General features: G+C 55.7%; 107 protein-coding genes and 2 pseudogenes (2 of these 109 cut by a window edge). 40 read left to right on the forward strand and 69 right to left on the reverse strand.

Annotation, left to right across the window (positions count from 1 at the left end; genetic code table 11):
- From F3I20_RS03380 to F3I20_RS03390, 3 genes are all read left to right on the forward strand, one after another.
- Positions 1-714, forward strand: the 3' portion of a protein-coding gene (locus F3I20_RS03380) for a CoA transferase (RefSeq protein ID WP_150038168.1). 675 nt of this gene lie to the left of the window's left edge; the window shows 714 of its 1,389 coding nt (coding positions 676-1,389); the start codon falls outside the window, past its left edge; the stop codon is at positions 712-714.
- A gap of 95 nt (positions 715-809) precedes the next feature.
- Positions 810-1,118 carry a type II toxin-antitoxin system RelE family toxin gene (locus F3I20_RS03385; RefSeq protein ID WP_150009923.1) on the forward strand — a complete coding sequence of 103 codons (309 nt, stop codon included), beginning with the start codon at positions 810-812 and terminating at the stop codon, positions 1,116-1,118.
- 34 nt (positions 1,119-1,152) lie between these two features.
- Positions 1,153-1,518, forward strand: a complete 366-nt coding sequence (locus tag F3I20_RS03390) for a helix-turn-helix domain-containing protein (RefSeq protein WP_150009579.1) — start codon at positions 1,153-1,155, stop codon at positions 1,516-1,518.
- 128 nt (positions 1,519-1,646) lie between these two features.
- Here F3I20_RS03390 and F3I20_RS03395 read toward each other — a convergent pair whose 3' ends face one another.
- The 3 genes from F3I20_RS03395 to ghrA are packed head-to-tail and all read right to left on the reverse strand — an operon-like array spanning position 1,647 to position 3,960.
- Positions 1,647-2,213 (reverse strand): TorD/DmsD family molecular chaperone, encoded by a 567-nt coding sequence (locus F3I20_RS03395; RefSeq protein WP_150009581.1) that lies wholly within the window; start codon positions 2,211-2,213, stop codon positions 1,647-1,649.
- Between the two features lie 28 nt (positions 2,214-2,241).
- On the reverse strand, positions 2,242-2,979 hold the full coding sequence (locus F3I20_RS03400) for a phosphatase (RefSeq protein ID WP_150009583.1): 738 nt from the start codon (positions 2,977-2,979) through the stop codon (positions 2,242-2,244).
- Between the two features lie 39 nt (positions 2,980-3,018).
- A complete protein-coding gene (gene ghrA / locus F3I20_RS03405; protein WP_150009585.1) occupies positions 3,019-3,960 on the reverse strand; it encodes a glyoxylate/hydroxypyruvate reductase GhrA in 942 nt (313 codons plus the stop codon).
- 209 nt (positions 3,961-4,169) lie between these two features.
- On the opposite strand from ghrA, the gene treA reads away from it, so the two are divergent.
- Together treA and F3I20_RS03415 are read left to right on the forward strand one after the other, a co-directional pair.
- Positions 4,170-5,855: an alpha,alpha-trehalase TreA gene (gene treA, locus F3I20_RS03410; protein WP_150038169.1), complete on the forward strand. Its 1,686-nt coding sequence runs from the start codon at positions 4,170-4,172 to the stop codon at positions 5,853-5,855.
- Positions 5,856-6,046: 191 nt separating this feature from the next.
- Positions 6,047-8,146: a TonB-dependent siderophore receptor gene (locus tag F3I20_RS03415; RefSeq protein ID WP_150009589.1), complete on the forward strand. Its 2,100-nt coding sequence runs from the start codon at positions 6,047-6,049 to the stop codon at positions 8,144-8,146.
- Between the two features lie 65 nt (positions 8,147-8,211).
- Here the strand turns inward: F3I20_RS03415 and F3I20_RS03420 are convergent, their stop codons facing one another.
- A complete protein-coding gene (locus tag F3I20_RS03420) occupies positions 8,212-8,460 on the reverse strand; it encodes a GlsB/YeaQ/YmgE family stress response membrane protein (RefSeq protein ID WP_013357556.1) in 249 nt (82 codons plus the stop codon).
- Between the two features lie 209 nt (positions 8,461-8,669).
- Here F3I20_RS03420 and F3I20_RS03425 point away from each other — a divergent pair, with 209 nt between their 5' ends.
- Both F3I20_RS03425 and F3I20_RS03430 read left to right on the forward strand, forming a co-directional pair.
- Positions 8,670-9,404, forward strand: a complete 735-nt coding sequence (locus tag F3I20_RS03425; protein WP_150009591.1) for a flagellar brake protein — start codon at positions 8,670-8,672, stop codon at positions 9,402-9,404.
- Positions 9,405-9,500: 96 nt separating this feature from the next.
- Complete coding sequence (locus F3I20_RS03430; protein ID WP_150009593.1) at positions 9,501-10,631, forward strand: mechanosensitive ion channel family protein; 1,131 nt, start codon at positions 9,501-9,503, stop codon at positions 10,629-10,631.
- Positions 10,632-10,750: 119 nt separating this feature from the next.
- Here the strand turns inward: F3I20_RS03430 and F3I20_RS03435 are convergent, their stop codons facing one another.
- From F3I20_RS03435 to F3I20_RS03470, 8 genes are all read right to left on the reverse strand, one after another.
- Complete coding sequence (locus F3I20_RS03435; protein WP_150009595.1) at positions 10,751-12,169, reverse strand: L-fucose/L-arabinose isomerase family protein; 1,419 nt, start codon at positions 12,167-12,169, stop codon at positions 10,751-10,753.
- Between the two features lie 20 nt (positions 12,170-12,189).
- A complete protein-coding gene (locus F3I20_RS03440) occupies positions 12,190-13,677 on the reverse strand; it encodes an FGGY family carbohydrate kinase (RefSeq protein ID WP_150038171.1) in 1,488 nt (495 codons plus the stop codon).
- A gap of 2 nt (positions 13,678-13,679) precedes the next feature.
- Positions 13,680-14,624 carry a transketolase family protein gene (locus tag F3I20_RS03445; RefSeq protein WP_150038172.1) on the reverse strand — a complete coding sequence of 315 codons (945 nt, stop codon included), beginning with the start codon at positions 14,622-14,624 and terminating at the stop codon, positions 13,680-13,682.
- On the reverse strand, positions 14,617-15,447 hold the full coding sequence (locus F3I20_RS03450) for a transketolase (RefSeq protein WP_150009601.1): 831 nt from the start codon (positions 15,445-15,447) through the stop codon (positions 14,617-14,619). The genes F3I20_RS03445 and F3I20_RS03450 overlap by 8 nt, the downstream gene beginning before the upstream one ends.
- A gap of 183 nt (positions 15,448-15,630) precedes the next feature.
- Positions 15,631-16,737, reverse strand: coding sequence for an ABC transporter permease (locus F3I20_RS03455; protein WP_150009603.1), 1,107 nt, complete (start codon positions 16,735-16,737; stop codon positions 15,631-15,633).
- A gap of 2 nt (positions 16,738-16,739) precedes the next feature.
- Complete coding sequence (locus F3I20_RS03460; protein WP_150009605.1) at positions 16,740-18,254, reverse strand: sugar ABC transporter ATP-binding protein; 1,515 nt, start codon at positions 18,252-18,254, stop codon at positions 16,740-16,742.
- The gene (locus tag F3I20_RS03465) at positions 18,254-18,853 is read right to left on the reverse strand and encodes a DUF2291 family protein (protein WP_150038173.1); all 600 of its coding nucleotides are present in this window, start codon (positions 18,851-18,853) and stop codon (positions 18,254-18,256) included. Before F3I20_RS03465 ends, F3I20_RS03460 begins: the two co-directional genes overlap by 1 nt.
- 2 nt (positions 18,854-18,855) lie before the next feature.
- The gene (locus F3I20_RS03470) at positions 18,856-19,797 is read right to left on the reverse strand and encodes a D-ribose ABC transporter substrate-binding protein (protein WP_150038174.1); all 942 of its coding nucleotides are present in this window, start codon (positions 19,795-19,797) and stop codon (positions 18,856-18,858) included.
- A 183-nt stretch (positions 19,798-19,980) separates the two neighbouring features.
- Here F3I20_RS03470 and F3I20_RS03475 point away from each other — a divergent pair, with 183 nt between their 5' ends.
- Complete coding sequence (locus tag F3I20_RS03475) at positions 19,981-20,937, forward strand: sugar-binding transcriptional regulator (RefSeq protein WP_013357545.1); 957 nt, start codon at positions 19,981-19,983, stop codon at positions 20,935-20,937.
- 10 nt (positions 20,938-20,947) lie between these two features.
- Here the strand turns inward: F3I20_RS03475 and emtA are convergent, their stop codons facing one another.
- Entirely contained in the window at positions 20,948-21,577 is a 630-nt protein-coding gene (gene emtA, locus F3I20_RS03480) for a membrane-bound lytic murein transglycosylase EmtA (protein WP_150009611.1), read from the reverse strand.
- 166 nt (positions 21,578-21,743) lie between these two features.
- On the opposite strand from emtA, the gene ldcA reads away from it, so the two are divergent.
- Positions 21,744-22,667 (forward strand): muramoyltetrapeptide carboxypeptidase, encoded by a 924-nt coding sequence (ldcA, locus tag F3I20_RS03485; protein WP_190285893.1) that lies wholly within the window; start codon positions 21,744-21,746, stop codon positions 22,665-22,667.
- A 22-nt stretch (positions 22,668-22,689) separates the two neighbouring features.
- A complete protein-coding gene (locus F3I20_RS03490; RefSeq protein ID WP_150038175.1) occupies positions 22,690-23,352 on the forward strand; it encodes an MBL fold metallo-hydrolase in 663 nt (220 codons plus the stop codon).
- Here F3I20_RS03490 and F3I20_RS03495 read toward each other — a convergent pair whose 3' ends face one another.
- The 3 genes from F3I20_RS03495 to F3I20_RS03505 form a co-directional block, all read right to left on the reverse strand.
- Positions 23,353-23,766, reverse strand: coding sequence for a GNAT family N-acetyltransferase (locus F3I20_RS03495; protein ID WP_150009617.1), 414 nt, complete (start codon positions 23,764-23,766; stop codon positions 23,353-23,355).
- Positions 23,767-23,781: 15 nt separating this feature from the next.
- A complete protein-coding gene (locus tag F3I20_RS03500) occupies positions 23,782-24,165 on the reverse strand; it encodes a hypothetical protein (protein WP_150009619.1) in 384 nt (127 codons plus the stop codon).
- Positions 24,166-24,351: 186 nt separating this feature from the next.
- Positions 24,352-24,531 carry a hypothetical protein gene (locus F3I20_RS03505; protein WP_013357539.1) on the reverse strand — a complete coding sequence of 60 codons (180 nt, stop codon included), beginning with the start codon at positions 24,529-24,531 and terminating at the stop codon, positions 24,352-24,354.
- A gap of 214 nt (positions 24,532-24,745) precedes the next feature.
- Here F3I20_RS03505 and F3I20_RS03510 point away from each other — a divergent pair, with 214 nt between their 5' ends.
- The 3 genes from F3I20_RS03510 to F3I20_RS03520 all read left to right on the forward strand — a co-directional run bounded on the left by F3I20_RS03510 (position 24,746) and on the right by F3I20_RS03520 (position 26,727).
- Positions 24,746-25,075, forward strand: coding sequence for a hypothetical protein (locus tag F3I20_RS03510; RefSeq protein WP_150009621.1), 330 nt, complete (start codon positions 24,746-24,748; stop codon positions 25,073-25,075).
- Positions 25,076-25,136: 61 nt separating this feature from the next.
- On the forward strand, positions 25,137-25,694 hold the full coding sequence (locus F3I20_RS03515) for a hypothetical protein (protein ID WP_150009623.1): 558 nt from the start codon (positions 25,137-25,139) through the stop codon (positions 25,692-25,694).
- A gap of 22 nt (positions 25,695-25,716) precedes the next feature.
- Positions 25,717-26,727, forward strand: a complete 1,011-nt coding sequence (locus F3I20_RS03520; RefSeq protein ID WP_150009625.1) for a Ppx/GppA phosphatase family protein — start codon at positions 25,717-25,719, stop codon at positions 26,725-26,727.
- A gap of 20 nt (positions 26,728-26,747) precedes the next feature.
- On the opposite strand, the gene F3I20_RS03525 is transcribed toward F3I20_RS03520, so the two are convergent.
- Entirely contained in the window at positions 26,748-26,960 is a 213-nt protein-coding gene (locus F3I20_RS03525) for a DUF2767 family protein (protein WP_150009627.1), read from the reverse strand.
- A 180-nt stretch (positions 26,961-27,140) separates the two neighbouring features.
- Between F3I20_RS03525 and F3I20_RS03530 the strand changes: the two genes are divergently transcribed.
- From F3I20_RS03530 to F3I20_RS03540, 4 genes are all read left to right on the forward strand, one after another.
- Positions 27,141-27,389 (forward strand): ElaB/YgaM/YqjD family protein, encoded by a 249-nt coding sequence (locus F3I20_RS03530; RefSeq protein WP_013357534.1) that lies wholly within the window; start codon positions 27,141-27,143, stop codon positions 27,387-27,389.
- Positions 27,390-27,552: 163 nt separating this feature from the next.
- Complete coding sequence (locus F3I20_RS23840) at positions 27,553-27,723, forward strand: hypothetical protein (RefSeq protein ID WP_013357533.1); 171 nt, start codon at positions 27,553-27,555, stop codon at positions 27,721-27,723.
- A gap of 352 nt (positions 27,724-28,075) precedes the next feature.
- Entirely contained in the window at positions 28,076-29,137 is a 1,062-nt protein-coding gene (locus tag F3I20_RS03535; protein WP_150009629.1) for a glycosyltransferase family 9 protein, read from the forward strand.
- On the forward strand, positions 29,137-29,466 hold the full coding sequence (locus F3I20_RS03540) for a DUF1493 family protein (RefSeq protein WP_150009631.1): 330 nt from the start codon (positions 29,137-29,139) through the stop codon (positions 29,464-29,466). Before F3I20_RS03535 ends, F3I20_RS03540 begins: the two co-directional genes overlap by 1 nt.
- On the opposite strand, the gene F3I20_RS03545 is transcribed toward F3I20_RS03540, so the two are convergent.
- The 5 genes and pseudogenes from F3I20_RS03545 to F3I20_RS03565 form a co-directional block, all read right to left on the reverse strand.
- Positions 29,460-30,470, reverse strand: coding sequence for a glycosyltransferase family 9 protein (locus F3I20_RS03545; protein ID WP_150009633.1), 1,011 nt, complete (start codon positions 30,468-30,470; stop codon positions 29,460-29,462). The genes F3I20_RS03540 and F3I20_RS03545 overlap by 7 nt on opposite strands.
- A gap of 300 nt (positions 30,471-30,770) precedes the next feature.
- A complete protein-coding gene (locus F3I20_RS03550) occupies positions 30,771-30,968 on the reverse strand; it encodes a hypothetical protein (protein WP_150009635.1) in 198 nt (65 codons plus the stop codon).
- A 163-nt stretch (positions 30,969-31,131) separates the two neighbouring features.
- Positions 31,132-31,329, reverse strand: coding sequence for a hypothetical protein (locus tag F3I20_RS03555; RefSeq protein ID WP_150009637.1), 198 nt, complete (start codon positions 31,327-31,329; stop codon positions 31,132-31,134).
- Between the two features lie 342 nt (positions 31,330-31,671).
- Positions 31,672-31,842 (reverse strand): annotated as a pseudogene (locus F3I20_RS03560) (NADP-dependent isocitrate dehydrogenase); the annotation flags it as partial.
- 214 nt (positions 31,843-32,056) lie between these two features.
- The gene (locus tag F3I20_RS03565; protein ID WP_150009639.1) at positions 32,057-32,254 is read right to left on the reverse strand and encodes a hypothetical protein; all 198 of its coding nucleotides are present in this window, start codon (positions 32,252-32,254) and stop codon (positions 32,057-32,059) included.
- Between the two features lie 522 nt (positions 32,255-32,776).
- Here F3I20_RS03565 and F3I20_RS03570 point away from each other — a divergent pair.
- The 3 genes from F3I20_RS03570 to F3I20_RS24095 all read left to right on the forward strand — a co-directional run bounded on the left by F3I20_RS03570 (position 32,777) and on the right by F3I20_RS24095 (position 34,783).
- Entirely contained in the window at positions 32,777-33,469 is a 693-nt protein-coding gene (locus F3I20_RS03570) for a hypothetical protein (protein ID WP_150038176.1), read from the forward strand.
- 239 nt (positions 33,470-33,708) lie between these two features.
- A complete protein-coding gene (locus tag F3I20_RS03575) occupies positions 33,709-34,188 on the forward strand; it encodes an Hcp family type VI secretion system effector (RefSeq protein WP_150038177.1) in 480 nt (159 codons plus the stop codon).
- 433 nt (positions 34,189-34,621) lie between these two features.
- A complete protein-coding gene (locus F3I20_RS24095; RefSeq protein WP_223811647.1) occupies positions 34,622-34,783 on the forward strand; it encodes a site-specific integrase in 162 nt (53 codons plus the stop codon).
- A gap of 139 nt (positions 34,784-34,922) precedes the next feature.
- Here the strand turns inward: F3I20_RS24095 and icd are convergent, their stop codons facing one another.
- Complete coding sequence (gene icd / locus F3I20_RS03585) at positions 34,923-36,173, reverse strand: NADP-dependent isocitrate dehydrogenase (protein ID WP_013357495.1); 1,251 nt, start codon at positions 36,171-36,173, stop codon at positions 34,923-34,925.
- 104 nt (positions 36,174-36,277) lie between these two features.
- Here icd and rluE point away from each other — a divergent pair, with 104 nt between their 5' ends.
- The 8 genes from rluE to F3I20_RS03625 all read left to right on the forward strand — a co-directional run bounded on the left by rluE (position 36,278) and on the right by F3I20_RS03625 (position 44,130).
- Entirely contained in the window at positions 36,278-36,940 is a 663-nt protein-coding gene (gene rluE / locus F3I20_RS03590; RefSeq protein ID WP_150009645.1) for a 23S rRNA pseudouridine(2457) synthase RluE, read from the forward strand.
- A 44-nt stretch (positions 36,941-36,984) separates the two neighbouring features.
- Positions 36,985-37,458, forward strand: coding sequence for an NUDIX domain-containing protein (locus F3I20_RS03595; protein WP_150038178.1), 474 nt, complete (start codon positions 36,985-36,987; stop codon positions 37,456-37,458).
- Between the two features lie 42 nt (positions 37,459-37,500).
- Positions 37,501-38,613 (forward strand): tRNA 2-thiouridine(34) synthase MnmA, encoded by a 1,113-nt coding sequence (mnmA, locus tag F3I20_RS03600; protein WP_150038179.1) that lies wholly within the window; start codon positions 37,501-37,503, stop codon positions 38,611-38,613.
- A gap of 42 nt (positions 38,614-38,655) precedes the next feature.
- On the forward strand, positions 38,656-39,297 hold the full coding sequence (gene hflD / locus F3I20_RS03605) for a high frequency lysogenization protein HflD (RefSeq protein WP_013357492.1): 642 nt from the start codon (positions 38,656-38,658) through the stop codon (positions 39,295-39,297).
- 44 nt (positions 39,298-39,341) lie between these two features.
- Positions 39,342-40,712, forward strand: coding sequence for an adenylosuccinate lyase (gene purB / locus F3I20_RS03610; RefSeq protein ID WP_150038180.1), 1,371 nt, complete (start codon positions 39,342-39,344; stop codon positions 40,710-40,712).
- 104 nt (positions 40,713-40,816) lie between these two features.
- Positions 40,817-41,485: a two-component system response regulator PhoP gene (gene phoP / locus F3I20_RS03615; RefSeq protein ID WP_150009655.1), complete on the forward strand. Its 669-nt coding sequence runs from the start codon at positions 40,817-40,819 to the stop codon at positions 41,483-41,485.
- 2 nt (positions 41,486-41,487) lie between these two features.
- Positions 41,488-42,948 (forward strand): two-component system sensor histidine kinase PhoQ, encoded by a 1,461-nt coding sequence (gene phoQ, locus F3I20_RS03620; protein ID WP_150009657.1) that lies wholly within the window; start codon positions 41,488-41,490, stop codon positions 42,946-42,948.
- A 57-nt stretch (positions 42,949-43,005) separates the two neighbouring features.
- Positions 43,006-44,130, forward strand: a complete 1,125-nt coding sequence (locus F3I20_RS03625; RefSeq protein ID WP_150038181.1) for a ribosomal protein uL16 3-hydroxylase — start codon at positions 43,006-43,008, stop codon at positions 44,128-44,130.
- Positions 44,131-44,204: 74 nt separating this feature from the next.
- Here the strand turns inward: F3I20_RS03625 and pepT are convergent, their stop codons facing one another.
- Entirely contained in the window at positions 44,205-45,434 is a 1,230-nt protein-coding gene (gene pepT / locus F3I20_RS03630) for a peptidase T (RefSeq protein WP_150038182.1), read from the reverse strand.
- A 313-nt stretch (positions 45,435-45,747) separates the two neighbouring features.
- On the opposite strand from pepT, the gene potA reads away from it, so the two are divergent.
- From potA to potD, 4 genes are read left to right on the forward strand one after another with little or no spacing between them, the layout of a single operon-like run.
- A complete protein-coding gene (gene potA, locus F3I20_RS03635) occupies positions 45,748-46,863 on the forward strand; it encodes a spermidine/putrescine ABC transporter ATP-binding protein PotA (protein ID WP_150038183.1) in 1,116 nt (371 codons plus the stop codon).
- On the forward strand, positions 46,847-47,707 hold the full coding sequence (gene potB / locus F3I20_RS03640) for a spermidine/putrescine ABC transporter permease PotB (RefSeq protein ID WP_150009665.1): 861 nt from the start codon (positions 46,847-46,849) through the stop codon (positions 47,705-47,707). Before potA ends, potB begins: the two co-directional genes overlap by 17 nt.
- Complete coding sequence (gene potC, locus F3I20_RS03645; RefSeq protein WP_150009667.1) at positions 47,704-48,477, forward strand: spermidine/putrescine ABC transporter permease PotC; 774 nt, start codon at positions 47,704-47,706, stop codon at positions 48,475-48,477. Before potB ends, potC begins: the two co-directional genes overlap by 4 nt.
- Before the next feature lie 11 nt (positions 48,478-48,488).
- Positions 48,489-49,532, forward strand: coding sequence for a spermidine/putrescine ABC transporter substrate-binding protein PotD (potD, locus tag F3I20_RS03650; protein ID WP_150009669.1), 1,044 nt, complete (start codon positions 48,489-48,491; stop codon positions 49,530-49,532).
- A gap of 33 nt (positions 49,533-49,565) precedes the next feature.
- Here potD and cobB read toward each other — a convergent pair whose 3' ends face one another.
- From cobB to lolC, 4 genes are all read right to left on the reverse strand, one after another.
- The gene (gene cobB / locus F3I20_RS03655; RefSeq protein ID WP_150038184.1) at positions 49,566-50,399 is read right to left on the reverse strand and encodes a Sir2 family NAD+-dependent deacetylase; all 834 of its coding nucleotides are present in this window, start codon (positions 50,397-50,399) and stop codon (positions 49,566-49,568) included.
- A gap of 146 nt (positions 50,400-50,545) precedes the next feature.
- The gene (gene lolE / locus F3I20_RS03660) at positions 50,546-51,790 is read right to left on the reverse strand and encodes a lipoprotein-releasing ABC transporter permease subunit LolE (protein ID WP_150009673.1); all 1,245 of its coding nucleotides are present in this window, start codon (positions 51,788-51,790) and stop codon (positions 50,546-50,548) included.
- Positions 51,790-52,494 (reverse strand): lipoprotein-releasing ABC transporter ATP-binding protein LolD, encoded by a 705-nt coding sequence (gene lolD / locus F3I20_RS03665; protein WP_013357481.1) that lies wholly within the window; start codon positions 52,492-52,494, stop codon positions 51,790-51,792. Before lolD ends, lolE begins: the two co-directional genes overlap by 1 nt.
- On the reverse strand, positions 52,487-53,686 hold the full coding sequence (gene lolC, locus F3I20_RS03670) for a lipoprotein-releasing ABC transporter permease subunit LolC (RefSeq protein WP_150038185.1): 1,200 nt from the start codon (positions 53,684-53,686) through the stop codon (positions 52,487-52,489). The genes lolD and lolC overlap by 8 nt, the downstream gene beginning before the upstream one ends.
- 247 nt (positions 53,687-53,933) lie before the next feature.
- Here lolC and F3I20_RS03675 point away from each other — a divergent pair, with 247 nt between their 5' ends.
- Both F3I20_RS03675 and mfd read left to right on the forward strand, forming a co-directional pair.
- Positions 53,934-54,143: a hypothetical protein gene (locus F3I20_RS03675; protein ID WP_013357479.1), complete on the forward strand. Its 210-nt coding sequence runs from the start codon at positions 53,934-53,936 to the stop codon at positions 54,141-54,143.
- 227 nt (positions 54,144-54,370) lie between these two features.
- Positions 54,371-57,814, forward strand: a complete 3,444-nt coding sequence (mfd, locus tag F3I20_RS03680; RefSeq protein ID WP_150009677.1) for a transcription-repair coupling factor — start codon at positions 54,371-54,373, stop codon at positions 57,812-57,814.
- Between the two features lie 131 nt (positions 57,815-57,945).
- Here the strand turns inward: mfd and F3I20_RS03685 are convergent, their stop codons facing one another.
- Positions 57,946-58,488 (reverse strand): glycine zipper 2TM domain-containing protein, encoded by a 543-nt coding sequence (locus F3I20_RS03685; protein WP_150038186.1) that lies wholly within the window; start codon positions 58,486-58,488, stop codon positions 57,946-57,948.
- Positions 58,489-58,905: 417 nt separating this feature from the next.
- The gene (locus F3I20_RS03690) at positions 58,906-59,469 is read right to left on the reverse strand and encodes an Ail/Lom family outer membrane beta-barrel protein (RefSeq protein WP_150019294.1); all 564 of its coding nucleotides are present in this window, start codon (positions 59,467-59,469) and stop codon (positions 58,906-58,908) included.
- Positions 59,470-60,583: 1,114 nt separating this feature from the next.
- Between F3I20_RS03690 and F3I20_RS03695 the strand changes: the two genes are divergently transcribed.
- A complete protein-coding gene (locus F3I20_RS03695; RefSeq protein WP_150038187.1) occupies positions 60,584-60,817 on the forward strand; it encodes a SymE family type I addiction module toxin in 234 nt (77 codons plus the stop codon).
- Between the two features lie 49 nt (positions 60,818-60,866).
- Here the strand turns inward: F3I20_RS03695 and F3I20_RS03700 are convergent, their stop codons facing one another.
- From F3I20_RS03700 to F3I20_RS03715, 5 genes and pseudogenes are all read right to left on the reverse strand, one after another.
- On the reverse strand, positions 60,867-61,232 hold the full coding sequence (locus F3I20_RS03700; RefSeq protein WP_150009685.1) for a hypothetical protein: 366 nt from the start codon (positions 61,230-61,232) through the stop codon (positions 60,867-60,869).
- Positions 61,233-61,265: 33 nt separating this feature from the next.
- Positions 61,266-62,420: a VENN motif pre-toxin domain-containing protein gene (locus tag F3I20_RS03705; RefSeq protein WP_150038188.1), complete on the reverse strand. Its 1,155-nt coding sequence runs from the start codon at positions 62,418-62,420 to the stop codon at positions 61,266-61,268.
- A gap of 261 nt (positions 62,421-62,681) precedes the next feature.
- A complete protein-coding gene (locus F3I20_RS03710) occupies positions 62,682-63,065 on the reverse strand; it encodes a contact-dependent growth inhibition system immunity protein (RefSeq protein ID WP_304621852.1) in 384 nt (127 codons plus the stop codon).
- On the reverse strand, positions 63,065-63,667 hold the full coding sequence (locus F3I20_RS24620) for a polymorphic toxin type 28 domain-containing protein (RefSeq protein ID WP_223813116.1): 603 nt from the start codon (positions 63,665-63,667) through the stop codon (positions 63,065-63,067). Before F3I20_RS24620 ends, F3I20_RS03710 begins: the two co-directional genes overlap by 1 nt.
- Positions 63,668-63,682: 15 nt before the next feature.
- Positions 63,683-66,097, reverse strand: a pseudogene (locus tag F3I20_RS03715) (hemagglutinin repeat-containing protein); the annotation flags it as partial.
- A gap of 42 nt (positions 66,098-66,139) precedes the next feature.
- Here F3I20_RS03715 and F3I20_RS24625 point away from each other — a divergent pair.
- Complete coding sequence (locus F3I20_RS24625) at positions 66,140-66,283, forward strand: hypothetical protein (RefSeq protein WP_505538474.1); 144 nt, start codon at positions 66,140-66,142, stop codon at positions 66,281-66,283.
- A 315-nt stretch (positions 66,284-66,598) separates the two neighbouring features.
- Here the strand turns inward: F3I20_RS24625 and F3I20_RS03725 are convergent, their stop codons facing one another.
- From F3I20_RS03725 to hinT, 9 genes are all read right to left on the reverse strand, one after another.
- Positions 66,599-76,990, reverse strand: coding sequence for a hemagglutinin repeat-containing protein (locus F3I20_RS03725; protein WP_150059906.1), 10,392 nt, complete (start codon positions 76,988-76,990; stop codon positions 66,599-66,601).
- 39 nt (positions 76,991-77,029) lie between these two features.
- Positions 77,030-78,748 carry a ShlB/FhaC/HecB family hemolysin secretion/activation protein gene (locus F3I20_RS03730; protein ID WP_150037760.1) on the reverse strand — a complete coding sequence of 573 codons (1,719 nt, stop codon included), beginning with the start codon at positions 78,746-78,748 and terminating at the stop codon, positions 77,030-77,032.
- 545 nt (positions 78,749-79,293) lie between these two features.
- Positions 79,294-80,598: an NAD(P)/FAD-dependent oxidoreductase gene (locus F3I20_RS03735; protein ID WP_150009695.1), complete on the reverse strand. Its 1,305-nt coding sequence runs from the start codon at positions 80,596-80,598 to the stop codon at positions 79,294-79,296.
- A gap of 212 nt (positions 80,599-80,810) precedes the next feature.
- A complete protein-coding gene (ycfP, locus tag F3I20_RS03740) occupies positions 80,811-81,353 on the reverse strand; it encodes an alpha/beta hydrolase YcfP (RefSeq protein ID WP_150009697.1) in 543 nt (180 codons plus the stop codon).
- A gap of 40 nt (positions 81,354-81,393) precedes the next feature.
- Positions 81,394-82,434 (reverse strand): beta-N-acetylhexosaminidase, encoded by a 1,041-nt coding sequence (nagZ, locus tag F3I20_RS03745; RefSeq protein WP_150037759.1) that lies wholly within the window; start codon positions 82,432-82,434, stop codon positions 81,394-81,396.
- A gap of 39 nt (positions 82,435-82,473) precedes the next feature.
- Positions 82,474-83,256, reverse strand: a complete 783-nt coding sequence (gene thiK / locus F3I20_RS03750) for a thiamine kinase (protein ID WP_150037764.1) — start codon at positions 83,254-83,256, stop codon at positions 82,474-82,476.
- A gap of 16 nt (positions 83,257-83,272) precedes the next feature.
- Positions 83,273-83,872 (reverse strand): penicillin-binding protein activator LpoB, encoded by a 600-nt coding sequence (gene lpoB, locus F3I20_RS03755; protein ID WP_150009701.1) that lies wholly within the window; start codon positions 83,870-83,872, stop codon positions 83,273-83,275.
- Positions 83,873-83,883: 11 nt separating this feature from the next.
- Positions 83,884-84,252, reverse strand: a complete 369-nt coding sequence (locus F3I20_RS03760) for a YcfL family putative periplasmic lipoprotein (RefSeq protein WP_150059907.1) — start codon at positions 84,250-84,252, stop codon at positions 83,884-83,886.
- Between the two features lie 20 nt (positions 84,253-84,272).
- Positions 84,273-84,623, reverse strand: coding sequence for a purine nucleoside phosphoramidase (gene hinT, locus F3I20_RS03765; protein WP_013357465.1), 351 nt, complete (start codon positions 84,621-84,623; stop codon positions 84,273-84,275).
- A 360-nt stretch (positions 84,624-84,983) separates the two neighbouring features.
- Here hinT and F3I20_RS03770 point away from each other — a divergent pair, with 360 nt between their 5' ends.
- A complete protein-coding gene (locus F3I20_RS03770; protein ID WP_150037758.1) occupies positions 84,984-86,582 on the forward strand; it encodes an MFS transporter in 1,599 nt (532 codons plus the stop codon).
- A 3-nt stretch (positions 86,583-86,585) separates the two neighbouring features.
- Entirely contained in the window at positions 86,586-87,725 is a 1,140-nt protein-coding gene (gene bglB / locus F3I20_RS03775; RefSeq protein ID WP_150009705.1) for a beta-galactosidase BglB, read from the forward strand.
- Between the two features lie 53 nt (positions 87,726-87,778).
- On the opposite strand, the gene ptsG is transcribed toward bglB, so the two are convergent.
- The 14 genes from ptsG to yceD all read right to left on the reverse strand — a co-directional run bounded on the left by ptsG (position 87,779) and on the right by yceD (position 99,987).
- Positions 87,779-89,215 (reverse strand): PTS glucose transporter subunit IIBC, encoded by a 1,437-nt coding sequence (gene ptsG, locus F3I20_RS03780; protein ID WP_150009707.1) that lies wholly within the window; start codon positions 89,213-89,215, stop codon positions 87,779-87,781.
- 289 nt (positions 89,216-89,504) lie between these two features.
- The gene (locus tag F3I20_RS03785) at positions 89,505-90,296 is read right to left on the reverse strand and encodes a metal-dependent hydrolase (RefSeq protein ID WP_150009709.1); all 792 of its coding nucleotides are present in this window, start codon (positions 90,294-90,296) and stop codon (positions 89,505-89,507) included.
- Between the two features lie 18 nt (positions 90,297-90,314).
- Complete coding sequence (gene holB / locus F3I20_RS03790) at positions 90,315-91,304, reverse strand: DNA polymerase III subunit delta' (protein WP_150009711.1); 990 nt, start codon at positions 91,302-91,304, stop codon at positions 90,315-90,317.
- Complete coding sequence (tmk, locus tag F3I20_RS03795) at positions 91,304-91,936, reverse strand: dTMP kinase (RefSeq protein ID WP_150037757.1); 633 nt, start codon at positions 91,934-91,936, stop codon at positions 91,304-91,306. Before tmk ends, holB begins: the two co-directional genes overlap by 1 nt.
- On the reverse strand, positions 91,926-92,945 hold the full coding sequence (yceG, locus tag F3I20_RS03800) for a cell division protein YceG (RefSeq protein WP_150037756.1): 1,020 nt from the start codon (positions 92,943-92,945) through the stop codon (positions 91,926-91,928). The genes tmk and yceG overlap by 11 nt, the downstream gene beginning before the upstream one ends.
- Positions 92,942-93,757, reverse strand: a complete 816-nt coding sequence (pabC, locus tag F3I20_RS03805) for an aminodeoxychorismate lyase (protein WP_150037755.1) — start codon at positions 93,755-93,757, stop codon at positions 92,942-92,944. Before pabC ends, yceG begins: the two co-directional genes overlap by 4 nt.
- Before the next feature lie 91 nt (positions 93,758-93,848).
- Entirely contained in the window at positions 93,849-95,090 is a 1,242-nt protein-coding gene (fabF, locus tag F3I20_RS03810; RefSeq protein ID WP_150009719.1) for a beta-ketoacyl-ACP synthase II, read from the reverse strand.
- A gap of 85 nt (positions 95,091-95,175) precedes the next feature.
- Complete coding sequence (gene acpP, locus F3I20_RS03815; RefSeq protein ID WP_003849865.1) at positions 95,176-95,412, reverse strand: acyl carrier protein; 237 nt, start codon at positions 95,410-95,412, stop codon at positions 95,176-95,178.
- A gap of 154 nt (positions 95,413-95,566) precedes the next feature.
- The gene (gene fabG, locus F3I20_RS03820; protein ID WP_150009721.1) at positions 95,567-96,301 is read right to left on the reverse strand and encodes a 3-oxoacyl-ACP reductase FabG; all 735 of its coding nucleotides are present in this window, start codon (positions 96,299-96,301) and stop codon (positions 95,567-95,569) included.
- A 10-nt stretch (positions 96,302-96,311) separates the two neighbouring features.
- Positions 96,312-97,244 (reverse strand): ACP S-malonyltransferase, encoded by a 933-nt coding sequence (fabD, locus tag F3I20_RS03825; RefSeq protein ID WP_150037754.1) that lies wholly within the window; start codon positions 97,242-97,244, stop codon positions 96,312-96,314.
- Between the two features lie 16 nt (positions 97,245-97,260).
- Positions 97,261-98,214, reverse strand: coding sequence for a beta-ketoacyl-ACP synthase III (locus tag F3I20_RS03830; RefSeq protein ID WP_150009725.1), 954 nt, complete (start codon positions 98,212-98,214; stop codon positions 97,261-97,263).
- Positions 98,215-99,255, reverse strand: coding sequence for a phosphate acyltransferase PlsX (gene plsX / locus F3I20_RS03835; RefSeq protein ID WP_150037753.1), 1,041 nt, complete (start codon positions 99,253-99,255; stop codon positions 98,215-98,217).
- A gap of 25 nt (positions 99,256-99,280) precedes the next feature.
- Positions 99,281-99,451, reverse strand: a complete 171-nt coding sequence (gene rpmF / locus F3I20_RS03840; protein ID WP_003849870.1) for a 50S ribosomal protein L32 — start codon at positions 99,449-99,451, stop codon at positions 99,281-99,283.
- Between the two features lie 14 nt (positions 99,452-99,465).
- Entirely contained in the window at positions 99,466-99,987 is a 522-nt protein-coding gene (gene yceD / locus F3I20_RS03845; protein WP_008925931.1) for a 23S rRNA accumulation protein YceD, read from the reverse strand.
- A gap of 140 nt (positions 99,988-100,127) precedes the next feature.
- Here yceD and F3I20_RS03850 point away from each other — a divergent pair, with 140 nt between their 5' ends.
- Entirely contained in the window at positions 100,128-100,715 is a 588-nt protein-coding gene (locus F3I20_RS03850) for a Maf family protein (RefSeq protein ID WP_150037752.1), read from the forward strand.
- Positions 100,716-100,728: 13 nt separating this feature from the next.
- On the opposite strand, the gene rluC is transcribed toward F3I20_RS03850, so the two are convergent.
- Positions 100,729-101,685, reverse strand: a complete 957-nt coding sequence (gene rluC / locus F3I20_RS03855) for a 23S rRNA pseudouridine(955/2504/2580) synthase RluC (RefSeq protein ID WP_150009731.1) — start codon at positions 101,683-101,685, stop codon at positions 100,729-100,731.
- Between the two features lie 572 nt (positions 101,686-102,257).
- On the opposite strand from rluC, the gene rne reads away from it, so the two are divergent.
- Positions 102,258-105,695 (forward strand): ribonuclease E, encoded by a 3,438-nt coding sequence (gene rne / locus F3I20_RS03860; protein ID WP_150037751.1) that lies wholly within the window; start codon positions 102,258-102,260, stop codon positions 105,693-105,695.
- Between the two features lie 336 nt (positions 105,696-106,031).
- On the opposite strand, the gene flgL is transcribed toward rne, so the two are convergent.
- The 10 genes from flgL to flgC all read right to left on the reverse strand — a co-directional run.
- Positions 106,032-106,997, reverse strand: coding sequence for a flagellar hook-associated protein FlgL (gene flgL, locus F3I20_RS03865; protein WP_150037750.1), 966 nt, complete (start codon positions 106,995-106,997; stop codon positions 106,032-106,034).
- Positions 106,998-107,011: 14 nt separating this feature from the next.
- A complete protein-coding gene (flgK, locus tag F3I20_RS03870) occupies positions 107,012-108,661 on the reverse strand; it encodes a flagellar hook-associated protein FlgK (RefSeq protein ID WP_150037749.1) in 1,650 nt (549 codons plus the stop codon).
- Positions 108,662-108,784: 123 nt separating this feature from the next.
- On the reverse strand, positions 108,785-109,747 hold the full coding sequence (flgJ, locus tag F3I20_RS03875) for a flagellar assembly peptidoglycan hydrolase FlgJ (protein ID WP_150009739.1): 963 nt from the start codon (positions 109,745-109,747) through the stop codon (positions 108,785-108,787).
- Complete coding sequence (locus tag F3I20_RS03880) at positions 109,747-110,856, reverse strand: flagellar basal body P-ring protein FlgI (RefSeq protein ID WP_150037748.1); 1,110 nt, start codon at positions 110,854-110,856, stop codon at positions 109,747-109,749. Before F3I20_RS03880 ends, flgJ begins: the two co-directional genes overlap by 1 nt.
- A 9-nt stretch (positions 110,857-110,865) precedes the next feature.
- Entirely contained in the window at positions 110,866-111,576 is a 711-nt protein-coding gene (locus F3I20_RS03885; RefSeq protein WP_033732242.1) for a flagellar basal body L-ring protein FlgH, read from the reverse strand.
- Between the two features lie 60 nt (positions 111,577-111,636).
- On the reverse strand, positions 111,637-112,419 hold the full coding sequence (flgG, locus tag F3I20_RS03890) for a flagellar basal-body rod protein FlgG (protein ID WP_003849881.1): 783 nt from the start codon (positions 112,417-112,419) through the stop codon (positions 111,637-111,639).
- Positions 112,420-112,436: 17 nt separating this feature from the next.
- The gene (locus F3I20_RS03895) at positions 112,437-113,192 is read right to left on the reverse strand and encodes a flagellar basal body rod protein FlgF (protein WP_061062163.1); all 756 of its coding nucleotides are present in this window, start codon (positions 113,190-113,192) and stop codon (positions 112,437-112,439) included.
- Between the two features lie 20 nt (positions 113,193-113,212).
- Positions 113,213-114,469 carry a flagellar hook protein FlgE gene (gene flgE / locus F3I20_RS03900; protein WP_150009743.1) on the reverse strand — a complete coding sequence of 419 codons (1,257 nt, stop codon included), beginning with the start codon at positions 114,467-114,469 and terminating at the stop codon, positions 113,213-113,215.
- A gap of 26 nt (positions 114,470-114,495) precedes the next feature.
- Positions 114,496-115,170: a flagellar hook assembly protein FlgD gene (gene flgD / locus F3I20_RS03905; protein ID WP_150009745.1), complete on the reverse strand. Its 675-nt coding sequence runs from the start codon at positions 115,168-115,170 to the stop codon at positions 114,496-114,498.
- A gap of 12 nt (positions 115,171-115,182) precedes the next feature.
- On the reverse strand, positions 115,183-115,343 hold the final stretch of the coding sequence (gene flgC, locus F3I20_RS03910; RefSeq protein WP_013357440.1) for a flagellar basal body rod protein FlgC. It continues 244 nt past the right edge of the window; 161 of the gene's 405 nt are visible here — the last part of the coding sequence; its start codon lies beyond the right edge, outside the window — the gene reads right to left on this strand; its stop codon occupies positions 115,183-115,185.

Below are 115,343 nucleotides of genomic sequence, written 5' to 3' on the forward strand. Positions count from 1 at the left end.
TTCCTGGCCAGCCTGGGAGCCAGTGTGTTGCGCATCGATCCGCCCGGCTGGCAGGAGCCGACGCTGGATGAGGAGATGAGCTGCGGCAAACGTCGGGCGGTGCTCGACCTGACCCAGCCCGCCGATCGCGATCAGTTTATCCACCTGCTGCGTGAAGCGGACGTGCTGGTGCATGGCTATCGGGCTGATGCACTGGAACGGCTGGGGTTTGATGCAGAGACACTTCAGTCACTCTCACCCGGTCTGGTTGATGCCGGTCTGAATGCCTGGGGCTGGCAGGGGCCGTGGCGCAATCGCCGGGGCTTTGACAGTCTGGTGCAGATGGGGTGCGGCATTGCTGAACGCGGCATGCAGTGGCAGCAGAGCGACAAACCGGTTCCGCTGCCGGTGCAGGCGCTGGATCACGCCACGGGCTATCTGCTGGCGGCCGCCGTGCTGGAAGGATTACGGCGACGCGTTACGCAAGGAGATGGCAGCCAGGTGCGGCTGTCGCTGGCACGCACCGCGTGGCTGTTGCAGCAACATCCCACCGGTGAGCACGCGGGTTCCGGCATTGTGCCGCAGGTTAAGGATAACCTGCCCTGTTACGAGTTAACGCCATGGGGGTTTGGGGTCAGGCTCAGGGCAGCCGCCTGGCTGCCCGGCACCCCGCAGCTCTGCGCGACACCGGGCTGTGCGCCGGGTTCACACCCGGCGAGGTGGTGGAACCAATAATTAGATAATTAGAAAAACCATCTTGATGACATTAGATTGATATCTTATCATTTGCCCATGACTCAGGGACGATGTTCATTAAGATGGGGTGCGGAATGGTCAGGGTGGACTGGTCCAGGCGGGCTTTGAAGCATCTTATGAAAATCGATAAACGTTACCAGAAAATCATTTACCAGAAGGTAGGTGAGTTGGTCAGTTTCCCGGTCGTCACATTAGATATTAAAAAAATGCAGGGCAGCGATAATCACTACCGGTTGCGGATTGGCAACTACCGCGTCCTTTTTACATTAACCGGAGGCGAACCGGTGATTCTGGAAATTACAGAGGTAGCCCGAAGAACGTCAGTCACTTACCAGAGTCTATTGATGCCCGGCGGTTTCATCTATAACCACTCGCATCCATAACCCCTGCATCGACTTACAGAGTCCCGGATAAACTATGTCAAAACAGTACATCTATGATGAAGCAGGCAAACCTCAGTATGTGGTCTTGCCGGTGGCGGAATATGAAAAGCTGCTCTCGGCCAGCGATGACGCGTGGGAAACGATCCCCGTAGAAACTGACGAGCACGATGATGAGACGATCCCGCATGACGTTACAGGGATTATGATTGAGCAGGAAGTGAGCCTTCAGGCGGCATGGCGTATATTGCGGGGTTTAAGCCAACAGGATGTGGCTCAACAGCTAGGCACCACGCAGAGTGCGATCTCTCAACTGGAACGACCCGACAGTAAGCCGCAGAAAAAGACGCGTGAGCGTCTCGCAAAACTCTATGGCTGCCGACCCGAGCAACTGATCCTGTAAACCTTCAGAATAAACGCGATTCAGGTTTCAGCGGATAATCACGCTGTATCCGGAGAATTTTCTCAAGATCCCGGCCGTTAAGATGATTTAATTATGTGCGCCAGGTTCACACCCGGCGCAGTAGTGAATCAGGCGTCTGGCGCTTCTTCGCTGCTCTCGAGCAGTTCGTTGTACATCGCCTGAATCGCTTCGCGGCTCAGCATCGCCAGCGTGCGATAGAACGCCGTGGTTGCATGCGCTTCCACTTTGCCCAGGAACGTTCCGCACCACGGCAGCAGGTACTCTTCAAACAGGGCCAGCTGCGCTGCGCTCTCATCTTCCGCTGACTGATCCTCCAGCCAGGATGCGGCCAGCAGCAGCACGCCAAAATGGTCAGCAGGCGCATCGCTCAGCGGCATGCCGCGTGAGGTTAAGAATGCACGTACTTCCGGCTCCGTTTTGCCTTCCGGCCACTGTGAGGCGTAAGGCGGCACATTACAGTCGCTGCCGACAAACAGCGCATTGTAATCGGCGGCCAGCGCCTGCGGATCGCTGTTCTGTTGCAGACGCGTCAACAGCTCATCCTGCTCCAGCGGCCACTGCGACTGCAGTTTGCCTTCACGCAGCAGCGTGAACAGCGGCACCAGCAGCGGGTCCTGCGGCTGACGATTAAATAGTGAGCCGATCACGCGGCACAGAATGGAAAACTCATTCATGAGTCAGATTTCCTTGAGGCAAAATAAATTAAAAGTCAGCCAGTTCAGCAATAGGTTTGCCGCTACGCATTTCCAGAAAGTCGAGCAGGCGACGCGGCGTGACATTTAACACCCGATCTTCAGGAAAATCCACTTCGCGGGCAATCCGCAGGCAGTGATCGAAATGGCCCAGCGTAAACGCGGTGTGGGAATCGGAACCAAACGCCAGTCGTCCCCCGGCATCGCGCACGGCGGCGGCGATAGCGCGGCAGTTAGGTTCGCTGCCCGGACGCGAATGGGTAAAGGAGGAGTTGTTCAGCTCCAGCGCCACGTCATAGTGCGCTGCGGCCTCGGCAATCGCCGGGATATCGACCGGGAATTTCGGGTTGCCCGGATGGCTGATGATATGAACCAGTCCACCCGCCATGGCGGCGATCATCGCGTCTGTGTGATGCTTTCTGTCGCGCGGCGCATAAACCGGCTCGTGAAAACCGGCGACGATTAAATCCAGCGCATCGAGCATCGGGCCGGAACAGTCGATCTCACCCTGCTGGTTTTTAATGTTGGCTTCGATACCGCGCAGAATCCCCACGCCATCAATCACGCGCGGCCAGACGCGCATGTTAATGAAGTGCCAGTAGTGCGGCGCGTCAGCCATGTCGGGGCCGTGGTCAGTAATGGCAAACAGCTTCATGCCGGTTTGTTTCGCCTGGGTCACGTAGTCGTGCAGCGTGCTGTAAGCATGCGTACTGGCGATGGTGTGCATATGCAGATCTACCGGATACATCCTCTTCTCCTGCTGAATGCCCCTGACGGGGCCGGTTCATTAATAGCCGCGCTGACGGTCAACTCTGCCCTGCGGCGGCTCGCCTGCCTGATCCTGGGTGATGGCGCGGGCGATGTAATCGATAGCTTCGTCGATCAAGGTTACCGCCGCATTATGAGGCGTGATCGTGACGCGCGGATGTGACCAGAGCGGATGCGCTTCGGGCAGCGGTTCAACCTGAAATACATCCAGCGCGGCCGCTTTCAACTGCCCGCTATTGAGCGCAGCCAGCAGGTCCGCTTCCACCACTTGCGCGCCACGTGCGATGTTGAGGAAGAACGCGCCGTGCGGCAACTGCTCTAAAAAGTGCTGGTCGATGAGATTGATCGTCTCGTGCGTGCTCGGCAGCAGGTTGATCACCACACGCGTCTCCTGCAAAAACGCAGGTAGCGCATCGCGTCCGGCAAAGCTGGTCACGCCGTCGATTTCTTTGGGTGAGCGGCTCCAGACACGTAACGGGAATCCCCAGGGTTTCAGGCTCTCCGCCACGCTCTGTCCCAGCACGCCCGCGCCCAGAATCCCGACGGTGAAGCTTTCACGCGGGTAAGCGGGCAGCGGCTGCCAGCACTGTTGCTGCTGCTGAAGACGGTAGTCGTCAAAACGACGGAACCAGTTCAGTACGCTATGAACGGCGTACTCCTGCATCTGGCGCGCCATTCCGGTATCTTCCAGCCGGTAGAGCGGCACGCTGTCGGGCAGCATCTCAGGGTGCTGCTGCAGCTGTTTCAGAATCTCGTCAACCCCTGCACCCAGCGCAAAGACGCCGCGCAGTGTGGCGCGCCCCTGCAGCATCTCTGCGGGGGGTGAGCGGACCAGCGCATAATCTGCTGGTCCGTTGTCGCCTGGTTGCCAGGCACGTACACGCGCATGTGGCAGACGCTGTTGTAAACCGTTAATCCAGGCCGCTGCAGACTGCGACGGGTGATACCAGATGATCTCCATCCTGCTCTCCTTTTTTCTTTCAGCGTCGGGGAAAAGTGAGGTGAGAGCAAGAAAAAACCCGCGTGAAAAAGCGGTTTTTTCCATAAAAATAATTCCCGTGGCTTCACATTTCCGGCTCGCTTCAGGGTGAAGTGGGCAGATAAGGTCTAAAGTTGGTCCTGTGGTCAATGCGTTACGCGCGGCCGCATTTCGGACAAGGAGAAAAACCGATGACAAAAATTGAGGTAAACGCCGACTCACGGCGTCAGCGTTATGCGCCCTTTCTGCTCACGTTGCTGCTGAGCGTACCTGCTTTCACCGCCCATGCCGACGACAACAGCCGCATGCTGAATAATCAGCCGCAGCCGCCGGACGTTCGTTTAGGGCCGCTGTTTAATGCCGTGCAGCAGGCGAAGTTCTATCCCGATCAGAAGACCTTTGCCGATGCGGTGCCGAAATTTGATCCCGCGTCGATTCTTGCCGACTGGCAGATGCAGAAGAAACAGCGCAATTTCGATCTCAAACGTTTTGTTGACGCTAACTTTACCCTGCCCGCTGCGGGCGACAAATATGTGCCGCCCGCCGGACAAAACCTGCGTGAGCACATTGATGGCCTGTGGCCGGTGCTGACGCACACCACCAACAGCGCCGGTCAGTATGACTCGCTGCTGCCGTTGCCTAAGCCCTATGTAGTGCCGGGCGGGCGTTTCCGCGAAGTCTATTACTGGGACAGCTACTTCACCATGCTGGGGCTGGCCGAGAGCGGACACTGGGATAAAGTCCAGGATATGACGGATAACTTCGCCTCACTCCTCGACCGTTATGGGCATATCCCCAACGGCAACCGCAGCTACTACCTGAGCCGTTCACAGCCGCCGTTCTTCAGCCTGATGGTCGACCTGCTGGCGACGCACGATGACGGCAAAGCTTATACCCACTACCTGCCGCAGCTGCAGAAAGAGTACGACTACTGGATGGCCGACAGCGATAACGTCGCGGCGGGTGCAGCCAGCAAGCGGGTGATTAAGCTGGCAGATGGCACCCTGCTCAACCGCTACTGGGATGCGCGCGATGTACCACGCACCGAATCCTGGATGGATGATATTGCCACCGCGCAGAAAGCGCCGCAGCGCAATAAAGCTGAACTTTATCGCGATCTGCGTTCCGGTGCCGCATCGGGCTGGGACTTTAGCTCACGCTGGTTTACCGACGCGCACAACCTGTCGACAATCCGTACCACTCAGCTTGCACCGGTTGACCTGAACAGCCTGCTGTTCCATCTGGAGCAGACCCTGTCGAAAGGCTACCAGATGAACAAGCAGAGCGATCTGGCGAAGCAGTACGCCGATCGTGCGGAGAAGCGCCAGGCGGCGATCAACCGCTATCTGTGGGACAGTAAACAGAACTGGTATGCCGACTATGACTGGCAGAAAAAGCAGGTTCATCCGCAGCTGACGGCTGCCGCGCTGTTCCCGCTCTATCTGCAGGTCGCCAGTGATAAGCAGGCTGAAAGCACTGCCAGCGCAGTTGAAAAGCAGCTGCTGAAGCCCGGCGGTCTGGTGACCACCACCGTGAACAACGGCCAGCAGTGGGATGCACCAAATGGCTGGGCACCGCTGCAGTGGGTTGCCGTGGAAGGCCTGGAGCATTACAACCAGCCAAAACTGGCGAAAGAGGTAGGCTTACGCTTCCTGCAAAACGTCCAGACAACCTATGACCGCGAGCATAAGCTGGTGGAGAAATATGTCGTCGACGGCAAAAATCTCGGTGGCGGCGGCGGCGGTGAGTATCCGCTGCAGGACGGCTTTGGCTGGACCAACGGCGTCACGCTGAAACTGCTCGATAAGTACTGCCCGAAAGATAAGACCTGTAACAGCGCCCACGATATTCCGCAGGCGTCTGCCCCGCAAAACTGATCCACTCTGGATACCTCTGGCCTCGCCGGAGGTATCCGCACGCCTTTTCAGCGAATTTTACTTGACCTTCTTACATCAACAGGCAAAATTGCAGCCAATTTACAAAAGGTAATAATTCTCATTATGATAATGAGATTACCTATTAATAACTTTACTCACCTGCCTTAATCTTTGCTATGAAAGGAACTCCGATGAAACTGTCACTGTCGCTGAGAGGATATATTCGCCTCTGCACCCTGGCGCTGACCGCGCCTGCTCTGAGTTTCGCTGCCGATATGGTGGTGACTGCACAACCGCAGGAAGACTCGACTTCACCTACCCAGGGCTATCTGGCGACGACCAGCCAGGGCGCAACCAAAAGCGACCGTCCGCTGATCACCACGCCGCAATCGATATCCGTGGTCACCCGCCAGCAGATGCAGGATCAGGGCGCGCTGACTTTGAACCAGGCGCTGGGCTACAGCTCTGGCGTCTTCACCAACTTTGGCGGTGCCGCGACCCGTTACGACACCATTGCGCTGCGCGGCTTCCACGGCGGCGATGTCGATAACACCTTCCTCGACGGCATGCGGCTGATGAGCGACGGCGGCAGTTTCAACGTATTGCAGGTGGATAACGCCTTCCTTGAGCGCATCGACGTGATCAAAGGTCCCTCTTCTGCCCTTTATGGTCAGACGGTGCCAGGCGGCCTGGTGAATATGGTGACCAAACGTCCTCAGTTCAGCGAAGAGGGCCATATCCAGTTGCAGGCGGGTACCAATGGCACCACCGGCACGATGTTTGACTACACCAATGCGATCAACGACCAATGGGCATTTCGCCTGACCGGCGTAACCCGCAACAGCGATACGCAATACGATCACACCCGTGAAGAGAAATATGCACTGATGCCGCAGCTGATGTGGCAGCCGGATGAAGATACCCATCTGATCCTGAAAGCCTATCTGCAGAAAGATCCTTCAGGCGGTTACCACGGTTCCGTACCGGGCGACGGCAGCCTCACCGAACACAACGGCTACAAGCTGAGCAATGGCTTTTATGAGGGCAACAGCGACCTCGATCAGTTCAAGCGTCGCGAGCAGATCTACAGCTTCGACTTCGCCCATCGCTTTAACGACGTCTGGTCATTCTCCTCAACCGGCAGCTACAGTCACTCAAATGTCGATCTCGATCAGGTCTATCAGATTGGCTGGGACAGCGTGAATCCCGATCTGCTTAACCGCTACTACTCTGGCGAGCGCTCCTCGCTCTCCGCCTGGTCCACCGATAACCGTTTACAGGCAGAATTTAATACGGGCGAACTGGAACACCGCGTCACGGTAGGTGCCGAGTATCATCGTTATAAAAATGAGATCAGTGAGGCTTCCGGTGCGGCGAACCAGCTTAATGCGCTGACTGGCGAGCAGGTGGGCGAAATGCCTTCTCAGAGCTGGGCTGAAAACACCCGTCGTTACTACCAGACCGGCCTCTATCTGCAGGATGAGATGAAGCTGGACCGCTGGCATCTGGATCTCTCCGGCCGTTATGACCGCATAGTCGCCGAAAACAGCGGCAGCGATCGCCGTCAGGATGATCACATCAGCGGACGCGCCGCCCTGCTCTATGCGTTCGACAACGGTATCTCGCCTTACGTGAGCTGGAGCCAGGCGATTACCCCGACCGCGCTCACCGATCCCAACAATAATCTGCTAAAGCCGACCACTGCTGAGCAGTATGAAGCCGGGGTGAAATATCAGCCAAATGGCACCCGCGATCTCTATAGCGTGGCGGTCTATGACCTGACGCAAAAAGATGTGGCGAACCGCAACGTTAAGGACGGAACCTTTACTCCCTCAGGCAAAGTTCACTCACAGGGTATCGAGCTGGAAGCGCGTAACCAGCTCACCCCGCGTCTGAGCACCGTGGCGAGCTATACGCTGAATCATCTGCGCTTTAAAGATTCGGTGGATGGCAACAGCGGGCATACGCCGTATGTCACCCCCAACAGCATGGCAGCGCTCTGGGGTCACTATCAGTTTGATTACGGTCTGAGTGCAGGCGCAGGCGTGCGTTACATCGGCAAACAGTGGGCGGACAATGAAAACACCACGCGCGTGCCGTCTGTGACGCTGTTTGATGCGTCAGTGCGGGCCGATCTTGGCGTCTGGAACAGCAGCCTGAAAGGGGCCTGGGTTCAGGTCAATGCTAACAACCTGACCGATCGTACTTATGTGGCGGGCTGTTACGGTACGGGCTACTGCTACTGGGGTGCAGAACGCAGCGTGATGGCGACCGTCGGTTACGACTTCTGATTAAACGTAAAAGATAAAAAAGGGGACGAATCGCTTCGTCCCCTTTTCTGTTGAAACCGTTACGGTTAACTGCGTACTTTGCGGTATACGAACAGCACTACGATGGCACCGATAACAGCGACCACAAAGCTTCCGAAGTTAAACCCATCGACGCGGCCGAAGCCAAACAGCGTACTGATCCAGCCACCCACTACGGCACCGATAATACCCAGAACGATAGTCAGAATGAAACCGCCACCGTCTTTACCCGGCATAATCCACTTCGCCAGAATACCCGCGATTAAGCCAAAGACGATCCAGGAAATAATACCCATCTGTTGCTCCTTCCTTTTTATGATTAAAGCGTGAACGCCTGATTTATCAAGCGGTTTACCGCGATAAGTATAGTCAGCTTTTTGAAAAACGCCTCACGGGTCACACTATTTTTTAAGAATTCAGCGACTAAAGCTTTTTTTTGCCGCGCCGATAACCGGGATGAGGCAAAAAAAAAGCATAAATACAGTAACCCCTAGCGGAGCAGGACGTGAAAGAAGCCGACCAGGAACAATATTTAAAACGTGGCACGCTGGCGGTTCTGGGCGTGATGAAAGATCTGCTGCGCCTGCAGACGCCACTACTGGTGCGCTTCGCGCGCGGGCAGTTTATCAGCCGGATGCTGGCTGCCGATGAAGATCGCCTGCTGTTTGACCTGGGCAGTAATAATCTGGATAACGAATACGCCCTGACCAGCGACGATCTCAGCATTACCGCTGAAACCTATGGCGCGAAGGTAGAGTTCAGCCTCGCTTCACTGGAAAGGGTGGAGTTTGAAGGATTGCCCGCCTTCAGCGCACCGTTGCCGGAGCTGCTGTGGCAGATTCAGCGACGTGAGTTTTTCCGCGTCTGCGCGCCGCTGGAGCCGCAGTTCTGGTGTCATACCCTGTGGCCAGATGGCAGTAAAACGCGCCTGCGTTTACAGGATCTGTCACTGGGCGGCATCGGCGTGCTGGTGGATGAGCCGCTGCCGGAAGGCTTACAGAACGGCGACAGCTTCAATCCGTTCCGGGTCGAGCTGGGCGAGTATGGTATTTTTGAAGTGCCGGTGAAGCTGCTGCATATTGGCGAGCGTTGCGTGGTGACCCGCAAGAACGAAACCCGTATTACTCCCCGACTGAGCTTTCGTTTTGCCACGCTGACCCCGGCGCAGGAGCGGCAGCTTCAGCAGATTATTTTTGCCCTTGAGCGTCTGGCTCGCGATAAATCAACCCGCTTCCAGTAACCGCTTTCTGGATGCGCCACACAGGTGGGCCGCATCCAGGCTATGCTTCTTGCTTGTTTTCTTACAAACCGGAAACCAGCAAGGAGATCTTCCCCAATGGAAAACTGGCTCTCTTCACGTCGTTTTCACTCCCTCTTTTTTAATCAGGAATTCTGGCTCAACAGCGCCATCGTAGTCGTTTCCACGCTGGTGATTTACTGGATATTACGTACCCTGATTCGCTTTATCTCCAACCGGATTGCGCTTTACAGCGAACATCGTCATGTCCGCGTGACCGCGATTCTGGTGGAGATACTGCGCAGCACCAGCCAGACTCTGCTGCTGATCTTTTCACTGCTGATTGCCCTGAAGTTTGTGGATCTGCCCGCGTCCTGGAGCGTGACCATCGCACACGGCTGGTTCCTGGCGCTGATCGTTCAGCTCGCGCTGTGGATCGACTGCGGCATCCGGCTCTGGCTGAAAAGTCTGCTGCGCGATCCGCTGCACGTGCGGAACCCGGTGACGACGGTAATCCTTGGGATTCTGCTGCGGGTCGTGGTCTGGATCATGATGTTTCTGGCCATTCTGTCGAATATGGGTATCAACATTACCGCACTGGTCGCCAGCCTGGGCGTCGGCGGGATTGCGATTGCGCTGGCGATTCAGACCGTGCTGAGCGATGTGTTTGCGTCGCTGGCGATAGGCTTCGATAAGCCGTTCGAGCATGGCGATTTCATTGTCTTTGGTGATATAGCCGGTTCTATCGAGCATATCGGCCTGAAGACCACCCGACTGCGCAGCCTGAGTGGTGAGCAGATCGTCTGCTCAAACACCATTCTGTTGCAGCAGACCATCCACAACTATAAGCGTATGCAGCAGCGCCGCATCGTGTTTAAGTTTGGCATCAGCTACGCCACGCCTTCTGAGCAGGTGCGCGAGATCAGCCCGCTGGTGAAAGAGATTATCCAGGGCGTTGAGACCACTCGTTTTGACCGCGCCCACTTCCTGGCTTTTGAGGATTCAAAGCTGACTTTTGAAGTGGTCTATTTTGTGCTGGATGCAGATTACAACAAGTACATGGATATTCAGCAGGAGATTAACCTGCAACTCATGGCGGCGCTGGAAGAGCGTAACATCCGCTTCGCCTTCCCGATCCGTCAGGTTGAGTTCAGCGGGGGTAATTTGCCGCCGGTGGATCTGGTTGCCGTGGAAAGTGACGATGGCGAAGTGCGCAGAATGGCGCGCTAAGCCCATGCCCGCCCTCCTCTCCTGAGGATGGCGGGCCATGAAGCCGATGCGGTAAGAACCGTGATCGCATCGGCTGTCCCACCTCGCTCTAATCACGCTCTGCGATTCACTCTCATCGTTTACTGATGCCGGTAACAACTTACGCCGAGATACTCTCTGAATGCTTCCTGCAGCACACCGGCCGTGGCCGAGTGGTTCATCGCGACATGATGCTCAAAGCCATTGCGGCAGATCCACGCCAGCAGCGTCTCCAGCTGCGGCACCTGAATGACCGCGCGACAGCCGACCGTGTCCAGCGGATCGGTGACCGACATCCCTTCGCCCACATAGGCTTTGATTTCGCCGCTGAAGTCGTCGGTCGAGAGGCGAAAATAGGTGAGATCGCCCTGCTTCATCCGGCCATGCACCGCGCCGCAGGTGTTCTCTTTGCCCACGGTGGTGCCAATAATGTCCGCCGTGCCCATCGTTGGTGACTCCAGACTGGCGCTGGCAAAATTCCCGCAATGAAACAGCACACATTTGTCCCGCTCGTCGCCAAAGTTGTTGTTCCAGTCCGCCAGTGAAGCAGGACTCAGCGAACAGCTGGCAAGTGCATACATCGACAGCGCACCCATCACGTCCACTTCACAGGCGCTTGGCATCAGTTGACCCGACATCACACTCATGATTGAGCAGACGTTGATGCCCAGGTTTTCCTGCAGCGACGTCCAGCACTGAATGGCAGTCGTGTCGATATCGTTGTCGCTAATCCACTCGCTGATCACCACAAACAGTTTGGCCATGGTCACCAGTTTGTCGCCCGGAATACCGCGCGCATCGGCGTTGGCTTCCAGGATCTCACGCTTCTCTGCCACGCGAATATCGTCATCGCGCAGCCTGTTGGTGCGGGTGAAGATCTCCGATAGATCCAGGGTTTCTACCGCGATGCCCATCTTCTCCAGCAGCTTTTCGCTGTAGCGCACGGTGTTGAATCCGGCGGGCCGCGCACCAATCGCGCCGACACGCACCCGCCGCATCGCATTCACTACCCGGCAGAGCTGGCTGAAGCGCTGTAAATCCTGCTGAAAAACTTCGCCGCTCAGGGCACAGACGTGCTGGCGGGTCAGGGTAAACGGAATGCCATATTGCCGCAGGTTGTTGCAGAGCGAGATTTTGCCGCAGAAGCTGTCGCGTCGGGTCGCCAGCCCCATTTTATCCAGGTTGTCCTCTTCCGCCTGCACCAGCACCGGCACATTCAGCCCGGCCAGACGCAGCGCCTCGGCAATGGCCTTTTCATCACCAAAGTTAGGCAGCAGCACCACAATGCCGTGAATCGCTTCGCGATGCTGGCGAAACAGCGCCGCGCAGGTTTTGGCCTCCTGTCGTGTCTCGACGCCACCCAGATTGGTCTGGGTTTCATCCAGCATCACCGTATTGATGTTCATCTTTTCAAACAGCGTAACCGCCTGCTGGCGCGCCTCGCCCACCAGATAGCTGGGGAAAAAACCCCGGTTGCCAATAATGACACCGAAGGTTAACTGCTGAGGAAGTGTTGACATGGCTCTGCTCCGGTTAAGGATTAATGTGGCTGATAACGACAGCGTGCAACAGCGTCAATCCAGCCTTTATAGTTTTCCTGCATACGCCGCGCGTGCTCTTCACGCGGCATGATGACGCTGCCGCCCTGCAGCGCCTGCATATCACTGCCCTGCTGCCACCATCCCAGTACTTTGCCCGCCAGCAGCGCCGCACCCAGCGCGGAGACCTCGGCGGTCGGCACCCGCTGCAGCGGCCGCTGTAACACATCCGCCTGTAGCTGCATCAGCCAGCTGTTTTCCGTGGCGCTGCCATCCACACAGAGTGCCGGGAGCTGCTGGCCGCTGGCCTGCTCCATTGCAAAAAAGACGTCGGCGATTTGCCAGACGATCGACTCCAGCGCGACCCGTGCCAGTACGTCGGGCGTGGCGGCGTCCGTCAGTCCGCACACCATGCCGCGCGCCTGCAGATCCCACCAGGGCGCGCCCAGGCCGGAGAGCGCCGGGACAAAATAGATGCCCTGATTGTCGTCGCAGCGCTGCGCCATGTCGGTCAGCGCGCGCGGATCCTGCACGCCGAGCAGTTTGCCCAGCCAGGCAGCACCGGAACCGGTGTGGGTGATATTGCCTTCAAAGGCATAACGCAGCGTGCCGTCGTGCCAGGCCACGGTGGTGCTGAGGCCATTTTCCGTCAGCAGCGGCGTCGCCATCGACATCATCAGTGAAGAGCCGGTGCCGTAGGTGGCTTTCACCACTTCTGACTCGCCGCGCCGCTGCGCCTGCAGCGCAGCATGGGAGTCACCGATGCGTGCCAGAATGGGCGTGCCGGGCGCTAAGCCGGGAATGTCACGTACCGCGACCACGCCCTGTTGGCTGGCGGAAGAGGTAATACGCGGCAGTGCGGCGCGCGGTAGCTGAAACAGCGTCAGCAGCTCGTCGTCCCAGTCATTGAGATGCAGGCTGTAAAGTTGAGTACGGGCGGCGTTGGCGTGATCGGTAACGAATATCTCGCCTGCGCTGAGCTGCCAGCTGAGCCAGCTATCGACGGTGCCGATGCAAAGCTCACCGGCTGCGGCCCGCGCTGCGCCGTCGGGAATGGCGGCCAGCATCCCGGTCAGCTTGGCGGCCGGAAACATCGGATCAACGGCCAGCCCGGTTAAGCCGGTGATACGTGGCGCTTTGCCCGCCTGATGCAGATCGCGACAGAATGATTCAGAGCGGCGATCCTGCCAGCTCACCAGTGGTGTCAGAGGCTGACCATCACACCGCTGCCAGATCAGCACCGACTCGCGCTGATTGCTGATCGCCACGGCCGCGACAGGCGCGCCAACACAGGCTGACAGACACTGGATGATTGCCTGCTTTACCGCCTGCCAGATTGCCATAGGGTCCTGCTCCGCCAGTCCGGGCTGAGGATGTTGCAGGGTTAAACTCTGGCTGCCGCGCGCCACGACGCGGCCACTGCGATCCACCGCAATCGCCTTGGCGTTGGTGGTGCCTTCGTCGATCGCCAGAATCAGGGGTCCCACCATGTTTATGCTCCTGCGCAGATGCGTGCTGCACTGTTAACTACGCTGCTGGCATCAATGCCATGACGGGCGCGGGTCGAGGCGCGATCGCCGGCAATCGCATATTCGCCATCCGGAATGCCGAGCCGTAACAGCGGGATGCCGCAGCCGCCTTCCGCCAGCACTTCGGCCACCAGGCTGCCGACACCACCATTGACGTTGTGCTCTTCTACGGTAATCACCGCTGGGTAGTGATTTAACAGGTTACTCAACTGTTGGGTATCACAGGGACGAATCGATGGAACCGCGATCACACCGGCTGAAATGCCCTGTTCAGCCAGTTGCTCAGCGGCGTGAACCACCTCGTGAACCGTTGAGCCCATGGCCACCAACGCGATGTCGCTGCCTTCCCGCAACAGGTCGATCGCACCCGGCCTGAACCGGTAGTTTTCGTCGTGCAGCTGCGGCAGATCTTTGCCATCCAGACGGATATAGACCGGGCCGACATGCTCAAGGGCGTAGTCGATGATCTGGCGGCACTCCAGCGGGCAGGAAGGCGCATAGATCTCGATATTGCCGAAACCGCGCATCACCGCGATATCATCAATGCTGTGGTGGGTGCTGGCTAACGGGCCATAGCTGGCCCCGGCATTCAGCCCGAACAGTTTGACGTTGGTGTTGTTGTAACAGACGTCAACTTTCACCTGCTCATTGGCGCGTGATACCAGAAACGGCGCGGCGTTACAGGTCACCGCAACTTTGCCGCCCAGCGCCAGCCCGGCCGCTGTGCCCACCAGCGTCTGCTCGGCGATGCCGACGTTGATCAGCCGGTCGGGAAACGCTTTGATGAAGGGGGCGATTTTGGCGGTAGAGGTGGAGTCAGCTACCACCGGCACCAGATCCACGCCGCGATTCACCGCGTCAATGAAAGCCGTCACCATGACGCTTGCTAAATGTTGTGCATTACTCATCTTTCAGTTCCTCCAGTGCCAGCGCGATCTCTTCGCCTTTCGGCACCCGGTGATGCCATTCGGCTTTGCTCTGAATAAAGGAGATACCAAATCCCTTTTCGGTATGTGCCACGATCACCTGCGGCTTGCCGTTCTTTGGCAGGTTTTCAATAGTGTCGACGACCGCCGCCATCTCATTGCCGTTGCACTCGGTGACCTCGAGGCCAAAAGCGCGCCATTTTTCCGGCAGCGGATCGGTGTTCATGATGTCGCGGGTCGCGCCGGCCAGTTGCAGCTTGTTCTTGTCATTAATGATGATCAGGTTGTCGAGGCCGTAATGCGCCGCGACCAGTGCCGCCTCCCAGTTGCTGCCTTCGGCCAGCTCACCATCACCAGTCACCACAAAGATGCGACGCGAACTGTTATCTTTTTTCGCTGCGATAGCGATGCCCACCGCCACCGGCAGGCCGTGTCCCAGCGCGCCGGTATTCAGTTCAACGCCAGGCGTTTTTTGCCGCACCGGATGGCCGGGCAGATGTGAGTCGGCATGCTGATACGTTGCCAGCCAGTCGGCTGGAAAGTAGCCCGCTTCCGCCAGCACGCAGTAATAGCCGCCCACCGCGTGCCCTTTGGACTGGATATAGATGTCACGCTGATCGTCGTCAGTACGATCCGGGGCGCAGTTCAGAATGCGGAAGTAAAGCGCGGTGAGGATCTCCACCTGCGACAGATCGGCACCGGTATGACCGCCTGCCGGGCTACCTGCATTTAGCTGGATGATGCGACGACGGATAGCACGTGCCCGACGCTCAAGGTCTTCGACAGGAAGATTGAAAGGATTCATACACTACCTCTGAATTTTAAGTCGGTTATGAATATATATTCAAATCGGTTAAAAAAATTTCTGCCAGAAAAGGTGTGCCTTACACTGGCACTCCCCTTTGTCTGCCCCTCTGCCCGTTAATCCGGGCAGGCCATCCCCGTGAGCAGAAACATGCAGCAGTCCCGCCTGCCTGGCTCAGCGCGTTCAGGATTTTGCCGGTGAGCCCTCCTCGATTAATGCTTTCTGTGCCACCACCGCCGCCTTCTGCTGCATCCGGCTCTGCGTCTGATCGATAATGACCGCGATGATGATGACAATGCCCTTAATAACCATCTGCCAGAATTCGCTGACGCCCATCATGATCAGGCCATCTGCCAGAAAGCCGATGACGAACGCCCCAATCAACGTGCCGACAATGGTGCCGCGTCCGCCCGCCAGCGAGGTGCCGCCCAGCACCACGGCGGCAATCGCGTTCATCTCAAACGCGGTGCCGTTCGCCGGATGGCTGGCGACCAGTTGCGATGAGACCACAATGCCGGCAATGGCTGCGCAGAAGCCCGACAGCGTGTAGACCAGAATTTTCACCTGCCGGGTTTTCACCCCCGAAAGTTCAGCGGCACGCTCGTTGTCGCCGATGGCATAGACCTGACGGCCAAACGGCAGACGACGGGCGATATAGGCGATGACCATCGCCAGCAGCACCATCATCCAGATGGCATACGGCAGCCCGAGAAACGTCCCCGCACCAATCCTGTCGAAACCGGTATTGCCCAGTAGCGGATTCCCCTGCAAACCGGGAAAGGTCTCGCCGCCGGAGGTGAGCATTGCCGCGCCGCGCAGGATGTACATGGTGCCGAGGGTGCAGATAAAGGGGGCCACGTTGTAACGGGTAATGATCCAGCCGTTGCCCGCGCCAATCAGCGCGCCGACCAACAGCACCACCGGCACAATGACCCAGACGCTGGGAAAGATAGCGATGCCAAACATCGGCAGCACAATCCCTTTAGTGATCAGCCAGCCGGCGATCATGCCGCACAGCCCTAAGGTGGCCCCAATCGACAGGTCAATGCCTGCGGTGATAATGACAAAGGTGATGCCCAGCGCCAGAAAGGCGTTGATGGCGATATGTTTCACCATGATCACCAGGCTGCCGGTAGCGAGAAAGTCCGGCACGGTGATGGCGAAGAAGCCGACAATCAGAATCAGCGCAATAAAGGTGCGCAGTTTCAGAAGCAGCAGCAGAATGCTTTCGCGTGAACTGAACGCTTTAGCCGGGAGTGTGTTCAGCGCGACGCTGTTATTGCTTTTCATGCTCAGAACCCCTGCGCACTTGCTTTCACCAGCGCTGCCTCTTCCGCCTGGTCGCGGGGAAGATCAGCCGTAAGTTTGCCGCCCGACATCACCAGGATGCGATCGGCTACCGCCATAATCTCTTTCAGGTCTGAGGTGGAGAACAGCACGGCTATGCCCTGCTGTGACAGCGCCACCATGGTACGAAACACCTCGGCTTTAGCCCCGACGTCAATGCCGCGGCTCGGCTCGTCCAGCAGCAGCAGACGTGGGTTGGTCAGCAGCGCACGGCCAATCACCACTTTCTGCTGGTTGCCGCCGCTGAGTGCACTGATGGCGACATCAGGCGAAGAGATTTTGATCGCCAGTTTGCCCACCGTCTGGTTCACTGCCTGCTGCTCCGCCTGATGCGCAATGGCAAAACGGTGCGACAGCCGCCGCCACAGGCTGGCGATGGTGAGATTACTGGCGACCGAGGAGACCGGAAAAATCCCGGCGCGTTTGCGATCTTCCGGCACCAGGCTCATGCCCATGCGGATGCGATCGGCGGTCGGCAGACGGGTTGGCAGCGGTTTACTGTCAAGCCACAGCCTGCCGAGATAGTGGCGCTGGCTGCCGAGCAGACACTCAAACAGTTCAGTGCGACCCGCGCCCATCAGGCCGTAGATCCCGACAATTTCCCCAGCCCGCACCTGAAAACTAACGTCATCCACCAGCGTATTGCCGTTGGGGCTGACGCAGGTAATATGCTCTGCCTCCAGCACCGGCGCGCCAGACTCACGCCGATCCGGCAAAAAGGTCGTGACCGGTTCACTGCCCAGCATCTCGCGCACGATCCACGGCACATCAATGGTGCTGACCGGTGCTTCCGCCTGGAAACGTCCGTCACGCAGAATGGTAATCACGTCACCAATTGCCATCAGCTCCTCCAGCCGGTGGGAGATATAGATGAGGGTCACGCCCTGTTGCGTCAGGTCGCGGATCACCCGGAACAGGATCTCCACTTCGGTTTTGCTCAGCGCGGAGGTCGGCTCGTCGAGGATCAGAATGTCTGCATCTTCCGCCAGCGCTTTGGCGATCTCCACCAGCTGCTGCTGACCCACTTTGAGATTGCCGACCCGCTCAGTGGGCGAAATCGGCTGGTCGAGTCGTGCCATCAGTGCGGCGGTGCGGCGTGCCTGCTCCGCCTCATTGATGGGTGACAGGCCGCGCTGGATCTCCCGGCCCAGAAACAGATTCTCCGCCACCGTGAGGTTTTCAAACAGATTCAGCTCCTGATGCACCATGCCGATACCGTGCCGGGCAGCGTCACGGGGGCTGCTCAGCGTCAGCGGCTCGCCATTCAGGAACAGCGAACCGGCGGTGGGCTGCTGTACCCCGGCCAGAATCTTCATCAGGGTTGATTTTCCCGCCCCGTTTTCACCGATGATGACGTTAACTTTGCCGCGCCAGACCCGGTAGTCGACGCGATCCAGCGCCAGCGTGCCGGGAAACAGCATTGATATCTGCTCGGCCCGCAGAATGATCTCATCGTGCATCAGGGTGTCCCCCGCTTCAGCTCAACCGCCACCACCTCTTCAACGCTGTCGTGACCGATGCTCACCGCCAGCAGCGCCTGCACCGACTGGTTGACCCAGCTGGCATCCAGCGGCGGCAGTTGCTTCACTGCGTGACGGTTCAGCGCCCGCGTCAGTTGGGCGTACTGCACCTGATTCGTAAACTCCTCGAAACGGAACCCGGCGGCGTCGCGAATAGCGTTGCTGCGCAGCACCGGCCCGACGCTGACTGCCACCGGTTTACCGTTGATCGTCAGCGTTAGCGTGCGTTCACGCGGGTTACTCTCATCAAAGGCGCTGGCCGTCCCGCTGGCCCGTACGAAGACGCTTTCACGCCCGCCGGGTTTAACCGTCTGACTTTTCGCCTCCATGTCGGCCCAGCTCAGCGCGTGGCTGTTCGCGGTGGTCATTACCCGCGGCTGCCAGGTCTCCTCCGCAATCTGCTGTGGCGTCCGGGTGGTATAGCTGGGCTTCGCGTGCGGATCTTTCGGCAGAATCGGGTTACCGTCCGCATCCAGATCCACCACGGTGCAGGCGCTGAGCAGCGCCATACCGATCGATAACGCCAGTATCCGTTTCATGGTTATTTCGCCAGGTTGAAGTTTTTCAGCTTAGCGGCGTTGCTGTCGTCAATCAGCACACAGTCCATCAGCTGCTTCTCCTGTTTCTGCGCTTTGCCATTTTTCAGGTAGTAGTCCGCCTGCGTGACCGCCATCTGCGCCTGATCCCAGCCCGGCTGCAGTACCGTCGCTTTGATGTTGCCTTTGTTGAGGATCGAATCGCGGGTGTAGTCGCTGCCGTCAAAGCCCACCACGATCACCGAGGTTTTCCCGGCGGCTTTCAGCGCGGCTTCCGCGCCCAGCGCCATGGTGTCGTTACCGGAGATCACACCAACGATGTTGGGGTGTTTCTGCAGCAGAGTTTCCATGCGGCTGAAGGCTTCGGTCTGGCTCCAGTTAGCGCTCTGCTGCGCCACCATTTTCAGGTCGGTGTAGTCATCCAGCACGTCGTGATAGCCCTGCGACCGCACGCCCGCGTTGGTGTCAGACTCCTTGCCCAGCAGTTCAACGTACTCGCCTTTGCCGCCCAGCAACTTTGCAAATTTCTCTGCACCCAGCTGCGCACCCTGATAGTTATTGGAGACAATCTGCGCCACGGCGATACCGGTTTTGTTGATCTCACGGTCAATCAGAAAGGTCGGGATACCGGCATCTTTGGCTTTCTGCACCGGCCCGACGGTGGCATCCGCGCCGGCGTTATCCAGAATGATCGCTTTCGCTTTGCGCGCAATCGCGGTCTCAATCAGCTGGTTTTGCTTGTTAACGTCATCGTCGTGCGACGCCACCAGCGTGGCGTAACCCAGCTCTTTAGCTTTGGCTGATGCGCCTTCTGCCTCGGCTTTGAAAAACGGGTTGTCATGGGATGGGGTAATAATCGCCAGCAGGCCTTGCTCTGCCGCCAGCGCCGTAGCAGAAAAAGCGAACATCGAAGCCAGCAGGGTCAGTTTAATCAGAGGACGAGTCATTATTTTTCTCCGCTTGAATATATATTCACATGCGATTTTATATGCATAATGACTATGCGCCTGCGCTGACGCGCCGTCCAATGCGCGATCGTTAAAAAGCGAAAACGATCACAAATTAGCCTGCGTTGTGATTTTGATCATCCTGGTTAACAATACCGGGCAGATTCAGAGAGGGAAAAACCGATGGCAAAACAGGATGAACAGCGACTGATGGTGAAGATTGCCACGCTTTACTATGTCGAAGGACTAAAGCAGTCAGAGATCGCGCAGTCGCTAACCCTATCGCAGTCGTTTGTCTCACGCATTCTTAATCGCAGCGTGAAAGAGGGTGTGGTCAAGATCAGCGTGGTGCCACCGGCCAACGTCTATCCGGAACTGGAAAAGGCGATTGAGCAGACCTACAACCTGCCGCAGGCGATTGTAGTGGATGTGCCGGATCAGGCGTCGTCACTGCAGATTAAGCAGGCGATTGGTTCGGCGGCCGCTCACTACCTGGAGACACGACTGCGTAACGATGAGCTGATCGGGATTTCGTCGTGGAGCGGCACTATCCGGGCGATGGTGGATGCGCTGCATCCGCTCAACAGCGCCTGTAAGGGCGTGATCCAGCTGCTGGGCGGCGTCGGCGCCAACGGCAACGTGCAGGCTACCATTCTGACCCAGAATCTGGCGGCGCTGCTGAACTGCCCCGCCTGGCTACTGCCGTCGCAGTCGATTGAGCATTCGGTCAGCGATCGCCAGCGGCTGTCGGCCAATGCCGAGGTTGCCGAAGTGCTGAGTAAATTTGAGCAGGTCGATCTGGCGATTGTCGGCATCGGCGATCTGGAGCCGTCGGCGCTGCTGCGCAATTCTGGCAACTACTACGATGGCAAAATGCTGCAGACGCTGGCGGCACGCGGTGCGGTCGGTGATATCTGCCTGCACTATTTTGACGCCTGCGGCCAGCCGGTATTGAAAGCTGAAGAAGATCCGGTGATAGGAATGGAACTGGCGCAGGTGAAACAGTGCCCACAGGTCGTCGGGCTGGCTGGCGGACGGGAGAAAGCGCAGGCGATTCGCGGTGCGCTATTGGGCGGTTATATCAAGGTGCTGATTATCGACTATCCCACGGCGCGGCTGCTGCTCACGCCGCAGGCGTAGTCAAAACGGGTCAGATGGTGCGGTAAGCGGTAGTGACTTTCCAGAGATAGCGCGGTGCCTGCGCCGCCGGATGCTTGTTCTGCACATGCTGATAGAACTCATCCGGTGACATGGCATTGATCATCGCAATGGCCCGCTCGCGGTCGCGGGAAAATGTTCGCAATAGCGCACCGGCACCGTTGGCATAAGAGACGATAGTGGCGTAGCGCAGGGTCAGCGGATCGCGGATGCCCGACAGCGCAGAGTCCTGCAGGATGCGGATATAGGCGGTGCCAATATCAATATTTTTGGCCGGATCGCGCAACTCGGCATTCGACGGCTGGCCCCTGCGGCCCAGCGTGCGATAGACTTCTCGCCCCGCAGTCGACGCTTTGATCTGCATCAGCCCTACCGCATTGGAACGGCTCACTACGCCCGGATTTCCACCCGATTCGACACTGATAATGGCGCTGATCAACTTCTCATCAACGCCATAATGACTGGCGGCATCTTCGGTAAACATGGCCCAGGTGCCATTGACGCTGGAAGGCGGTGCCTGCGTTAACGGCGTGTTGCGCTGCTTAACGGCATGGTGCGGTGGCTCGCTGGCACAGCCAGTCAGGAGTAACGCCGAGAGTATAAGGTGTCGGATTTTCAGCAATTTTTCGTCTCATCGCGGTTGTGGCGAATGCTATCATACCCAGGCAGCCTGAGAGCAAAATTACCGTTTATCCTAAATAGACGATTATGTGGCACGCACCGTGACTTCAGCGGAGGTTTTCGCCATCATCGCCGTCAGTCATGAGCGCTAACAGCAGGAAAGTATGATGATTTCACGTTCAGTTCGTCTTATCTCCCCCTCCGGTTACTGTCACAATCAGCCTGCGGCGCTGCAGGGCATTGCGCGTCTGCGTGCGGCGGGCCATCAGGTGGAGAATGATCAGGTGATTACCCGCCGTTTTCAGCGCTTCGCCGGAACGGATGCTGAACGCCTGGCGGATATCAACCAGCTTGCCAGCCTCACTACGCTGCCCGACGTGGTGCTGGCGGTGCGCGGCGGTTACGGGGCCAGCCGGTTACTGGCGTCCATCGACTACGTCGCCCTGCAGCGCCGTCTGCTGAATCAGCCGCTGGCGCTGTGCGGCCACAGCGACTTCACCGCCATTCAGCTGGCTCTGCTGGCGCAGGTCGGCCTGATTACCTTTAGTGCGCCGATGCTGGCGGGTAATTTCGGTGCCGCGACCTTATCTGAATTTACCCTGCACCACTTCTGGCAGGCACTGACATCACCTACAGTAGAGGTGAACTGGCAGAGCGAAACGCCAGACCAGGGCGAGTGGCAGGGTACGCTGTGGGGCGGGAATCTGGCGATGATCTGCTCACTGATCGGCACGCCGTGGATGCCGCAGATTGAGAACGGTATTCTGGTGATAGAGGACGTGAATGAACATCCGTTTCGTATTGAACGCATGCTGATTCAGCTGGAGCAGAGCGGCATTCTGGCACGTCAGCGGGCAATCGTCACCGGCAGCTTCACCAGCACGGCCCTGTCGGAATATGACAATGGGTTTGATTTCAGTACCGTCTGGCAGCGCGTGCGTGACACTACCGGTCTTCCGGTGATCTGTGGATTAGATTTTGGTCATGCCGCCGACACCGTCACACTGCCGCTGGGTGCCAGCGCACGATTAGCGGTCAGCCAGGGCAACGCCCATTTGCAGGCGACCGGGCATCCCGTCCTGCGGAAATAGAGAGCGTTTCAGGAGATCGACATTGAAGCCGTTGTATGACGATTTGTGGATCTCAACCCCGGAATTCCCGGTGGAAGATGCCGTTAATGACCTGATGATGCATGGCTTTATGCTGCGTCACCCGCGCGGCAATCTGCTGATTGGCCGCGTAGAGAACCCGCTCGATCATGAAGTGATTGCCGATATCGGCGGCGTGATCCGTCACTATCTGACCCACTGGCACGAATCCGCGCCTGGTACGGCGGTGATCCAGCAGCGGTTTAGCAGCGCGCTTTACTGCCACAGCCGCTCATTAGGCCCCATCAGCCGTTTTGCGGAGCCTGATGACACCTTTTCGCAGCCGGAGACGCACTTCGGCGATTTCCATCTGCTGCCAACGCCCGGACACACGCCGGGCAGTTGCAGCTTTCTCTACACCTCGCCGCTGGGGCTGACCTATCTGTTTGTCGGCGATACCGTAACCCGTTCTCATGACAACTGGATCACGGTGCTGGTGCCGGACAGTAATCCGGCTGAACTGAGTCAGACGCTGGAATTTTACCGCTCGCTGCGCCCCGACGTGGTACTGATGAGCACCACGCGCGGCCATCTTTCCTGGAAAAAAGTGACGCTGCAAAGCTGGCTGGCTGCCATTGATGAAGCTGAACAGCATCCCCTGGATCTGCGGGAAAATCCGCTGTTCTGATTACAGTTCTTTGGTCAGATAGTGCCGCTGATGATGATCCATGTAGTTCGCCAGCGTGAGCCGCAGGGTGTAGCCAAGTTTTTCATAAAACGGCCGCGCCTGAAAACTGGCGGTATCCACCTGTGCATAGCGGCAGCCGCGATCCCGCGCCTCCTGCTCGGCAGCCTGTATAAGCCTGCTGCCTGCCCCCTGTCCGCGCTGCGCCTCACTCACCCAGAGCATATCAATCCGCAGCCAGTTACCGGTGGTTGAGCCGGTCAGCCCGGCCAGCTTTTTGCCCTGTTCGTCACGGATAAACACCCCAATTGACCTGATCGTATTCACATCAATAAATTTGCTGTTGAAGGCGTTGAGACCCAGCCTGACCTCATCCAGATCCTGCGCGGTAACGTTGTCGGTAATCTCAGGTTGCATAGTGGCTCCAGAGGATTAACTGTCGGAACGCTGACGATCGTCGTAACGCTCCAGGCTTAATGCATCCACATCGCGTTTTTCGCTGCGGCTGCAGGGCAGCAGTTTATCGGTGTCGCGGTAAACAAAGAAGGTTGCCTGGCTGCGCTGGTTCACAATCAGCTGATCGCCATTGCGAAAGCGGGTAATCGCCACCTGATCGCCCGCTTCTAAGCGGGTCCGCTGCTGACCGGCGGCAATCTGGAAGTGATTTTCCGGCCACATCAGGGTGGTTAAACCATATTCGGCACGCGAAACGGTCATGGTCGGCCGTCCGGGACAGTTAAGCTGAAATTCGGTTTCACTCCAGGCGGGTGCGATATGACAGGCCAGCAGGCCCAGGGCAATTAACGCTGCCTTCATGCTGTGTCTCCACTGATTTCATTGAGAATTTTCTTAGCTTAACATATAAAAACCAGATGAGAGGCGTGAGGCGAGCGTGACTAAGACCATTAAAAGGTAGAATCGGCGTGCGAAAAAAGCTGAAAGTTGAGAAAAGATAAAGTAATCCGGCCAGCCTGACAGCGTGCCCGCCTGGCCGGATTATGCCTATTCGGCGGCCACCTCGGCGGCCACTAACATCAGCGCCAGCCCGGCATTTTCGCTATCATAAGCCTGCATGGCTGCACGAATATTCGCTGAGCAGGCGAGCACCTGTTGCTTTTTATCGGCTTCCAGTTCGTCAATCGCGTGGCGAATAATCATTAGACTTGCTTCTTCTTCTTTCATCATTTATCCCTGGATTTGCCTAAGTGGTGCGCAAAGGAGCCAAGAATACCGTTTATTGCTAAGCAAAGTCACCCCTTTACATTCCTGTTGCTTAACGATTAAACAAATCACAAACAGGAAGCGTAGCGGAAACTGCTATAATTGAGTGATTGGTGGTGCAACAGGATAGACTCTGTGCCACAAGACTCCCAGGGATTGAAGCAGGTAGAAAATCATGATGCGACTCAGCATTTTTATCCTCATCGCATTGGTGACTGGATGTTCATCTGGCCCGAAAGGGGTGGAATGTCCGGGTGAGGTCTCGACAATTTATGGTCAGTCGATGGGACAGACACAGGGCGTGATTTTTGACCTGGTTAACAGCTTTACCGTGACACGAGACAATGTCAGCGTTAACAGTGGCCCGTTGCAGTCGCTGGATCGGTTTAAATATGTCCCCTCCGCTGTGACGCGTGAAGGTTACTATGCGCAGCGCCTGTCAGATAAGCAGTTCCGCCTGATTAATCCTTACCAGGACACCCAAATCACCTGGACCTGTCCATAAGGGATGAATCCTGCTGCCAGATCGTTTATTGTCAGGAAACGTCAAGCAGCAGGGCTCCCCGATGGAAAAGCGTCTGGATAACAACGGTTATATTGACTTCCCCTTCCCCGCTACGCGCAATGCGGATGGCTCTGTTAATCCCTGTGGCTTTGATCTGACGCTGGAAACCGGTCGTCTTGAAGAGATCGTCGTGCTGAATCGCTCAGCGAATCTGCGGCGACTGGTCGAGGAGGTTAATCTGCAGGAGGGGCTGTTTATGACCCTGGCCTGTGACTGGCAGCAGCAGGAAGATGCGGTCTGTGGTTTTATCGATGTGGCTTTTCGTCCCGACCTGCCGCAGCACGATCACCAGGAAGCTCTGCAGCTGGAAGCGAGCTTTCACCATTACCTGACCGGACAGGAGCAGCAACATCAACTGCCCGCCGGAACACTGGTCAACTATGCCCGTTCAGTACTTGACTGGAGCTGGTCGCCGCTGCGCCAGCGTCAGCGCGACTATGAAAAGATTACCATTCAGTTCTATTGCCCGCAGGCGGATGATGCCGAATGGTGTTTTGATCACCTGCGTCATTTTCTGGTGAGCGTTTATCCGGCCTGCATCGCCGGCCGTTCTCTCTGATCCCCTTTATCCAGGAGTCGCTATGCGTTCTGCTGCGCTGTCAGTTTTCACGCTGTTCTGCTCGCTGTTTTTTGCCGCGGCGGCCCAGGCCGATCGCTGCCAGCAAATCCGTGCCGGTCTGGATATCGGTTCCGGTACCACCAAAATTGCGGTGGCGCGCGTCAATGTCTGCCAGCAGCGCATCGAAAAAGTGCTGTATCAGGATCAGCGCGCCGTGGCCTGGAACGACGCATTAGCCCATTCAGCGGATAACCAGCTGAGTCCGGCAGTCACCCACGAAGGTGCCGCCGCACTGCAGCAGCTGGTAGCGCACGCACAGCGCTTTCATCCACAGCGAATCAGCGGCGTGGCGACGGCGGTGTTTCGCAATGCCAGCAACGGTCAGGCCGTAATTGAACAGTTGCAGCGCCAGAGTGGTGCACAAATCAGCATTATTTCGCAGCAGCAGGAAGCGATGCTCGGCTTTCTCTCTGCCAAAGCCGCGCTTAAGGATCCAATGGTCCGGGATGAGCAGTTGCTGGTCTGGGATATTGGCGGTGGGTCAATGCAGATGACGGCATGGCGACAGCAGGCGGGCAAACCGGTAGCGGATATTTACCAGGGCAGACTGGCCTCAGTGACGCTGAAAAACTTTATCCTGACGGTGCTGAAGAACAGCCCGGAGGCTAAATCGCCCAACCCGATTGGTTCCTGGCGGCAGTCGGTGCTGCGCTTTGTGCAGTTTTACGCGACTAACGAAGTCAGTCCGCAGATCAAACAGGATGTGGCCGGTCGTCGGGTGATTGGGATCGGAGGCGTGCACGGTTTTTCGATTCGCAATCAGTTACCGGGTAAACTCAACCGCTATACGCTGGCGACCCTGAGCCAGCTCTCGCAGCAGCAGGTCTGGAAAGGCGACAGCGAATTGCAGGGTGACTACCGCGCCACTGACGTGAGTAACCTGTTACTGGTGGAAGGTTATATGCAGGCGCTGAAAATGGATGAGGTGGAGATTGTTGAGACCAGCCTGATTCAGGGCGTGCTGTTGCAATAGCGCAACGCTTCCACACTTCGCTACACGTCAGATTTAACCAGCCGGATAGCGTGATCCAGCATCCGCTGCTCATCCCGTTCACTGTGGGCGCGCTGCTGGCGGGTACGCTTAAGCAGGTCGTAGATTTCGCCACGCCGGGTGTCATGACCGCGCTCCATCAGCACAATGACTGCATCGCCAATAACGCGGCAGACTTCATCATAGTCATCATCATTCAGTGCATCACGTTTCATCGTTTCTCCTCCGTCTGTGACTTTCTTCTCAAAAGGCTAGACAGGAAATGGCGGGCCCGCAAATGCAGCGCCATTAACAGCCAGAAATGATTTTTTAGGCCCTTATCGGGCGCTGGCGGAGCAGAACTCACTATCTTTGCTACGCTTTGAGAGTCTTACTCAAAACCAAGGAGCATTTAAATGTCAGGAAAAATCGAAGATAAAGTAAAAGAAGCCGCTGGCGCAGTTCAGGAACAATGGGGTGCAGCAACCGGTTCATCTGAGCATCAGGCTAAAGGCGCAGCGCGTCGTTACACCAACCAGGCAAGCTATGCTGCACGTGATGCTGCTGAGACCATTCGCGATCAGGTTCAGTCCAATCCTGCTGCCGGTCTGGCCATTGCTGCAGGCGTTGGCGTATTTATTGGCTTCCTGCTGGGTCGCAAGTAATACCGCCACACGTCAACAGAACGGGAGCCACGGGCTTCCGTTTTTTTTGGCTTTAGCTGACCGCATGCTGAGAAACATCTGAAAGATACGCCTTAACAGGCCAGCGCACGGTGAGTCTTCAGTCTTAATTACGTTCTCTTTCTGACAACATCAAGGTGACCTCATGAAAACGATTCCTGCTTTGCTGCTGGTTGCAGCGACCTTAACCTCTCTGGCGGGCTGCTCACATAAGAGCGACGCGATTAAAGAAGATGGCCGTCCCCATGCGCCAAGTGGCCAGTCTTCTCCTGGCGGCACCCTGGGTTCAGGCCCGGTGGGTCAGCCTCAGTCGTAATACCCTGCCCCGGCACACGTGCCGGGGTTTGTTTATTTATATTGAATAGCACCCGTAAAATAAATCCGCTATTAGTTAACCTGCTAGTAATTAAGGACGGAATTAAAAAATCCTTAAATGTTATTTTTATAACAATCATCTCAACTCTTTTCAATAATTGCCTACCTCTTTTACACAATTCTGTATATATATCCTGAATAAACAACACTAAAATTGTGGAAACAGTTTAAACAAATATTCTACGAACGATAAAAAACATTCCTCCCTGCTGAACTTTAGACGTAAAAATACCCTCTAATAATGCACAACACCTTTTGTTTAATAGTATTGATACGTTCAAGAGAATTCAGACGTGAAGAAAAAAAAGATTTATCTGATAGACCGAATTTTAACGCTTTATTCTCGATTTTCAGGCAGAACAAAACCGCAGGCCTTGCAGGCGCTGAAACCCGGCACAGTCGTGATTTACTCCACTACGGCTCTGGGCGATTTTCTGATGAATACACCGGCTATCTGGAGCCTGAAAAATCGCTTTCCCACCAGCAAATTTATTCTGGTTTCCAGTAAGAAAAATAAGGATCTGGTCAGCCGTTATAACTGGTTCGATAAGATCTATATCTGGGATAACAAAGTGGCTAATTTCCTGCCGCTATTTTTCAAACTGCGTCGCCAGAAACCTGATCTGTCAGTGATATTACACGCCCATTTTCCTTACGATATTATGAGTTCGGTGCTGACCGGGAGTAAGGCGATTGTGCGCGATCATTACGGCAGCGAATCGCCTGTGCTGAATAAATATCTTGATCACTATTCAGGCTATTTCGACGACCACACCATCAAGCGTAAGCTGAAACTGATAGAAGCGCTGGGTGCAGAGACAGAGCAGACCCGGATGCATCTGCCCGAGATAAATAATTGTCCTGCTGCAACGGTGAGCCATCGCCGTATCGGTTTTCAGTTAGGTGCTTCGAAAGATATTCGCCGCTGGCCGTTGACTTCATTCAGCCAGCTGGCGACCGCGTTGCTCGAACGCTGGCCTGACGCTGAAATTATTGTTACCGGTACAGCCGCTGAGCAGCCGCTTGAGAAACAATTTATCGAGAGCCTGCCGCTGCACTGCCGTAAGCGTGTGACGCCAATGGCGGGCAAAACGAATCTCAGCGGCCTGATCACCCTGATCCGCACGCTGGACCTGCTGGTCACCGGCGATACCGGCCCACTGCACATCGCCGTGGCGGCACAGACGCCAACGGTCAGCCTGTTCTCTACCGCCAATCCACGCTATACCGGCCCCTGTCAGGACAGCGATCGTCATATTGTTATTCATCGACCGGATAAAACGGCGTCACAGCATCCTATGGCGTCGATCAAGGCCGAAGAAGTCGAGCAGGCCGTGGCCAGACTGGTGGGGTAATGAACGATCTTTCTCACGCCATTATTGCGCTGATTGAATACCACAATCAGCCAACCGCCCTGGGCAGGTTCCGGAAAGTGGATCGGGCAGGTTTTCATCTGCAGCAGCTGCCGCTGAATGAGGTGGAGTTCGCGATTCTGATGAATGATTTTTTTGCCACGTTCAACGTCTGCTCTGAGCATTATGATGATGCCCGCTATTTTCCGGCGACGCTCCCGCGGCGTATGACACTGATGAAGGGATTTAAATCTGGCGGATATTATCCCGTAACGGTCGCGATGCTATGTGAAGCGGCCAGCCGGGGGCGCTGGCCTGAAGCAGATTACTGAATAATCGTATGGGCGAAGGCGTCATAGACCTCGCGGCTGCTCAGCGCGTTGACCTCACGTGACGCCGGTTGCAGCACCTGATAGTTAACCTGCCACGGATGCCAGCACGCCGGATCGCTGTCGCCAAACAGCGCCACTACCGGCAGCCCCAGTGCGGCACCGATGTGCATTGCCCCGCCATCGCTGCTCACCAGCCCCTGACACAACGACATAGCCGCAATCAGCTGCGGCAGGCTGGTAGTCGCCACCGCCTTTATCGGCAGGTGCGGACAGAGCGCCATGATTTCACGCGCTTTTTCATCATCCCCCGGATGACGCGGATTGTCGCGGCTGCCAGGTGACCAGAGCAGCATGATCTGGCAGGGATGATGCGCCGCGATCTTCTCCGCCAGCCCGGCAAACCGCGTGGCTTCCCACTGCTGGCTTGGCTTACGGGCGCTGATCTGAAGTGCATAGACCGGAAGAGTGGAATCAATGGCGTGGGTGTCTCGCAGGCTGGCCGCCATAGCCGTATCCGGCTGCAGGGTCAGTTTGCCTGGCGCGGTGGCGCTGAGATGCAAATCCCGTCCCAGACTAAACAGGGTTTCGCTGATATGACAGGGTGACTGGCTGGGTGGTGGCAATAACTCTGTGATCAGCGGATGCGACTGCTGCCCCAGCGCGATTACTCTGGCGGGACGCACGATTTTAACCCACTTCAGACCATGCTGATCCCAGCGGCTTTTGGCCAGAATCACGATGTCGTAACGTTGCTTTTTCAGATTCAGCATCAGCTTCAGTCGCTGCAACACACAGGCCAGTCGTCCCTGCCCTGCCTCACGGTGATGCAATTTGGTGTAATAAAAGAGCTGCCGGATATCGGGATTATGCTGCAACACGGGTGCAGCGTAGTTGTTGGTCAGTACATCAACCTGATACTGACCCGACTGCGCCAGCGCACTGATGAGCGGCGTGGTCAGCAAGGTATCGCCAATATTATCCCGACAAATAATTAAAACCCGCATGTCTGACATCCTCTGAGCACAGGCTACGCCGTTCTGGCTGAATAAAAGTGAGACTCGCACAATTAACGTCTCTGAAGCGTTAACGTAACGGCATAAGTCAGCAAATTAGTCAGCGCAGATCGAGGTAGGTTCAATGGTCGCCGTAATGTTGAAGGACGATGAGTGTTTTTCAGGCAAGTGAAATACCTGACGCATCAGCCGGATGATTGTTTTAACAGAACCCGTACTGGGGTATCAGCATTAAGAATGAGAAAAGGCCGCTCATGGCGGCCTGACATGATGGTTATATTACCAGTAACGTTAGCTGGCGCTATTTTCCAGCAGGCTGATGGCCAGCCTCATAACAGGTTCAGGCTCAATGCCGGTGAACATCCGGTGAATTTTTTCAGTAATGGCCTCGCGGGTTACCGGCTTATTCTCAGCCACAATTTCCATCACAGCCTGACCGAACAGCAGTCGGCATGCCGCAATGGCATCACTTACAGCCTCATCATCCATAATATTCTCCCTGTGTATCGGCAGAAGAGTACACCCCTGCTGCAGCAGGATCATGCTGAACTGTTTATTTTGCGGCACACGTTACAAAAATGAATGAGCTGTCTCGTACCGATAACCATGCCCGGCATGTTAAATGCCGGGCATTTATCAGACAAACAGGATATTAACTAATATTCTCATTTAACAAATCGAGAGCAACCTTGTAAATCAGCGCAGGCTGCGCATCAGGTAACATTACCTTTATTTTTGCTTCCAGCGTGCGGTTAGTTACTGGCTGATTATCTGCCAGTAATTCCAGTACAGCCTGGCCAAACATCAGCCGACAGATGTAAATCGCGTCTTTCGTATATTTTGTTTCCATAAATCCTCCTTATGAGTGAGGTATTACAGTAACGATAATCAGCCATGGAAAGATGTCCGTTTTGCGTTTACGGTTTCTTTTGCAGTGGCATCGGATAATGCAATTTGCATAAATATTAAAATGCTCAGCCGCAGGTAAGAATTTTTCTGGGTACGGACAGGGAAAAGCCATTCAGTCATACGTTGCAGAGGACGCTCATCGCCCGTTATTTTACTGAGCCAGCAGAGCATCAATGCTGAATACGTCATGGCTGAAGAGGCGAAGGAGGAGAGAATGGAAAAGTGCGAAAAGCGGATACAAAAAAGCCAGCATAGCGTTTAACGCTATGCTGGCTTAAGCGGATTACATATTTTCGATGATCGCGTCACCAAACTCTGAACATTTCAGCAGCTTAGCGCCATCCATCAGGCGTTCGAAATCGTAAGTCACGGTCTTGTTAGCGATAGCGCCTTCAACACCTTTAACAATCAGGTCAGCCGCTTCGAACCACTCCAGGTGGCGCAGCCTTACCTTAATATCAGATGGTTAATCTATTGATTTAGTGAGATAAAAAACTTAACCAGGTGCTTCAAACTGTTTTTTATGTGAGGGATTAGGCTATATAGATTAGTGAATTGATTAGGGTTTTGCAGAAGAATTCACTGATAATCCAGCCCGCCATTGAGCGGGCTATTTGTGGTCAGCCTGGCAGTTGACGCTGCCGGGATTTTTTAAACAGCCTCACGTTTTAGTGAATGTTATGCTTGAGCAACTTCATAGCCACATCGTAAACCAGTTCGGGCTTGCAGTCGGGAAGCATTTTCTTCACTTTATCTTCCAGGGCAACATTGGTTACCAGTTGATCATCGCTAAGCAATTCCAGTACCGCTTGACCAAATATCAACCGACAGATGTGGATTGCATCTTTTGTATATTTATCTTCCATAACACCTCCTTTTGTAAGAGATGTCACAATACGAAGAAGCAGATTCGACCTCATCTGACAGTGCGTTTTTTAAGCAAAGAAATCACAAGGCAATAACGTTGAATAACAATTAAAGTGATTGAATTTTCAGGGCGGTGGATGAGTTTTTCATTCTTGCAGCAGGAGTGACGGGGCAATGCTGGCAGCCAGATCATCGCGGCGCTCTTATAGCGCCACAACCCTGCTGGCGATTGCCTCGAGCGTCACCGTTTCACCTCTGGCCACCAGCTGCCAGGCACCCTCGCCCATAGCCATGTTATGCTATGCTGCCTTATAAATAACTTCTTCAAATCCATTTTCATATTCCGACTCCTCTTTAAAGAAAACCATTTAAACGCTGTGTTAAATTGATCACAAAATTTCAGCACATCTTCCAAATTATATTGATCAAACGCACCACTGAAACGATTAACGCATTTACATATAAAGATTTTTTTAATAATTTGAAAACACTAATCATGGATTGATCATAGGAAATGGCTAATGCAATACAGCAACCAAGTAATAGGATTTTTACAAGGAAATGACATTTTAGCTAAAAATCTCGACAACGCTCTTTTAGGCGTCAAAGAAGCAGTCTCAAACCAGATTGATACTATAGGTGCAGGTGCACAAAGAGCGTTGTATTACTTATCATGCTTTACGGATGAATATCAGGACGTTTGTCAGCAGCAAAAAACGGAGGATTTAAGGTTTATTAAAGCAGTTAATAAACTAATTACCTCCAGAAATATTGTGAATGACATGCTAAAAATATATTTCGACGAGATATTTAAATACAAAACGAACGCTCAACTCGAGCGAATTAAAATGTCTCTGATGGCGGTAAATATTCATATTGCCGCCAGCCATTTAACACAGCAAGGCTTTACCCTCGCAGTAACGGCGGCGGTTGCTGTAGGCATGAAAGCCAGTCTTAATATCAGCGCACTTGTCGGACGCAGTGCTGGCGTAGTTGTTGCTGCCGCTGGGGTGTATGGAGTTGTGCAAAAAGCAGCTGATAGTGCAAACCGGCTTCGTCAAACTCTGCCTGCATATTACACCGTGCTTTATGCAAATGAATTGGAAATGATGTATTTTCTTATCGACTCTTTATTTGATAATTCAGGGGCACTTAGAAATGCCACGCCTTCTGTTGATGAAATCACAAAAATCATTACTAATATGATTCGGTAAATAAATGATGATAAATTTCATAACCAGAATATTTAGAAGAATTTTTAAATCAATGATTGAACTTTATGGGCCTCCCCTTCTGGTTCTTACTTTTTCGGTTTTCTTTATACAAATTTTTCCAGACGGCCCTTATTGGCCCATACCCGCCTTTATCGTGCTAGTGGTAATATTTTTCCCCATACTTTTTAAATGGTAAATTAATAGCTAACAAGAACTTTAATTTTTTATAAGGAAATAACATGTCTACACCAGCTCATTTATGGCTAGAAGATGAAAACGGATCACCAATTGTTGGTAGTCGCCAGATGCCATTAAGGTTAGGCTCAATTGAATTAAAATCATTCTCACACGGCGTAACTATCCCTGTAGATCCCAGCTGGGGAAAATTAACAGGTACGCGTGTACACAACCCCATTACAATAGTTAAAGAGTTTGATCAAACAACGCCACTCCTATACCGCGCTGTCTGCGAAGGCCGCACCATGAAGAAAGCGATAATCCGAATGTATCGTATTCTGGAACCTGGCATCGAAGCAGAATATTTCAATATCATTCTGGAAAACGTAAAATTTACAACGGTTGCGCCGTATCTGGCCCCTAACGGTATGAGTAGTACTCATCTCGAAACGCTCGAATTACGTTATGAGGCGATTACATGGAAGTATACGGAGGGTAATGTAATTTACCGCGACACATGGAATCAACGAGCCACATATTGAACAAAAAAAGCCCGGCAATAGCCGGGCTGGTGTTGGCAGATAAAATTAAGAAAACTCTATAAAATCTCATTATTAAAAATATTCTTATCCACCCTATCACACACCCAAATAATATTAATTTCACGTTGTTTTCCTACTCATATATCAGGCTCTCTCTAACCATGTTCAAAATATACTCATCTTTAATTTTGCTCCGACTTATTTAACCGATCAATTCTCCAGAATTGATCGGTTAAACAGATCGACTGACATAAGGCTCTGTAAAAAAGGATTATTTGCTAATTCATAGCAACTATTTTTTTGGTTAACCCTCAACCTCAGTATCAGAGCTTTCGTACTTGTGATTCACCATCATCACACAACATCACAGGCAGAACGTTGCGAAGCGCTAACTATCAGCTCCATCACTACCGGCTTCATCAAAGCACGTAAAATGACAAGCCTGACAGAGAATGACACCCCACCAACATTCCACGAGCAGCGCTCACTGGCTGAGCGGTTATATCGTGAACAGGGCATGGACATACAGCACTACCTGGTCATAAAAAACCAGACGCAGACCGATAAATACAACGATGACAAGGGCAAAGATTGACTGGTCGTGGCGGTATAAAACAGTACGATTAATGTTCAGTTTAGCAGAAGGGTTTTGCTGGAGTTTTGCAGAAAAAAGTCAGAAAAAAAAGCCAACACGATTTTTACATTCGTGTTGGCTATATGTTTCGTAAAACTGATTACATATTTTCGATGATCGCGTCACCAAACTCTGAACATTTCAGCAGTTTAGCGCCATCCATCAGGCGTTCGAAATCGTAAGTCACGGTCTTGTTAGCGATAGCGCCTTCAACACCTTTAACAATCAGGTCAGCCGCTTCGAACCACTCCAGGTGGCGCAGCATCATTTCTGCAGACAGGATCACTGAACCTGGGTTCACTTTATCCTGACCGGCATACTTAGGCGCAGTACCGTGGGTTGCTTCGAACAGTGCACACTCATCACCAATGTTCGCGCCTGGTGCGATACCGATACCGCCAACCTGCGCCGCCAGGGCATCAGAAATGTAGTCACCGTTCAGGTTCATACAGGCGATAACGTCATATTCAGCCGGACGCAGCAGGATCTGCTGCAGGAACGCATCCGCGATCACATCTTTAACGATGATCTCTTTGCCGGTGTTCGGGTTTTTGAACTTCATCCACGGGCCGCCGTCGATCAGTTCGCCGCCAAACTCGTCTTTCACTAACTGGTATCCCCAGTCTTTGAAAGAGCCTTCGGTGAACTTCATGATGTTGCCTTTGTGAACCAGGGTCAGTGAATCACGATCGTTGGTGATGGTGTATTCCACTGCCGCGCGGACCAGACGTTTGGTACCCGCTTCTGAACACGGCTTAACGCCGATACCGCACTGCTCAGGGAAGCGAATTTTCTTCACGCCCATCTCTTCGCGCAGGAACTTGATTACTTTGTCCGCTTCGGCAGAGCCCGCTTTCCACTCGATACCCGCATAGATATCTTCGGAGTTTTCACGGAAGATCACCATGTCGGTCTCTTCAGGGCGTTTAACCGGGCTTGGTGTGCCTTTGTAGTAACGTACCGGACGCAGGCAGACGTAAAGGTCAAGCTCCTGACGCAGTGCTACGTTCAGTGAACGAATACCGCCGCCGACCGGGGTGGTCAGTGGGCCTTTAATGGCCACGCGATATTCTTTGATTAAGTCGAGCGTTTCCTGTGGCAGCCAGACGTCCTGACCGTAGAGTTCAACTGACTTCTCACCCGTGTAAATCTCCATCCAGGAGATTTTACGCTCGCCGTTGTAGGCCTTCTTCACCGCCGCGTCGACGACTTTCAGCATCACCGGGGAAACATCAACACCGATACCGTCACCCTCAATGTAAGGAATGACCGGATTGTTTGGTACGGTAAGCTTGCCCTGATTCAGGGTGATTTTCTGACCTTCCGCCGGAACTACTACTTTGCTTTCCATTAACCTCTCCTGGGCGTTTGTTAATGATTTGTAAGATGCGCGTCAATACTACTTGAATATTTCCGTCACGCCAATCACCGCAATTTCACGTTATAATGCGCCGAATGTTTCTGACTGCAAAGCCCATGCGAAAAACAACTCAACGAATTCACCAGGATAAACGATTCAGCCGCCCGACGCGTGATGTGCGACGTGCGCCTGCCCGCCCTGCTGCTCCACGACGTGTCATTCTGTTTAACAAACCGTTCGACGTTTTGCCGCAATTCACCGATGAAGCGGGCCGCCGCACCCTGAAAGATTTTGTCAGCGTCGCAGACGTTTATGCCGCGGGTCGCCTTGACCGTGATAGCGAAGGCCTGATGGTACTGACCAACGACGGTGCCCTGCAGGCCGCGCTGACGCAGCCCGGCAAACGCACGGGTAAGGTCTATTATGTGCAGGTGGAAGGCGAGCCTCAGGAGGCGGATCTTCAGCCTCTCCGCGAAGGGGTTAATCTGAAAGATGGCATGACGTTGCCCGCTGGCGTGGAAAAAGTGGCTGAGCCGGCGTGGCTCTGGCCGCGCCAGCCGCCAATCCGTGAGCGCAAAAATATTCCGACGCAGTGGCTGAAAGTCACACTGTATGAAGGCCGCAATCGTCAGGTACGCCGGATGACAGCGCATATTGGCTTTCCCACCTTACGGTTGATTCGCTACGCCATGGGGCGCTATTCGCTCGACGATCTGGCTCCGGGTACGTGGCGTGAAATCAGCGATAGCCCCACCTGAAAATCGATTTTTTATAACCTCAGGTTAACAATTGCGGAGAAGTGATGTTTAAACCTCATGTTACTGTCGCCTGTCTGGTCCAGGCAGAGGGTGAACTGCTGGTAGTGGAAGAGACGATCAACGGTCGTCCTACCTGGAATCAGCCTGCCGGACATCTCGAAGCGGATGAAACGCTGCTGGAAGCAGCCGAACGTGAACTCTATGAAGAGACGGGTATTGCGGCACCGATGCACTATTTCATCGGGATAAACCAGTGGATCGCGCCCGACAGTACGCCTTTTGTGCGTTTTCTGTTTGGCGTCGATCTGGCGGGGAAAACGCCAACTCAGCCGCAGGATAGCGACATCGATTGCTGCTGGTGGCTGCCGCCAGCGCAGATTCTCACTGCATCTAACCTGCGTTCGCCACTGGTCGCTGAAAGCGTGCGCCTGTGGCAACAGGGCACGCGCTATCCGCTACATCTGGTCAGCCCGTTCCAGTGGCCGTTTCACGAGGGTGCGCGCCTGCCTTCTGCATGATAGAATGCGCCGCCTGTTTTTTTATCGTAATGCGAGCGTGTCATGTCTGACAACAGCCAGAAAAAAGTGATCGTCGGTATGTCCGGCGGTGTCGATTCTTCCGTTTCCGCCTGGTTACTGCAGCAGCAGGGTTACCAGGTTGAAGGCCTGTTCATGAAGAACTGGGAGGAGGACGATGGCGAGGAGTATTGTACCGCCGCGGACGATCTGGCGGATGCACAGGCTGTGTGCGACAAGCTCGGTATGAAGCTGCATAAAGTTAACTTTGCTGCGGAATACTGGGATAACGTCTTTGAGCATTTCCTCGAAGAGTACAAAGCGGGCCGCACACCTAACCCCGACATTCTCTGCAACAAAGAGATCAAATTCAAAGCGTTCCTGGAGTTCGCAGCGGAAGACCTGGGCGCAGATTTCATCGCTACCGGTCACTACGTGCGCCGCAAGGACGTCGATGGTCAGAGCCAGCTGTTGCGCGGTCTGGATGGCAACAAAGACCAGAGCTACTTCCTCTATACCCTGAGTCACGAGCAGATTGCACAGAGTCTGTTCCCGGTCGGCGAGCTGGAAAAACCGGAAGTGCGCCGCATTGCGGAACAGCTGGACCTGATCACCGCAAAGAAAAAAGATTCGACCGGCATCTGCTTTATCGGCGAGCGCAAATTCCGCGACTTCCTGGCGCGCTATCTTCCGGCTCAGCCTGGCGAGATAGAAACTACCGAAGGCCAGATCGTCGGTGAACATCAGGGGCTGATGTACCACACACTGGGACAGCGTAAAGGTCTGGGTATCGGCGGGTTGAAAGAGAGCAAAGATGATCCCTGGTATGTGGTCGACAAAGACGTGGCGCGTAACCGTCTGATTGTCGCCCAGGGTGGCGATCATCCGCGTCTGATGTCCGTTGGCCTGATTGCGCAGCAGTTGCACTGGGTTGATCGTCAGCCAATCACCGCTCCGCTCCGCTGCACCGTGAAAACCCGCTATCGTCAGACCGATATTCCCTGTGAGATTATTCCTCAGGGCGACGACCGGATTGCGGTGCGTTTCGACGAGCCGGTTGCTGCAGTCACGCCAGGCCAGTCTGCAGTCTTTTACCTTGGCGACGTCTGCCTCGGTGGCGGTATTATCGAACAGCGTCTGCCATTAGTGGCGGAGTAAGCGGGCTCAGCCCGCGTTGATGACGCGTAAACAGGAGTAACCGTGGCGAAAAATTATCAGGAAATCACGCTGGCGCTGGCGGGCATCTGTCAGTCCGCCCATCTCGTGCAGCAGCTGGCTCAGCAGGGTCACTGCCAGCCTGAGGCGCTGACCGTGTCGCTGCGCAGCGTGCTGGATCTGAATCCTGGCTCCACGCTGGCGGTATTCGGCAACAATGAAGCCAACCTGCGCCTGGGACTCGAAACGCTGATGGCGGTGCTGAACAGCAGTAGTCGCCAGGGCGCAGGTGCTGAACTGACGCGTTACACCCTGAGTATGATGGTGCTGGAGCGCAAACTCAGCGCCAGTAAATCCGCCATGACAACGCTGGCACAGCGCATTACGCAGTTGGATCGCCAGCTGGCACATTATGAACTGGAGTCAGACACCATCCTCAGCGCGATGGCGGGCATCTATGTGGATGTGATCAGTCCGCTTGGCCCGCGTATCCAGGTTACCGGTTCGCCTGCGGTGCTGCAGAATACGCAGGTGCAGAGTAAAGTGCGTGCTACCCTGTTAGCCGGTATCCGCGCGGCCGTATTGTGGCAGCAGGTCGGCGGTGGCCGACTGCAACTGATGTTCTCGCGTCAGCGTTTGCTGCGTGAAGCGAAAACCCTCTTATCCCGGCTGCCACTGACTTACTAAGTCGGTGCGGCAAAACACTGCTAAATGATTCAGGAGTTGCACTGATGGAATTATCCTCTCTGACCGCCGTCTCACCTATCGATGGTCGTTACGGCGATAAAGTCAGCCCGCTGCGTGCGATTTTCAGCGAGTTCGGTCTGCTGAAATTCCGCGTTGAGGTTGAAGTTCGCTGGTTACAAAAACTGGCCGCGACCGCAGAGATCAAGGAAGTTCCTGCATTTGATGCCGACGCAAACGCTTTCCTTGATGCAATTGTCGCCGGTTTTTCAGAAGCAGATGCAGCACGCATCAAAACGATTGAGCGCACCACCAACCATGATGTGAAAGCGGTTGAGTATTTCCTGAAAGAGAAAGTGGCTCATATCCCTGCCCTGCATGCCGTCTCTGAATTTATCCACTTCGCCTGCACCTCTGAAGATATCAACAACCTGTCGCACGCCCTGATGCTGGAAACGGCCCGCCGTGACGTGATCCTGCCTTACTGGGACCAGCTGATCAGCGCCGTGAAAGGTCTTGCCAGTGAATACCGCGACATTCCGCTGCTCTCCCGCACCCACGGCCAGCCGGCGACGCCTTCGACCATGGGTAAAGAGATGGCCAACGTCGCCTACCGTCTGGAGCGTCAGTTACGTCAGCTGAAGCAGATTGAAGTGCTGGGCAAAATCAATGGTGCAGTCGGTAACTATAATGCCCACATTGCTGCCTATCCTGAAGTGGACTGGCATGCGCTGAGCGAGAACTTCGTCACCTCACTGGGCATCACCTGGAACCCCTACACCACACAGATTGAGCCACACGACTATATCGCTGAGATGTTCGACTGTATCGCCCGCTTTAACACTATCCTGATCGATTTCGATCGTGATATCTGGGGTTATGTGGCGCTGAACCATTTCAAACAGAAAACCATTGCGGGTGAAATTGGCTCCTCAACCATGCCGCATAAAGTTAACCCGATCGACTTCGAAAACTCCGAAGGCAATCTGGGCCTGGCGAACGCCGTGATGCAGCATCTGGCCAGCAAGCTACCGGTCTCACGCTGGCAGCGTGACCTGACCGACTCTACCGTGCTGCGTAACCTTGGCGTGGGCGTCGGTTATGCGCTGATCGCCTATCAGGCGACGCTGAAAGGCATCTCTAAGCTGGAAGTGAACCGTGACCGCCTGCTGGACGAGCTGGATCACAACTGGGAAGTGCTGGCGGAACCGATCCAGACGGTGATGCGCCGTTATGGCATTGAGAAGCCGTATGAGAAGCTGAAAGAGCTGACGCGCGGCAAACGCGTGGATGCTGCCGGTATGCAGGCCTTTATCGACAGCCTGGCGCTACCGGATGAGGAAAAAGTGCGTCTGAAGCAGATGACGCCTGCAAACTATATTGGTCGCGCTATCCAGATGGTTGACGATCTGAAATAATGCCCGCCGCAGACCGGCACAGTCCGGTCTGCGTTAACATCTTGTTTAATACATTTCGCGTATACTTTCTGCAGGTTGACTCAAACAGAGTGTAAGGAATTTCTATGCGTGTTCTGGTTGTTGAAGACAATGCCCTGCTGCGCCATCATCTCGCCGTCCAGTTACGTGACATGGGCCATCAGGTCGATGCCGCCGAAGACGCCAAAGAAGCTGACTATTTTCTTCGGGAACATCTGCCCGATATTGCGCTGGTGGATCTCGGCCTGCCGGATGAAGATGGCATGTCGCTGATTCGCCGCTGGCGCAGTGATGCTGTGCGTCAGCCCATTCTGGTCCTGACTGCCCGTGAGGGCTGGCAGGCGAAAGTCGAAGCGCTGGAAGCCGGTGCGGATGATTACGTGACTAAACCGTTTCATATTGAAGAAGTCGCGGCACGCCTGCAGGCGCTGATGCGCCGTAACAGCGGTCATGCGTCGCAAATCATCGATATGGCCCCGTTTCAGGTCGACCTCTCACGGCGTGAGCTGACGGTGAATGAAGAGCCGGTGAAACTCACCGCCTTTGAGTACACCATTGTCGAGACGCTTATCCGTAACGCGGGCAAAGTGGTGAGCAAAGACTCGCTGATGTTGCAGCTCTATCCTGACGCTGAACTGCGCGAAAGCCACACCATCGACGTCCTGATGGGCCGTTTGCGCAAAAAGATTCTGGCGTTGCACCCCACTGAAGTCATCGCCACCGTGCGTGGCCAGGGTTACCGCTTTGATCTCTGACCATGTCCTGGTTTAACCGTTACCGCCCTATTTCGCTGCGCGCCCGCTTTCTGCTGGCCTCCGCAGCGATAGTCCTGTTCCTTTCACTCTCTTACGGCATGGTCGCAGTCATTGGCTATGTGGTGAGTTTCGATAAAAATACCTACCGGGTGATGCGCGGCGAGAGCAATCTGTTCTTTACGCTGGCGCAATGGCATGACAATAAGCTCACCATCGCTCAGCCGGAACGCATGACGCTGAATTTTCCGACGCTGGTCTTCATCTACGATGAGCACGGCAAGCTGCTGTGGCAGCAACGCGACGTGCCGGATATTCGCAAAAAGATCCGCCGCGAATGGCTGCTGAAGCCTGATTTCTACGAGATCGATACCAGCAACCGCACCAGCATGGTCGCGATGGGGAACAATCTCAACGCTAAACAACGGCTTAATGACTGGGACACGGACAGCAACGATACCTTTACCCATTCGGTTGCCGTTAACCGTTACGATGCCACGACGAATCTGCCCGCGCTCACCATCGTGGTGGTCGACTCTATTCCACAGGAGCTTCAGCACTCGGACGTGGTCTGGTCGTGGTTCAGCTATGTGCTGGCGGCCAACCTGATACTGATTGTTCCGCTGCTGTGGCTGGCCGCGCACTGGAGTCTGCGGCCAATCGGTGCGCTGACTCAGCAGGTGCGCGAGCTGGAAACCAGTCAGCGCGAAAACCTGGACGATAATCCGCCGCAGGAGTTGCGCAGTCTGGTGCGCAACCTCAATCTGCTGCTGACCAATGAGCGGCAGCGCTATACCCGCTATCGCACCACCCTTTCTGATCTGACCCATAGCCTGAAAACGCCGCTGGCCGTGTTGCAGAGTACGCTGCGCTCGCTGCGCAACGGTAAAGAGCTGACGGTGGAGCAGGCAGAACCGGTCATGCTGGAGCAGATCAGCCGCATCTCACAGCAGGTGGGATACTACCTGCATCGCGCCAGTATGCAGGCCGATCACAACCCATTGCAGCGCGATATCCATTCCGTTTCCGGTCTGCTCGACAAGCTCTGTTCGGCACTGAATAAAGTCTATCAGCGCAAAGGCGTGGCGATAACGCTGGATATCTCACCGGAGCTGTCCTTTATTGGCGACCAGAATGACTTTATGGAAGTGCTGGGCAACGTGCTCGATAACGCCTGCAAGTACTGCCTGGAGTTTATCGAAGTCAGCGCTTTTCAAAGCGAAAATGCACTGCATCTCTATATTGACGACGATGGTCCGGGTATTCCCGAGAGCAAGCGCGATTTAGTGTTTGTCCGGGGTCAGCGTGCCGATACGCTGCGGCCAGGACAGGGCTTAGGTCTGGCGGTGGTGCGCGACATACTGGAACAGTATGATGGCAATGTCATCGCCACCAGCAGTGCGCTGGGCGGAACTCGTATGGAAGTGGTTTTTCAGCGCCAGGAAGTCGAACATCACCGCGAGTAGAAAACCGTCCGGGCTGTTATACTAGCTGGCATTTACAGCCCTAAGCGGAACCCTTGTATGGACTATCAGCTCGATATTAACTGGCCCGATTTTATTCAGCGCTACTGGCAGAAACGCCCGGTCGTGCTGAAGCGTGGTTTCAAAAACTTTGTCGATCCCCTTTCACCGGATGAACTCGCCGGACTGGCAATGGAAAACGAGGTGGACAGCCGCCTGGTCAGCCATCAGGACGGCAAATGGCAGGTCAGCCACGGCCCGTTTGAGAGCTATGATCATCTGGGAGAGAACAACTGGTCACTGCTGGTCCAGGCGGTTAATCACTGGCATGAACCCTCTGCCGCGCTGATGCGCCCTTTCCGCTTCCTGCCTGACTGGCGTGTTGATGACCTGATGGTGTCGTTTGCTGTGCCTGGCGGCGGCGTCGGCCCTCATTTTGATCAGTATGATGTCTTTATTATTCAGGGTACTGGCCGCCGTCGCTGGCGCGTCGGTGAAAAAGTGGCGCTGAAACAGCACTGCCCGCACCCGGACCTGCTGCAGGTTGAACCGTTCGATGCCATCATCGATGAAGAGCTGGAGCCGGGCGATATTCTCTACATTCCGCCGGGATTCCCGCACGAAGGCTACTCGCTGGAAAACGCACTGAACTACTCCGTGGGTTTCCGCGCCCCCAGCGGTCGCGAGTTAATCAGCGGCTTTGCAGACTATGCCCTGGCCAATGAGCTGGGCAGCCTGCGCTTCAGCGATCCGGATGTGCCTGCACGTGATTGCCCGTCGCAGATCCTGCCGCAGGAAATTGAAGGCGTGCGCCAGCTGATGCTGGATGTAGTCAATCAGCCGGCGCAGTTTGAGCAGTGGTTCGGCGAATTCATTTCGCAGTCACGCCACGAACTCGACGTCGCGCCGCCGGAACCGCCTTATCAGCCTGATGAAATTTATGATGCGCTGCAACAGGGCGATGCGCTGAGCCGGTTGGGTGGCCTGCGTGTCCTGACGATTGGTGATGCTGTTTATATCAATGGTGAGCGGGTTGAGTGTTCACGCCCTGATGTGATGGCAGTTCTGGCGAATCACTATCGCATCACACTGGAGGATCTGGGCGATGCGCTGGATGATCCGGCCGTACTGGCGCAGATCGCCGGTCTGGTGAATGCCGGATACTGGTACTTCGGCGAGGAATAACCCACAGCGCGTAACAGTGCGCTGCGGCTGAATCAGGCTCTCCTGCCGTCATGGCAAGAGAGCCTTTTTTTAATTTAATCCTTTTTCTGCGCGGCCAGCTCTGACAGACGCACAATCACTTCCACTGACTTCGCCATGATATTCAGCGACGCGAACTCATGCTTGCCGTGATAATTATAGCCCCCGGTAAAGATGTTCGGGCAAGGTAACCCTTTCCACGACAGCGATGACCCATCGGTGCCGCCGCGAATCGGTTTCACCACGGGTTCAATGCCGCAGTCACGCATCGCCTGCAAAGCCAGGTCAATGATATGCGGAAACGGCTCAACCTTTTCACGCATGTTGCGATAGCTGTTGGTGATCTCAACAGTGACCGAGCAGTCAGGGTGCAGGGTTTTGTTGATCTCCGCAGCGATCTGCAGCAGCGTCTGTTTACGCTGTTCGAAACTCTCTGATTCAAAGTCACGAATGATGTAGAGCATCTCGGCGTGCTCGACGCTGCCTTTGATTTGATGCAGATGGTAGAAGCCCTCATAGCCGTCGGTGTACTGCGGTTTTTCGCCGGCCGGTACGGCCGCATGAAACTGGTTAGCCAGTTCCAGCGCATTGACCATCACGCCTTTGGCGGAGCCTGGATGCACGTTGTTACCGACGATTTTGACCGTAGCCGAGGCGGCATTGAAGTTCTCATACTCAAACTCACCCAGATCGCTGCCATCAATGGTGTAGGCCCAGTCGGCGGCAAACGCCTCCACATCGAAGTGTGAGGTGCCGCGACCAATCTCTTCATCAGGAGTAAAGGCGACGCGGATCGCGCCGTGTGGCGTATCGCTGTCAGCCAGCTGCGCCATCGCCGTCATGATCTCGGCGATACCCGCTTTATCATCCGCGCCCAGCAGAGTTTTGCCATCGGTAGTAATCAGCGTATGCCCAATCAGCTTGTGCAGCACCGGGAACATGACCGGTGACAGGACCTCGTTGCCATTACCCAGCGCAATGTCGCCACCGCGATAATCTTCGATGATCTGCGGATTCACATGTTTCGCTGTAAAATCAGGCGAGGTATCCATGTGGGAGATGAAACCGATAACTGGCGTCGGCCAGTCAACATTGGCGGGCAGCGTGCCCATGACGCAACAGTGATCGCTCAGGGTGACATCAACAAAACCCAGGGCCAGCAGCTCTTCCTGCAGCTGACGCGCCAGCGTCCACTGCCCTTCACTGCTAGGCACGTGGCGCGCCTGCGGCTTAGCCTGTGTCTCAACTGCCACATAACTTAAAAAGCGCTCAAGTAACTGTTCCATATCCCATCCTTTAAAAGTGACGTCCGGTATTATTCACAGACCCGCTGGTCACAACGTTGCGTAAAATCATTTGCAGACAGGTTAGCGCTGTCGGTGACCTTTGGGAAAGGAATAAGCCCGAAAAAAACGCCTGATTACGTGATTGTTGCGGCAAACCTCGCAATGTTGTTAACAGCCGGTCGAATTGCCGCGACCAGGCGGGCAAAACATGGCAATGCCTTATTTTTCAGGTATCATCCGCCCCTCTTTGCTGGCTGGCTGCACTGAGCAGCTATGCTGTAACCTGTTCGACCTTAGACAGACTGAGACTAAAATGACGCAAACACGCGCACAGCAGGCGCTGGTTACGCTTTCTGGCATCAGTAAAGCTTTTGATGGTAAGACCATCATTGATGATTTTAACCTGACCATCCATCACGGTGAGTTCATCACCCTGCTCGGCCCGTCGGGCTGTGGCAAAACCACCATTCTGCGCCTGATTGCCGGGCTGGAAGCGGCTGATCGCGGCCGTATCTCACTAGATGATCAGGACATTACTGATACGCCGGCCGAACACCGTCACGTCAACACCGTGTTTCAGAGCTACGCGCTGTTTCCCCATATGACCGTGTCTGAAAACGTCGCCTTTGGCCTGCGGATGCAGAAAACCCCGGCGGCAGAAATTGAGAGCCGGGTTAAAGATGCGCTGGCGATGGTGCAGCTGGAACACTTTGCCGATCGCCGCCCGCATCAGCTTTCCGGCGGCCAGCAACAGCGTGTGGCGATTGCCCGCGCGGTCGTAAACCGTCCCAAAGTGCTGCTGCTGGACGAATCGCTCTCGGCGCTGGACTATAAGCTGCGCCGTCAGATGCAGAACGAGCTCAAAGCCCTGCAGCGTAAGCTCGGCATTACCTTTGTCTTTGTCACCCACGATCAGGAAGAGGCGCTGACCATGTCCGATCGCATCGTGGTCATGCGTGATGGCAAAGTAGTGCAGGATGGTACCCCACGCGAAATCTACGAAGAGCCCGAAAACCTGTTTGTTGCCCGCTTTATCGGCGAAATTAATGTCTTTGACGCTGAAGTGCTCGCCAGCGACAGCGCGCCAGACGTGCGGGCCCGGGTAGAGGGACGCGAGTGCGAGATCCACTGTACTTTCCCGGTCAGTGTGGGTGACCGGCTGCATGTTCTGCTGCGTCCGGAGGATCTGCGGGTGCAGGAGATGCATGATGACAGCGCATCAGATGGCCTGATTGGCTATGTGCGCGAACGTAACTACAAAGGCATGACGCTGGAGTCTGCGGTAGAGCTGGAGAACGGTAAGCTGGTTACGGTCAGCGAGTTCTTTAATGAGGATGACCCGGACGTTGATCACTCACTTAATCAGAAGATGGCCGTGAGCTGGGTGCCGGGATGGGAGGTGGTACTGCCGTATGAAGCTGACGCGTAATAGTTTTCAGAAGGGGGTCATCGCACTGATCGTCGGCTGGCTGGTGCTGTTCGTCTTTGTGCCCAATCTGATGATTTTTGTTACCAGTTTTCTGACGCGCGATGATGCCCACTTCGTCAGCGCGGTGTTGACCTTCAGTAATTATACCCGGCTGCTCGACCCGCTTTATGCGCAGGTGCTGCTGCACTCGCTGAACATGGCGCTGATTGCGACTCTCGGCTGTCTGCTGCTCGGCTATCCTTTTGCCTGGTGTCTGACAAAACTCACGCCGCGCCTGCGTCCGCTGATGCTGTTTCTGTTGATTGTACCTTTCTGGACCAACTCGCTAATCCGTATTTACGGCCTGAAAATTTTCCTCAGCCCCCGTGGCTGGCTGAATGATTTCCTGCTGTCGCTGGGGCTGATCGATAAACCGTTTCGCATCATGTATACCCCGGAAGCGGTGATCCTCGGGCTGATCTACATTCTGCTGCCGTTTATGGTGTTGCCACTCTACTCCAGCCTGGAGAAACTGGATAAACCGCTGCTGGAAGCGGCGCGCGACCTCGGTGCCGGTAAGCTGCAAACCTTTTTCCGTATTATTTTGCCGCTGACCATGCCGGGCATCATTGCGGGCTGTTTGCTGGTGTTGATCCCGGCAATGGGGCTGTTTTACGTTGCCGATCTGATGGGCGGCGCAAAGAATCTGCTGATCGGCAACGTCATCAAAAGCCAGTTCCTCAACATCCGCGACTGGCCGTTTGGCGCGGCTACCAGCATTGTGCTGACACTGCTGATGGGATTGCTGTTGCTGATTTACTGGCGCGCGGCGCGCCTGCTGAATAATCGGGTGGATTTAGGATGATGGCACGCCTGTTACGCGGCAGTTTTATGGCGATTATTTACGCCTGGTTCTACATACCGATTGTTATTCTGATCGTGAATTCGTTTAACGTCTCCCGCTTTGGCATTAACTGGCAGGGTTTCACGACCCGGTGGTACAGCCTGCTGCTGAACAATGACAGTCTGATTCAGGCGGCGCAGCACTCGCTGATCATGGGCGTGCTCTCAGCCAGCTGTGCCACACTGATCGGCGCACTCACCGCTGTCGCACTCTTTCGCTACCGTTTTCGGGGCAAGCCCTTTGTCAGTGGCATGCTGTTCGTGGTGATGATGTCGCCGGATATTGTGATGGCTATCTCCCTGCTGGTGCTGTTTATGCTGCTGGGCATTTCACTGGGCTTCTGGTCACTGCTTTTTTCCCACATTACATTTTGCCTGCCGTTTGTGGTGATTACTGTCTACTCACGTCTGAAAGGCTTTGATGTGCGCATGCTGGAGGCAGCCAAAGATCTGGGGGCCAGCGAAATCACCATTCTGCGCAAAATCATTCTGCCGCTGGCGATGCCAGCCGTCGCCGCCGGATGGTTACTGAGCTTTACCCTGTCGATGGATGATGTGGTGGTCTCTTCCTTTGTCACCGGTCCGACGTTTGAGATTTTACCGCTGAAGATCTACTCGATGGTAAAAGTTGGCGTCTCACCGGAAGTGAATGCGCTGGCCACTATTTTAATGCTGCTGTCATTGCTGCTGGTCGCGGCCAGTCAGTGGCTGCTGCGTGACAGAAATAAATAAGAGGATTGAGGATGAAAAAGAGATCTCACTGGCTGGCGGCAGGTGCGCTGTTGCTGGGTATGAACGTGGCACAGGCAGACAACAGTAACACCCTCTATTTCTACAACTGGACCGAATATGTGCCGCCGGGGCTGCTGGAGCAGTTCACGAAAGAGACCGGCATTAAAGTGATCTATTCGACCTATGAATCCAATGAGAGCATGTACGCCAGGCTGAAAACCTGGAAAGATGGCGCTTACGATCTGGTCGTGCCGTCAACTTACTTCGTGGCAAAAATGCGAAACGAAGGAATGCTGCAGAAGATCGACAAGAGCCAGCTCAGCAACTTCAGCAACCTGGATTCCGACCTGCTGAACAAACCCTTCGATCCTGACAATAACTATTCGATTCCTTATATCTGGGGCGCGACGGCAATCGGTGTCAACCCCGATGAGATCGACGTGAAAAGCGTCACCCGCTGGGCCGACCTGTGGAAGCCGGAATATAAACAGAGCCTGCTGCTGACTGACGACGCGCGCGAAGTGTTCCAGATGGCGCTGCGCAAGCTGGGATACTCCGGCAATACCCGCGATCCTGAGCAGATCAAAGCCGCTTATTCTGAGCTGAAAAAGCTGATGCCCAATGTGCTGGCCTTCAACTCTGATAATCCGGGTAATCCTTATATGGAAGGCGAAGTGAATCTTGGCATGCTCTGGAATGGCTCAGCGTATGTCGCACGTCAGGCGGGCACGCCGTTAGCGATCGTCTGGCCTGAAGAGGGCGGCATTTTCTGGATGGATAACCTGGCGATCCCGGCTAACGCGAAGAACAAGGCAGGCGCGCTGAAGCTGATTAACTTCCTGCTGCGTCCTGACGTCGCGGCGAAAGTGGCGGAAACCATCGGCTATCCTACACCGAATCTCGCAGCGAAGGCGTTGCTGCCACCCGCCGTGGCGAACGATCCATCACTCTATCCGCCTGCTGACGTGATTAAGCACGGTGAATGGCAGGATGATGTTGGCGACGCCAGCCTTCAGTATGAAACCCTGTTCCAGCAGCTTAAAGCGGGCCGCTAAAATTGATTAAAGGGGCGGTATTAGCCGCCCCGCTTACTTATACAATCCACGCAACAGCTTGTGGACAAACTCCGGCACCACTTCACTCGCCAGACCGTAATGCCGTTCGGCAAACTCGTTACCGACCTGGCTCGGCTCCAGGTTCAGCTCAACGGTGTGCGCGCCCTGCAGTCTGGCCTCATGAACAAAGCCCGCGGCCGGATAAACATGGCCCGAGGTACCGATAGCGATAAAGTAATCAGCCTGTTCCAGCGCCTGGTAAATCTGCTCCATACCCAGCGGCATCTCGCCAAACCAGACCACGTGCGGCCGCAACACAGAGGGGAACTGGCAGCAGGTGCAGCGATCGTCAGGTGTGATATCGCCGGTCCACTCAATCACCTGACCGCTGGTGACACAGCGCACTTTTAGCAGTTCACCGTGCATATGCAGCACCCGGTTGTTACCGGCTCGCTCGTGCAGGTTGTCGATGTTTTGCGTGACCAGCAGGAAATTATCGCCTAACACCTGCTCCAGCTCAGCCAGCACCAGATGGGCTGCATTAGGCTGGACGTCCGCTTCCTGTAGCTGCTGGCGGCGCGCATTGTAGAAGCGCTGCACCAGCGCGGGATCGCGCTGAAAACCCTCGGGCGTGGCAACGTCTTCAACGTGATGCTCCTCCCAAAGGCCGTCAGCCGCGCGGAAGGTCCGGATGCCGGACTCTGCTGAGATGCCTGCGCCCGTCAGCACCACAACGTGCGGCAGAGGATGGGCGGCCAGTTCGGCCTGACGATCGCGCTCAAAAATGCGCTGGCGAAAGCGCTGATGCACTTTTCTCCGGGTTTTCTTCAGGCGGGCAAGTCGTATGCGGCGACGTGGTGTTCGCATAAAATCTCCTGGCGTAGCAGCTGCGGCGAGCTGCTCTGAACAGATTCCGGGTTAACATCACCCGATAGTAACGGTTGCTGAGGGCATGACCCAACAGCAAAGGTCTTAAACAGATGCGGCGCGAAATCACTCGCGCCGCATTTTTATCACTGACCGCTTAATACCCGAGCCGGGTCAATGCGGCTGGCGCGTCTGGCGGGATACCAGCTCGCCAGCAGGCTCAGCAGAATGGCAGTAATTAGTACTGAGAACACGTCAATCCAGTGCAGTTCCGAGGGCAGGAAATCAATAAAGTAGATATCTCCTGCCAGCAGATGATGACCGGTAATCGATTCCAGCCCACGCACCAGTGAGGTCAGGTTCAGCGCCACCAGCACGCCAGCCACCACGCCGCTGACGCTGCCCAGCAGGCCCGCCAGCAAACCGTACCAGATAAAGATGGCACGGATCAGTCGGTCTTTCGCGCCAAGGGTACGCAGCACCGCAATATCGCTGCTCTTATCCTTCACCGCCATCACCAGCGTGGAGACGATGTTGAAGCAGGCGACGCCAATTACCAGCACCATCGCCAGATACATGATGGCGCGGATCATCTGAATGTCGCGGTACATATAGCCGTAGGTACCTATCCAGCTCTTAATATAGACATAGGAGCGGGTCGCTTCACCGGCATCGCGCACCAGTTTCACGGCCTGGAACGGGTCTGTCATCTTCAGCGCGATACCGGACACGCTGTCGCCCATTTCCAGATAGTGCTGCGCATCGGCCAGCGGCACCAGTGCCAGACTGTGATCGAGCATGCCGCTGAGTTGCAGGATACCGCTGACCTGCAGCCGGATGCGTTTTGGCTGCAGCAGTTTGTTATCGCCATCGTTGTTGGGGATCATGATGGTGATCCAGTCGCCCTGCTTCACCTTCAGCGATTCAGCAATGCCGCCGCCCAGAATGATCTGCTGCTTACCGGCGGCAAAAGAGGACCAGGCGTTATCGGCGACAAACTGTGGCAGTGCGCTGAGGCGCGGCTCCTGGGCCGGATCGACGCCCTTGACCTGCAGCGCTTCCAGCCGGGCTCCGCTCTCAATCAGGCCGGTGAAGTTAACGTAGGGGGCGGCGGCCGCAATGCCGGGCACCTTTTCAATCGGGGCGATCATCGATTGCCAGTGCTGAAACGGCTGATTCACCGCCTCGATCTCACCGTGCGGCACCACCGCCAGAATGCGGTTATTCAGCTCACGCTCAAAGCCGTTCATGGCGCTCAGACCGATAATCAGCACCGCCACGCCCAGCGCAATCCCGATGGTGGAGATCACCGAAATCAGCGAGACCATGCCGCCACGACGGCGACCACGGCTAAAGCGCAGGCCCAGCAACAGGGATAACGACGAACCCATTACAGCGCTCCTGCCAGCGTAAGCTGATCGCTTAACTGACCATCACGCATCTCCATCTGACGCGTCATGCGTTTTGCCAGCATCAGATCGTGCGTTACCACCAGAAAGGCGGTGCCCTGACGGACGTTCAGCTCGCCCAGCAGTTCAAAAATGGCGTCGGCGTTGCGCGCATCCAGGTTACCGGTTGGCTCATCCGCCATCACCAGCCGTGGACGGTTGACCAGCGCACGGGCGATCGCCACGCGCTGACGCTCGCCGCCGGACAGTTCAGACGGCCGGTGCGCGGCACGATGGTCCAGGCCGACTGCAGCAAGCATCTCACGGGCGCGTTCCTGCGCTTCCGCTTTCGCGATTTTGCCAATCAGCAACGGCATCGCCACGTTCTCCAGCGCGCTGAAGTCCGGCAGCAGATGGTGGAACTGATAAATAAAGCCCAGCTCGCGGTTACGCAGCTCTGCTTTGGCCGACGAGGACATGGCGTTCAGCGACTGACCATCAAACACCACATCGCCCGACGTCGGCGCATCCAGACCGCCCAGCAGATGCAGCAGCGTACTTTTACCGGAACCGGAGCTGCCGACAATCGCCGTCAGTTCACCGGGCTGGAGGCTGAAAGCCACATTGCGTAGCACATCGGTCTGCACGCTGCCTTCCTGATAGCGTTTGCACAGATCGCGGCACTGCAACAAAGGAGTGTTACTCATAACGTAAAGCCTCAGCAGGTTGAACGGCGGCAGCGCGCCACGAAGGATAGAGCGTAGACAACAGCGCCACAATCATCGCGCTGAGGGCGATGGTGACCACCTGCCACACATTGATATCAACCGGCAACGCAGCGCCATCGAGGAACAGGCCAATCACCGGCATTAAGTTATTAAGCTGGCTGGCCAGCAGCACACCGAGCAGGGTGCCAAGCAGCGTGCCGATAATCCCGGCGCTGGCACCCTGCACCATAAACACCGCCACTATTTGCCGGCGCGTCAGGCCCTGGGTCTGAAGAATCGCCACTTCGCCCTGCTTCTCCATGATCAGCAGGCCTAATGATGTAATGATGTTAAAGGCGGCCACGGCGATAATCAGACTCAGCAGCAGACCCATCATGTTCTTTTCCATGCGCACCGCCTGGAAGAGATCGCCTTTGCGCTCACGCCAGTCTTTCCAGACCAGACCCGCAGGCAGCGACTGCTGACTCAGGCTATCAACCGATAGCGGTTTGTCCAGCCAGAGTCGCCAGCCGGTAATGTTCCCGGCCGGATAGCGCATCACGCGCGACGCATCCTGAAGATTAACCAGAATCTGATAACCATCGACTTCGCTGTTGGCGGCATAGGTGCCCGCCACGGTAAACAGACGCTGGCTCGGCACGCGTCCCATCGGGGTAAACTGGCTGACCGACGGCACCATCAGACGCAGCTGATCGCCACGTTTAACGCCAAGCTGTGACGCCAGCTGCTCACCGAGGATCACATTATACTGCCCGGCCTGCAGCACGCTCTGCTGGGTGTTCACCAGAAAGGGCGTCAGCGGATCTTTTTCATCCGGCTCAATGCCCAGCATCACACCAACCGAGACGCTGTGCGGGCTTTGCAGCACCACACTGGCGGTGGTCAGCGGCGCGATGCGGCTGACACCCTGCAGATTCAGCGAGTCAGCGGGTTGCTGTTGGGGGTTGAGACTGCCTTTGTCGCTGGTGATCAGCGCCTGAGGCATCAGGCCAAGAATATTGCCTTCGAGTTCACGCTCAAAACCGTTCATCACCGATAAAACAGTGACCATCGCCAGCACGCCGAGCGTAATGCCAATCGTTGAGAGCCATGAGACAAAGCGACCGAAGCGATCCGATGCTCGTCCGCGCATGTAACGCAGACCGATAAATAGCGCGACAGGTTGATACATGGAATCCAGTAAGCCGTTGCCTGAAAATAGGTAGTGGGATGATAAAGGAGCGGCTCGCTTTATGAAACCTCTAACCCTCTGAGTCGGCAGCAAAGTTGCGTCAGGATACGTCACCTCCACGACCAAAGCCGCAGAATAGACGATAAAGCCATCGCTTATTGGCTGATTATCCAGCGCCCTGGCGCGTAGACTACACTTTGTAACAGGATAAGAGGTAATTTATCGCACAGCGATAGAGGTAGCGACCATGTTGAAATTTCCCAAAGGCAGCATCGTTAAACATCAATCCGGGGAAATCAGAGGCGAAATCATCAACGTCTTTGAGCAGGGAAGCGCGCCAGCCGGCTACTACGTAAAGTGGGATGACGGCAACCTCAGCTATCATCCTGAGCAGGAGTTATCCTGGGCAAATATCGACCGCCCACGCATGTATTACACACAGCAATCCATAAAATAGAATGCCCGTTTAACCCCGTCGCTGCAGAGCGACGGCGGTTTTTTCTGATCCCTCGCCAGACTCGTCTATCCTCTCTCTATCCGCTGTATTACCGCCGACGCCCGGTAATGGCTGACCGATCTCCGGGTTCAGCGCGGCGCGGCAGGAAAATTGTGCCGCACAGGTGATCCCCCTGACATAATATGGAATGATTACGTCCTGGAAAAATGGAGCAACCCCGAGATCCCATGCCCGAACAGACTCGTTATACCCTGCCCGTTAAATCCGGCGACCACCGCCAGCTCGGCCAGCTCATCGGCGCTGCGCATGCGGTAGAGTGTGCCAGCATTACCGAACGTCATGCTGGCCCGGTATTAATGATTACCCCCGATACCCAAACCGCCCTGCGTCTGCTGGATGAAATCCGCCAGTTTACTGATCTGCCGGTGGTCCACCTCGCCGACTGGGAGACGCTGCCGTATGACAGCTTCTCGCCGCATCAGGATATTATCTCTGCGCGACTGTCGACCCTCTACCAGCTGCCGGTGATGCAGCGCGGTATGCTGATCATGCCGGTCAATACCCTGATGCAGCGCGTCTGTCCGCACAGTTTCCTGCACGGTCATGCGCTGGTAATGAAGCAGGGACAAAAGCTGTCACGCGACCGGCTGCGCGATCAGCTTGAGCAGGCGGGTTATCGTCATGTCGATCAGGTGATGGAGCACGGCGAATACGCCACGCGCGGCGCCCTGCTCGACCTGTTCCCGATGGGCAGCGATCAGCCCTATCGCATCGACTTTTTCGATGATGAGATCGACAGCCTGCGCCTGTTTGACGTCGATAATCAGCGCACGCTGGAAGCGGTGGCAGAAATTAACCTGCTGCCTGCGCATGAATTTCCCAGCGACAAAGCCGCCATTGAGCTGTTCCGCAGCCGCTGGCGCGAAATTTTTGATGTGCGCCGCGAGTCGGAGCACGTCTATCAGCAGGTCAGCAAAGGCACGCTGCCCGCGGGCATCGAATACTGGCAGCCGCTGTTCTTCGAGCAGCCGTTACCCAGCCTGTTCAGCTATCTGCCTGACAACACCCTGATTGTGAACTGCGGCGACCTCGAAGGCAGCGCCAGCCGCTTCTGGCAGGATGCTGAGGCGCGCTATGAGAATCGTCGCGTGGACCCGATGCGTCCACTGCTGGAACCGGTCACCCTGTGGCTGCGTCCCGACGCGTTAATGGGTGAACTGAAAGCCTGGCCGCGCATCCAGATGACCAATGAGGTGCTGCCCGCTAAAGCCGCGAATACCAATCTCGGTTACACCCCGCTGCCAGACCTCGCCGTTCAGGCGCAGGCGAAAGCGCCGCTCGACCATCTGCGGCAGTTTATTGAGACTTTCAGCGGTGCCGTGGTCTTCTCGGTCGAAAGTGAAGGCCGCCGCGAAAGTCTGCAGGAGCTGCTGGCACGGATTAAACTGCGTCCTCAGCCAGTGCATCGTTTTGATGAAACCGTCGACGATCGTTTCACGCTGATGATCGGTGCCAGCGAGCGCGGTTTTATCGATACCCAGGGTAACCGGGCGCTGATTTGCGAAAGCGATCTGCTGGGCGAACGCGTCAGCCGTCGCCGTCAGGATACCCGTCGCACCATCAACCCCGACATTCTGATCCGTAACCTGGCGGAGCTGCATCCTGGGCAGCCCGTCGTACATCTGGAGCACGGCGTGGGCCGCTATATCGGCCTGACCACGCTGGAAGCAGGCGGCATTGAGGCGGAATACCTGATGCTCTCCTACGCCAACGACGCCAAACTCTATGTGCCGGTTTCATCGCTGCACCTGATCAGCCGCTATGCGGGCGGGGCTGACGATAACGCCCCGCTGCATAAACTGGGCAGTGACGCCTGGTCACGCGCGCGGCAGAAAGCGGCGGAGAAAGTACGCGATGTAGCGGCTGAGCTGCTGGATATCTATGCCCAGCGCGCCGCCAAAACCGGCTTTGCCTTTAAGCATGATCGTGAGCAGTATCAGCTTTTCTGTGAAAGCTTCCCGTTTGAGACCACCCCCGATCAGGCACAGGCGATCAACGCCGTGCTGAGCGATATGTGTCAGCCGCTGGCGATGGATCGACTGGTGTGCGGTGACGTGGGCTTTGGTAAAACAGAAGTGGCGATGCGCGCGGCGTTTCTGGCCATCGAGAACCACAAACAGGTGGCCGTACTGGTGCCGACTACCCTGCTGGCACAGCAGCACTACGACAACTTCCGTGACCGCTTCGCCAACTGGCCGGTTCGCATTGAGATGCTTTCCCGCTTCCGTACCGCCAGAGAGCAGGCGCAGGTGCTGGAACAGGCCAGCGAGGGTAAGATCGACATTTTGATCGGCACCCACAAACTATTGATGAGTGACCTCAAGTGGCACGATCTCGGCCTGCTGATTGTCGATGAAGAGCACCGGTTTGGGGTGCGTCACAAAGAGCGCATCAAGGCGATGCGTGCTGATGTGGACATCCTGACCCTCACCGCCACGCCAATCCCGCGCACCCTGAATATGGCCATGAGTGGCATGCGCGATCTTTCCATTATCGCTACCCCGCCTGCCCGCCGTTTAGCGGTGAAAACGTTTGTCCGTGAATATGACGACGTGGTGATCCGCGAAGCGATTCTGCGTGAAGTGCTGCGTGGCGGACAGGTCTACTACCTCTACAATGACGTTGAAAATATAGAGAAAGCGGCGCAGCGTCTCAGCGATCTGGTGCCGGAAGCGCGGGTGGCGATTGGCCATGGACAGATGCGCGAGCGTGAGCTGGAGCGGGTGATGAACGATTTCCATCATCAGCGTTTCAACGTGCTGGTCTGTACCACTATCATCGAAACCGGGATCGACATTCCGACCGCGAACACCATCATCATCGAGCGGGCCGACCACTTTGGCCTGGCGCAGCTGCATCAGTTGCGTGGTCGCGTCGGTCGTTCGCATCATCAGGCGTATGCCTGGCTGCTGACGCCGCATCCGAAGGCGATGACCGCAGATGCGCATAAACGCCTGGAAGCGATCGCCTCACTCGAAGATCTGGGCGCCGGTTTTGCGCTGGCAACCCACGACCTGGAGATTCGCGGGGCTGGCGAGCTGCTGGGTGATGAGCAGAGTGGACAGATGGAGACGCTGGGCTTCACGCTCTATATGGAGCTGCTGGAGAATGCCGTCGATGCGCTGAAAGCGGGTCGCGAGCCGTCACTGGAGGATCTCACCAGCAACCAGACAGAGGTGGAACTTCGCATGCCAGCGCTGCTCCCTGAGACCTTTATTCCGGATGTCAGCACCCGTCTTTCACTTTATAAGCGCATCGCCAGCGCAGAGGTTGAAGAGGAGTTGCAGGAGCTGAAAGTTGAGATGATCGACCGCTTCGGCCTGCTGCCTGACCCTGCGCGTAACCTGCTGGATGTGGCGATTATCCGTCTGAAAGCCCGCGCGGTCGGTCTGCGTAAGATCGAAGCCAGCGACAAAGGCGGTTATTTCGACTTTGCGCCGCAGAACAAGGTCGATCCGGCATGGCTGATTAGTCTGCTGCAGAAAGAGCCGCAGCAGTGGAAACTGGATGGGCCAACACGCCTGCGGTTTACCCGCGAACTGTCGGAAAGAAAAATCCGTATGGATTGGGTGCAGGGCTTCGTTTCACAACTGGCTGAGCATCAGGCGTAACGCCCCTGCCCGCGCCTTACTGAGCGGGTCGGTAAGCGCGGGAATGAGATGACAAAAAAGCGCATCCTTAAGATGCGCCTTTTTCATTACGTCGTGCTGTGTGGCCGCGAGTGCGGCAAAGCTTTGCCCAATTACGCCTGGTCACCGTTAAGAATCAGCTGACCATTGCGATCCAGTGGAATACGCGTACCGGGGTCATTTTCCATACGGATTTTACCCTGCTGATCGCCTATTTTATAGGTCACGTCATATCCCAGTTTTTTCTCTTGTTTATCGTACACTGTTTTGCAGCGCTGTTCGGTTGTAGTGTAGGTATCACGATCCTGCATTCCGCCCTGGACCTGATTACCTGCATACCCGCCCGCCAATGCACCTGCTACCGTCGCAACATCCTTACCGCGACCGCCACCAAACTGGTGACCCAGCACTCCACCTGCCACTGCACCTAATACAGAGCCAGCAATACGGTTTTCATCCTGTACGGCCCGACGGTGCGTCAGTGTGACATTACGGCACTCCTGACGTGGCTGTTTAATGCTCTCTTTGATTGGCGTTGCAGCCAGTACCTGAGCGTATTGAGGACCGCGATCAAACACGTTCATGCCTGCTACGGCGGCAACACCCAGTGCTGCTGCCACACCAATACCGATACCCGCTAACATTGATTTATTCACAGGAAGTTCCTCCTGAAAGTGTTACCGCGCAATCCTGCTGTTAAAGCATCCTCGTTAACTGAGGTATAACCGGCGTGCGCGACGCGCCGTGTTTGTTGAGATGAAGTTTTACAGATGGACCGAAAATGCAACATCAGATAAATGGAGGAAATTGGTCACTTTGCTATCAGGGCCAGTTTTTAGGAGAGTTCTGAGGTGGAGAGAGCAGGATTAGCAGCACTCTGTTAGCGTGCATAAAATTATCAGAATCAATGGAGTAACCGTGGTCGCAGGAAATTTTAAACAAGCAATTCTGTCATTTTTACAAATCAGGATAATGTCTGAGCCGATGTCGCGCAGAAGATAATTTTTCGGGCTGTGATCGCAACGCAGAACAACCCTGGCCTGCCGGCCAGGGTTGCGGGTTTTAACATCAAATCAGAAACGGTAGCCGATACCGATGTTGAAACCATTGATAGCAACATCTTCGTTATATTTCACGCGAGTACCTTCATAGCCAACACTCACAGAGAGGTTGCTGACTGGATTCACAACAATACCTGCGCCCCAGGCAAAAGAGGATTTATTTTCGCTATATTCTTCGGAATAAGCTCCGAGATAAGTCACGTGCTCATCCACTTTAGTATGGGCAACACCGATCAATCCATAGAAGCTGACATAGTCATTGATGCGATAGGCCGGACCAGCCATCAGTGAATAATATTTCACTTTAGTTTTGCCGTCATACCCGCTGACATCGCCATAAAAATCTTCACGCTCAGAAAAACTTTGATCGCCTTTCAGATAGCTGAACGAACCAATAACGCTGAGAGGAGAGTTCCACTCATAGCGATACTGAACATTGACACCGCGAATATTTTTGAAGTCATCAACTTTGCTTTGAGCATAGCCGATCGAGACAGTGTGATTATCAGCCAGCGCATTGCTGCCCACGAACATACCGCCACACAGTAATGCCAGCATCGTTAATTTAGAGGTCATCTGGTTAATTCCTTTTCATAATTTAACATTATTTCCCTGCGCTTATCGCAGGACTTCGTTCCCTGAATCACCCATACCCGACGGACTGGTTATCGTTTTATCAATCCGCCTGTACCGGCCAGGAATTTCCTGTAGCGCTCCGCGCCTTATGCTCAGATAGGGTCGGAGTGCATCTGTTTATACCCGGATGTTTTTAAACAGGCTGACCTGTGGAAATCTGGGATTTAAATCCCACTCGTTCACAATGGCATTTCGTTCATTTAATTTGAGTTAAGTCAGGAATTTCACCACCTGAATAACTAATGTACTTTATTTATTAATCCATTTTCAGGGCATTATTAGACCAAAAATAATCAGAGGTATCAAGACCGCATCGCGACAAAAAAAGAAAAATCACCGAAAATATTATCGCTAATACATCCAAAAACCACACGGTTTTATACCGGCTATTAACACGGATTCTAAATCTGACCGCAAGGTTCCCCTTTATTCAGACTCTGAGTTACAGATCTATTTAAATTGACCTGTATGGAAAATAGCAATTGGCGAGTTACACCTGCACTTATTCAAAAAATGCTGACCTGAAACCGACAGCCAATGCTTATGCTCCCACCAGTGTGCTCTGTTGTGCAGTGCACATAGTTCCCAATGTTGCCGAAGTTCTGCAATCTGATGCCGGAACGATTTTTATTTACTGTCACTATGGAGGCTGTCAATGATCCCTTCTGCCGGATGTGCTAATCCGCAGTCATGTTACAGCTGCATCACGTCGCAGCCTTTATTACCGACTTTAGTGGAGGCAAGGCGTAATCAGTAAGACAGAATGAGGGCTGGTTAATGCGGAATCATAGTGTGATATTCAGCCGGGAAAGAATATTCCGTAAGGCGATATGAAGAAGGGGTAAGCAAAATGCAGATCGGAAAAAAAGAATCCGTTTATCAGAGACGGCTCGCAGTTTACTACTTCGCTTTAAGCGAGTTTACCCGGCCGAAAGTGTATATTTGAACAGGAGAAACCAGGAGAGGAAGAAAGTAACGTGAGATATTAGCGCGGCTGAAGCGGGTGGCACCCCGCAGCAGCCGCTGACCACAACTAACTAGAATGGAGTTAATTATGGCTGATACGCATCATAAGTCAGAAACACGCACGCCCACAACCGCCGCCAGCGGAACGCAGGTGCATTATTACAAAGTGGGATACCGGCCTAATAAAGGCCAGCCGAACCCGCTGCCACAACTGACCATTAAAGGTCGCTGGCTGGAAGCGCTGGGATTTACGACCGGGCAGAAGATCGAGGTGACCACCGAGCCGGGACAGTTGATCATCCGGCTGGCGACTGAAGGATAACCGTCTGACTTATAAAGTAAAAACCCCAACCAGTTGGCTGGGGTTTTTACTATTTGAAAGGATAGTTGTAATGCTCTGGGATCTTATAGTTTTCAGGAAAATCTTCTGTGTTTGGAAGCAGGGTAAATCTATCAACATCCTCCCCTGCCTGATAAAAAACGCCATATATTCCTGATAAGAAAGTTGATATACGTAGCAACGCTGCCTGTATTGCTAACTCGTCATTATTTTCTTTCGCATTAAAAAAAAGTTCAATTGTCAAGTTAAGATTATTTATATCTCTCTGAATGCTTTCAACAATTGAATAATCTTCTGATAAGTAAATATCGTCTGCATCAAGCTCTTCTGATGACCTCTGTTTTAATAACTCCAGATAAGCATCTTTGAATTTATCAAGCATACTAATATTAATCATTTGGGTAACCTCCGTCCTTCAGCTCTGGCTGCCTTAGTTTTTTGCATCATTAAACGAACCATCAAGATTAAGGACTGCTTTTACTTTTGTCCCTGTACTATCAAAAACCTCAATATGATCTTTATGTTTAGCATCTAGGTAAAATTGATCACCCTTTTTAATATAATCACCGACCGATTTATTTGCTTTATAGACAGCTTGCCCCTGATATTGCTTACTAGTTTTCTTAGATAATTCTTTAATTTCGCTGCCAAAGCCAGACTGTTTAAAAAACTCGCCGATATTTCCTACGGCTCCAGCATTAGGCACATGTGGGACTTTTTTACCCGGCAATATAATCCCGGCCAGCATCCCGCCAGTCGCTTCCAGCGCCGCCTGATTACCTTCCGATGCCTGCACAACCGTGTCTTTTACCGCAGACCAGTTATCACTGCTCATCAGCGCCTTCACGCTGTCTGCCACCGCCTGATTTTTACCGGCCAGGTCATTAAGCGCCGTACCGCAGTAACTGTCCCCGGTAGCACATGAGGCCAGCGCCATTGCTGCGTCAGCAGCGTAATCCGCTCCACCTAATGCCGCATCACCGGTATCGGCAAGAGCATTGATAATGCCGTTGGCGATGGAAGAAGTTGTACCCTCACCCAGCTTTTCCCTGACCTGATATTTCAGGGATTCAGCGGCCTGTTTCGCCGTTGCCCGCGCCTGGTCACCGCTCAGCGAGTTGAACTCGAGCGCGTTCTGTCCTGCCTGCGCACCCGCCACCGCATCCGCCATGCTGTCACCCACTACGCCGCCCGCCAGGCCCGCCGCCAGCGTTCCCAGCGCGCTTATCGTCTGGCGCTGCTCCTCACTCAGGTCCTCGCGCTTAACCCCCGGATACATCTGCTGCGCGATATATTCGCCCATCGCCGCGCCCGAGGCACCCGCCAGTGCAGGATTACCCGACGCGTATGACGTCACCGCACCCACCACCGCGTGCGCTATCAGGTTCGCCTGAACGTTCACCACATCCTTACCGTCCGGGCCTTTCGTGGTCGTCAGCGTATGTATCTGCTCCGCCAGGTACGGCGCGGCCGCGCCGCTCACGGCCTGCGCCACGCTGCCCCCCGCCAGCCCCTGTATCGCCGCCGTCGCCGCGCTGATACCCTGCTGCACCGCCCCGCCGGTTCCCATTCCGCTGTCCAGCATCGCCTGGTTCTACAGCGTCTGATGAATCTGTCCGTTGAGTCAGGTAAGTAACAGTAGCAAGATGTGGACGCGAACTTAGCAGCGGATAACGTTGAAGTAATTATCGGTGACCATAGGTTGACCGGTTTGAGTATTACTCTGTATTAAAAGTAATAAACAGCCGGAAATTATCGCTGTCCTGTTATGCTCCGGTTTCAGTTGGAGAAACCCACTGGATTAGTGACTTAATGCTACAAATCCCGGCTGGCTAGCCGGGATGAGCTATGTGATTATTTTATTGATATTTAGGATATCCCTCCTCAAGTCGTCATTAATTTCTGAGGGAGGTAGTTGGTTTACAATTTTCTGTATTTGGGTAAAAACATCCACCTGATCTTTTAACTCATTTTCTTTTATCGTCGATATTGCAGCTATTAGTTCACCATCGTAATACTCTCCAGCTAGCGGATCATTTTTCAAAATCTCCAAAACTCGCGGCATTAATTGAGCTATACATATTTCCTGCCGAATTGCACGACATAGATCTTCCACAGTTAGCTCTTCAATAGGTGTATCAATTACACCTTCGAACCAGAGTTCAAGCGGAGACTTCTGACTTAAATCTTTAGCTATATTAATATTTCCTATTAATTCACGAAAAGTCATTATATCCCATGTCCTTTTAAAGCTGATTCTATTTTATTAATGGCATCCGTTGCTCTGCCATAAGCAGCTTGCGCTTCGGAATTATTTAAGTTCTTTAACGTATCCGCATGATTCCTCAATCCTCTGAGCGTATTCTGCATTTCCTGCATATGATCCCAATGCCCTCCGCTTTCTTTAGGGACTGGATTACTATCCATATCCTTAAGTGTCCCAGTTATATCATGATCTTTCAGGGCATTTTTTATTGTATTATCAATTTTCCGGATAGCACTTTCTTGCTTCTGATTGAGCTTTTGTACAGGTTTTTCATTTTGCTGCTTAGGATCATTTTCTGGAGGTGGTGGTGTTACACTTCCTGATCCGGTTCCTCCCAGCTCCGCTTTCTCAGCATCCGTCAGATCCTTCGCCACATTTGGATCGCGCGATTTGGCAGCCTCATCACGCGCTTCAACGATTGCACGACCATCAGTAATCGGTGGCGTATCCGCCTCAGTTCCTGACCCTTTCAGGGTCTTATCCAGTTCCGATGCAATTTTGTTATTCGCATTCAGAACTACCTTATCACCAGGACTCAATGGCAATCCCGGAACAGGTACCGGCACAGGCCTTGGCAGGAGAAGACTATTATTTTCCAGCGCATTTTTACCCGCCTGCGCGCCCGCCACCGCACCGCCCGCGCTGTCTCCGGCAATGCCGCCCGCCAGGCCCGCCGCCAGAGTGCCCAGCGCGCTTATCGTCTGGCGCTGCTCCTCACTCAGGTCCTCGCGCTTAACACCTGGATACATCTGCTGCGCGATATATTCGCCCATCGCAGCGCCCGAGGCACCGGCCAGTGCCGCATTGCCCGATGCGTATGCCGTCACCGCGCCCACCACCGCGTGCACTATCAGGTTCGCCTCAACGTTCACCACGTCCTTGCCGTCCGGGCCTTTCGTGGTCGTCAGCGTATGTATCTGTTCCGCCAGGTACGGCGCAGCCGCCCCGCTCAGCGCCTGCGCCAGGTTGCCCCCCGCCAGCCCCTGTATCGCCGCCGTCGCCGCGCTGATACCCTGCTGCACTGCCCCGCCGGTTCCTATTCCGCTGTCCAGCATCGCCCGGTTGTACAGCGTCTGGTACACCTGACCGGTGATGTCGGCCGTGGTGGGTTCCTGACCCGGATTCGCTTTGCGCCACTGCGCTTCGGCGTCCTTCCTCTGGTCCGGCGAGATGTTCTTCATCTTCTCCGTGGCCGCCTTCGTCGCCGCTATCTCGCCCTGCGTCCGCGCGATATCGCCCGCCTGGCTGCCGATTTCTGCCAGCAGCTGCGCCGTCTCCATCCGGCGCTGCTCTTTATCCTTATCGAAGATTTTATCCAGCCCCGGATTCGCCCCCTCTGCGTCGCGGCTCAGCGCCGACACGTCCTGCGTCTGCTTCGCCTTATCGCGGATAACAATCGTGCCGTCGCTCACCGCCGACTCCGTCACCGACGAGGCGCTGCCGCTGCCGTTCAGGCCCGCCAGCAGGCCGTTCGCCATGTTGCCCCCGAACTGGCTGCCGATGCTGCCGCCGGTGCTCATCCCCACGCTCTGATGCTCGGTTTTGTAGTCCGCGTGGTTCTCTATGTTGCTGAAGCCCAGCGTGCCGGTGTCGAGCCGGTTCTTATCCGCGCTGGCGGTGGAGCTGATGACCGCACCGTTGAGCTGGGTGTGCTCACCCGCCGTCACGTCAAAACCGCCCTTACCGGCAAAGATGCCGGTCTGTTCGGCCACGCTCTGCCAGTTGCTGTGCATTTTGTCCTGGCTGAGATTTACGCTCGCCGACCCGGTCATCGAGCCGAAGGTGAAGCTGCCGCCCGCGCTGGCATTCTGCTGCTTGCTGTCGTAGCGGTCGCTGTCCTGCTCTGAGGTCAGCGTCAGGTTGCGGCCGGTGTCGACCTTCACGCTGTCGCCGCGCACCTGTGCCCCGGTCAGCGTGGTGTCGCGCCCGGCGTTCAGGCTCAGCCCGTTGCCCGCCGTGAGCGTGGTCCCGGTGTGGGTCAGCCCGTTGCCGTTTGCGCGGCCTTTGCCCGCGTTGACGCTGGCCGACACGCTGATGCCGTAGCCGCCCGATCCGGCAGTCAGCCCGATACCGGCGCTGCCGCCCCTGCTGCTGTTGGTGCTGTCGGTGCGCTCGCTGTTCTGCGCCGAGAGCAGGCTGATGTCGTTTTTCGCCGTCAGCCCGAGGTCGCCCCCCGCCTGCAGCTGACTGCCCTGCACGAGGATATCGCCCGCGCTGCCCGGCTGCGCGCCGGTGGCGGTGATGTTCAGGTTACCGCCCGCACCCAGCGTGCTGCCCTGCGCCTCGCGGCTTTCGGAGCGGGTCTCGCTTTTCGATGACTGGCTTCCGTAAGAAAGACTGATCCCGACCGAGCTGGTGGAGCCTTCGTCATAGCCTTTATCATCCGGTTTGAGGCCCGAAGCGGTGTTTCTGGCGTTCGCCGCACCGGTCTGCGCGCCGTCCATCTGGTAAGCCTGCGCGGCCTGCGCCGCAGTCAGCGCCGCCCTGGTCCCCTGCAGCGCCTTCAGCCGGCCATCATCGCTTTCATCGGCGGTGCGGGCGGTCTGCACCGCCGTGTTCAGCGCCGCGCCCACCGTCCCGGACAGCGCCAGCGTCAGGCCGCTCTGTTTCTGCTCGGTCTTCGTCAGCACGGTATGGCTGTTTTCGGCTGCGCTGACGGTCACGTCGCTGCCGCTCACGGAGAGATCGTTACCGGCGATCACGTCGCTGCCGTGCACGGTCAGCTGATTACCGGCGCTGAGGGTCACGCTGCCATCGCTGCTGCCCACCGTACTGCCCCGGTTAAGTGCACCGCTGGCGTCGGTGCTGCTCTTCTGCATCGCCTGACCCACGGTGAAACCGATGCCGCCGGTACCCATCAGGCCCGATTTTTTCTCCTCGCGCTGATGCACTTCATTATTCGTTTCTGTGGCGGTCGTGATGCTGAGATCGCGGCCCGCCGTCAGCGCCACATCCTGCGTACCGGCGACGTTGCGTCGGTTAACGTGCGAGTGATGCAGGACTGCCTGATTGTTACCCGTCAGGAGCCGTAGCCGGAACTGCCCGCAGAGCCGGAGGTGGTTACAACTCTGAAGCGGGCCTGTAAGAAGCTTTCGGCCCGTAAGCAACGTGAGATTGCGGCATATATTGAGCTGGTCGCCACTTTGCAGAAGCGACCACTGAAGACCGTAAGGGGTAATTGAGGGGCAGCCGCCTTAGGGTAACAAACTAGGTATAAAGTAAAAATCCCGACTCAGTGTGATACCGGTCGGGATTTATATCAGGATCACTCAGGATCGGATGGGGGAGATTTACGGGTTTTATGCTCACCAATTTTATTAAATACAAAAGCAGCGACTGTTATGGTTATTCCTGATATTGTACCAAAAAAAATTGTTCTTTTTATTTGTTCCAGTGGGTAGAAAAAATAGTTCTTTGTCAGGTATATAAATAATGCCACCCCTCCGGTTAAAATAAAGTAGACAACACAGCAAAAAACACATGAGTAAATTAATAGTTTAATGTAACTTTTCATTTTTTTCAGCCCCTTGTTTATCCTGGCTATCTACCGGCGTTTTTAATGCTTCTTTAGTAAAACCATTGATAACTTCAGAGCCGCCAGATCCGATCACATCATATATAAAGTCAGGGATATTATTCCCACCAATTACTTTGTCTACTCCAATAGGAGCATATTTTCCAAAAAAGCCACCGGCTGCAGCTCCGGCTACTGTGCCACTAACGGCAACCGCATCTGCTCCATCCGTGAATATTGTACCACCTGCGGCTATACCCACGTTCTGCCATACCCCACGCCCCGGAGCCAATCCCCCCGTCACTGCCGCGGAAGCACTGCCCCAGTAATCCCAGGTTTTTTGCTGGTTTTCAGGCAAGCTCTGGTTCTTAGCACTGTTTATATCAAACCACTGATATGTCCCGTTCGCTATTTCCGCGATTACTGCACCGCTCACGACCTTACCTATCGACGCCGCCGGGCCTAAATACCACGCACCCGCAATCAACACACCATCTTTATAACCGTTTACGATAACTTTGGTTATATTTGCCCCTTCAGGCATATCACCTTTAACATTTTTACTCATTGCCGCGTTGATCTCTTCCGGTGTCGCCCCTGCACCTTCCATTGATGTCCCAAGCGTTGAGGCTGCACTACCGTAACTGTTCAACCCTGACGGCAGATTGAACATGTCGTTGTTCTCAGAAGTATTTTTTCCTGCCTGAGCCCCTGCAACAGCTGAAGCTTCACTGCCTCCGGCTAGCCCGCCCGCCAGCCCACTTGCCAGCGTACTCAGAGTTGATATGGTCTGCTTTTGCGCCTCATCCAGTTTGCTATAGTCATCCGCACCGTAAAGCGTCTTCGCTATCACGGAAGTTGCGGCGGAGGCGGTCGCGGCACCTGCCGCTCCGCCCAGCGCTGAGTTACCAGATGCCTGCGCCACTGCTGCGCCAACTACAGCATGCGCCATCAGGTTGGCTTGCGGGTTGCCTTCCGTCAGCTTATGTATCTGTTCCGCCAGGTACGGCGCGGCCGCGCCGCTCACGGCTTGGGCGATGTTGCCCCCCGCCAGCCCCTGTATCGCCGCCGTCGCCGCGCTGATACCCTGCTGCACTGCCCCGCCGGTCCCCATTCCGCTGTCCAGCATCGCCCGGTTGTACAGCGTCTGATACACCTGACCCGTGATGTCGGCCGTGGTGGGTTCCTGACCCGGATTAGCCTTCCGCCACTGCGCTTCGGCGTCCTTCCTCTGGTCCGGCGAGATGTTTTTCATCTTCTCAGTGGCCGCCTTCGTCGCCGCTATCTCGCCCTGCGTCCGCGCGATGTCGCCCGCCTGGCTGCCGATTTCTGCCAGCAGCTGCGCCGTCTCCATCCGCCGCTGCTCTTTATCCTTATCGAAGATTTTATCCAGCCCCGGATTCGCCCCCTCTGCGTCGCGGCTCAGCGCCGACACGTCCTGCGTCTGCTTCGCCTTATCGCGGATAACAATCGTGCCGTCGCTCACCGCCGACTCCGTCACCGACGAGGCGCTGCCGCTGCCGTTCAGGCCCGCCAGCAGGCCGTTCGCCATGTTGCCCCCGAACTGGCTGCCGATGCTGCCGCCGGTGCTCATCCCCACGCTCTGATGCTCGGTTTTGTAGTCCGCGTGGTTCTCTATGTTGCTGAAGCCCAGCGTGCCGGTGTCGAGCCGGTTCTTATCCGCGCTTGCCGCTGAGCTGATGACCGCGCCGTTGAGCTGGGTGTGCTCACCGGCGGTCACGTCAAAGCCGCCCTTACCGGCAAAGATGCCGGTAAGGGCGGCCACGCTCTGCCAGTTGCTGTGCATTTTGTCCTGGCTGAGGTTCACGCTTGCCGACCCGGTCATCGAGCCGAAGGTGAAGCTGCCGCCCGCGCTGGCGTTCTGCTGCTTACTGTCGTAGCGGTCGCTGTCCTGCTCTGAGGTCAGCGTCAGGTTGCGGCCGGTGCCGACCTTCACGCTGTCGCCGCGCACCTGAGCGCCCGTGAGCGTGGTGTCGCGCCCGGCGTTCAGGCTCAGCCCGTTGCCCGCCGTGAGCGTGGTCCCGGTGTGGGTCAGCCCGTTGCCGTTTGCGCGGCCTTTGCCCGCGTTGACGCTGGCCGACACGCTGATGCCGTAGCCGCCCGATCCGGCAGTCAGCCCGATGCCGGCGCTGCCGCCCCTGCTGCTGTTGGTGCTGTCGGTGCGCTCGCTGTTCTGCGCAGAGAGCAGGCTGATGTCGTTTTTCGCCGTCAGCCCGAGGTCGCCCCCGGCCTGCAGCTGACTGCCCTGCACGAGGATATCGCCCGCGCTGCCCGGCTGCGCGCCGGTGGCGGTGATGTTCAGGTTACCGCCCGCGCCCAGCGTGCTGCCCTGCGCCTCGCGGCTTTCGGAGCGGGTCTCGCTTTTCGACGACTGGCTGCCGTAAGAAAGACTGATGCCGACCGAGCTGGTGGAGCCTTCGTCATAGCCTTTATCACCCGGTTTGAGGCCCGAAGCGGTGTTTCTGGCGTTCGCCGCGTCGGTCTGCGCGCCGTCCATCTGGTAAGCCTGCGCGGCCTGAGCCGCAGTCAGCGCCGCCCTGGTCCCCTGCAGCGCCTTCAGCCGGCCATCATCGCTCTGATCAGCGGTGCGGGCGGTCTGCACCGCCGTGTTCAGCGCCGCGCCCACCGTCCCGGACAGCGCCAGCGTCAGGCCGCTCTGTTTCTGCTCGGTCTTCGTCAGCACGGTGTGGCTGTTTTCGGCTGCGCTGACGGTCACGTCGCCGCCGCTCACGGAGAGATCTTTACCGGCGATGACGTCGCTGCCGTGCACGGTAAGCTGATTACCGGCGCTGAGGGTCACGCTGCCATCGCTGCTGCCCACCGTACTGCCCCGGTTAAGTGCACCGCTGGCGTCGGTGCTGCTCTTCTGCATCGCCTGACCCACGGTGAAACCGATGCCGCCGGTACCCATCAGGCCCGATTTTTTCTCCTCGCGCTGATGCACTTCATTATTCGTTTCTGTGGCGGTCGTGATGCTGAGATCGCGGCCCGCCGTCAGCGCCACATCCTGCGTACCGGCGACGTTGCTGCCGGTCACGGCAATGTCGCGGCCCGCCTGAAGCCGGACGCTGTCACCGCTCAGCGTGGTGCTGAGCGCCTCGCTGCTGTGCAGCTCGTCGTGAGTTTCCAGACTGCTGCCCGACAGCAGCCCTTTGCTGGACTGCTTACTGTGTTCGGTGAGATCGGTCCGGCTGTTGCCCGCGCTGAGCACGATATCGCGTCCGGCACTCGCGGTCAGTGCACCGCCCGCCGTGACGTCGGCGGCGGTCGCGCGGATATCCTGTCCGGCGCTCAGCTGCAGCGCGCCGCCGGCGGTGATGCGTGTCCCGGCATCACTCTGCTGTGACAGGCGACGGTAGTTGCTGCTGTTCCAGCTGTCGTCTTCACTGTGCTGCGTGCTGAGGGTGCCGAGCGTCAGGTCATTGCCCGCCTGAATCGTCGTGGTACTCTTCTCTCCGGCGTTGCCGATATCGCTGGCGGCCAGAGTGATATTGTTCAGCGCGCTCAGCGTCAGCGCACCGTCACTGCCCTGCACGTAGATACCGGCCGGACGATCGATCCAGCGGTCGGTTCCGTCGCCGCGCAGCGTGGACTGGCTGGTGATGTCGCGCCCCGCCAGCAGCGTAAGCTGACTGTCGCCACGCACGGTACCACCAGAGTTAGTGATATCCTGACGGGCGGTGAGGTTCACCGTGTTGCCGCTGATGTAGCCACTGTTGGTCAGCGACTGCGCCGTCAGCTGCGTCACGTCGCGCCCCTGAATGGTCCCGCTGTTGGTGATGTCATTACGGGCGTTCAGCGCCACGCTACCGCCCCCGATCAACGCGCCGTCGCCGGTTAAGTCACCCTGTTTTACCTTCGCATAAACCTGCGGCACCAGCACGGTCTGCTGTGTGCCATCCGGCAGCGTTACGGTCTGGTTCACCAGCCAGACGATGTCGCTGGTGAGCAGTGCCATCTGTGCCGGAGTCAGCGCCACGCCGGGTTCCAGGTTGTAGGCTTTGCCAAAGGCTACCCCATTATTCATCAGCCCGCGATACTGATCTTCATCGCTGCCATACCCGCTGATATAGCGGTTGCCGGTCAGCTGAATAATCTGATCGCGTACCAGCCGCTGCTCGTAATAACCATCACCCAGCCGCTTCAGAATCCGGCTGCTGTCGGTGGCCAGGGCATTCTGCATATAGTCGCTGCTGAGCCACTGCTTCTGATTCACAAAGCGCGGATCGGTCTCGACCAGATAGGGGCTGCCACTGCCGGGCTGCAACTGATAAAGGCTGTTATCCGGCAGACGGATGTCCGGTGAGACAGCGCGGATCACCGGCGTAATCGTCTGTCCGTCGACCACCGTCGCGGGCAGCGTCAGCGAGAACTGCTGCCCGGCAGGTAACAGCAGCGGCCGGTCTTTGAGGCTGCCGAGTTTGTCCAGCGTCAGTGTGCTGTCATAGCGTAATCCGGCGGGCAGCAAGGTACTGCCGCTATCCGTGGCATTCAGCGCCACGGCGGTAACCGCCTGCTGAAGAGAAGGCGAGCCAATACTGTCGGCCTGCGCAGTAACGTTCTGCTGCTGCCGGTTGCCGGTCTGATAGCCATTGCCCTGCGGCGCGGCATTCGCCTGCCAGCTCAGCGTCTGCAGATCGATGGTTTCCGTTACGGGCGCCGGGCGATAGGTTTTCCGATCCTTGCCCTGCGAGGTTTCGGTCCCGCCAAATTTCTTTTTCTTCTTCTTCGCGTACCAGCGTACCGATTTGCCGCTGTCCGTGGTGACGCGCGTTCCTTTTGTCGCCTGATTATTCAGCTCACCTATCTGACCGCCCAGCACGGCTCCCGCGACAATCTGACTATCCTGATTATTGAGACGGCCGGCGCTAAAGGTCATGTTGCCGCCCGACAGGATTTTGCCCGGATCGCTCTCCTTAATCTGGGTTTCTTTCACTACTCTTCGGTAGTCATACTCATAAAACTCGCTGCCGCTGGTGCCGTCCGGCATTTTTGCCGTATGCACGCCATATTTATTTTTTTTGCTGATGTCCACTTTGGCCCAGTCGAAGCGGTCAGTATGACCTTTGAGCACCGCGTCATGGTGCTGGCTATCTTCCGTCGTAACGACCTGTGTAGTCAGATGACGGTTGGTATTGTTGATTTCCGCCATGCTGATCGTGGCATCCTGCCCGGCCTCAATGGTTGCCCCGTCATTGTTGAGCTGCTGCCCCTGTCCGGTGGCCTGATAATTCGCATCCAGCTGGCCGCCAATATGCAGATCGCCATCACTGTAAATCAGCGCATGGTCACGATTATTCAGGGTGTCTGCCCCGATATCCAGTCGCTGTCGGGCAGCAATCACTGCCGCTTTGCCCTCTTCGCTGAGGTTATTGAGCAGCGAAGCCGCAATGGCAATGTGATCGCCAAAGATGCGACCGGTGCCGCTATTATTCAGAATGCCCGCCACCAGATGCGTCAGGCCACCGTCAATCAGACCCCGATTATTAAGGGTATCGGCCGCCGTGATGTCGGTCTGTCCGCCGCTGATCTCACCACCTGCCTGATTGTTGATGTTCTGTGCGGTCAGGAACAGCGCCTGCTGGGCCGCGAGGGTGCCGTCGTTGATGACGTCACCCGCTGTCGTCAGGCGCAGTGTGCCGTTGGCTTTGACCGCCGAGGTATTGTGGAAATCACCCGCCAGGGTGATGCCAAGATCACCCTGCGATAACACCTGCCCGTCGCCGCTCAGTGCAGCGGCGTTGATCTGCGCGTCGTGATCGGCGATCAGGGTGCCCTGCTGGTTGTTGATAGTCAGCGTCTGACCCGGCGCATTATTGATGGCCAGCATCCGACGCTGCTGGATTTTAGAGGCAGCAGACCGGGCTGGCGCACTCTGCTGGATGGTTAGGGTATCGGCGGAGGAGATCAGCCCGCTGACGTTGTCCAGCGCCTGCTGCACGATCAATGCCAGCCGCTGATTTGCACGTAACGCACCCTGGCTGTTATCCAGGGTATCGGCTTCGAGGGTTAAGCTGCCCGCTTCGATCCCTTTGCCGCTCAGTCGGGTATCGCGGTTGATCAGCGATGGCGTGGTAATCGTCATCTGCTGGCCGCCCTGAATCAGCCCGCTGCGGTTATCCAGCTGCTGGCTCAGCGACAGTAAGCCGTCACCGACGCTTTGCACCAGCCCGTTACTGTTGGTGAGCTGACCTGCCGTCAGTGATAGCGTGCCTGCCGAGAGGAGTTTGCCTGTCTGATTAAACAGCGCATTTTGTCCCGCATTGAGCGTCAGATCGGTGCCGCCCTGTATCTGCCCCTGCTGGTTATCCAGCGCGCCACTGTCGATGTGAAGGTTACCACCACTGGCAATTAGTCCGCGCTGGTTAGCCAGCGTCTGGCCGGATGTGTTAAGGGTGATATCCCCCGCCGACTGCAGTTTACCGTCACTGTTGTTCAGTGCCTGACCGCTGAACAACAGCCCGCCATTACCTGCGATTTGTCCCTGACTGTTGTTCAGCTCAGAGGCATTGATCGTGGCCTGGTTTCCGGCGGCAATAAAGCCCGTCTGGTTATCAATCGCATCACTGCGCAGATCCAGACTGTTCAGAGCAACGATGCCGCGCTGGCTGCCACTGTCGCGATTGATCAGGGTGTGGCCCTGGGTGTCCAGCGTCATGTTGCTGCCGGCCTGTAACAGACCGCCCTGGTTCTGCAGCTCGCCACTGGTGAGATCAAGCCGTCCTCTACCGCCCGTCAGCGTGCCGGACTGGTTGTGAATGTCGCCTGCCGCAATCTGTGCCCCTTTGCTGCCGGTGATAAAGCCGCGCAGGTTATCCAGCGTGCCGCTGTAGAGCTTCAGGATGCCCGCACTGAACAGGCCGCCTGCCGCTCCACTGTCACGGTTAATGAGATCGTTGCCATGGGTATCCAGATGGAGATCGCCGCCCGACTCAATCCTGCCTGCACGGTTGTTGAGCAGCCCGCTGTCCAGTTGCAGCGTGCCTTTAGCGCCCAGTTGCCCCTGCTGATGATCGAAGGTCTGCTGATGGGTGTCGATGCGGACATTCTGGCCCAGCATCACCCCGTACTGGCCATCGATCTGGCCCGTGGAGAGGAGCAGATCGCCACCCGCCACAATCCCCCCTTGTGCACCGCTGGCAGTGTTGGTCAGCTGCGCGCCGTGGGTGTTCAGCGACAGCGCCTCACCCGCCTGCAGCAGGCCATGCTGGTTATCCACGCTGCCGCTCTCCAGCGTCAGCGCACGATCGGCAGTGAGGGTGCCGTCAGTGTTATTTACTGCACCGCTGTTGAGCTGGGCGTTGCCCGCCGAGACCAGTAAACCGCCGCTGTTGTTGATATCGCCGCTGCTCACGTGCAGATTGCCGCCCGCCACTATAACGCCGGATGCCGCGTTATTCAGCGCCTCTCCCTGTGTATCCAGCTGCATATCACCGCCAGACTGGAGCCGTCCGGCGCGATTGTTTAGCGCACCGCTGCTCAGCTGCACTTCCCCTCTGGCACTGACCAGTCCCGCCTCAATATTGACGGCCTGACCCCGGCTATCAATGAACAGGTTTTGTCCCTGAATGACGCCGTGGTCGCCCGCAATCGTTCCGGTTGAGAGTTGCAGATCACCGCGCGCCACAATGCCGCCGCGGTCGCCGCTGGCTGTGTTGGTCAGCTGCGCGCCGTGGGTGTCCAGCGACAGCGATGCACCGGACTGGATCAGGCCGCGCTGATTGTCAAACGCGCCACTGTTCAGCGTGAGTGCGCCATCCGACAGCAGCGTGCCGTCACCGTTGGTCACACCTGCACTGCTGATCGTCGCTGCCGAAGCCGCTGCTATCACGCCGTTCTGGTTATCAAGGTCGCCGCTGGTGAGGGCAAGTGCGCCGCCGCTGACTATTCCGGCTTTACCGCTGTCACGGTTGATCAGTGCATTGTCGTGAGTATTGATCGCCAGATCGCCGCCGGACTGCACCAGGCCGGTGCTATTGTCCGTTTTACCGCCGGAGATCTTCAAATCGCGCCGGGCCACCAGATTTCCGCCGGTGTTATCGATCTGGCCCTGTTGGGTGTCGAGGTTTACCCCCTCACCGAGCACGGTTCCGCTGTGGTTATCCAGTCCCTGGCTGCGCAGGGTAAGTTGCTGGCCCGCTTCGATGCGGCCCTGCTCATTATCGATAGCCTGACGGGTCGTTAATGTGGCATCGCCGCTGATAGCAGTGATGCGGCCTTGCTGGTTACTCAGGCCAGCACTATTAAGTTTCAGATTGCGGCTGGCCTGCAGCGCGCCCTGTACGTTCGTCAGGGTCTCCTTAACCTGCAGTTGCAGATCACCGCTGCCCGCCGCCAGTAGCGTCCCGCCACTGTTATCCAGGCTGGCTGATGTGACGCGCAGATTACCGCCGCTCTCAATCCGTCCACCGCGGTTGTCTGCGTCACCTGAAACCGCGATCGCCATCTCGCCTGTGCCACGCTGCGACAGCACACCCTGATGGTGATCCAGCGTGCCCGCCGTCAGCGTCAGCGCCTCTGCCTGGATATGCCCCTCTGAGAGATCGATCCTGTCGCCGCTGAGCGTTAGCGCACCCGCTGACAGCAGATTGCCCTGATTGCCTTCCAGCCGGGTTGTATTAAGGGTCAGCGCGCCGTTGCCCGCCAGCTGCACCGTGCCGCCCTGATTATCCAGCCATGGCGTATCAAGCTGCAGGGAATCACCGTTACCTGCAATCAGCCCGCCGCGATTTTCGATGTGCTGTGCCTGTAGCCGGGTATCGCCTTCATTGCTCAGCGTGCCCTGATTGTTGAGTAGTGAACCGGTGGAGAGAGTCAGCGCTTCACGGTTCTGCTGGCGCAGCAGACCGCGATTGTTACTGACGTTTTGGGCTGCGATGGCCAGGCTGCCAGCGGCCAGTTTGCCGTCGTCATTGTTAAGCGCTGTTGCGGCCTGGATCCCGAGCATGCGGCCCGCTACCGTTGCCCCCTGGGTACTGACATCCGCCTGCGTAGAAGTCAGCGCAATCGCATCGGCTGAGGTCTGACTGCCGGCCAGATCGACCCGGCTGCCCTGCGCCTGAATCTGGTTATGCGCCAGATTTTTACCCTGAGCTTTCAGCTCGCCCTGACTGGTCAGCAGCAGATTACCGGGCTGACTCAGTGTACCGTTGCCGTCAACGCCTGCCGCCAGCGTGCTTTCAGCGCTACTCTGCAGGGTACCGGCAGAAAGTGTGGCGTTTCTGCCCGCGCTCACCATACCGCTGTTGCGCAGTGTACCGCCGGATGTCAGCGTGACATCCTGCTGTGAGACGATATTCCCGCGGTTATCCTGGTCGCCATTGCTGGCTATCTGCAGTGCGGCCTGACTTTGCAGTGTGCCGCTGTTCTCCAGTCGGCCATCCACCGTCAGATGCAGTTCACCGGCGCTGGCCCCCAGTTCACCGGCATTCCGCACACCAACGCCCTTTTCAGTCCCGGTCAGAGTAATTTTATTGGCATACATACCGCCAATTGCCGCCACATCGAGCGCAAACTCAGGCCGTGGCGTCCCATCATCCGCTTTAACCGTCGTGACGTTACCTTCGGTCGCGACCTGGTTCCTGCCCGTGACCACATTAATTTCACGGGCATGCACTCTGGCGTTCACCGCTACCGACTGCGCAATGATCTGGGTGTAGTCCGCATCGCTGTCATTGAGGCCCTTACCTTCGATATTGATGCGGCCGCCATTCACATCGAAGCCTTTAAGCTGACCATTTTCGATCAGCGCCTGCCCGGTGGTGAGCGTATTGCGGCTGGCATTAATAAATCCGCAGCCGTTACAGGTGATGCCTGAAGGGTTAGCAATCACTACCGCTGCTCGTTTACCCGCGACTTCGATAAAGCCGTTCAGCTGGCTCGGGTTACGGCTGTTCACCTCATTGAGGATGACCGTCGCTTCCTGCTTTGACAGCCACGGATTTGCCGCGACCATGCCGCCCAGTTGAGTCGCGGTGTTCTGATGACTGTTGTTGAGGATTGCGCCACGTGCATCGACGTCGAGCTGGCTGTACTGATTGCGGGAAACGCCCTGGCTGTTGGGCGTCTGAATGTTAATTTGCGGCAGACCGTTGGCAGTGGCCATAACGGTAGGCTGCTGGCTGCCCGGCGCGCTGCTGTCGGCCACGATGTTAGCCTGGGCTGGCAGGCTGATCACCCCAGCCGCCAGCCAGAGTGCAAAGCTGAGCGGTGAGATCCTTACCCGTGTCTCTGACAGTGAGGTGCGTTTCGGGCTGCGGGCAACGCGCGAATAGCCGCTGCGGGTGATGTCGGACACCACCATTAACATGCCGCGAACCCGGTTGAAGATAAGGCGATAGCAGAGTTTATTCATAATGCGCACAGTCCATTGTCAGCAATATTGATAAAGGATTTAGTAGTTCCAGTTCACGCTGAAACCAAACGTCACAGGATCGGTTTTGAAGCCGTCCGGTTTTGACAAAGGCATTCCGGCAAACAAGTCGTAACTGACACCGGCGGGCGTGAGGCCGCCGCGCAGCCCGAGGACGCCACCTGCCAGATGACGACCCAGTGGCCCACCCTGTGAGGCACTGTTGCCCCCTACCTCGCCATAGTCGGCACCCAGGTAGAGTTCCTGCGCAGGCAGCGGCGTCTGCCAGGCCAGCGTGTTCTGAACGGTCCAGCCCCGGCTGGCACTCAGGGTGCGTTCACCATCAAAACCGCGCACGGTCCAGCGGTTGCCAATCGCGAACTCATCCTGCGGAGTCAGCGGGGTGTTGCTCATCTGGCGACGATATTGGATGTTGTAACTTAAATGCTGATTGCCCAGCGTGAACGGCGTGGTAAGTCCCGCCTGCCAGGTCAGAATTTTTGATAGCGCGGTGGCATAGGTGGAATCCTGATACGACTCCTCCCAGGCGGGCAGCGCGCCGAACCAGCGCGTGCCGCGCTGATAACTGACACCGGCGTCCAGCGTGGCGGGGCCGATATAGTGCCGGTGTGACAGGCCGAGTCGCCATGCGCTGGTACGACGCTGCTGGCTGGTAATTTCGGTGTCGTTGATGAAGTTGCGTGACGCTTTGACCAGCACATCAGCGCTGACGGTGGTTCTGGCGGTCGCATTGCGGTAGATCACCCGACTGGCCTGAACATCCAGCGATCGGCTCTTACCGGCGTAGAGAAAATCGCGGCTGTAACCGGCAACCGTCTGATGATAGTCGTAGTCGCTGGCGGTAAGGCCAAACAGCCAGTAGCCCACAGGTACTGAGTAGTGTCCCGACAGGCTTTTGCTGCTTTTTCTGCCCGCAAATCCCAGGTCGCGGCTGGCGGTCAGGTAGAAGAGATCGCTGAGGGAGGTGGGATTATCCAGCGCCAGCATGATCCCGCTCTGGTAACGCCCGGTACTTTCGGTGCCGGAGTCATCCAGCCATGCGCCGAGTCGCCAGAAACGACGTTGCGTACGTTCAATCACAATGTCACTTTCACCTGGATTGAGACCAGGGCGCAGCGCCATGTGCGCCTCTACCGTCGGCAGACGCTGCAGGTTCTCCAGCCCCTGTTCGATATCCCGCAAATCCAGCAGATTGCCGGCATGGGCGGGTAATGCAAGCCACAGGCTGACGTAGCGGGATGAGGAAGGTGACAATTCCACATTGCGAATTTTGCCAGGTACGATTAGCAGGTGCAGAACGCCCTGACGCAGATCCTGCTGCGGAGCCAGTACGCGCGTTGTCACCCAGCCGTGATTAATCAGCCGGTTTTGCAGCGTGCCCATTAACTGGCTAATCCCTTTTACGCCCAGACAGTGACCATTCGCCTGACTGGCAAGACGTTGCAGAGGCACCCAGTGCGGCAGCGCTTCCTGCCCGGACAGGCTGACCTTCTGAATAACAAAGCAGGGGGTTTCCTGCGGAAACTTAAGACGGGATGGTGACGGAACCGTTTCTGAGAGACGCACATCAGGCACCTGCGGCATCAGCCGCTGCTGACGCGCTTTCTGTTGCGCCTGCTGATGCTGCAATTGCTCATCACCGGGTGCCGCCTGCACCGTGTGTACTGCCAGGGCGTTGATCAGCAGCGCGCAGGGCAGAAGTGCCAGCGCTGTGAAAAGTCCATTTTTATCGGGCCGCATAACCTATCCATGTGGTTAAGATGTTACAAAATGTATATAGCTGCTTACTTTGGGCACATTATGCCGCCGCAATCTTAAATCTCAAGAAAAAATGCAGAAAAACTTACATAAAACTTACAATAGCAAGCTGCGCACCCCGCTTAAAAACGTACCATCCCTTACCACAAATCCGCTTATAGCAGGGACAGAGGCCTGTTCAGGCACGCATCAGCTCGTATTAATTCGTCGACGCAGTAAGCTGCAGGAAGTCTGCGGCCCGGACTTTACGACTAAATGGATTGCGGCCCCGCTGGAAAAAAGGTTCACGATTTAATCTGACCAACCGGACTCACCTCTTATTTAAGGTGGCACGCAAATCCAGCCCCCCTCCCTGTCAGCCTGCGATCGTCACAGGAAATTCATTAAATCGTGTTAATCAATGTATGAATGCTGGCGAGATGAAGGTCTGTTTCCGCTGTCGGCATCGGTCTCATCCTCTTTTCAGGGCATAAAAAAGCCCCCTCTGAAATGAGGAGGCTCAGCCTTTACCAGATTAAGTGCAGTACTTAGTGCAGCTTAAGCCGCGGGCGGATAACCCGGTTGATGCTGCCGACCAGCATCATCAGGCCGGTTTTAAAGTAGCCATGCAGTGCGATCTGGTGCATACGATAAAGTGAGATGTAGACAAAGCGCGCAATGCGCCCTTCCACCATCATTGAACCGCGCATCAGGTTGCCCATCAGGCTGCCGACCGTACTGAAGCGGGAGAGCGACACCAGCGAACCATGATCTTTGTAAACATAAGCCTTCAGCGGTTTGCCCTGGCGCTGAGCAAGGATATTGTCCATTGCGCGTGAGGCCATCTGGTGCGCTGACTGGGCACGAGGCGGAACAAAGCCGCCGCCTGGCAATGCGCAGGAGGCGCAGTCGCCAATGGCGTAGATGTCATCATCCAGCGTGGTCTGCAGTGTTTCTTTCACCACCAGCTGATTGATGCGGTTGGTTTCCAGTCCGCCAATCTCTTTCAGGAAGTCCGGTGCTTTAATGCCCGCCGCCCAGACCATCAGATCGGCTTCAATAAACTCACCGCCTTTGGTATTCAGGCCGTTCTGCTCAGCGCTGGTCACCATAGTCTGCGTCAGAACGCGCACGCCCAGTTTGGTCAGCTCCTGATGCGCCGCAGCTGAGATGCGCGGTGGCAGTGCAGGCAGAATACGTTCACCCGCTTCAACCAGCGTCACATTCAGCGCTTCGCGTCCCAGGCCTTTGAATCCGTAGCTGTGCAGCTGTTTGACCGCATTATGCAGTTCCGCTGAAAGCTCAACGCCCGTTGCGCCGCCACCCACGATGGCGATGTTGACTTTTTCGACCTTGCCTTCGCTGGCGGAGAATTTCAGGAACAGGTTAAGCATCTCATTATGGAAACGACGCGCCTGATGCGGGTTATCCAGGAAGATGCAGTGATCTTTCACGCCAGGCGTACCGAAGTCATTGGAGGTGCTGCCCAGCGCCATGACCAGCTGGTCGTAGGCGACTTCGCGCTGTGGCACCAGCACTTCACCGTGCGCATCAAGCACTTCGGCCAGACGGATCACTTTGCGGCTGCGATCGATGTCGGTAAGCGAACCCAACTGGAATTCGAAACCGTGATTGCGGGCATGGGCAAGATAGCTCAGCGCATCAATGCCTTCATCCATCGAGCCGGTAGCGACCTCGTGCAGCAGCGGCTTCCAAAGATGGCTGTGGTTGCGATCGACCAGGATAATCTCGGCCTTCTTTTTACGACCCAGTTTATGGCCCAGCTGCGTTGCCATTTCCAGGCCGCCCGCTCCCCCTCCGACAATAACAATTCTCTTAACAGACGTAGTCAACAAAGACCCCCTCAAATTGTGAACCAAAAGTTAACCAAAGGTTAAATTAAACCTTAAGAAACATAGGGTTGGCGAAGTTAAAATCGCTATCTGCTCGCAGAATAGCATGGCGGGAAGGGGAGAACATAAGAATATTGATATACATCAAAGCGGGAAAATAAAACTCAGAGAATTACGCAATGAAAACAGGCACCTTGCGGTGCCTGCCTGACTTAACCTAATGTTTTGAAAGCTTTTATCCGTTGAAGGTGTGGGGATATATTTTTGAATTTATGCCCCTCGGTCTCGTCCCAGACAATTTCATAGAAGGGATGCAGCTGATCGGCGGTGCGCTGGCTGTCCAGCGCCTCATCCTGACGGGAGAGAAAGGTCAGACAGCGGTCACGATTACGTTCGCGAAAATCGCTGACGCATTTGGTGGCGATGTCCTGATACTCTTCTGGCCGGTCGATCTTCCCTTCCATGTTCTCCTGGGGAAACAGGTTGGGATTGAAGATTGCCTGCCGGATACCGCAAAGAAAACCGATGCGCTCTGACCAGAAGCCGCCCAGCCCGACGCCGCAAATCAGCGGACGGTCGTCGTCGGACAGCGTCAGCATTTTGTCCGTCTCTTTCAGCAGAAACTGCATGTCATGTTTAGGATGGCGGGTGCTGTAACTGATCAACCTGACGTCAGGGTCGATAAACTGCAGTTGCAGCACTTTTTCGTGATTGCCTGGACTGTTTGAATCAAAACCGTGCAGATAGATAATCATGTTAATCCTCAAGGTATCGATAGCGCCGGGCAATCCCTCCTTACCACGACGCTTTATGAGCCAGCCAGCGTTCCTGAAGTGCACTCAGTTGCCGGGCATTCTCTTTCCAGCGAGACGTTGCCTGCAGCGCATCGCGGGTCAATCTGCCCTGATGATACAGCTGCGTTACCCGCTCTGACCCGACCGGGATCAGGTTATCGAGCACACTGATAGCTCCCTGACGCTGATTACAGACCAGGATAATGTCGCAACCTGCAGAGAGGGACTGCTGTGCCCGCTCAGGATAGCTGCCCATGACCGCAGCTCCTTCCATCGAGAGATCGTCGGAGAAAATCACGCCGTCGAAGCCCAGCTGCTCGCGCAACACGGTTTTGAGCCAGTAAGGCGAACCACTGGCGGGCAGCGGATCAGCGTCGGTGTAGATGACATGTGCAGGCATAATCGCATCCAGGGCCTGCTCGGTAATCAGCTTGCTGAAAATCGCCATGTCGTGCTCACGCAGCGTTTTTTCATCGCGTGGATCGCGTGGCGTCTCTTTATGCGAATCAGCGCTGACCGCGCCATGACCCGGAAAATGTTTACCTGTCGTTTTCATGCCTGCCTCATGCATCCCCGCAATAAAGCGGCGGGCAACAGCAAGCGCGATGGCCGGATCGGCATGGAAAGAACGATCGCCAATCGCAGCACTGATATGACCAATGTCGAGCACCGGCGCAAAGCTGATATCGATATCCATGGCAATCATCTCGGCCGCCATCTGCCAGCCCGCCTGCTGCGCCATTTCACCGGCGGTTTCTGCATCGTGAAGCGCCGCAAAAGATTGCATGGCGGGCAGTTGGGTAAAGCCGTCACGGAAACGCTGCACGCGACCGCCCTCCTGGTCCACCGCAATCACCAGCCTGGCGTGAGAGGCCGCGCGGATCTGCCGCACCAGCTCTGCCAGCTGGGCCGGGTCGTGATAGTTTCGGGCAAATAAAATTAAGCCGCCGACCAGTGGATGCTTAAGGATCTCGCGCTCTTCGCCATCCAGTTCATAACCCTCAACGTCGAGCATCAGTGGGCCGGGTAAATGTGATCTCATAACCTGAATCCTGTAGCGTTACGCCTCTGCGTGACGCGATTAAATCTGTTGCCAGCTCTGTCGAGCCATCTGTTGTAGTGCTTCATCGTCACACTGAGCGGCACGCAGCTGATACCAGCTCGCTATCAGTAACCGCAGCCAGGGCTGCCAGCGTCTGACCTGCTGAACCAGGGCATCAGGCGGCAGCCGCATTGCCGCAGCGTAGTCCATCAGCCAGTCGGCCTGGTTTTGCGGATCGCTGGCGCAGAGTGCGGCCAGCTCCAGCGCCACATCACCATCCGCGGCATATTCCCAATCAATCAGATGCAGCCCTGTCTCGCCCTGGATAATATTCCCGGCATGCACGTCCATATGCAGGGGGGCCAGCCTCAGCGGCTGAGGTTCGCCCCGCTGCGTCAGCCGCCGGAGCGCCCGCAGCCAGCGATGATTGCGCTGTGGAACCTGCTGCCAGTACCGCCAAAGCAGCGGCAGTAGCGACAGACGATAGCCGGTCAACGGCTGCTGGTGCAGCTGTTGCAGCAGAGTAACAACCTGCGGACGCTGCTGGCTGAAGCGCTGTTCATCCAGCGCCTCGCCAGGACACCAGCTCAGCACATTCCCCTGTCGATGGCCTGCAACAGGCTGGGGGACCAGTCCGCTGGCGCGCAGTTTTCGTAACAGACGATACTCGCGCTGCCGGTCAACAAAGGGAATCGACGGCTGAGGTGCCGCCCGCGCGACAAAGAGACCACGCGGGCTGACAATTTTCTGACTGTGCCCGGTCAGCCCGGCGAGCGGAAGCGATGTCGTTCTCTCTGGCTCGCCGGTGACCTGACGAATCATCCGCGAAAACGCGGAATCAATGCTGTGCAATGCCGTTACCGGACCAGATGATTTCGCCGGTCTGCACCAGCATCAGCTGCATCTGCAGGGTCGGCGCTTTCACATCGCCGCGTGCATTGCTGTAAAGCACATACTGCGCGTTAACGTTGCGTGCCAGACCAATCGCTTTACTGCGCGAGTTCAGGCTGTCATCCGGTGATAATCCCAGCGTCTGTTTGGCCTGAGCCAGTTGATCGGCAGAAACCAGTGTGAATTTGCCATTGTTGTTCAGCGCATTCTGGATAGCCGCTGTGGCTTTCTCGCTTTGCAGCGCGCCATTGGTGCTGTTTTTGATGCGGTCAACCAGCAGCACGCTGCCTGGCTCGGCGCTGGTCGCCTGCAGCATCTGCGCCACCAGCGGCTGTACACTGGCATCCCAGTTGATAGTGACCAGCTTCGGTGGCTGTGGCACAGGCTGAGGCTGCGGTTGTGGCACCGGCTCAGGTTGCGGAACAGGCTGCACCGGCTCTGCTGGCTGGGTCGGTTCAACCGTGGCGGGCTGCTGCTGTTTCACGACACAGCCGGTCAGTATGAGCGCCATCAGAAGCGCTCCGGTACGATTAACACTGCGTATCACGTAGAAAATCCTTAAAGATAGAGATAAAGACGAACCTTGCTGGCAGTCAGGTTACCCAGCTGCGAGGTGGCGACAATACTGCCCTGCGCCGGAAAGGTAACGGTCTGCGCCGGTTCCTGCGGAGTGATTTCCAGACCTTTGTCGTCATACCAGTAATAACGATAGTGCACAACGACCGGTGTTTCGCGCTGATTATAGAGCACGCTGGTAGCACGTTTCAGTCCATCGTTCTCATCCAGCGTCGGTTCATCGGTAATGATCCCTGCTGACAGCACAGAAGACTCCATCACCAGCGACTGTGAGGTATTGATCATCGGTTTTTCACTGCTGCAGGCCGTCAGGCAGAGCAGGATCGGCAGGCCAGTCAGCCAGGATCGCATAGCATTTTTCCGTTATCAGGTCAGTCAGAGAGCATCGGGCCCAGCGGTTCGCCGCCCAGCAGATGCATATGGATGTGATAGACCTCCTGACCACCATGTTGATTGCAGTTCACAATCAGCCGATAACCATTCTGATCGATCCCTTCCTGACGGGCGATTTTCGCTGCGGTGGTAAACATGCGTCCCAGCGCATGCTCATGGGCCGCTTCCGCCTCGTTGACCGTTGGGATCAGCACATTTGGCACGATTAAAATATGGGTCGGTGCTTTAGGCGAAATATCGCGGAAAGCCGTAACCAGTTCATCCTGATAAACCACATCAGCGGGGATTTCGCGACGGATAATTTTACTAAAAATGGTTTCTTCAGCCATGGTGCAATTCCTTGAGCCTGAGTCGTAATCAATCAGTATGCGGGAGAAATTTGTTTTCTTTCAACCTCAGTACCACTTTTCTTGCATTGTTCACCTGCCTTTCCAGTAGCCCCTCTCCTCTGTCACCTGAACAGCATTCCTGGTGTCCACAAGGCGCATGCCATACCAGTAAAATGAAACGCTGTTTTATAAATTAGAATTTCGCCACCCTTTTCTTTATATGGCTGCCACTTCAGCCCGGGCGTTAGCCAAATTGCGAAGGTTTAGCCGCCCTGTCAGCTCTACTTTGCTAATCAGTCCGGGTGAGAAGTCCGGCATCACCAGGGATATACCGCCATATAACATCAAGGAGCATCAGCTATGCGCTCACGTAAAATTGGTCTTGGCCACTATCTGGCCTATGGTTCCGGAGATTTTCTCGGAGCAGGCACCACGGCACTCACAGCCGCCTGGTTGCTCTATTTTTATACCACCTTCTGTGGATTAACCCCGATTCAGGCCACCTTGATCTTTGCTACCGCTCGCGTGCTGGATGCCGTGGTCAGCCCACTCATGGGCTTTATTACCGACAACTTTGGCTCAACCTGGCTGGGCAAACGCTTTGGCCGCCGCAAATTTTTTATCCTGCTCGGCATACCCTGTGTATTCAGTTATAGCCTGATGTGGGTCAGCGACATGAACTTCTGGTGGTATCTCTGCACTTACCTGCTGTTTGATATCGTCTACACCATGATCCTCGTGCCTTATGAAACGCTGGTACCGGAAATGACTGACGATTTCAAACAGAAAACCCGGTTCTCCGGTGCGCGTATTGGTCTGGCGCAGCTCTCAGCCATACTGGCCGCATTTTTACCCGGCATTTTACTGGGTATGCTGGGCAAAGATAATCCCGACTCCTTTTTCTACGCCAGCATGGTGTTCTCGGTAATCTGCGCACTGGTGCTGACGCTGGTGTGGTGCTTTACCTGGGAACGTCACCCGGATGATTTCTCTGCCGAGTCGCGGCGTGCTGAGCAGGAAAAACAGCAGCTGACGCTGATGCAGAATCTTAAACGGCTGTACGTTGAGCTGGCCTCAACTTTACGTATTCGCATCTTCCGCCAGCACCTTGGCATGTACCTCGGTGGCTATATCGCCCAGGATGTTTTTAATGCCGTCTTTACCTGGTATGTGGTGTTTGTGCTGATGCAGAGTGCTCAGGTTGCCTCCAGCCTGATGGGTACCATGGCAGTGCTGCAGTTTATTGCTGTGATGGCGATGATCCCGCTCTGTATCCGCATGGGGCCTGCACCTGCCTACCGTCTGGTGGCTATCCTGTTTGGTGTGGCAGCACTCTCCTATGCCGGACTGTGGTATGCCGGCATGAATGACAACATGTCACTGCTGTTAGTCATTTCTGCCCTGGCCGGTCTGGGACGTGGCGGCATTAACTATGTGCCATGGAACACCTACACCTATATCGCGGATGTCGATGAGGCCATCACCGGTCAGCGCCGTGAAGGCATTTTTGCTGGCATTATGACGCTGACGCGTAAAGCGTCGCAGGCGGGTGCCGTCATGCTGGTCGGTATCGTGCTGCAGCTCTCTGGTTTTGTCTCTGGTCAGGCAACCCAGGTACCCGGCGTCAGCCACACTATCCTGGCGATCCTGAGTATCGGTACAGTAGCCGTTCTGGCCTGCGGCTTTATCGTGTCACTGCGCTTTAAACTTAATCTACAGACCCATACTGTCCTGCGCCAGGAAACGCTGAAAATGCGCGAAGCGGACCGCATCGTGCCGGAAAGCATCACCCCGGAAGCACGCGGAATCGTTGAAACACTGGCTGGCATGCCTTACGAAAATCTGTGGGGCAACAACAACATTGGCTTTCTTAACCGGAATAAGCCAGCACCGGAAAAATTGTCCGCGCACCCCTCTTTACACCCTCCTATAAACTCGACCTTAAAACGACAGGAATAAACCATGACTGTATTTCCCGTTAAACACAGCAAATTATTGTGCCAACCTGAGCATCTGCTGCCACGCAGCGAACTGGTACAGCTGATTCAAAAGCTGACACAAAATCTGGTTAACATCACCGATGAGACAGGCGAATTTTTATTGCGGCTGGACGATGGCCGGGTGATTGATACCAAAGGCTGGGCGGGTTGGGAATGGACACATGGCATCGGTCTGTATGGCATGTTGCACTACTATCAGCAAACCGGCGACCAGCAGACGCTGGCGATCATTGATGAGTGGTTTACTGAGCGTCTGGCAGAAGGAACGCCGACCAAAAATGTGAATACCGTTTGTCCTTTTCTGACGCTGGCTTACCGTTATGAAGAGACCGGTAACCCGGCCTGGGTGCCGGTGCTTGAGCGCTGGGCTGAGTGGGTGATGTATGAAATGCCGCGCACCGAACAGGGCGGCCTGCAGCACATCGTCTATAACAATGAAAACAGTCAGCAGCTCTGGGACGATACGCTGATGATGAGCGTAATGGCGCTGGCCAAAATCGGTCAGTTGCTGAAACGCGACGAGTGGGTGGAAGAAGCGAGCTATCAGTTCCTGCTGCACACCCAGTATCTGATGGATCGCGAAACCGGCTTATGGTTCCACGGCTGGAACTTCGATGGCCGTCATAACTTTGCTGATGCACGCTGGGCGCGTGGCAACAGCTGGGTAACGATTGTGATTCCTGACTTCCTGGAGATGATGAACTGGCCTGAGCATCACGCTACCCGCCGCTTCCTGCAGCAGGTGCTGGAAACCCAGGTCAAAGCGCTCAAGGCCTGTCAGCACAGCAGCGGCTTGTGGCACACTCTGCTTGATGATCCAGACAGCTACCCGGAAGCCTCCGCCACGGCAGGATTTGCCTATGGCATTCTGAAAGGGGTTCGCAAGCGCTATCTCCCTGCTGAATACCGGGAGGTAGCGGAAAAAGCGTTGCGCGGCGTGATTGCGAATATCGATGACGATGGCGAGCTGAAACAGGTTTCTTTTGGTACCGCGATGGGCAGTGACCTGGACTACTACCGCACGGTTCCTCTCACCTCGATGCCCTACGGTCAGGCAATGGCCCTGCTCTGCCTGACTGAGTATCTGCGCGTTTACCTGTAACACGTGCCAAAAAAAAGCCCCGCTTAGCGGGGCTTTTTCATTACTCTGAATCATTACATGCTGCGGATGTAATCATCCATATCGGTTTTCAGGTTGTCAGATTTAGTCCCGAAAATTGCCTGAACGCCGGAACCGGCAACCACTACGCCACGAGCGCCGAGGTTTTTCAGTTCAGTCTGATCCACTTTCGCGACATCGGCGACGCTGACGCGCAAACGGGTGATACAGGCATCCAGGTTAGTGATGTTCTCTTTACCACCAAACGCCGCCACCAGCTTGCCCGCCATCTCTGTACCGGTCGCGGTAGATTGCTCGCTGCTGCTGCTCTCTTCACGGCCAGGTGTTTTCAGATCCAGTTTGGCGATCAGCACACGGAACACGGTGTAGTAAATCAGGCCATAGATGATACCGACAATCGGGAACAGCCAGATTTTGCTGCTGTTGCCGCTCAGCACGATAAAGTCGATAAGACCGTGTGAGAAGCTGGTGCCATCACGCATACCAAGCAGGATACAGATTGGGAATGCCAGACCTGCCAGTAGCGCATGGATCACATACAGGATCGGTGCGACGAACATGAATGAGAATTCAATCGGTTCGGTGATACCGGTCAGGAATGCGGTCAGCGCGGCGGAGATCATAATACCGCCCACTTTAGCGCGATTTTCAGGCTTCGCTGAGTGCCAGATAGCAATCGCTGCCGCTGGCAGACCGTACATTTTGAACAGGAAGCCGCCAGAGAGTTTGCCTGCTGTCGGGTCACCCGCCATGTAGCGTGGGATATCACCGTGGAACACCTGACCTGCCGCATTGGTGTATTCACCAATCTGCATCTGGAAAGGAACGTTCCAGATGTGATGCAGACCAAACGGCACCAGTGCACGTTCGATTACACCATAAATACCAAAGGCGACAACCGGGTTCTGATAGGCCGCCCACTGTGAGAATTCCTGAATCGCGGAACCAATCGGTGGCCAGATAAAGGAGAGCAGCACGCCGAGAATGATAGCGGCCAGACCGGAGATAATTGGCACAAAGCGTTTACCGGCAAAGAAGCCCAGATATTCCGGCAGCTTAATGCGATAGAAGCGGTTGAACATATAAGCGGCGATGGAGCCCGCGATAATACCGCCCAGAACGCCGGTGTCGGCGAGGTGTTTAGCCTCGATCTCTGCCGCAGGCATATGCAGCACCAGCGGCGCAACCACCGCCAGGGTTTTCACCATGATGCCATAGGCAACCACTGCTGCCAGCGCCGAAACGCCATCGTTATTGGTAAAGCCCAGTGCCACACCGATAGCAAAAATCAGCGGCATGTTGGCGAACACCGATCCACCCGCTTCTGCCATTACATGCGAAACCACTGCAGGTAACCAGCTGAAATTGGCTGAACCGACCCCTAACAAAATACCGGCAATCGGCAGAACCGATACCGGCAGCATCAGCGATTTACCGACCTTTTGAAGGTTGGCAAAAGCATTTTTGAACATAGCGTGAAGCTCCTGAGTATGAGTGCATATTTGCGCAGTGCGCGTGGCAAAGAGGGAGGATTCTTTACCGGGCTGGCGGTGACCGCCTTTTGATTTATTACGAAGGGTAAAATAAATCCCGTTTTGTTACTTTGATGGCTATCACGTTTCGACAATCACAAGGGCGCACTTTACGAAATTTCTCACTGATGTGCATCGGTAATTGACGATAAAAAGCTGACCCTGTCTGAAAAAACAGGGTCATACAGGCAGGTTACAGATTAATTACAGAGGCTGAAATAAAAGCCGGTTATGCGCCGAGCTGGCTCATCGGGATATGGAACAGCGTTGAGAAGTTTTGCGTGGTGGCGGCAGCCAGCGTTTCCACATCGACACCTTTCAGAACCGCCAGGTAATCGGCAACATCGCGTGTATAAGCAGGCTGATTCTCTTTGCCACGATACGGCACGGGTGCCAGATAAGGTGAATCCGTTTCCACCAGCATCCGGTCCAGCGGCACATAACGCGCAGCTTCGCGTAACTGTTCTGCATTACGGAATGTAACGATACCGGAAAAGGAGATATAAAAGCCCATATCGAGCAGCTTAGCAGCGGTGGGCTGATCCTCAGTGAAACAGTGCAGCACGCCGCCACAGCGTTCAACCTGCTCTTCACGCAGAATCGCCAGCGTATCTTCACGCGCATCACGCGTGTGGACGATAATCGGTTTATTGAGCGCAATCCCGGTTCGGATATGTTCCCGGAACGAGCGCTGCTGCTGATCTTTGGTCTCTGGCTGATAGTGATAATCCAGCCCGGTTTCACCGAGCGCTACCACCTGAGGATCGGCAGAGAGCCGGCGAAACTCTTCAACGTCATAGGCCTCTTCCTGATTCAGCGGATGCACGCCGCAGGAGAGAGCAATATTTTTCCGATCGCCGACCAGGTTTTTCAGGGTATGGAAACCCGGCAACGTGGTGGCGATGGCCAGCATAAATTTCACATCACGTGCCGCCGCTTTAGCGATCACATCATCAAGGTCACGATGGTTCTTTTCATAATCCAGGCCATCGAGATGGCAATGGGAATCTACAATAAACATAATTACTCTCAGATAGGTTTAACCGATCAGCGCGGGCTTCTGTTTGTCCGCCCAGCTCAGAAGCTGATCGGTCAGTAATAATTCGCGATTCACTGACGCCACTTGCAGTAACTGCTCGCGACAGCGCATCCATGCCAGAGTACTGCTGTTGAGCGCGCTGGCTGAAAAATATCCGGCCAGCAGCTGTACCACATCCTGGCGGTCAATATTACTCAGCCACTGACCTGCATTTTGCTGCCATTTCATCGCATCCAGCAGTAAAGAGAGCAGCCAGCCGATACGTGCTGCCGCATCGTCAGCATTCAGCGCAGGTAATAGTTGCAGGATGTCCTGCTGCAACGCCGCAGGCAGCGCATCGCAAAGTTTTTGCCGCGCCTGCCACGGCCCGTTTTCCAGCAGGCTCAGCGCCGCGCCAGGCGCGCCTGCGCTCAGGCGTAGCGCCGCCAGCAGCATCTGTTCATCCTGCGAGGACTGTTTCTTCAGCCAGAGCAGGCTTTGTCCCTCATCGGGCGGCGTCAGATGCAGCGTCATACAGCGGCTGCGCAGTGTGGCCAGCAGACGTGACGGATCGCGGCTGCTGAGGAAGAACCAGCTGTTGGCTGGCGGCTCTTCCAGCGTTTTCAGCAGGGCGTTAGCGGCCGCTTCCGAAAGCTGTGCTGCATCCGGCAGCCAGACCACTTTCGCGCCGCCCTGCTGGCCAAAATGATACATTTTTTCTGTCACCTGCCGCACTGCATCGATGCCCAGGGTACTTTTGCCCTTCTCCGCCTCTAACCGATACCAGTCAGGGTGAGTATTGGCCTGCATCAGCTGGCAACCGTGGCACGCTCCGCAACTTTTCAGTCCATCCGGCTGCTGGCACATCAGCCAGCGGCTTATCCCCCAGACCAGCGCGTCATCGCCCATCCCAGCCATCGCCTGGATCAACAGCGCATGATGCGCGCGATTCTCCTGATGCTGGCCAATCACCTGGCGATAAGGCTGATTCAGCCACGGATACCAGTTCATCACGCCTGCTCCGCCAGCCAGCGGTCCAGCGCCACCTGAAGTGACACTGTCACCTCTGTCAGCGACTGAGTGGCATCGATGGTCAGGATAGTGGGATCGTCTGCGGCCAGCGCCAGATAACGTGTACGGGTACGTTCAAAGAAGCGCAGCGACTCCTGCTCGATGCGGTCCAGCTCACCGCGCGCACGGGCGCGCTGCAGACCGATTTCAGGCGTGACATCAAGATAGAGCGTCAGATCGGGACGGAAATCACCCAGGACCGCATCGCGCAGCGTCTGCATCAGTCCGCTGTCAAGACCACGGCCACCCCCCTGATAAGCCTGAGAGGAGAGATCGTGACGATCGCCGATTACCCAGGCACCGCGAGCCAGCGCCGGTTTAATCACCGTCTCTACCAGCTGAACCCGCGCGGCATAGAGCATCAGCAGTTCGGCTTTATCCGTCACCTGCTCACCCTCAATGCCCTGCTTAACCAAAACCCGGAGCTGTTCTGCCAGCGGCGTACCGCCAGGCTCACGGGTATAAACCAGATCACTGATGCCACGAGCGCGCAGCGTAGCGACGATGGCGTCGCGTGCGGTGGTTTTTCCAGCGCCTTCCAGGCCTTCGATGACGATAAACTTACTGTTCATTTTTTTCCTTCAGCGTCTGCCGGTAGACCTGCACCGCCTTATTATGGCTGGCGAGATTGGTGGTAAACGTATGCCCGCCCTTGCCGTCTGCAACAAAGTAGAGATAGTTAGTTTTCTCGGGATGGGCCGCTGCCTGCAGTGAGGCTTTGCCCGGCATCGCGATCGGTCCCGGCGGCAGACCATTAATGATATAGGTATTGTACGCGCTGGCCGTCTCAAGATCTTTGCGGGTCAGCGTACCGTTATAGCTGTCACCCATGCCGTAGATCACCGTGGGATCAGTCTGCAAACGCATACCTGTGCGCAGGCGATTGATAAACACCGAGGCCACGCGCGCGCGCTCTTCGCTGACGCCGGTCTCTTTCTCGATGATCGAGGCCATGGTCACCAGATCCTGTGGCGTTTTGTACGGCAGATTATCCGCCCGTCCCTGCCACACCTCATCGATGGTTTTCTTCATCCGATCATGCGCGCGTTGCAGCAGCGCCATATCGGTCGTGTTGGCGGTGTAGAGATACGTGTCCGGGAAGAAGTTGCCCTCCAGTTGCTCAGGCTCCACGTTGAGTGCGCTGGCAAGAGTGGCGAACTGATCATCTTTCAGAGTGTGGCGGATATAGGGCGCTTTACGCAGCTCGCTGAGCCACTCTTTCAGCCGCTGCCCCTCCACAAACCGTACCGGGAACTGCGCCTCTTTACCACTCGCCAGCAGCTGTAACAGCGAGCGTACGGTCATGGCCGGTTCAAGGCGATAGGTGCCCGCTTTAAAGGTCGCCAGCTCCGGCTCCAGCCGCAGCAGCGCGCCAAACCAGATACTGTGAGGAATGATGTTTTTCTCTTCCAACTGCGCCTGGAGCGCGACCCGGCCCGTACCGGCTGGCAATGTGAAGATTGTTTCCTGCTTAATGGTCAACGGGGTAGCGGCAAACTGCTTAACCTGCCAGTAACTCAGCACAGCCGCAAGACCCACAATCGCCAGCAGGCTGACGAGAATTTTTTTGCTTCGAATCATGATGCATCCATTATCTTTTTACAGCCTGCGTGCAACTGATTAAACAGCGAGCGCTCAGTAAACTGTACGGCTTCTATCTGTCGGACCGGCAGAACCGGCATCAGCGCGTTACATATCACCACTTCATCAGCGGCCAGCAGCTGTGCCGGTGCGCTTTTTATCACCTGACAAGCCTGACCTGCTGCTGCAAGTTGCGCCATCAGACTTCGCCGCATAATGCCATCCACGCCTGACGCGGAGACATCAGGCGTAAAAATTTGCCCGCCCTGCCGCCAGAATAAATTGGCCGCACAGCATTCCACCACCCAACCTTCAGTGTCAAGCACCAGCGCCTCGTCAGCGTCTGTCTGGTCAAGATGAGCCCGAATCATCACCTGCTCCAGTCGGTTAAGGTGCTTGATACCCGCAAACTGCGGGTTTCGCGCCAGACGAATCGGACTCAGCCGGAGTGAAGCACCATGCTGTTGTAACCCGGCATAGTGTTGCGGCCAGGGCGCTAATGAGACGATGCGCGAGGGTTCACCACAGACAGGGCGGCTATAACCCCGTCCGCCGCTGCCGGCACTGATAATCACTTTCAGCACCGCCTGCGCCTGATCATGCGCGGCCTGTCTCATCTCAGCCTCAAGCTGATCCCAGTCGACACCGCCGATCCATAACCGCTCGCAGCCCGCTTTGAGGCGCTGCATATGACTCTCCAGCAGCAGGATTTTACCCTGACACACGGCGGCGGTAGTAAAGCAGCCATCGCCGAACTGCAGGCCGCGGTCGCTGGCAGCCAGCGTCGATTGTTTAACTCCGTTAATCCACATCGTTCTCTCCTGAGCGTGAGACGTGATTTCAGCGCATTCTGCAGGATAAAAAAAGGCCCGCATCGCGGGCCTTTTTAGCAATCTGCAACGATTACACTTTACGGAAGATCAACGAACCGTTGGTTCCGCCGAAACCGAAGGAGTTACACAGGGTGTACTCCAGTCCAGGAACCTGACGCGCGGTGTGCGGCACGAAGTCGAGATCGCAGCCCTCATCCGGGTTATCCAGGTTAATGGTCGGTGGAACGGCCTGGTCGCGCAGTGCCAGAATCGAGTAAATTGATTCAACAGCGCCTGCGGCACCCAGTAAATGTCCGGTCATTGATTTGGTTGAGCTAACCATGACACTGCTGGCTGCTGCCCCGAAGACCGATTTCACCGCCTGCGCTTCCGCTTTATCACCGGCTGGCGTGGAAGTACCGTGCGCGTTGACGTAGCCAATCTGCTCTGGCGTAAGCTGAGCATCACGCAGCGCATTGATCATTGCCGCTGCGGCACCTGAACCATCTTCTGGTGGTGAAGTCATGTGGTAGGCATCACTGCTCATACCAAAACCTACGATTTCTGCGTAGATTTCCGCACCACGTTTCTTCGCATGTTCGTACTCTTCGAGTACCACAATGCCAGCGCCGTCACCCAGCACAAAACCGTCACGATCTTTATCCCACGGGCGGCTGGCCGCTTGCGGGTTATCGTTACGGGTTGAGAGAGCGCGTGCTGCACCAAAACCACCGACACCTAATGGCGTACTGGCCTTCTCTGTGCCACCCGCCAGCATCACGTCAGCATCGTTATAGGCGATGATACGTGCGGCATGACCGATGTTATGCACACCAGAAGTACAGGCTGTCGCGATAGAGATGCTTGGACCTTTCAGGCCATACATGATGCTAAGATGACCCGCCACCATGTTAACGATGGTTGAAGGCACAAAGAATGGGCTGATTTTACGCGGGCCACCGTTGACCAGTGAGGTATGATTCTCTTCAATCAGACCTAAGCCACCGATGCCGGAGCCAATTGCTGCGCCCATACGGCTTGCATTTTCTTCGGTAATAACCAGACCGCTGTCCTGCATGGCCTGCATACCGGCCACAATGCCGTACTGGATGAAGGCATCCATCTTGCGCTGATCTTTGCGCGAGATGTAGTCATCACAATTAAAATCTCTTACCAGGCCTGCAAAACGGGTTGCATAAGCACTGGTATCAAAATGGTCGATCAGGGTAATGCCGCTCTGACCGGCAAGGAGAGCACTCCAGGTAGACTCTACGGTATTGCCGACAGGAGACAACATGCCAAGACCAGTCACAACTACACGACGCTTAGACACGTTCGTCCTCCAGGGAGGGGAAATAGGGAACTATGTGGGACAAACAAAAAAATCAGGCGGTCGAGCGACCGCCTGAAGATATTCATTAGCCTTTATGGCTATTGATGTAGTCGATCGCTGCCTGAACGGTAGTGATTTTCTCAGCTTCTTCGTCTGGAATCTCAGTATCAAACTCTTCTTCCAGAGCCATCACCAGCTCAACGGTATCAAGAGAATCGGCACCCAGGTCTTCTACGAAAGATGCAGAGTTGGTGACTTCTTCCTCTTTCACACCCAGCTGCTCACTGATGATTTTCTTAACGCGTTGTTCGATATCGCTCATACTATTTAATTTCCTATCAAAACTCGCTTACGCGATGGTTTTCGTAGTGTATAAAATGGTGAAAAAGATGCAACAAAATCCCGGCTGGTCGAACCACGATTTTGCGTTATTTTGCGGTTTTAACCGCAAATAAAGCAAATGATTTCGTGATTTATCAAACCATGTACATTCCGCCATTGACGTGCAGCGTTTCACCTGTGATGTAGGCTGCTTCGTCAGAGGCTAAAAATGCCACAGCATTGGCGATTTCCTGCGCTTCGCCTAAGCGACCCGCAGGGACTTCCGCCAAAATACCGGAACGTTGATCTTCGTTCAGTGCCCGCGTCATGTCAGTCTCAATAAAGCCTGGAGCCACGACGTTGACGGTAATGCCACGTGACGCGATTTCGCGCGCCAGTGATTTGCTAAAACCAATCAAACCTGCCTTTGCTGCTGCGTAGTTTGCCTGGCCCGCGTTACCCATGGTGCCAACAACGGAACCAATGGTGATGATACGGCCCACGCGCTTTTTCATCATGGCACGCAGGACCGCCTTAGAAAGGCGGAATACCGATGTGAGGTTAGTATCCAGGATATCCTGCCACTCATCGTCCTTCATGCGCATGAGAAGATTATCACGCGTAATGCCTGCATTATTGACTAAAATATCCACTTCGCCAAATTCAGCGCGAATATTCTCTAAAACGCTGTTAATTGAATCAGCGTCAGTCACGTTCAGTAACAGGCCTTTACCCTTGTCGCCAAGGTAAGCACTGATGGCGTCGGCGCCACTCTGGCTGGTTGCAGTTCCTACCACTTTCGCACCACGTGCCGCCAGTGTTTCTGCAATCGCACGACCAATGCCGCGACTCGCGCCGGTAACCAGCGCAACTTTACCTTCAAAGCTCATGATTTTCCTCTTATTCCTTACCGAGTGCAGCCGTCAGGGATGCCGTATCGTTAACGGCAGCCGCTGTCAGGCTATCGACAATACGTTTGGTCAGACCGGTCAGGACTTTACCTGGACCCATCTCCAGCAGCTGTGTCACGCCCTGTGCCGCCATCGCCTCCACGCTCTCGGTCCAGCGAACCGGGCTGTAGAGCTGACGAACCAGCGCATGACGGATGGCAACAGCGTCAGTTTCCGCTGTCACATCGACGTTATTGATCACCGGCACCGCGGGTGCATTAAACGTAATGCTTTCCAGGGCAACGGCCAGTTTATCGGCAGCGGGCTTCATCAGTGCGCAGTGAGAAGGCACGCTGACCGGCAGCGGCAGAGCACGCTTAGCGCCCGCAGCTTTACAGGCAGCACCCGCACGTTCAACGGCTTCTTTGTTACCCGCAATAACCACCTGGCCCGGCGAGTTGAAGTTAACCGGTGAAACAACCTGACCCTGCGCGCTCTCTTCACAGGCTTTACGAATAGCCGCGTCATCCAGGCCAATAATTGCCTGCATTGCGCCGGTGCCTTCTGGCACCGCTTCCTGCATCAGTTTGCCACGCAGTTCAACCAGCTTCACCGCATCGGCAAAGTTAAGCACACCCGCACAAACCAGCGCCGAATATTCGCCCAGGCTGTGACCTGCCATCAGGACAGGCTGTTCACCGCCCTGCTGCTGCCAGACACGGTAGATGGCTACAGAGGCGGCTAACAGTGCAGGCTGAGTCTGCCAGGTTTTGTTCAGCTCTTCAGCCGGACCCTGACTCACTAACTGCCACAAATCATAGCCCAGCGCATCAGAGGCTTCACGGAAGGTCTCTTCTACCAGCGGATATGTCGCTGCTAATTCAGTCAGCATGCCCACGGTCTGTGAACCCTGACCCGGAAAAACAAATGCAAATTGCGTCATCTTCTGTTCCTGTCAATCAAAAGCGAACCAGCGCAGAACCCCAGGTGAATCCACCACCAAAGGCTTCCAGCAGAATAAGGTGTCCGGGTTTGATGCGGCCATCACGAACCGCTTCATCCAGTGCGCTGGGCACCGATGCAGCAGAGGTATTGCCATGGCGATCCAGTGTGACGACCACTTTATCCATGGTCATACCGAGTTTTTTCGCGGTAGCGCTGATAATGCGCAGGTTAGCCTGATGCGGCACCAGCCAGTCCAGCATTTCACGATCGAGATTATTGGCCTGCAGCGTTTCATCAACGATGTGGGCCAGTTCGGTGACGGCGACCTTGAAGACTTCGTTACCTGCCATAGTGACATAGGCTGGCTGATCCTGATGGGCACGATCCTGATAAGGCAGCGTCAGAAGCTGCGCATAGCGACCATCAGCATGAAGGTGAGTAGAGATAATCCCCTGCTCTTCGCTCTGGCCCAGGACGACCGCACCCGCGCCATCACCAAACAGGATGATGGTGCCGCGATCTTCCGGATCCAGCGCGCGTGCCAGGACATCAGCACCGATGACCAGAGCATGCTTAACCGCGCCATTTTTGATGTATTGATCGGCTACGCTCAGTGCATAGGTGAAACCTGCACAGGCGGCAGCAAGGTCAAACGCCGCACAATCTTTGATTTCCAGCATTTGCTGGATCATGCAGGCGGAGCTGGGGAAAGCATGGCTGGACGACGTTGTGGCGACAATAATCAGCCCAACATCGTTCGCGTTAATACCTGCCATTTCAAGCGCGCGTTGCGCCGCGCTGAATCCCATGGTGGCGACGGTTTCGTCAGGCGCAGCAATGCGACGCTCACGGATGCCGGTACGGGTAACAATCCACTCGTCCGACGTCTCCACCATTTTTTCCAGATCGGCATTGGTGCGAACCTGGCTGGGCAGATAACTGCCCGTACCGATAATTTTGGTATACATCTAGGCTTTGTCACTCCTGGCTAATACAGCATCAAGGCGCGCAGCAATTCGCTCGGGAATTTGCTGCCTCACCGCCTGCTCTGCCTGTTCTATCGCCACGGCGAAGGCGTGTTGATTTGCTGCACCGTGACTCTTGATCACTGTTCCGCGCAATCCTAACAGACAAGCGCCATTGTACTGGTCAGGGTTGAGTTGCCCGAAGCGCTTCGCCAGACGTTTCTGAATCCAACGCCCCAGCAACTGAAGCCACCATGACCGTTTTTTACCTTCCCCTGATGACTTCAGCAGAGAAAGAAACATTCTTACCACGCCTTCCATCGTCTTCAGCGTGACATTTCCGACAAAACCGTCACAGACCATTACATCCGTTTTACCGGTAAGCAGCTCGTTACCTTCGAGGTAACCAATATAGTTGATGTGCGGTGATTCTCGCAGCATTACTGCGGCGTCGCGGATGGTTTCCAGCCCTTTAGTCTCTTCATGACCAATATTGAGCAACGCGACGCGGGGCCGTGGAATACCAAGCACATGCTCAGCCATCACCGACCCCATCACAGCAAACTGCATCAGCATCGCACTGTCTGAGCCCACATTCGCACCCAGATCCAGCACCACGGTTTTACCCTGTTGCTGATGCGGTAAAACGGACATCAGCGCCGGACGCTTAATCCCATCCAGCGGTTTTAATAAGAGTGTCGACAGCCCCATCAGCGCACCGGTATTGCCGGCGCTGATGCAGGCTTGTGCACGTCCCTCTTTAACCATCTCCAGTGCCACGCGCATTGAACTGCCGCGACTGTTCCGGATGGCCTGAGCGGGCCGCGCATCACTTGCAATAACCGATTCGGCAGGGATAACCTGCAAACGCCCCATCAGGGAGGAATCCGCTTTGGCAAGCAATGGCGTGAGAGTGTCGGGATGTCCGACCAGAAGAAGGAATAGTTCCGAATGAGAGGCCAGTGCCTGCAATGCTGCAGGCACTGTCACGCAGGGACCGAAGTCCCCGCCCATGGCATCAATCGCCAGGGTCAAACGTGTCAAGGTATCGCCTTGCTAAGCAAGAAACTTACTTAACGATAACCTTGCGACCGCGGTAGTAACCGTCCGCAGTGATGTGGTGACGCAGATGAGTTTCGCCAGAAACTTTATCTACTGACAGAGCAGCAGTGGTCAGCGCATCGTGTGAGCGACGCATACCACGCTTAGAACGGGTGGGTTTATTCTGTTGTACGGCCATGGACCTTACTCCTATTACTTACGCTTTAAACTGGCTAATACGGCAAATGGATTTGGTTTCTCCGCCTCTGCAGGCAGTTTGCCAAAGACCATGTCCGCCTCGGACACTTCACAGTGTTCAGAATCGTGCACCGGAACGACCGGCAGCGCGAGAATCAGTTCATCCTCGACAACCGCCAGCAGATCGATCTCACCAAACTCGTTGACATCGACCGGCTCGTACGCTTCCGGTAATGCCTCGGCCTGCTCTTCAGAAGAGACAGGGCTGAAGCAGTAACTCACTTTTACGTGATGGGGAAAAGTCTGGTTGCAGCGCTGACAACGTAACGTCACCTGTACTTCAGCAGTACCCGTCAGTACCGCCAGACGTTGGTTATCAACCGCAAACGACATGGCACAATCCACATCACTGTCCACACTAACGACCGACTCGGCCACACGCTCCACCTGAACAGATGTGTAGACACCCTGATAATCAAGGCGCTTCTGAGCGGTGCGGACAGGGTCCAGCGTTAGGGGTAATTTTACCTTTTGCATAGGGCGCGCATATTAACTTTGTAATGTCATAGAGTCAAAGAAAAAGGCCGTTAAACAGCATCTTTCAACCACTATTCGCATCCAGTGCGGCGCACAGTTTAAAATGACTGTCACCAATTCGCTATTACTATTGAAAAAAAATGACGCCATCAATTCTTTTAGCTTCAACCTCGCCCTTTCGGCAGGCATTACTGCGCAAACTGGGCCTGCCTTTTAATACCGCTGCGCCTGAGGTAGATGAGTCACCGCAGCCCAGTGAAAATGCCGAAGCGCTGGTCACCCGTCTCGCCGTAGCGAAAGCGCAGGCACTGGCAAAAGCCTGGCCTGACCACTGGATAATCGGCTCCGATCAGGTCTGCGTGCTGGATGGCGCGATCGCCGGTAAGCCTCACACGGCAGAGAATGCGCGGGCGCAACTGCGTGCCGCCAGCGGCCAGGCGATTACTTTTTATACCGGGCTGGCTCTTTTTCATCCGGCCAGTGGCAGGCTGCTGCAGTGTTGCGAACCCTTCGTAGTGCATTTCCGCACCTTAACCGACGCTGAAATTGCCGGGTATGTGGAAAAGGAGCAGCCGCTGCAATGTGCAGGCAGCTTTAAAAGTGAAGGTCTGGGAATTTGTCTGTTTGACCGGCTGGAGGGGCGCGATCCTAATACGCTGATAGGGCTGCCGCTGATTGCGCTCAACGGAATGTTGCAGCAGGCCGGCATCAATCCTTTAACGGAGTGATGCCGGAGAACGATTACGCTTTCAGCTGACGCAGCTTATTCAGGCACTGCTTCAGGCCATCATCCAGCGGCGCTTCGACACGCATGACTTCGCCAGTGCCGGGATGGGTAAAGGTCAGTGCCGCCGCGTGCAGGAACAGGCGTTTCAGACCAGTTGACGCCAGCTGACTGTCAAAGTCACGTTCGCCATAGCGATCGTCGAAGGCGATAGGATGCCCGGCGTGCAGCGTATGTACACGAATCTGGTGGGTGCGTCCGGTGACCGGACTTGCTTTCACCAGCGTGGCAAACTCAAACCGCTCTTCCACTTTAAAGCGGGTTTCAGAGGCTTTACCTTCGCTGCTGACGCGCACGACACGCTCACCGCTCTGGAGAATATTTTTCAGCAGGGGTGCCTGAACGACCTTAAGATGCGACGGCCAGTTGCCGCGCACCAGCGCCAGATAATCCTTCTGCATCCCTTTTTCGCGCAGTTGCTCATGCAGGGAGCGCAGCGCCGAGCGCTTTTTCGCCACCAGCAGAATACCGGAGGTGTCACGGTCCAGGCGATGCACCAGTTCCAGGAAGCGTGCTTCGGGACGCAGTGCGCGCAGGCCTTCGATGACGCCGAAGGTCAACCCGCTGCCTCCGTGAACGGCGGTGCCGGAAGGCTTGTTCATCACCAGCAGCGCCTCATCTTCATACAGAATGGCGTCAGCCAGCGAGGCCACTTTTGCCAGCTTCGGTGACACGGCCTCGTCATCGCGTTCGGCGACCCGCACCGGTGGAATGCGAACCTCATCGCCCTCCTCCAGCTTATATTCGGGCTTGACGCGCTTTTTATTCACCCGCACCTCGCCTTTGCGTACGATGCGATAAACCATGCTTTTTGGCACACCCTTGAGCTGGGTGCGCAAAAAGTTATCAATGCGTTGTCCGGCATTTTCAGCCGTGATGGCGACAAATTGTACGCCCGGATTCTCTGTTTTCATGGCGGCGATTCTAAATAGTGTCCCCTGATAGCGCCACCCCTTTTTCTGTGCTTAACTCTGGGATTGATGTGGCGGCAGGTCGCCTCCCTGCTGACTTTTTCAGCAAACCGCTGCTTTGTCCGACACATTAATAAGTTAAATGTAAAGAAACTTCACAAGCTGGCTAAAGTCGCCTTGCTATATGAAGGTTAGCAGTGGAATAATGCTTGAGTTTCTTACCTGAAGCATTTCAGGGCAGAAAAAGAGCGAAATTGTCATTTTGCCGGATTGAGCAGACACGCAGCAATGGCGTAAGACGTAATGCGAAATCAGGCACTTAGCGGGCTGCGGGTTGCGGCCTGGACAACAGTATGGGATGCACGGGTTTTTTAATTGTCTCAGGCATTTCCACTATCTGGTGCTGTTTTCCCTTATGAAAAACAGGCCACCGACGTTATTTGCGCCCCTCGCGCGGTCGACAGCCGTGAGGTTGACGACATTGCACTAAGTCACGGGGCCATCGGTTGATACTCGTCCAGGGTAACTATGCCCGCAGCTGTAATCACTCATGAAAGAATAACGAGTAAGTCACGATGAAAAGAATGTTAATAAACGCAACTCAGCAGGAAGAGTTGCGCGTTGCCCTGGTTGACGGTCAGCGTCTGTACGACCTGGATATCGAAAGCCCCGGACACGAACAGAAAAAAGCCAACATCTACAAAGGTAAAATCACTCGCATTGAACCCAGCCTTGAAGCTGCGTTTGTCGACTACGGCGCAGAGCGTCACGGTTTCCTCCCGTTAAAAGAAATTTCCCGCGAATATTTCCCCTCCAGCTATAACGCACATGGTCGTCCGAATATTAAAGACGTGCTGCGTGAAGGCCAGGAAGTCATTGTTCAGATCGATAAAGAAGAACGCGGCAATAAAGGCGCTGCGCTGACCACCTTTATCTCTCTGGCAGGCAGCTACCTGGTACTGATGCCGAATAACCCACGTGCAGGCGGTATCTCTCGCCGCATCGAAGGTGACGATCGTACCGAGCTGAAAGAAGCGCTGTCGGCGCTGGATCTGCCGGAAGGCATGGGCCTGATCGTGCGCACTGCCGGCGTCGGTAAATCTGCCGAGTCGCTGCAGTGGGACTTAAGCTTCCGTCTCAAGCACTGGGAAGCGATTAAGAAAGCCGCTGAAAACCGCCCTGCACCGTTCCTGATCCATCAGGAAAGCAACGTAATTGTGCGTGCCTTCCGCGACTATCTGCGTCAGGACATCGGTGAAATCCTTATCGATAACCCGAAAGTACTGGAACTGGCGCGTCAGCATATCGCGGCGCTGGGCCGTCCGGACTTCAGCAGCAAAATTAAGCTCTACACCGGTGAAATTCCGCTGTTCAGCCACTATCAGATCGAATCGCAAATCGAATCCGCCTTCCAGCGTGAAGTCCGCCTGCCTTCCGGTGGATCGATTGTGATCGACAGTACCGAAGCACTGACCGCTATCGATATCAACTCAGCACGTGCCACGCGCGGCGGTGACATTGAAGAGACAGCGTTCAACACCAACCTTGAAGCGGCCGATGAGATTGCGCGTCAGCTGCGCCTGCGTGACCTGGGCGGCCTGATCGTTATCGATTACATCGATATGACGCCGGTACGCCATCAGCGCGCAGTAGAGAACCGTTTGCGTGAAGCTGTCCGTCAGGACCGCGCCCGTATTCAGATCAGCCACATTTCACGTTTCGGCCTGCTGGAGATGTCCCGTCAGCGTCTGAGCCCGTCATTAGGTGAATCCAGTCATCACGTCTGCCCACGCTGTAGCGGCACCGGCACCATTCGCGATAACGAGTCGCTGGCCCTGTCGATTCTGCGTCTGATTGAAGAAGAAGCGCTGAAAGACAACACCAAAGAAGTACACGCCATTGTTCCGGTTCAGGTGGCCTCTTACCTGCTGAACGAAAAACGTGAAGCGGTCAACGCGATTGAAAAACGCCAGGGTGGCGTGCGGGCGATCATCGTTCCTGATGACAAGATGCAGACCCCACACTACTCCGTGCTGCGCGTGCGCAAAGGCGAAGAGACGCAGACCCTGAGTTATCACCTGCCGAAGCTGCATGAAGCCGAAATGGCGATGCCGTCGGATGAGGAGCACTCTGAGCGTCGTCGTCCTGAGCAGCCCGCTCTGGCTGCCTTTGTGATGCCTGATGCGCCTCCTGCGCCGGTAGAAGTTGAGCCTGACGTGAAGCGCGCTGAAGCTCAGCCAGCAGCAAAAACAGCCCCGGCTGTTGCTGCACCAGCGACCGTCAGCACCGGTTTCTTCGGGCGTCTGCTTGGCGGCCTGAAAAAAATGTTCGCTGGCGAAGAAGCGCCTGCTGCTGCGCCAGTGAGCACTGAGGTTGCTGAACCGCAGAAAGCGACTGAAGAGCAGGAAAGCAACACTGGCCGTGGCGAGCGCCGCAGCAACAATAACAACCGTCGTAACAACAATCGCCGTGAGCGTACGCCACGTAACGGTGACAATGCACAGTCCCGTGAAGGCCGTGAACCACGCGAAAGTCGCGAGCCGCGTGAAAGCCGTGAACCGCGCGAAAGTCGTGAGCCACGTGAAAGCCGCGAGCCGCGCGAGGGTAACGATAACCGTCGCAACAAGCGTCAGTCTCAGACGAGTGAAGTGCGCGAAGAGCGTCCGGCACTGAGCGTAGAAGCGCGTCAGCAGCGTGATGAGCAGCAGCAACAGCGCCGTGAACAGCGTGCTGAACGTCAGCGTCGTCGTCAGGAAGAGAAACGAGCCGGTGAAGAAGCGGCCAAAGCGGCTGAGCAGCCAGCCGTCGTTGCTGAAGCTCTGGATGTCACTGAGGCGCAGGATGATGAACGCGTTCAGGTTATGCCGCGTCGTAAGCCACGTCAGCTGAACCAGAAGGTGCGCGTTGATGATAACCGTCAGCCTCTGCCACCCGAAGCCAGCAACATCGCTCAGCCTGCTGAAGTGCGTCAGTCACAGCCAGCAGACATTGCTCAGACACAGCCTGAGTTCCAGGCTTCGCAGAGTGACGAGCAGGATGAAAACGACAGCCGTGATAACGCCAATATGCCGCGTCGTTCACGTCGTTCCCCACGTCATCTGCGCGTCAGCGGACAGCGTCGTCGTCGTTACCGTGATGAGCGTTATCCGACGCAGTCAGCGATGCCTCTGGCCGCTGCCGCTGCTTCACCTGAAATGGCATCCGGCAAAGTCTGGATTCGCTATCCGGTGAGCCAGACCAGCGAAGAGCAGGTTCAGAATGTAACGCACGAGACGCCAGCTTATAACAGCGAAGAGACCGCAGAGGCGACCCATGCGTTGCCGGTTGCTGCCGCCGTTGAATCGGTTGCTCAGGATGCGCCAGTGCAACAGGCCGAGCCGCAGGCAGAAACGCCAGTGGCGATCGTCAACACTGACGATACCCGTGCTATCGACACTCCGGTTGACGAGCAACCGTCTGTTGTTCCGGCTGCTGATGAAGCTAAAGCGGAAGCTGTAGCGGCTGAAGCCGTGCCTGCTGAGTCCGTGGCTGAAACGCCCGTGTCACAGCCTGCTGAGCCGGTCACCGAAACGGCAGTGGTAACGCCAGCTGCTGAGGTTTCACAGCCTGCCAGCGTTGCTGAGCAGTCAGCTACTGATGTCAGCGAAGAGATCGCAGCAGAGGTGGAAGAAGTGCTGAACGCGCCGGTTGCTGCTCACGCTGAAACCGCACCAGTCAGTGAACCTCATGCGCCGGTTGCCGCTCGCGATATCGCGCCTGTAGCACCGGTAACGGCGGTGACGGCGGTCGAGCCAGTCGCATCAGCGCCTGCTGCTGAAGCGGTGCCAAATGACGGTACGCGCTGGAAGCACTATGCTTCTGCACCGATGACCAAAGCGCCTGCGCCGGTCTGGCAGTCAGAGCCTGCTCCGCACAGTGACTGGGTACGGGCACCGTATGAGTTCGATGGTCGCGGTTCTGCGGGTGGTCATAGCGCCACCCATCACGCTACTGCCCCGGCGACAAAGCCGTAACGCATAAGCGGTTATAAACTGAACCCCGGCCAGAAAGCCGGGGTTTTTTATGGCGTCGATTCAGTCACCAGACACACAAAGAATTAATACTGCCCTGTTTACGTCGTCAGCCATCAGTAAAGATGGGGTCAGTTATCTTGTGCAGAAAAACATCAGGCATGCATGGGTGCGGGATAGCGTGAAATGAGGGAACAGGAAAGCTATGCAGACAGGCTTGATGACAACGCGTCCCGCCACTGGCTGAATCACAGGCAAAAAAATCCCACCCTTCTTTAACAGGAGGGTGGGAAAACGTAAGCGCATCCGGTTAAAGTACGCTCAAAATTTCAGGTCAGACTACGAATTCATCTGGAACAATGACATTTTGGACATATCAGTGAAGGTCTTATAAGAGGCCTGAAGTGCTGTCTGCTGCATGGTGTAGCTGGAAGCCGCTTCCGTTAAATCCACGTTAACCAGGTCACTCATCTGCGAGCTGTAAATCACTTTACGGTCGTCGCCCTGCGCATTCAGCGTATCAATTTCACCAAGCTGAGTACCAATCTCAGAAACCACGGTTGAGACATTATTCAGCGCGTTGCCCAGCCCGCGGTTGGTTTTATCCATTGCATCCTGGAATGTCTGCTTAGTCGCGGCATCCGCATCATCCTGGGGGACTTTGAGTGCTGCAATGGCGCTATCCAGCATCTTAAACAGATTGGTTTCGCTGGCGCTGCCATCCGGCTCTTTAGTGGCATTGCTGGTGATTGACATGAAGATGCTGTCACCGGTATGCGCCACGGTCATGGTACGACTGGTATCAACCTTCTGGGTGATCGCATCGGTGCCGCCTGCGTAACTGACGCCCGTGCCCGCCGTATCAACAAAAGGCGCGCTGTCGGTTTTATAGCCGGCAAAAATATAGCGGCCATTGGCATCTTTGCTGTTAGCCAGGTTCAGCAGCTGGGCGCGAACACCCTCCAGCTGGGTAGCAATCGAACCACGATCGTCGTCGCTCAGCGTACCCGTTGAACCATTGACGATCAGCGCCTGCGCCGCAATGATGCCATTGGTCACGCCTTTCAGCGTATTGTCCTCCAGTGACAGGCCCTGTTCAGCAAAGGTGCGCGCCAGCGCGTACTGTTCACCCTGCTGCTGAGTCTGAGTCAACACCACAGCACGTGACGCGGCAATCGGGTCATCGGAGGGATTCGTTACACGACGACCGCTGGAGAGCTGCTCACCCACTTTCAGCCAGGAGGCTTGCGAGTCAGTAATGCCGCGCACCTGCTGTTCAAAAATCATATTTGTACTGATTCGCATGTTATCTCCTGCCCTTAGCGAATATTGATCAATGCATTAAACACGGTGCTGGCAGTCTGGAGCACCTGCGCATTGGCCATGTAATATTGCTGATACTTGGTCAGATTGGCGTACTCCTCATCAAGGTTTACACCAGAGACCGACTGCTGGCGTTCGGTCAGCTGACTGACCACACTTTTCTGCGTCGTACTGGTCGTTTCCAGCGAGCTGGTTTTGTTACCCACGGTGCTGACGATAGCTGCATAGGCCTGTGACAGCGTGGCATTACCGCCGACCAGTTTTACATCCTGCAGATTCAGCAGTTTCTGCGCATTACGGTTATCACTTTCACCGCCAACCGCGCTCGCAGCAGCCACCTGAGATTCGCTGGTGATTGCCACGGACATATCGTTGATCACATTCTGGACCGGCTTCACCAGGAAGCTGTCTTTGGCGGCAGGGGCAGGTGAGGCACCCACAGTCAGTTTCAGGCCATCAAAACTCAGCGTAGTGTTGCCACTGGCATCGGTACTCTGGGTGATGGCGGCTGCGGTGCTGTCTGACGCACGCGTTGCGGTCCAGTTACTGCCGTCATAACTCACGGTGTAGTTAGTGGCTTTCAGTGCGCTGGTGTCGGTCCATTCAGCGGTTACGGAGGCGGCGGTACTGTTTTTACTATTGCTCACCACGGCTGGACTGCCGATATTAAAGAAATCGACGCCCTGGTCGCCGTTGCTGTCAAAGCCCTGCTTATGAACGTCGTTGAAGCTGGTGGTAAACGCCGCCGCTAACTGACCCAGCTGGTTCTGCGCCAGATCGAGATCCTGGGTGCGGAACGCCAGCAGACCGCCCAGCGAGCCGGTGGTGATCAGCTTTTCCGGGATCTCAACGTTGCCCGCCTGCTTGTCAACATAGCCAATCGTAGTGCGCGTCGGATCGCTGCTGGCGTTCATTGCCACCAGATCGTGAGATTTGTTGCCGTTCACCAGCGTCAGGCCGTTGGCCATAGATACCGTGTAATTGCCATCCTGCTGCGATACCGTCACGCCAACGACTTTATTCAGGTCATTGACCAGCTGATCACGCTTATCAAGCAGATCGTTAGGCGCAGCACCGTTGCCATTAGTCAGCTTGCCAATCTGCTGGTTAAGATCGGCAATCTGGCTGGTGAGGGTGTTGACCTGTTTAACACTGGAACTGACATCAGAATTGACGCTGTTCTGCATATTGTTCAGGTATTGCGCTGAGGTCTGGAACTGGTTCACCAGACCCTGCGCATTGCTGAGCATCGACTGACGCGCTGACGGATCGTTGGCGTTGCTGACGACGTTCTGCAGGTTGGTAAAGAAGCCCTGCAGCGAGGTCGACAGGCTGGTCGTCGCGGTCGACAGCAGATCGTCAATGTTAGAAATCTGCGTATGCTGAGTATCGACTGCACTGTAGCTCGCGCTGGCACCCCGCAGCTGTGTAGCAATGAATGAATCATACTCACGTTGTACACCGGTGATGTTCACGCCGTTACCATAATAGCTATTACCCTGAAGGGTACTGTTCGCCTGCGCCAGTACTGTGGTCTGACGTGAATAGCCCGCCACGGTGTAGTTAGAAATGTTGTTACTGGTGGTGCTCAGAGCGGCCTGCGCGGCACTCAATCCACTCATCGCGGAGTTAATTATGCTGGACATCTCGGTTCCTTACGTTCCCCGTCAACCGGGCTGGCAGACATCAAAGTGGGTGCCAGCTGGCGAAAACGCTTCTGGCTATAGGGATGTTATCGGCTTGCTTAAGTGAAACTTGAGGCGAAATAATCAGAACAGGTCGCCAATATCCTGGCTGTACGCTTTGACGACTTTGTCGCCCATGCTTTTGAATTGCTGAATCATTCCCACCAGCTTTTGCGCATATTTTGGATCGGTGGCATAGCCCGCCGCCTGTAACGCCTGCGCGCCCTGCTCTGCGCTTGAGGCGTTGGTCACCGCCGCATAGCGAGGGTTTTTGGTCAGCAGTTTGACGTAATCAGTCAGCGCCTCGAAATAGGAGTTATAGACCCGGAAGCTGGCCCGGACTTTCTTCGCTGCGCCCTGCTCATATTCGGTGGTCATGATATCGGTGGTGTCACCTTTCCAGTCACCGCTGGCTTTAATCCCGAACACGTTATAACTCGGCTTGCCGTCGCGGGTAAGGATCTGTCGCTGGCCCCAGCCCGACTCCAGCGCAGCCTGCGCCAGAATCAGGTGATGCGGAATACCACTCTGCTGACTGGCCGCCTGCGCCGGCTGCGTCAGCTGAGCGATAAACTCACGGCTGTCGCTTGGCAGCCCCGTCGGTGACGCGACCGGCGGCAGACGTGGCATCGCCTTGCGCACCATCTGCTCCAGCTGCTGGGCGGGCAGTGGTGTGGCCCCGCTGGTGCTGAGAATAAAGCTGTTATCCAGCTTCATCGGCACCGTACCGGCTTTTTCATCCGGCGCGGTGGCGGGCTGCATCTGTTTGACGATGGTTTCCGCCAGCCCGAGGCCACGCTTGCCCATCTCCTGTGCAATCTGCTGGTCATACATAGAGGTAAAGAGTTTGGTCTGCTCGTTGCCCATAATGCCGTCCTGCGGCAACGCATCACGCATACTCTTCAGCATCATCTGTACAAACATCCCTTCGACCTGACGTGCAACCTGCAACGCATGTCCTTTCGGATCGTTGCTCGCCTGGCGTTTAAGATCATTCAGGGAGCGGCTGTCGAAAGCCGGACTCGTGACAGATTGCATATCAGCCATCAGATAATTTCCAGTTTGGCACGCAGACAGCCGGCACTCTGCATCGACTGCAGAATCGACATCAGTTCGATAGGTGATGCACCCAGCGCATTCAGCGCACGCACTACGTTGTTCAGATTGGCGCTGGCATTGACGCGCTGCAGCGCACCGCCGGTCTGGCGCAGATCGATCTGAGTCTGCGTGGTCGCCACGGTCTGACCACCGGCCAGCGGGGTATCAGGCTGACTGACGTTCTGCTGCTGGTTAACCGTCACAGAGAGGTTACCCTGCGCCACCGCGCACTGATTCAGCGTCACTTCGCGGTTCATCACCACCGAGCCGGTACGGGAGTTGATAATCACTTTGGCATCTTCAACCGGAATCGAGACGTTAATGTTCTGGATATCGGCCAGCAGACGCACCTGCGCGCCATTATTCGGTGAGACGCGGATCTGCACGGTGCGGGCATCCAGCGGCTGCGCTGCGCCATAGCCGCCACGGGCGTTGATCGCATCAGCAATACGCTGCGCCATCGAGAAGTCTTCGTTGTTCAGTTGCAGGTTAATGGTGTTCTGTGAGCCAAAGTTGCTCTGCAGTTCACGTTCAACCGTTGCACCGCCAGTGATGCGGCCACCGTTCAGTTGGTTGACCTGAACACTACTGCCGCCCGCAGAGGCACCCGCACCACCGACCAGGATGTTGCCCTGAGCCAGCGCATAGACCTGGTTATCGACCCCTTTCAGCGGTGTCATTAACAGCGTGCCGCCACGCAGGCTTTTGGCGTTACCCAGCGATGAGACCACCACATCCAGGTTTTGTCCCTGACGGGCAAACGACGGCAGCTTAGCGGTGACCATGACGGCTGCCACGTTCTTCAGCTGCATGTTGGTGCCCGCAGGAACGGTGATGCCAAGCTGTGAGAGCATGTTGCTGACTGTCTGGGTAGTAAATGGCGTCTGCGTGGTCTGGTCACCGGTGCCATCCAGACCCACCACCAGGCCATAGCCCAGCAGCTGGTTATCACGTACGCCCTGTACCGTGGTTAAATCACGAATCAAATCGGCTTTGGCCAGCAGGCTGACGCCCAGCAGCAGCGCCAGCCCGGCGCGTAACAGCGTTAACTTTTTCATTGAAACCTCTTACATCGGCGAGATGTTCAGGAAGAAACGCTGGAACCAGCCCATGGTCTGCGCCTCATTGATGTAACCATTTCCGACGTACTCAATACGTGCATCGGCGACAGCGGTAGATAACACGGCGTTACTGGCGCTGATGGTGCGTGGGTTGACCACGCCCGAGAAGCGAATGAACTCCGTGCCCTGATTAATGGCGATCTGTTTTTCACCGACCACATGCAGGTTGCCGTTTGACAACACCTGATCCACGGTGACGGTAATGGTGCCGGTAAAGGTGTTATTGGCGGATGCGCCGCCTTTACCTGCGAAGTCGTTTTTGCCTTCGGCGCTGAGATTGGCTTTTTCGCCACCTGCACCCACCAGGCCTGCCAGACCCGTTGGCACGCCGCTCACACCAAAGCTGTTGCTGCCGTCGCGGCTGGCACTGGCTGAGGAGCTTTTGCTGGCGCTGACGTTTTCCTGCAGCGTGATGGTCAGGGTGTCGCCGATGTTGCGTGGACGGCGATCTTCAAACAGCGGCTGATAGCCGTAGTTAAGTGGCGCGACGCCCTGGAATATAGAGCCGTTTACCACCGGTGGCGCGGACGGCATCGGCTGCGCCGTGGTTGCGCCTTCGACCAGCGGAGTACGCGGGACCAGGGCACATCCGTTAAGAGTTAGCAGCAACGAGGCGACTAACCAATGTCCAGGCTTGAGAATCTGTTGCTTCGCCACGGTGTCACGACCTTATTAATGTCTGTATCTCAGGCCAGCACGGGCTGGCCCTGTTCGGGATTAAAGCTGAGTTAATTTCGCCAGCATCTGATCAGAGGTGCTGATCGCCTTGCTGTTGATTTCGTAAGCGCGCTGCGTCTGAATCATCGTAACCAGCTCTTCCGCTACGTTAACGTTCGAGGTTTCGGTGTAGCCCTGATAGAGCAGACCCGCGCCGTTCTGACCTGGCGTGCTGTCCGTCGGTGCGCCCGATGCCTGCGTTTCTTTGTAGAGGTTTTCACCCACGCTATCGAGACCGGCGTCGTTCATAAAGGTGCTCAGCGTTAACTGACCGACCTGTGCGGCCTGGGCCTGACCCTGCTGCGTCACGCTGACCACACCGTCACGCGACACCGTAATGCTGGTGGCGTTGGCCGGAATGGTAATGCCTGGCTGCACCGGGAAACCGGAGTTGGTCACCAGCTGACCGTTCTGATCAACCTGAAACGCGCCATCACGGGTATACGCAGAGGTGCCGTCCGGCATCTGAATCTGAAAATAACCCTGACCGTTAATAGCGATATCTTTTGAGTTACTGGTCTGCGACAGGTTGCCCTGAGTATGCAGCCGCTCAGTCGTCACCGGACGCACACCTGTACCGATCTGCAGGCCCGATGGCAGCGTTGTCTGTTCTGATGACTGCGTGCCCGGCTGGCGCATAGTCTGGTACATCAGATCTTCGAACACCGCACGTGAACGTTTAAAGCCGTTGGTGCTGACGTTTGCCAGGTTGTTGGCAATGACGTCCATGTTCATCTGCTGCGCATCAAGACCGGTCTTAGCGATCCATAAAGAACGAATCATGTTGTTATCCTCGCGCCTTAGCTCATGTTCAGGAGCTGATTGGCTTTTTGTTCATTTTCGTCGACGTTGGTGATGACTTTCATCTGCATCTCAAAACGTCGGGCGTTGGCGATCATATCGACCATGGTTTCCACTGGCTTGACGTTGCTGCCTTCCAGTACGCCAGGCATCACCTGCATGGTGGCATCGGCCTGCAGCGCAGCACCACGGGTCGCCTGCGTTGCCGCGGTAGGACGGAACATGCCGTCATCACTGCGCTGCAGCTCCTGACCGGTTGCCCTGACCAGCTTCAGCTTGCCCAGCTGAACCGTGGCGTTCGGCGAATCACCGGCGTTCAGCCCGGTGATGGAGCCGTCTGCAGCAATGGTGATTTCCGTACCCTGCGGGATCACAATCGGACCGCCATCGCCCATCACAGGATTGCCCTGAACCGTCAGCGTTCCGGTCGGACTGATTTGCATATTGCCGTTGCGGGTATAGGCTTCGCTGCCGTCAGCGGTACGCACCGCCAGCCAGCCATCCTGCTGCACCGCCACATCGAGCGGACGCTCGGTGTAATCCATTGCGCCCTGACTCATGTCGGCACCGGGTGTAGAGGCGGCGACCAGCGTACGGGTCGGCAGCGACCAGCCACTCACCGGCACCGCGCGCAGCGCATTCAGCTGTGCACGAAAGCCGGGTGTTGAGGCGTTGGCGAGGTTGCTGGCGGTAACCGCCTGCTGATCCAGCGTCTGGCTGGCCGCGCCCATCGCGGTATATATCGCGTGATCCATATGGCAATCCTGTTAGCGAATTAACGTAAGTTAACCAGCGTGTTAAGAATCTGGTCCTGAGTTTTGATGGTCTGCGCATTCGCCTGATAGTTACGCTGCGCGACGATCATGTTCACCAGCTCTTTACTCATGTCGACGTTGGACGATTCCAGTGCACCCGCTGTCAGTGAACCAAAGGTGCCGGTGTTGGCCAGACCGATCGCTGCCTGACCGGATGCACTTGATGCAGACCAGACGTTGTCGCCCTGTGACTGCAGACCTTCCGGGTTAGAGAAGCTTGCCAGCACAATCTGACCCAGCAGCTGGGTTTTCTGGTTTGAGTAGGTCCCGGTAATCGTGCCGTCATCGTTGATCGCGTAGCTGGTCAGATCGCCTGGCGCATAGCCATCCTGCGTCGGGCTGCCAAAGGTGGTGCTGCCGGTGTTCTGTTGCAGGCTGCCCAGCATGCTCAGGTTGATCGGCTGATTGGCGACCGCGCCATTGGCACCGCCCACGTTCAGCGTCAGGCCGACGGTGCCATCCGTGGTGGTGCTCACAACGGCACCGGTGGCATCCAGCTTAGAGACGCTGGTCAGCTTACCGCTGGTGTCAAACGCCATTCTGAAGTCACCCGCTGAGGTGCCGGTGTTGCCATCAATGGTGTGGACTGTCCAGCTGTTGCTGGTGGTGTCTTTCACGAAATACATGTCGAGCGCATGGTCATTACCCTGCGAGTCGAACACGGTGGCCGTGGTTTTCTTGTTGTAGCTGTCTGCGTTCGCCGTCGAGAAGGTGGTCACCGTTGGCGTGGTATCCGTTGAGTTCAGGTTGGCAACCAGTCCGGCAGTGGTGGTCGCGCGGGCTGACATCTGCGTGGTAGGAATAGTCAGCGCCACCGGGTTCGCCCCCGCCTGGATAGTGGCCGGTGAACCGCTTGCCGGATAGCCGGTGACGTTCAGCCCCTGGGTATTCACCAGGTTACGGTTGGCATCCAGCGTTAACTGGCCGTTACGTGAATAGAAAACGCCGCCGCTGCTGTCGGTCATACGGAAGAAGCCGTTACCGCTCAGCGCAACGTCCAGGCCACGGCTGGTGGTGGTGGTCGCGCCATCGTTAAAGTTCTGGATCACCGCAGCGACTTTGGTACCGAGACCAACGTTCGAACCGGCAAACATATCGGCAAACGCGATGGTGCTGGATTTAAAGCCCGCAGTCGCGGAGTTAGCAATGTTGTTACCGATGACATCAAGGTTACTTGAAGCAGCACCAAGGCCGCTGACCGCTTGGGAAAATGACATGTGTTTGTTTCCTGTCTACAGGTTAATCAGAGAATCTGACGTACGTCGTCAAGGGTGGCGGAGCCCATGGTGCCGAGATCCAGTTTTGTGGTGTTGTTCGCAGTACTCACCCCATTGACGTAGGCGTAGTTAAGCGGTTGTGCCACCAGTTGTGTGTTGCCATTGCTTGCGGCAATCGTAACGCTGTATTTACCATCCGGTGCGACAGAGCCATCAGTCAGCTTGCCGTCCCACGAGAAGGTGTGGACGCCAGCACTCAGCGCGCCCAGATCGACGGTATCGATCACCGTGCCACTGGCATCTTTAATGGTGGCGGATGCGCCAGTAGAAGCGGAAGCCAGCTCTACACCAAATGGCGTGGTGGTGCCGTTGCCTACCAGAATTTGTCCGCCATTAACCATCACGCCATGCCCAATCAGCGTGGAGCTCTGCAGCGACTGGCTGGTGCTGATCTGACCGGAGATCGATCCCAGCGTGGTATTCAGTTTTTCAATGCCGCTCAGGGTATTGATCTGTGCCAGCTGCGTGGTGAGCTGGCTGTTATCCATTGGATTGGTTGGATCCTGGTTCTTTAACTGCGTCACCAGCATGGTCAGGAACTGATTCTGCAGATCCTGTGCGTTGTTGCCGGTGCCACTGGTGCTGGATGAGCTAAGGACCGTGGGGTCCAGCTTTTCATTAACGCCTACCGCGATAGCCATGGTTTTTCTCCGTTATTGCCCGATCGTCAGGGTTTTCATCATCATCGACTTCACGGTGTTGAGCACCTCGACGTTGGCCTGGTAGCTGCGTGACGCCGACATGGTGTTGACGCTTTCAGAAACCACATCCACGTTCGGCATCTTCACGTAACCTTTGGCATCAGCCATCGGAT

It is taken from the genome of Candidatus Pantoea gossypiicola (assembly GCF_008632075.1).
Classification (GTDB): Bacteria; Pseudomonadota; Gammaproteobacteria; order Enterobacterales; family Enterobacteriaceae; genus Pantoea; species Pantoea gossypiicola.

What these genes read in the sequence shown, in the direction of transcription:
- F3I20_RS03385 (WP_150009923.1), top strand. Translation starts at nt 810, where the DNA reads ATGGTCAGGGTGGACTGGTCCAGGCGGGCTTTGAAGCATCTTATGAAA.
- F3I20_RS03390 (WP_150009579.1), top strand. Translation starts at nt 1,153, where the DNA reads ATGTCAAAACAGTACATCTATGATGAAGCAGGCAAACCTCAGTATGTG.
- F3I20_RS03395 (WP_150009581.1), bottom strand. Translation starts at nt 2,213, where the DNA reads ATGAATGAGTTTTCCATTCTGTGCCGCGTGATCGGCTCACTATTTAAT.
- F3I20_RS03400 (WP_150009583.1), bottom strand. Translation starts at nt 2,979, where the DNA reads ATGTATCCGGTAGATCTGCATATGCACACCATCGCCAGTACGCATGCT.
- ghrA (WP_150009585.1), bottom strand. Translation starts at nt 3,960, where the DNA reads ATGGAGATCATCTGGTATCACCCGTCGCAGTCTGCAGCGGCCTGGATT.
- treA (WP_150038169.1), top strand. Translation starts at nt 4,170, where the DNA reads ATGACAAAAATTGAGGTAAACGCCGACTCACGGCGTCAGCGTTATGCG.
- F3I20_RS03415 (WP_150009589.1), top strand. Translation starts at nt 6,047, where the DNA reads ATGAAACTGTCACTGTCGCTGAGAGGATATATTCGCCTCTGCACCCTG.
- F3I20_RS03420 (WP_013357556.1), bottom strand. Translation starts at nt 8,460, where the DNA reads ATGGGTATTATTTCCTGGATCGTCTTTGGCTTAATCGCGGGTATTCTG.
- F3I20_RS03430 (WP_150009593.1), top strand. Translation starts at nt 9,501, where the DNA reads ATGGAAAACTGGCTCTCTTCACGTCGTTTTCACTCCCTCTTTTTTAAT.
- F3I20_RS03435 (WP_150009595.1), bottom strand. Translation starts at nt 12,169, where the DNA reads ATGTCAACACTTCCTCAGCAGTTAACCTTCGGTGTCATTATTGGCAAC.
- F3I20_RS03440 (WP_150038171.1), bottom strand. Translation starts at nt 13,677, where the DNA reads ATGGTGGGACCCCTGATTCTGGCGATCGACGAAGGCACCACCAACGCC.
- F3I20_RS03445 (WP_150038172.1), bottom strand. Translation starts at nt 14,624, where the DNA reads ATGAGTAATGCACAACATTTAGCAAGCGTCATGGTGACGGCTTTCATT.
- F3I20_RS03450 (WP_150009601.1), bottom strand. Translation starts at nt 15,447, where the DNA reads ATGAATCCTTTCAATCTTCCTGTCGAAGACCTTGAGCGTCGGGCACGT.
- F3I20_RS03455 (WP_150009603.1), bottom strand. Translation starts at nt 16,737, where the DNA reads ATGAAAAGCAATAACAGCGTCGCGCTGAACACACTCCCGGCTAAAGCG.
- F3I20_RS03460 (WP_150009605.1), bottom strand. Translation starts at nt 18,254, where the DNA reads ATGCACGATGAGATCATTCTGCGGGCCGAGCAGATATCAATGCTGTTT.
- F3I20_RS03465 (WP_150038173.1), bottom strand. Translation starts at nt 18,853, where the DNA reads ATGAAACGGATACTGGCGTTATCGATCGGTATGGCGCTGCTCAGCGCC.
- F3I20_RS03470 (WP_150038174.1), bottom strand. Translation starts at nt 19,797, where the DNA reads ATGACTCGTCCTCTGATTAAACTGACCCTGCTGGCTTCGATGTTCGCT.
- F3I20_RS03475 (WP_013357545.1), top strand. Translation starts at nt 19,981, where the DNA reads ATGGCAAAACAGGATGAACAGCGACTGATGGTGAAGATTGCCACGCTT.
- ldcA (WP_190285893.1), top strand. Translation starts at nt 21,744, where the DNA reads ATGATTTCACGTTCAGTTCGTCTTATCTCCCCCTCCGGTTACTGTCAC.
- F3I20_RS03495 (WP_150009617.1), bottom strand. Translation starts at nt 23,766, where the DNA reads ATGCAACCTGAGATTACCGACAACGTTACCGCGCAGGATCTGGATGAG.
- F3I20_RS03500 (WP_150009619.1), bottom strand. Translation starts at nt 24,165, where the DNA reads ATGAAGGCAGCGTTAATTGCCCTGGGCCTGCTGGCCTGTCATATCGCA.
- F3I20_RS03505 (WP_013357539.1), bottom strand. Translation starts at nt 24,531, where the DNA reads ATGAAAGAAGAAGAAGCAAGTCTAATGATTATTCGCCACGCGATTGAC.
- F3I20_RS03510 (WP_150009621.1), top strand. Translation starts at nt 24,746, where the DNA reads ATGATGCGACTCAGCATTTTTATCCTCATCGCATTGGTGACTGGATGT.
- F3I20_RS03515 (WP_150009623.1), top strand. Translation starts at nt 25,137, where the DNA reads ATGGAAAAGCGTCTGGATAACAACGGTTATATTGACTTCCCCTTCCCC.
- F3I20_RS03520 (WP_150009625.1), top strand. Translation starts at nt 25,717, where the DNA reads ATGCGTTCTGCTGCGCTGTCAGTTTTCACGCTGTTCTGCTCGCTGTTT.
- F3I20_RS03525 (WP_150009627.1), bottom strand. Translation starts at nt 26,960, where the DNA reads ATGAAACGTGATGCACTGAATGATGATGACTATGATGAAGTCTGCCGC.
- F3I20_RS03530 (WP_013357534.1), top strand. Translation starts at nt 27,141, where the DNA reads ATGTCAGGAAAAATCGAAGATAAAGTAAAAGAAGCCGCTGGCGCAGTT.
- F3I20_RS23840 (WP_013357533.1), top strand. Translation starts at nt 27,553, where the DNA reads ATGAAAACGATTCCTGCTTTGCTGCTGGTTGCAGCGACCTTAACCTCT.
- F3I20_RS03540 (WP_150009631.1), top strand. Translation starts at nt 29,137, where the DNA reads ATGAACGATCTTTCTCACGCCATTATTGCGCTGATTGAATACCACAAT.
- F3I20_RS03545 (WP_150009633.1), bottom strand. Translation starts at nt 30,470, where the DNA reads ATGCGGGTTTTAATTATTTGTCGGGATAATATTGGCGATACCTTGCTG.
- F3I20_RS03550 (WP_150009635.1), bottom strand. Translation starts at nt 30,968, where the DNA reads ATGGATGATGAGGCTGTAAGTGATGCCATTGCGGCATGCCGACTGCTG.
- F3I20_RS03555 (WP_150009637.1), bottom strand. Translation starts at nt 31,329, where the DNA reads ATGGAAACAAAATATACGAAAGACGCGATTTACATCTGTCGGCTGATG.
- F3I20_RS03565 (WP_150009639.1), bottom strand. Translation starts at nt 32,254, where the DNA reads ATGGAAGATAAATATACAAAAGATGCAATCCACATCTGTCGGTTGATA.
- F3I20_RS03570 (WP_150038176.1), top strand. Translation starts at nt 32,777, where the DNA reads ATGCAATACAGCAACCAAGTAATAGGATTTTTACAAGGAAATGACATT.
- F3I20_RS03575 (WP_150038177.1), top strand. Translation starts at nt 33,709, where the DNA reads ATGTCTACACCAGCTCATTTATGGCTAGAAGATGAAAACGGATCACCA.
- F3I20_RS24095 (WP_223811647.1), top strand. Translation starts at nt 34,622, where the DNA reads ATGACAAGCCTGACAGAGAATGACACCCCACCAACATTCCACGAGCAG.
- icd (WP_013357495.1), bottom strand. Translation starts at nt 36,173, where the DNA reads ATGGAAAGCAAAGTAGTAGTTCCGGCGGAAGGTCAGAAAATCACCCTG.
- rluE (WP_150009645.1), top strand. Translation starts at nt 36,278, where the DNA reads ATGTTTCTGACTGCAAAGCCCATGCGAAAAACAACTCAACGAATTCAC.
- F3I20_RS03595 (WP_150038178.1), top strand. Translation starts at nt 36,985, where the DNA reads ATGTTTAAACCTCATGTTACTGTCGCCTGTCTGGTCCAGGCAGAGGGT.
- mnmA (WP_150038179.1), top strand. Translation starts at nt 37,501, where the DNA reads ATGTCTGACAACAGCCAGAAAAAAGTGATCGTCGGTATGTCCGGCGGT.
- purB (WP_150038180.1), top strand. Translation starts at nt 39,342, where the DNA reads ATGGAATTATCCTCTCTGACCGCCGTCTCACCTATCGATGGTCGTTAC.
- phoP (WP_150009655.1), top strand. Translation starts at nt 40,817, where the DNA reads ATGCGTGTTCTGGTTGTTGAAGACAATGCCCTGCTGCGCCATCATCTC.
- phoQ (WP_150009657.1), top strand. Translation starts at nt 41,488, where the DNA reads ATGTCCTGGTTTAACCGTTACCGCCCTATTTCGCTGCGCGCCCGCTTT.
- F3I20_RS03625 (WP_150038181.1), top strand. Translation starts at nt 43,006, where the DNA reads ATGGACTATCAGCTCGATATTAACTGGCCCGATTTTATTCAGCGCTAC.
- pepT (WP_150038182.1), bottom strand. Translation starts at nt 45,434, where the DNA reads ATGGAACAGTTACTTGAGCGCTTTTTAAGTTATGTGGCAGTTGAGACA.
- potA (WP_150038183.1), top strand. Translation starts at nt 45,748, where the DNA reads ATGACGCAAACACGCGCACAGCAGGCGCTGGTTACGCTTTCTGGCATC.
- potB (WP_150009665.1), top strand. Translation starts at nt 46,847, where the DNA reads ATGAAGCTGACGCGTAATAGTTTTCAGAAGGGGGTCATCGCACTGATC.
- potC (WP_150009667.1), top strand. Translation starts at nt 47,704, where the DNA reads ATGATGGCACGCCTGTTACGCGGCAGTTTTATGGCGATTATTTACGCC.
- potD (WP_150009669.1), top strand. Translation starts at nt 48,489, where the DNA reads ATGAAAAAGAGATCTCACTGGCTGGCGGCAGGTGCGCTGTTGCTGGGT.
- cobB (WP_150038184.1), bottom strand. Translation starts at nt 50,399, where the DNA reads ATGCGAACACCACGTCGCCGCATACGACTTGCCCGCCTGAAGAAAACC.
- lolE (WP_150009673.1), bottom strand. Translation starts at nt 51,790, where the DNA reads ATGGGTTCGTCGTTATCCCTGTTGCTGGGCCTGCGCTTTAGCCGTGGT.
- lolD (WP_013357481.1), bottom strand. Translation starts at nt 52,494, where the DNA reads ATGAGTAACACTCCTTTGTTGCAGTGCCGCGATCTGTGCAAACGCTAT.
- lolC (WP_150038185.1), bottom strand. Translation starts at nt 53,686, where the DNA reads ATGTATCAACCTGTCGCGCTATTTATCGGTCTGCGTTACATGCGCGGA.
- F3I20_RS03675 (WP_013357479.1), top strand. Translation starts at nt 53,934, where the DNA reads ATGTTGAAATTTCCCAAAGGCAGCATCGTTAAACATCAATCCGGGGAA.
- mfd (WP_150009677.1), top strand. Translation starts at nt 54,371, where the DNA reads ATGCCCGAACAGACTCGTTATACCCTGCCCGTTAAATCCGGCGACCAC.
- F3I20_RS03690 (WP_150019294.1), bottom strand. Translation starts at nt 59,469, where the DNA reads ATGACCTCTAAATTAACGATGCTGGCATTACTGTGTGGCGGTATGTTC.
- F3I20_RS03695 (WP_150038187.1), top strand. Translation starts at nt 60,584, where the DNA reads ATGGCTGATACGCATCATAAGTCAGAAACACGCACGCCCACAACCGCC.
- F3I20_RS03700 (WP_150009685.1), bottom strand. Translation starts at nt 61,232, where the DNA reads ATGATTAATATTAGTATGCTTGATAAATTCAAAGATGCTTATCTGGAG.
- F3I20_RS03705 (WP_150038188.1), bottom strand. Translation starts at nt 62,420, where the DNA reads ATGCTGGACAGCGGAATGGGAACCGGCGGGGCGGTGCAGCAGGGTATC.
- F3I20_RS03710 (WP_304621852.1), bottom strand. Translation starts at nt 63,065, where the DNA reads ATGACTTTTCGTGAATTAATAGGAAATATTAATATAGCTAAAGATTTA.
- F3I20_RS03725 (WP_150059906.1), bottom strand. Translation starts at nt 76,990, where the DNA reads ATGAATAAACTCTGCTATCGCCTTATCTTCAACCGGGTTCGCGGCATG.
- F3I20_RS03730 (WP_150037760.1), bottom strand. Translation starts at nt 78,748, where the DNA reads ATGCGGCCCGATAAAAATGGACTTTTCACAGCGCTGGCACTTCTGCCC.
- ycfP (WP_150009697.1), bottom strand. Translation starts at nt 81,353, where the DNA reads ATGATTATCTATCTGCACGGTTTTGATTCAAACAGTCCAGGCAATCAC.
- nagZ (WP_150037759.1), bottom strand. Translation starts at nt 82,434, where the DNA reads ATGAGATCACATTTACCCGGCCCACTGATGCTCGACGTTGAGGGTTAT.
- thiK (WP_150037764.1), bottom strand. Translation starts at nt 83,256, where the DNA reads ATGATTCGTCAGGTCACCGGCGAGCCAGAGAGAACGACATCGCTTCCG.
- F3I20_RS03760 (WP_150059907.1), bottom strand. Translation starts at nt 84,252, where the DNA reads ATGCGATCCTGGCTGACTGGCCTGCCGATCCTGCTCTGCCTGACGGCC.
- hinT (WP_013357465.1), bottom strand. Translation starts at nt 84,623, where the DNA reads ATGGCTGAAGAAACCATTTTTAGTAAAATTATCCGTCGCGAAATCCCC.
- F3I20_RS03770 (WP_150037758.1), top strand. Translation starts at nt 84,984, where the DNA reads ATGCGCTCACGTAAAATTGGTCTTGGCCACTATCTGGCCTATGGTTCC.
- bglB (WP_150009705.1), top strand. Translation starts at nt 86,586, where the DNA reads ATGACTGTATTTCCCGTTAAACACAGCAAATTATTGTGCCAACCTGAG.
- ptsG (WP_150009707.1), bottom strand. Translation starts at nt 89,215, where the DNA reads ATGTTCAAAAATGCTTTTGCCAACCTTCAAAAGGTCGGTAAATCGCTG.
- F3I20_RS03785 (WP_150009709.1), bottom strand. Translation starts at nt 90,296, where the DNA reads ATGTTTATTGTAGATTCCCATTGCCATCTCGATGGCCTGGATTATGAA.
- holB (WP_150009711.1), bottom strand. Translation starts at nt 91,304, where the DNA reads ATGAACTGGTATCCGTGGCTGAATCAGCCTTATCGCCAGGTGATTGGC.
- tmk (WP_150037757.1), bottom strand. Translation starts at nt 91,936, where the DNA reads ATGAACAGTAAGTTTATCGTCATCGAAGGCCTGGAAGGCGCTGGAAAA.
- yceG (WP_150037756.1), bottom strand. Translation starts at nt 92,945, where the DNA reads ATGATTCGAAGCAAAAAAATTCTCGTCAGCCTGCTGGCGATTGTGGGT.
- pabC (WP_150037755.1), bottom strand. Translation starts at nt 93,757, where the DNA reads ATGTGGATTAACGGAGTTAAACAATCGACGCTGGCTGCCAGCGACCGC.
- acpP (WP_003849865.1), bottom strand. Translation starts at nt 95,412, where the DNA reads ATGAGCGATATCGAACAACGCGTTAAGAAAATCATCAGTGAGCAGCTG.
- fabG (WP_150009721.1), bottom strand. Translation starts at nt 96,301, where the DNA reads ATGAGCTTTGAAGGTAAAGTTGCGCTGGTTACCGGCGCGAGTCGCGGC.
- fabD (WP_150037754.1), bottom strand. Translation starts at nt 97,244, where the DNA reads ATGACGCAATTTGCATTTGTTTTTCCGGGTCAGGGTTCACAGACCGTG.
- F3I20_RS03830 (WP_150009725.1), bottom strand. Translation starts at nt 98,214, where the DNA reads ATGTATACCAAAATTATCGGTACGGGCAGTTATCTGCCCAGCCAGGTT.
- rpmF (WP_003849870.1), bottom strand. Translation starts at nt 99,451, where the DNA reads ATGGCCGTACAACAGAATAAACCCACCCGTTCTAAGCGTGGTATGCGT.
- yceD (WP_008925931.1), bottom strand. Translation starts at nt 99,987, where the DNA reads ATGCAAAAGGTAAAATTACCCCTAACGCTGGACCCTGTCCGCACCGCT.
- F3I20_RS03850 (WP_150037752.1), top strand. Translation starts at nt 100,128, where the DNA reads ATGACGCCATCAATTCTTTTAGCTTCAACCTCGCCCTTTCGGCAGGCA.
- rluC (WP_150009731.1), bottom strand. Translation starts at nt 101,685, where the DNA reads ATGAAAACAGAGAATCCGGGCGTACAATTTGTCGCCATCACGGCTGAA.
- rne (WP_150037751.1), top strand. Translation starts at nt 102,258, where the DNA reads ATGAAAAGAATGTTAATAAACGCAACTCAGCAGGAAGAGTTGCGCGTT.
- flgL (WP_150037750.1), bottom strand. Translation starts at nt 106,997, where the DNA reads ATGCGAATCAGTACAAATATGATTTTTGAACAGCAGGTGCGCGGCATT.
- flgK (WP_150037749.1), bottom strand. Translation starts at nt 108,661, where the DNA reads ATGTCCAGCATAATTAACTCCGCGATGAGTGGATTGAGTGCCGCGCAG.
- flgJ (WP_150009739.1), bottom strand. Translation starts at nt 109,747, where the DNA reads ATGGCTGATATGCAATCTGTCACGAGTCCGGCTTTCGACAGCCGCTCC.
- F3I20_RS03880 (WP_150037748.1), bottom strand. Translation starts at nt 110,856, where the DNA reads ATGAAAAAGTTAACGCTGTTACGCGCCGGGCTGGCGCTGCTGCTGGGC.
- flgG (WP_003849881.1), bottom strand. Translation starts at nt 112,419, where the DNA reads ATGATTCGTTCTTTATGGATCGCTAAGACCGGTCTTGATGCGCAGCAG.
- F3I20_RS03895 (WP_061062163.1), bottom strand. Translation starts at nt 113,192, where the DNA reads ATGGATCACGCGATATATACCGCGATGGGCGCGGCCAGCCAGACGCTG.
- flgE (WP_150009743.1), bottom strand. Translation starts at nt 114,469, where the DNA reads ATGTCATTTTCCCAAGCGGTCAGCGGCCTTGGTGCTGCTTCAAGTAAC.
- flgD (WP_150009745.1), bottom strand. Translation starts at nt 115,170, where the DNA reads ATGGCTATCGCGGTAGGCGTTAATGAAAAGCTGGACCCCACGGTCCTT.